Annotated in this window: 105 protein-coding genes, 1 tRNA gene, 4 pseudogenes and 4 riboswitches (1 of these 114 only partly in view); of the genes and pseudogenes, 71 read left to right on the plus strand and 39 right to left on the minus strand. The window is 53.7% G+C overall.

Going from position 1 to position 114,273, the window contains the following annotated elements; genetic code table 11:
• Positions 1 to 70: 70 nt before the first annotated feature.
• Complete coding sequence (locus VK70_RS28605) at positions 71 to 208, minus strand: hypothetical protein (RefSeq protein ID WP_169733336.1); 138 nt, start codon at positions 206 to 208, stop codon at positions 71 to 73.
• A gap of 311 nt (positions 209 to 519) precedes the next feature.
• Here VK70_RS28605 and VK70_RS26760 point away from each other — a divergent pair, with 311 nt between their 5' ends.
• Positions 520 to 3,636, plus strand: coding sequence for an EAL domain-containing protein (locus VK70_RS26760; RefSeq protein ID WP_025696214.1), 3,117 nt, complete (start codon positions 520 to 522; stop codon positions 3,634 to 3,636).
• Positions 3,637 to 3,762: 126 nt separating this feature from the next.
• Here the strand turns inward: VK70_RS26760 and VK70_RS23725 are convergent, their stop codons facing one another.
• Positions 3,763 to 4,800, minus strand: coding sequence for a GGDEF domain-containing protein (locus VK70_RS23725; protein ID WP_158454086.1), 1,038 nt, complete (start codon positions 4,798 to 4,800; stop codon positions 3,763 to 3,765).
• A 301-nt stretch (positions 4,801 to 5,101) separates the two neighbouring features.
• Positions 5,102 to 5,201, plus strand: a riboswitch (purine riboswitch).
• A 74-nt stretch (positions 5,202 to 5,275) separates the two neighbouring features.
• On the opposite strand from VK70_RS23725, the gene VK70_RS23730 reads away from it, so the two are divergent.
• The 6 genes from VK70_RS23730 to VK70_RS23755 all read left to right on the plus strand — a co-directional run bounded on the left by VK70_RS23730 (position 5,276) and on the right by VK70_RS23755 (position 13,207).
• On the plus strand, positions 5,276 to 6,706 hold the full coding sequence (locus tag VK70_RS23730; protein WP_025696211.1) for an NAD(P)/FAD-dependent oxidoreductase: 1,431 nt from the start codon (positions 5,276 to 5,278) through the stop codon (positions 6,704 to 6,706).
• 166 nt (positions 6,707 to 6,872) lie between these two features.
• Positions 6,873 to 8,537: a sensor histidine kinase gene (locus VK70_RS23735; protein ID WP_025696209.1), complete on the plus strand. Its 1,665-nt coding sequence runs from the start codon at positions 6,873 to 6,875 to the stop codon at positions 8,535 to 8,537.
• Entirely contained in the window at positions 8,534 to 9,259 is a 726-nt protein-coding gene (locus tag VK70_RS23740; protein ID WP_025696207.1) for a LytR/AlgR family response regulator transcription factor, read from the plus strand. Before VK70_RS23735 ends, VK70_RS23740 begins: the two co-directional genes overlap by 4 nt.
• A gap of 127 nt (positions 9,260 to 9,386) precedes the next feature.
• Positions 9,387 to 10,637 (plus strand): L-lactate MFS transporter, encoded by a 1,251-nt coding sequence (locus VK70_RS23745; RefSeq protein ID WP_025696206.1) that lies wholly within the window; start codon positions 9,387 to 9,389, stop codon positions 10,635 to 10,637.
• 287 nt (positions 10,638 to 10,924) lie between these two features.
• Positions 10,925 to 11,746: an alpha/beta fold hydrolase gene (locus VK70_RS23750; RefSeq protein ID WP_025696205.1), complete on the plus strand. Its 822-nt coding sequence runs from the start codon at positions 10,925 to 10,927 to the stop codon at positions 11,744 to 11,746.
• 90 nt (positions 11,747 to 11,836) lie between these two features.
• Positions 11,837 to 13,207: an aldehyde dehydrogenase gene (locus VK70_RS23755; RefSeq protein WP_025696203.1), complete on the plus strand. Its 1,371-nt coding sequence runs from the start codon at positions 11,837 to 11,839 to the stop codon at positions 13,205 to 13,207.
• Between the two features lie 679 nt (positions 13,208 to 13,886).
• Here the strand turns inward: VK70_RS23755 and odhB are convergent.
• Both odhB and VK70_RS23765 read right to left on the minus strand, forming a co-directional pair.
• Positions 13,887 to 15,194, minus strand: a complete 1,308-nt coding sequence (gene odhB / locus VK70_RS23760; protein ID WP_046723836.1) for a 2-oxoglutarate dehydrogenase complex dihydrolipoyllysine-residue succinyltransferase — start codon at positions 15,192 to 15,194, stop codon at positions 13,887 to 13,889.
• A 31-nt stretch (positions 15,195 to 15,225) separates the two neighbouring features.
• A complete protein-coding gene (locus tag VK70_RS23765; RefSeq protein WP_025694970.1) occupies positions 15,226 to 18,111 on the minus strand; it encodes a 2-oxoglutarate dehydrogenase E1 component in 2,886 nt (961 codons plus the stop codon).
• Positions 18,112 to 18,595: 484 nt separating this feature from the next.
• Positions 18,596 to 18,685, plus strand: a riboswitch (cyclic di-GMP riboswitch).
• A 26-nt stretch (positions 18,686 to 18,711) separates the two neighbouring features.
• Between VK70_RS23765 and VK70_RS27535 the strand changes: the two genes are divergently transcribed.
• Positions 18,712 to 18,864 carry an anti-repressor SinI family protein gene (locus VK70_RS27535; RefSeq protein ID WP_081754788.1) on the plus strand — a complete coding sequence of 51 codons (153 nt, stop codon included), beginning with the start codon at positions 18,712 to 18,714 and terminating at the stop codon, positions 18,862 to 18,864.
• 95 nt (positions 18,865 to 18,959) lie between these two features.
• Here the strand turns inward: VK70_RS27535 and VK70_RS23770 are convergent, their stop codons facing one another.
• The 6 genes from VK70_RS23770 to VK70_RS23795 all read right to left on the minus strand — a co-directional run bounded on the left by VK70_RS23770 (position 18,960) and on the right by VK70_RS23795 (position 25,601).
• Complete coding sequence (locus VK70_RS23770) at positions 18,960 to 19,304, minus strand: helix-turn-helix domain-containing protein (protein ID WP_036639621.1); 345 nt, start codon at positions 19,302 to 19,304, stop codon at positions 18,960 to 18,962.
• A gap of 164 nt (positions 19,305 to 19,468) precedes the next feature.
• Positions 19,469 to 20,443: an aldo/keto reductase gene (locus tag VK70_RS23775; protein WP_046723838.1), complete on the minus strand. Its 975-nt coding sequence runs from the start codon at positions 20,441 to 20,443 to the stop codon at positions 19,469 to 19,471.
• A gap of 120 nt (positions 20,444 to 20,563) precedes the next feature.
• On the minus strand, positions 20,564 to 21,130 hold the full coding sequence (locus tag VK70_RS23780) for a PadR family transcriptional regulator (protein ID WP_025694973.1): 567 nt from the start codon (positions 21,128 to 21,130) through the stop codon (positions 20,564 to 20,566).
• A gap of 7 nt (positions 21,131 to 21,137) precedes the next feature.
• The gene (locus VK70_RS23785) at positions 21,138 to 22,673 is read right to left on the minus strand and encodes an MDR family MFS transporter (RefSeq protein WP_025694974.1); all 1,536 of its coding nucleotides are present in this window, start codon (positions 22,671 to 22,673) and stop codon (positions 21,138 to 21,140) included.
• Between the two features lie 157 nt (positions 22,674 to 22,830).
• The gene (locus VK70_RS23790) at positions 22,831 to 24,600 is read right to left on the minus strand and encodes a bifunctional diguanylate cyclase/phosphohydrolase (RefSeq protein WP_081754790.1); all 1,770 of its coding nucleotides are present in this window, start codon (positions 24,598 to 24,600) and stop codon (positions 22,831 to 22,833) included.
• Between the two features lie 407 nt (positions 24,601 to 25,007).
• Entirely contained in the window at positions 25,008 to 25,601 is a 594-nt protein-coding gene (locus tag VK70_RS23795) for a DUF5317 domain-containing protein (RefSeq protein WP_025694976.1), read from the minus strand.
• A 211-nt stretch (positions 25,602 to 25,812) separates the two neighbouring features.
• On the opposite strand from VK70_RS23795, the gene VK70_RS23800 reads away from it, so the two are divergent.
• From VK70_RS23800 to nfsA, 4 genes are all read left to right on the plus strand, one after another.
• Positions 25,813 to 26,166, plus strand: a complete 354-nt coding sequence (locus tag VK70_RS23800; protein WP_025694977.1) for a metal-sensitive transcriptional regulator — start codon at positions 25,813 to 25,815, stop codon at positions 26,164 to 26,166.
• A gap of 14 nt (positions 26,167 to 26,180) precedes the next feature.
• Positions 26,181 to 26,384, plus strand: coding sequence for a copper ion binding protein (locus tag VK70_RS23805; RefSeq protein ID WP_025694978.1), 204 nt, complete (start codon positions 26,181 to 26,183; stop codon positions 26,382 to 26,384).
• Between the two features lie 123 nt (positions 26,385 to 26,507).
• Complete coding sequence (locus VK70_RS23810; RefSeq protein WP_046723840.1) at positions 26,508 to 28,964, plus strand: heavy metal translocating P-type ATPase; 2,457 nt, start codon at positions 26,508 to 26,510, stop codon at positions 28,962 to 28,964.
• Positions 28,965 to 29,002: 38 nt separating this feature from the next.
• A complete protein-coding gene (nfsA, locus tag VK70_RS23815) occupies positions 29,003 to 29,785 on the plus strand; it encodes an oxygen-insensitive NADPH nitroreductase (protein ID WP_046723842.1) in 783 nt (260 codons plus the stop codon).
• 275 nt (positions 29,786 to 30,060) lie between these two features.
• Here the strand turns inward: nfsA and VK70_RS23820 are convergent, their stop codons facing one another.
• The 4 genes from VK70_RS23820 to VK70_RS23835 form a co-directional block, all read right to left on the minus strand.
• Positions 30,061 to 30,831, minus strand: coding sequence for an ABC transporter ATP-binding protein (locus VK70_RS23820; protein ID WP_046724518.1), 771 nt, complete (start codon positions 30,829 to 30,831; stop codon positions 30,061 to 30,063).
• Between the two features lie 186 nt (positions 30,832 to 31,017).
• On the minus strand, positions 31,018 to 31,779 hold the full coding sequence (locus VK70_RS23825) for an ABC transporter permease (protein ID WP_025695247.1): 762 nt from the start codon (positions 31,777 to 31,779) through the stop codon (positions 31,018 to 31,020).
• Positions 31,776 to 32,069: a thiamine-binding protein gene (locus VK70_RS23830; protein ID WP_025332850.1), complete on the minus strand. Its 294-nt coding sequence runs from the start codon at positions 32,067 to 32,069 to the stop codon at positions 31,776 to 31,778. The genes VK70_RS23825 and VK70_RS23830 overlap by 4 nt, the downstream gene beginning before the upstream one ends.
• 352 nt (positions 32,070 to 32,421) lie before the next feature.
• Complete coding sequence (locus tag VK70_RS23835) at positions 32,422 to 33,489, minus strand: ABC transporter substrate-binding protein (RefSeq protein ID WP_046723850.1); 1,068 nt, start codon at positions 33,487 to 33,489, stop codon at positions 32,422 to 32,424.
• 199 nt (positions 33,490 to 33,688) lie between these two features.
• Positions 33,689 to 33,801: riboswitch (TPP riboswitch) on the minus strand.
• Between the two features lie 330 nt (positions 33,802 to 34,131).
• Between VK70_RS23835 and VK70_RS23840 the strand changes: the two genes are divergently transcribed.
• The 7 genes from VK70_RS23840 to VK70_RS23870 all read left to right on the plus strand — a co-directional run bounded on the left by VK70_RS23840 (position 34,132) and on the right by VK70_RS23870 (position 40,378).
• The gene (locus VK70_RS23840) at positions 34,132 to 35,175 is read left to right on the plus strand and encodes an EAL domain-containing protein (RefSeq protein WP_025700655.1); all 1,044 of its coding nucleotides are present in this window, start codon (positions 34,132 to 34,134) and stop codon (positions 35,173 to 35,175) included.
• Positions 35,176 to 35,255: 80 nt separating this feature from the next.
• Positions 35,256 to 35,930, plus strand: coding sequence for a response regulator transcription factor (locus VK70_RS23845; protein ID WP_046723851.1), 675 nt, complete (start codon positions 35,256 to 35,258; stop codon positions 35,928 to 35,930).
• Positions 35,931 to 35,980: 50 nt separating this feature from the next.
• A complete protein-coding gene (locus VK70_RS23850; protein ID WP_233277729.1) occupies positions 35,981 to 37,390 on the plus strand; it encodes a HAMP domain-containing sensor histidine kinase in 1,410 nt (469 codons plus the stop codon).
• 63 nt (positions 37,391 to 37,453) lie between these two features.
• Positions 37,454 to 38,362 carry an ABC transporter ATP-binding protein gene (locus VK70_RS23855; protein WP_025694169.1) on the plus strand — a complete coding sequence of 303 codons (909 nt, stop codon included), beginning with the start codon at positions 37,454 to 37,456 and terminating at the stop codon, positions 38,360 to 38,362.
• Positions 38,362 to 39,075: an ABC transporter permease gene (locus VK70_RS23860; protein WP_324607965.1), complete on the plus strand. Its 714-nt coding sequence runs from the start codon at positions 38,362 to 38,364 to the stop codon at positions 39,073 to 39,075. The genes VK70_RS23855 and VK70_RS23860 overlap by 1 nt, the downstream gene beginning before the upstream one ends.
• 4 nt (positions 39,076 to 39,079) lie before the next feature.
• Positions 39,080 to 39,817 (plus strand): ABC transporter permease, encoded by a 738-nt coding sequence (locus VK70_RS23865; RefSeq protein ID WP_046723854.1) that lies wholly within the window; start codon positions 39,080 to 39,082, stop codon positions 39,815 to 39,817.
• Between the two features lie 195 nt (positions 39,818 to 40,012).
• On the plus strand, positions 40,013 to 40,378 hold the full coding sequence (locus tag VK70_RS23870; RefSeq protein WP_025688143.1) for an ArsR/SmtB family transcription factor: 366 nt from the start codon (positions 40,013 to 40,015) through the stop codon (positions 40,376 to 40,378).
• 97 nt (positions 40,379 to 40,475) lie between these two features.
• Here VK70_RS23870 and VK70_RS23875 read toward each other — a convergent pair whose 3' ends face one another.
• Together VK70_RS23875 and VK70_RS23880 are read right to left on the minus strand one after the other, a co-directional pair.
• Positions 40,476 to 41,240, minus strand: a complete 765-nt coding sequence (locus tag VK70_RS23875) for a CPBP family intramembrane glutamic endopeptidase (protein WP_025693611.1) — start codon at positions 41,238 to 41,240, stop codon at positions 40,476 to 40,478.
• A complete protein-coding gene (locus VK70_RS23880) occupies positions 41,221 to 41,763 on the minus strand; it encodes a helix-turn-helix transcriptional regulator (RefSeq protein ID WP_025693610.1) in 543 nt (180 codons plus the stop codon). The genes VK70_RS23875 and VK70_RS23880 overlap by 20 nt, the downstream gene beginning before the upstream one ends.
• 182 nt (positions 41,764 to 41,945) lie before the next feature.
• Here VK70_RS23880 and VK70_RS23885 point away from each other — a divergent pair, with 182 nt between their 5' ends.
• Positions 41,946 to 44,228, plus strand: coding sequence for a heavy metal translocating P-type ATPase (locus VK70_RS23885; protein ID WP_025693609.1), 2,283 nt, complete (start codon positions 41,946 to 41,948; stop codon positions 44,226 to 44,228).
• Between the two features lie 122 nt (positions 44,229 to 44,350).
• Here VK70_RS23885 and VK70_RS23890 read toward each other — a convergent pair whose 3' ends face one another.
• From VK70_RS23890 to VK70_RS23900, 3 genes are all read right to left on the minus strand, one after another.
• Positions 44,351 to 45,304, minus strand: coding sequence for an L-lactate dehydrogenase (locus VK70_RS23890; protein WP_025693607.1), 954 nt, complete (start codon positions 45,302 to 45,304; stop codon positions 44,351 to 44,353).
• A gap of 304 nt (positions 45,305 to 45,608) precedes the next feature.
• Positions 45,609 to 46,106 carry a CcdC family protein gene (locus VK70_RS23895; RefSeq protein ID WP_025693606.1) on the minus strand — a complete coding sequence of 166 codons (498 nt, stop codon included), beginning with the start codon at positions 46,104 to 46,106 and terminating at the stop codon, positions 45,609 to 45,611.
• Positions 46,107 to 46,300: 194 nt separating this feature from the next.
• Positions 46,301 to 46,561, minus strand: a complete 261-nt coding sequence (locus tag VK70_RS23900; RefSeq protein ID WP_025693605.1) for a GlsB/YeaQ/YmgE family stress response membrane protein — start codon at positions 46,559 to 46,561, stop codon at positions 46,301 to 46,303.
• Between the two features lie 132 nt (positions 46,562 to 46,693).
• On the opposite strand from VK70_RS23900, the gene VK70_RS23905 reads away from it, so the two are divergent.
• From VK70_RS23905 to comX, 3 genes are all read left to right on the plus strand, one after another.
• The gene (locus tag VK70_RS23905) at positions 46,694 to 47,746 is read left to right on the plus strand and encodes a lactonase family protein (RefSeq protein ID WP_025693603.1); all 1,053 of its coding nucleotides are present in this window, start codon (positions 46,694 to 46,696) and stop codon (positions 47,744 to 47,746) included.
• A 128-nt stretch (positions 47,747 to 47,874) separates the two neighbouring features.
• A complete protein-coding gene (locus VK70_RS23910) occupies positions 47,875 to 48,789 on the plus strand; it encodes a polyprenyl synthetase family protein (RefSeq protein WP_025693602.1) in 915 nt (304 codons plus the stop codon).
• A gap of 34 nt (positions 48,790 to 48,823) precedes the next feature.
• Positions 48,824 to 49,021 (plus strand): competence pheromone ComX, encoded by a 198-nt coding sequence (comX, locus tag VK70_RS23915; RefSeq protein ID WP_025693600.1) that lies wholly within the window; start codon positions 48,824 to 48,826, stop codon positions 49,019 to 49,021.
• 31 nt (positions 49,022 to 49,052) lie between these two features.
• Here the strand turns inward: comX and VK70_RS23920 are convergent, their stop codons facing one another.
• The gene (locus VK70_RS23920) at positions 49,053 to 51,341 is read right to left on the minus strand and encodes an alpha/beta hydrolase (protein ID WP_052756031.1); all 2,289 of its coding nucleotides are present in this window, start codon (positions 51,339 to 51,341) and stop codon (positions 49,053 to 49,055) included.
• A gap of 425 nt (positions 51,342 to 51,766) precedes the next feature.
• Here VK70_RS23920 and VK70_RS23925 point away from each other — a divergent pair, with 425 nt between their 5' ends.
• The 4 genes from VK70_RS23925 to VK70_RS23940 all read left to right on the plus strand — a co-directional run bounded on the left by VK70_RS23925 (position 51,767) and on the right by VK70_RS23940 (position 55,011).
• Complete coding sequence (locus tag VK70_RS23925) at positions 51,767 to 52,879, plus strand: sulfate ABC transporter substrate-binding protein (RefSeq protein WP_025693801.1); 1,113 nt, start codon at positions 51,767 to 51,769, stop codon at positions 52,877 to 52,879.
• Positions 52,880 to 52,961: 82 nt separating this feature from the next.
• Positions 52,962 to 53,798, plus strand: coding sequence for a sulfate ABC transporter permease subunit CysT (gene cysT / locus VK70_RS23930; RefSeq protein WP_025693800.1), 837 nt, complete (start codon positions 52,962 to 52,964; stop codon positions 53,796 to 53,798).
• 34 nt (positions 53,799 to 53,832) lie between these two features.
• The gene (gene cysW / locus VK70_RS23935; RefSeq protein WP_046723858.1) at positions 53,833 to 54,696 is read left to right on the plus strand and encodes a sulfate ABC transporter permease subunit CysW; all 864 of its coding nucleotides are present in this window, start codon (positions 53,833 to 53,835) and stop codon (positions 54,694 to 54,696) included.
• Positions 54,697 to 54,801: 105 nt separating this feature from the next.
• Complete coding sequence (locus tag VK70_RS23940) at positions 54,802 to 55,011, plus strand: YezD family protein (protein ID WP_025699841.1); 210 nt, start codon at positions 54,802 to 54,804, stop codon at positions 55,009 to 55,011.
• Positions 55,012 to 55,139: 128 nt separating this feature from the next.
• Here the strand turns inward: VK70_RS23940 and VK70_RS23945 are convergent, their stop codons facing one another.
• Positions 55,140 to 55,448 (minus strand): hypothetical protein, encoded by a 309-nt coding sequence (locus tag VK70_RS23945; protein ID WP_025699839.1) that lies wholly within the window; start codon positions 55,446 to 55,448, stop codon positions 55,140 to 55,142.
• Between the two features lie 270 nt (positions 55,449 to 55,718).
• Here VK70_RS23945 and VK70_RS23950 point away from each other — a divergent pair, with 270 nt between their 5' ends.
• From VK70_RS23950 to VK70_RS23960, 3 genes are all read left to right on the plus strand, one after another.
• Positions 55,719 to 55,994 carry a DUF421 domain-containing protein gene (locus VK70_RS23950; RefSeq protein ID WP_025699838.1) on the plus strand — a complete coding sequence of 92 codons (276 nt, stop codon included), beginning with the start codon at positions 55,719 to 55,721 and terminating at the stop codon, positions 55,992 to 55,994.
• Positions 55,995 to 56,085: 91 nt separating this feature from the next.
• Positions 56,086 to 56,718, plus strand: coding sequence for an NAD(P)-dependent oxidoreductase (locus VK70_RS23955; protein WP_025699837.1), 633 nt, complete (start codon positions 56,086 to 56,088; stop codon positions 56,716 to 56,718).
• A gap of 36 nt (positions 56,719 to 56,754) precedes the next feature.
• Complete coding sequence (locus VK70_RS23960; RefSeq protein ID WP_046723860.1) at positions 56,755 to 58,641, plus strand: bifunctional ADP-dependent NAD(P)H-hydrate dehydratase/NAD(P)H-hydrate epimerase; 1,887 nt, start codon at positions 56,755 to 56,757, stop codon at positions 58,639 to 58,641.
• 1 nt (position 58,642) lies between these two features.
• Here the strand turns inward: VK70_RS23960 and VK70_RS23965 are convergent, their stop codons facing one another.
• Complete coding sequence (locus VK70_RS23965; protein WP_025698368.1) at positions 58,643 to 59,086, minus strand: hypothetical protein; 444 nt, start codon at positions 59,084 to 59,086, stop codon at positions 58,643 to 58,645.
• 404 nt (positions 59,087 to 59,490) lie between these two features.
• On the opposite strand from VK70_RS23965, the gene VK70_RS23970 reads away from it, so the two are divergent.
• The 4 genes from VK70_RS23970 to sdaAA all read left to right on the plus strand — a co-directional run bounded on the left by VK70_RS23970 (position 59,491) and on the right by sdaAA (position 62,238).
• Entirely contained in the window at positions 59,491 to 59,997 is a 507-nt protein-coding gene (locus VK70_RS23970) for a GNAT family N-acetyltransferase (protein WP_025698370.1), read from the plus strand.
• 28 nt (positions 59,998 to 60,025) lie between these two features.
• On the plus strand, positions 60,026 to 60,445 hold the full coding sequence (locus tag VK70_RS23975; RefSeq protein ID WP_324607966.1) for a GNAT family N-acetyltransferase: 420 nt from the start codon (positions 60,026 to 60,028) through the stop codon (positions 60,443 to 60,445).
• Positions 60,446 to 60,661: 216 nt separating this feature from the next.
• The gene (gene sdaAB, locus VK70_RS23980; protein ID WP_025698373.1) at positions 60,662 to 61,366 is read left to right on the plus strand and encodes an L-serine ammonia-lyase, iron-sulfur-dependent subunit beta; all 705 of its coding nucleotides are present in this window, start codon (positions 60,662 to 60,664) and stop codon (positions 61,364 to 61,366) included.
• Positions 61,363 to 62,238: an L-serine ammonia-lyase, iron-sulfur-dependent, subunit alpha gene (gene sdaAA / locus VK70_RS23985; protein WP_046723862.1), complete on the plus strand. Its 876-nt coding sequence runs from the start codon at positions 61,363 to 61,365 to the stop codon at positions 62,236 to 62,238. Before sdaAB ends, sdaAA begins: the two co-directional genes overlap by 4 nt.
• Before the next feature lie 6 nt (positions 62,239 to 62,244).
• Here sdaAA and VK70_RS23990 read toward each other — a convergent pair whose 3' ends face one another.
• Positions 62,245 to 62,547, minus strand: a complete 303-nt coding sequence (locus tag VK70_RS23990) for a hypothetical protein (RefSeq protein WP_025693984.1) — start codon at positions 62,545 to 62,547, stop codon at positions 62,245 to 62,247.
• Between the two features lie 52 nt (positions 62,548 to 62,599).
• On the opposite strand from VK70_RS23990, the gene VK70_RS23995 reads away from it, so the two are divergent.
• Both VK70_RS23995 and VK70_RS28065 read left to right on the plus strand, forming a co-directional pair.
• Positions 62,600 to 62,797, plus strand: a complete 198-nt coding sequence (locus VK70_RS23995) for a YwbE family protein (RefSeq protein ID WP_025693985.1) — start codon at positions 62,600 to 62,602, stop codon at positions 62,795 to 62,797.
• A gap of 33 nt (positions 62,798 to 62,830) precedes the next feature.
• Positions 62,831 to 63,022: a hypothetical protein gene (locus tag VK70_RS28065; protein WP_144415297.1), complete on the plus strand. Its 192-nt coding sequence runs from the start codon at positions 62,831 to 62,833 to the stop codon at positions 63,020 to 63,022.
• 17 nt (positions 63,023 to 63,039) lie between these two features.
• Here VK70_RS28065 and VK70_RS29100 read toward each other — a convergent pair whose 3' ends face one another.
• Entirely contained in the window at positions 63,040 to 64,047 is a 1,008-nt protein-coding gene (locus VK70_RS29100) for an HNH endonuclease (protein WP_233277730.1), read from the minus strand.
• 293 nt (positions 64,048 to 64,340) lie between these two features.
• On the opposite strand from VK70_RS29100, the gene VK70_RS29105 reads away from it, so the two are divergent.
• Both VK70_RS29105 and VK70_RS24015 read left to right on the plus strand, forming a co-directional pair.
• Positions 64,341 to 64,937 carry a hypothetical protein gene (locus VK70_RS29105; protein WP_025695327.1) on the plus strand — a complete coding sequence of 199 codons (597 nt, stop codon included), beginning with the start codon at positions 64,341 to 64,343 and terminating at the stop codon, positions 64,935 to 64,937.
• Between the two features lie 51 nt (positions 64,938 to 64,988).
• Complete coding sequence (locus VK70_RS24015) at positions 64,989 to 65,789, plus strand: AAC(3) family N-acetyltransferase (protein ID WP_025695326.1); 801 nt, start codon at positions 64,989 to 64,991, stop codon at positions 65,787 to 65,789.
• A gap of 103 nt (positions 65,790 to 65,892) precedes the next feature.
• Here VK70_RS24015 and VK70_RS26770 read toward each other — a convergent pair whose 3' ends face one another.
• Positions 65,893 to 68,940, minus strand: a complete 3,048-nt coding sequence (locus VK70_RS26770) for an S-layer homology domain-containing protein (protein ID WP_052756032.1) — start codon at positions 68,938 to 68,940, stop codon at positions 65,893 to 65,895.
• Positions 68,941 to 69,137: 197 nt separating this feature from the next.
• Positions 69,138 to 70,436 (minus strand): serine--tRNA ligase, encoded by a 1,299-nt coding sequence (gene serS, locus VK70_RS24025; protein WP_046723864.1) that lies wholly within the window; start codon positions 70,434 to 70,436, stop codon positions 69,138 to 69,140.
• A 908-nt stretch (positions 70,437 to 71,344) separates the two neighbouring features.
• Here serS and ssuE point away from each other — a divergent pair.
• Entirely contained in the window at positions 71,345 to 71,899 is a 555-nt protein-coding gene (gene ssuE, locus VK70_RS24030) for an NADPH-dependent FMN reductase (RefSeq protein WP_025700479.1), read from the plus strand.
• A 248-nt stretch (positions 71,900 to 72,147) separates the two neighbouring features.
• Here ssuE and VK70_RS24035 read toward each other — a convergent pair whose 3' ends face one another.
• From VK70_RS24035 to VK70_RS24050, 4 genes are all read right to left on the minus strand, one after another.
• The gene (locus VK70_RS24035) at positions 72,148 to 73,179 is read right to left on the minus strand and encodes a ribonucleotide-diphosphate reductase subunit beta (protein ID WP_025700477.1); all 1,032 of its coding nucleotides are present in this window, start codon (positions 73,177 to 73,179) and stop codon (positions 72,148 to 72,150) included.
• Positions 73,180 to 73,434: 255 nt separating this feature from the next.
• Positions 73,435 to 75,768 carry a ribonucleoside-diphosphate reductase subunit alpha gene (locus VK70_RS24040; RefSeq protein WP_025700476.1) on the minus strand — a complete coding sequence of 778 codons (2,334 nt, stop codon included), beginning with the start codon at positions 75,766 to 75,768 and terminating at the stop codon, positions 73,435 to 73,437.
• A gap of 823 nt (positions 75,769 to 76,591) precedes the next feature.
• Positions 76,592 to 77,107, minus strand: a complete 516-nt coding sequence (gene nrdG / locus VK70_RS24045; protein WP_025695575.1) for an anaerobic ribonucleoside-triphosphate reductase activating protein — start codon at positions 77,105 to 77,107, stop codon at positions 76,592 to 76,594.
• The gene (locus VK70_RS24050) at positions 77,104 to 79,089 is read right to left on the minus strand and encodes an anaerobic ribonucleoside triphosphate reductase (RefSeq protein ID WP_025695576.1); all 1,986 of its coding nucleotides are present in this window, start codon (positions 79,087 to 79,089) and stop codon (positions 77,104 to 77,106) included. The genes nrdG and VK70_RS24050 overlap by 4 nt, the downstream gene beginning before the upstream one ends.
• Before the next feature lie 217 nt (positions 79,090 to 79,306).
• A riboswitch (cobalamin riboswitch) is annotated at positions 79,307 to 79,538 on the minus strand.
• Positions 79,539 to 79,831: 293 nt separating this feature from the next.
• Between VK70_RS24050 and VK70_RS24055 the strand changes: the two genes are divergently transcribed.
• The 3 genes from VK70_RS24055 to VK70_RS24060 all read left to right on the plus strand — a co-directional run bounded on the left by VK70_RS24055 (position 79,832) and on the right by VK70_RS24060 (position 80,444).
• The gene (locus VK70_RS24055; protein WP_025695577.1) at positions 79,832 to 80,140 is read left to right on the plus strand and encodes an MTH1187 family thiamine-binding protein; all 309 of its coding nucleotides are present in this window, start codon (positions 79,832 to 79,834) and stop codon (positions 80,138 to 80,140) included.
• A gap of 50 nt (positions 80,141 to 80,190) precedes the next feature.
• Entirely contained in the window at positions 80,191 to 80,340 is a 150-nt protein-coding gene (locus tag VK70_RS28455) for a hypothetical protein (protein ID WP_155986909.1), read from the plus strand.
• Between the two features lie 32 nt (positions 80,341 to 80,372).
• A tRNA-Thr gene (locus VK70_RS24060) sits at positions 80,373 to 80,444 on the plus strand.
• 246 nt (positions 80,445 to 80,690) lie between these two features.
• Here the strand turns inward: VK70_RS24060 and VK70_RS24065 are convergent.
• The gene (locus tag VK70_RS24065; RefSeq protein ID WP_025695578.1) at positions 80,691 to 81,542 is read right to left on the minus strand and encodes an SPL family radical SAM protein; all 852 of its coding nucleotides are present in this window, start codon (positions 81,540 to 81,542) and stop codon (positions 80,691 to 80,693) included.
• 130 nt (positions 81,543 to 81,672) lie between these two features.
• Positions 81,673 to 82,113, minus strand: coding sequence for a YybH family protein (locus VK70_RS24070; RefSeq protein ID WP_025695579.1), 441 nt, complete (start codon positions 82,111 to 82,113; stop codon positions 81,673 to 81,675).
• Positions 82,114 to 82,267: 154 nt separating this feature from the next.
• Here VK70_RS24070 and VK70_RS24075 point away from each other — a divergent pair, with 154 nt between their 5' ends.
• The 4 genes from VK70_RS24075 to VK70_RS24090 are packed head-to-tail and all read left to right on the plus strand — an operon-like array spanning position 82,268 to position 85,399.
• A complete protein-coding gene (locus VK70_RS24075) occupies positions 82,268 to 83,161 on the plus strand; it encodes an AraC family transcriptional regulator (RefSeq protein ID WP_025695580.1) in 894 nt (297 codons plus the stop codon).
• Between the two features lie 55 nt (positions 83,162 to 83,216).
• Positions 83,217 to 84,545, plus strand: coding sequence for a replication-associated recombination protein A (locus tag VK70_RS24080; protein WP_025695581.1), 1,329 nt, complete (start codon positions 83,217 to 83,219; stop codon positions 84,543 to 84,545).
• A 45-nt stretch (positions 84,546 to 84,590) separates the two neighbouring features.
• Complete coding sequence (locus VK70_RS24085) at positions 84,591 to 84,938, plus strand: MmcQ/YjbR family DNA-binding protein (RefSeq protein WP_025695582.1); 348 nt, start codon at positions 84,591 to 84,593, stop codon at positions 84,936 to 84,938.
• A 35-nt stretch (positions 84,939 to 84,973) separates the two neighbouring features.
• Entirely contained in the window at positions 84,974 to 85,399 is a 426-nt protein-coding gene (locus tag VK70_RS24090; RefSeq protein WP_025695583.1) for a MaoC family dehydratase, read from the plus strand.
• 10 nt (positions 85,400 to 85,409) lie between these two features.
• Here VK70_RS24090 and VK70_RS29110 read toward each other — a convergent pair.
• Both VK70_RS29110 and VK70_RS29620 read right to left on the minus strand, forming a co-directional pair.
• Positions 85,410 to 85,710 (minus strand): annotated as a pseudogene (locus VK70_RS29110) (IS630 family transposase); the annotation flags it as partial.
• Between the two features lie 49 nt (positions 85,711 to 85,759).
• Positions 85,760 to 85,897: pseudogene (locus VK70_RS29620) on the minus strand (hypothetical protein); the annotation flags it as partial.
• Between the two features lie 6 nt (positions 85,898 to 85,903).
• Between VK70_RS29620 and VK70_RS24095 the strand changes: the two are divergent.
• The 4 genes and pseudogenes from VK70_RS24095 to lgt all read left to right on the plus strand — a co-directional run.
• On the plus strand, positions 85,904 to 86,716 hold the full coding sequence (locus tag VK70_RS24095) for a MerR family transcriptional regulator (RefSeq protein WP_025695584.1): 813 nt from the start codon (positions 85,904 to 85,906) through the stop codon (positions 86,714 to 86,716).
• A gap of 64 nt (positions 86,717 to 86,780) precedes the next feature.
• A complete protein-coding gene (locus tag VK70_RS24100) occupies positions 86,781 to 87,374 on the plus strand; it encodes an NAD(P)H oxidoreductase (RefSeq protein WP_025695585.1) in 594 nt (197 codons plus the stop codon).
• A 42-nt stretch (positions 87,375 to 87,416) separates the two neighbouring features.
• Positions 87,417 to 87,752 (plus strand): annotated as a pseudogene (locus VK70_RS27545) (MmcQ/YjbR family DNA-binding protein).
• A 57-nt stretch (positions 87,753 to 87,809) separates the two neighbouring features.
• Positions 87,810 to 88,725 (plus strand): annotated as a pseudogene (gene lgt, locus VK70_RS24105) (prolipoprotein diacylglyceryl transferase); the annotation flags it as partial.
• Between the two features lie 340 nt (positions 88,726 to 89,065).
• Here lgt and VK70_RS27550 read toward each other — a convergent pair.
• Positions 89,066 to 89,236 (minus strand): helix-turn-helix domain-containing protein, encoded by a 171-nt coding sequence (locus VK70_RS27550; protein WP_233277731.1) that lies wholly within the window; start codon positions 89,234 to 89,236, stop codon positions 89,066 to 89,068.
• A gap of 202 nt (positions 89,237 to 89,438) precedes the next feature.
• Between VK70_RS27550 and VK70_RS24110 the strand changes: the two genes are divergently transcribed.
• From VK70_RS24110 to VK70_RS24165, 12 genes are all read left to right on the plus strand, one after another.
• The gene (locus VK70_RS24110; RefSeq protein ID WP_046724529.1) at positions 89,439 to 89,633 is read left to right on the plus strand and encodes a hypothetical protein; all 195 of its coding nucleotides are present in this window, start codon (positions 89,439 to 89,441) and stop codon (positions 89,631 to 89,633) included.
• 256 nt (positions 89,634 to 89,889) lie between these two features.
• On the plus strand, positions 89,890 to 90,774 hold the full coding sequence (locus VK70_RS24115) for a hypothetical protein (RefSeq protein ID WP_025695371.1): 885 nt from the start codon (positions 89,890 to 89,892) through the stop codon (positions 90,772 to 90,774).
• 206 nt (positions 90,775 to 90,980) lie between these two features.
• Positions 90,981 to 91,484, plus strand: coding sequence for a PTS sugar transporter subunit IIA (locus VK70_RS24120; RefSeq protein ID WP_025695372.1), 504 nt, complete (start codon positions 90,981 to 90,983; stop codon positions 91,482 to 91,484).
• A 219-nt stretch (positions 91,485 to 91,703) separates the two neighbouring features.
• On the plus strand, positions 91,704 to 92,840 hold the full coding sequence (locus VK70_RS24125; protein ID WP_025695373.1) for a GGDEF domain-containing protein: 1,137 nt from the start codon (positions 91,704 to 91,706) through the stop codon (positions 92,838 to 92,840).
• A gap of 1,145 nt (positions 92,841 to 93,985) precedes the next feature.
• Complete coding sequence (locus tag VK70_RS24130) at positions 93,986 to 94,375, plus strand: NusG domain II-containing protein (RefSeq protein WP_025695079.1); 390 nt, start codon at positions 93,986 to 93,988, stop codon at positions 94,373 to 94,375.
• Positions 94,359 to 94,910, plus strand: coding sequence for a Gx transporter family protein (locus VK70_RS24135; protein ID WP_025695080.1), 552 nt, complete (start codon positions 94,359 to 94,361; stop codon positions 94,908 to 94,910). The genes VK70_RS24130 and VK70_RS24135 overlap by 17 nt, the downstream gene beginning before the upstream one ends.
• A gap of 33 nt (positions 94,911 to 94,943) precedes the next feature.
• Positions 94,944 to 95,810 (plus strand): ATP-binding cassette domain-containing protein, encoded by an 867-nt coding sequence (locus VK70_RS24140; RefSeq protein WP_025695081.1) that lies wholly within the window; start codon positions 94,944 to 94,946, stop codon positions 95,808 to 95,810.
• The gene (locus VK70_RS24145) at positions 95,786 to 96,682 is read left to right on the plus strand and encodes an ATP-binding cassette domain-containing protein (protein WP_046723866.1); all 897 of its coding nucleotides are present in this window, start codon (positions 95,786 to 95,788) and stop codon (positions 96,680 to 96,682) included. Before VK70_RS24140 ends, VK70_RS24145 begins: the two co-directional genes overlap by 25 nt.
• Entirely contained in the window at positions 96,675 to 97,466 is a 792-nt protein-coding gene (locus VK70_RS24150) for an energy-coupling factor transporter transmembrane component T family protein (RefSeq protein ID WP_025695212.1), read from the plus strand. The genes VK70_RS24145 and VK70_RS24150 overlap by 8 nt, the downstream gene beginning before the upstream one ends.
• Before the next feature lie 42 nt (positions 97,467 to 97,508).
• On the plus strand, positions 97,509 to 99,440 hold the full coding sequence (locus tag VK70_RS24155; protein ID WP_025695213.1) for a peptidase U32 family protein: 1,932 nt from the start codon (positions 97,509 to 97,511) through the stop codon (positions 99,438 to 99,440).
• Between the two features lie 50 nt (positions 99,441 to 99,490).
• Positions 99,491 to 100,756: an aspartate aminotransferase family protein gene (locus VK70_RS24160; protein ID WP_036639908.1), complete on the plus strand. Its 1,266-nt coding sequence runs from the start codon at positions 99,491 to 99,493 to the stop codon at positions 100,754 to 100,756.
• Positions 100,757 to 100,828: 72 nt separating this feature from the next.
• Positions 100,829 to 101,713, plus strand: coding sequence for a UbiA-like polyprenyltransferase (locus tag VK70_RS24165; RefSeq protein ID WP_036639905.1), 885 nt, complete (start codon positions 100,829 to 100,831; stop codon positions 101,711 to 101,713).
• A 93-nt stretch (positions 101,714 to 101,806) separates the two neighbouring features.
• On the opposite strand, the gene VK70_RS24170 is transcribed toward VK70_RS24165, so the two are convergent.
• The 3 genes from VK70_RS24170 to VK70_RS24180 form a co-directional block, all read right to left on the minus strand.
• Positions 101,807 to 102,787: a polyprenyl synthetase family protein gene (locus VK70_RS24170; RefSeq protein ID WP_025695216.1), complete on the minus strand. Its 981-nt coding sequence runs from the start codon at positions 102,785 to 102,787 to the stop codon at positions 101,807 to 101,809.
• A 21-nt stretch (positions 102,788 to 102,808) separates the two neighbouring features.
• Positions 102,809 to 103,255, minus strand: coding sequence for a hypothetical protein (locus VK70_RS24175; protein WP_025695217.1), 447 nt, complete (start codon positions 103,253 to 103,255; stop codon positions 102,809 to 102,811).
• Between the two features lie 230 nt (positions 103,256 to 103,485).
• On the minus strand, positions 103,486 to 105,369 hold the full coding sequence (locus VK70_RS24180; RefSeq protein ID WP_025695218.1) for an FAD-dependent oxidoreductase: 1,884 nt from the start codon (positions 105,367 to 105,369) through the stop codon (positions 103,486 to 103,488).
• 159 nt (positions 105,370 to 105,528) lie between these two features.
• Between VK70_RS24180 and VK70_RS26775 the strand changes: the two genes are divergently transcribed.
• Positions 105,529 to 105,720 (plus strand): hypothetical protein, encoded by a 192-nt coding sequence (locus tag VK70_RS26775; RefSeq protein WP_025695219.1) that lies wholly within the window; start codon positions 105,529 to 105,531, stop codon positions 105,718 to 105,720.
• On the opposite strand, the gene VK70_RS26780 is transcribed toward VK70_RS26775, so the two are convergent.
• The gene (locus VK70_RS26780; RefSeq protein ID WP_144415299.1) at positions 105,702 to 106,025 is read right to left on the minus strand and encodes a hypothetical protein; all 324 of its coding nucleotides are present in this window, start codon (positions 106,023 to 106,025) and stop codon (positions 105,702 to 105,704) included. The genes VK70_RS26775 and VK70_RS26780 overlap by 19 nt on opposite strands.
• A 411-nt stretch (positions 106,026 to 106,436) precedes the next feature.
• Between VK70_RS26780 and VK70_RS24190 the strand changes: the two genes are divergently transcribed.
• From VK70_RS24190 to VK70_RS24225, 8 genes are all read left to right on the plus strand, one after another.
• Positions 106,437 to 106,718, plus strand: a complete 282-nt coding sequence (locus tag VK70_RS24190; RefSeq protein ID WP_025696995.1) for a hypothetical protein — start codon at positions 106,437 to 106,439, stop codon at positions 106,716 to 106,718.
• A 112-nt stretch (positions 106,719 to 106,830) separates the two neighbouring features.
• Positions 106,831 to 108,246: a sensor histidine kinase gene (locus tag VK70_RS24195; protein WP_025696997.1), complete on the plus strand. Its 1,416-nt coding sequence runs from the start codon at positions 106,831 to 106,833 to the stop codon at positions 108,244 to 108,246.
• Positions 108,247 to 108,343: 97 nt separating this feature from the next.
• On the plus strand, positions 108,344 to 109,618 hold the full coding sequence (locus VK70_RS24200; protein ID WP_081754923.1) for an MFS transporter: 1,275 nt from the start codon (positions 108,344 to 108,346) through the stop codon (positions 109,616 to 109,618).
• A 52-nt stretch (positions 109,619 to 109,670) separates the two neighbouring features.
• Positions 109,671 to 110,381, plus strand: a complete 711-nt coding sequence (locus VK70_RS24205) for an NAD(P)H-binding protein (RefSeq protein ID WP_025697002.1) — start codon at positions 109,671 to 109,673, stop codon at positions 110,379 to 110,381.
• Positions 110,382 to 110,438: 57 nt separating this feature from the next.
• Positions 110,439 to 110,819 carry a RidA family protein gene (locus VK70_RS24210; protein WP_025697004.1) on the plus strand — a complete coding sequence of 127 codons (381 nt, stop codon included), beginning with the start codon at positions 110,439 to 110,441 and terminating at the stop codon, positions 110,817 to 110,819.
• 286 nt (positions 110,820 to 111,105) lie between these two features.
• Positions 111,106 to 111,693, plus strand: coding sequence for a TetR/AcrR family transcriptional regulator (locus VK70_RS24215; protein WP_036641669.1), 588 nt, complete (start codon positions 111,106 to 111,108; stop codon positions 111,691 to 111,693).
• Positions 111,694 to 111,777: 84 nt separating this feature from the next.
• Entirely contained in the window at positions 111,778 to 112,590 is an 813-nt protein-coding gene (locus tag VK70_RS24220; RefSeq protein ID WP_025697621.1) for an alpha/beta hydrolase, read from the plus strand.
• A 369-nt stretch (positions 112,591 to 112,959) separates the two neighbouring features.
• Positions 112,960 to 114,273, plus strand: the 5' portion of a protein-coding gene (locus VK70_RS24225; RefSeq protein ID WP_046724531.1) for a DEAD/DEAH box helicase. The gene runs 1,773 nt beyond the window's last position; only the first 1,314 of its 3,087 coding nucleotides appear in the window; it begins with the start codon at positions 112,960 to 112,962; the stop codon falls past the right edge of the window.

Consider the following 114,273-nt stretch of genomic DNA (forward strand, 5'->3'; position numbering starts at 1 on the left):
ACAGCGCAAGCAGAAAGACCAAAAAGCCGCATTCCGGTCAATCCGGATGCGGCTGTTCAAGTGGAAGTTATTAGTTCTTGCACGTTATGAACTGCAGGCGGGATTTGATTTCTTTTTGCCATTTCAAATCTCCTACCTTGACGGCAAGATTAAACAGATCCAGGTAATCATCAACCTTCAGTGACGTCCGGGCAGCGGCTGCGTTCATAAGCACTCAGTCTCCTTAAAATAAATTTAACAATAGTTCTTAATAATGATAATCATTATCACCAAAACCATTATTGTTATTATCCACATATTACGTCGAAAAATCAATATGATAAGTGAAATATCTCACTTTTAATTGTTACAATTTTAAGCAATGTGACAAGAGAAGGAATATTTAAAATGTAAGAATGGGTATGAGGAGCGATAGTACGCTGGGAATCGGTGTTTTATACTGATCTAAGCAGGATATCTCCCAATATTTGTCGAAAGATCTTATATACCATAAAGGAGAAATCGAAAAGGAGAAATTGTATGAGGCGGTTCAAAGTCATTCTCCTGCTGTTTATTCTGCTTATCCTTTTGCCGGATGCCGCTTACGCTGCAAGAAAAGAAGTCGTCTACAAGGCGGAACTGGACTATCCTCCCTACAAATACATACAGAATGAATATTTGACCGGCTTTGACATTGATCTCACCAATATGATGTTCGGGAAGCAGGACTACCTGGTTCAGTACGGCAGCGACTCATGGAGCAGGATATACCGCCAGCTTCGTGACGGAGAGATTGACACAGCGGGAATGATGGCTGTAACGGAGGAGCGGAAGAAGGATGTTCTCTTTTCAAATCCTGTTATGAAGACCCGTATTTCCGTGTACGCCCGGCAGGATTTAAAGGAAGAGATCGATCTGGAACACTTGGGCAATTATAAAGTCGGCGTAGGGGAGGGGCAGTATACCGGGGGCGTCCTTGAGAAGAGTCTGGGGGGCTTCGGTTATACGGTATATCCGACGGTTGCGGAAGCATTAGATGCTCTTCGCAGGGGTGATATTGATCTCCTGTTCGAGAATCAGGCGGTCGTCGATTATCTGATTGTAGAAGAAGGATTGACCGGCAGCATTATACATAAAATGAGAAATCTTTTTCCAGCTGACATGGCTTATGGAATCAGTAAAACATCCCCGGAGCTTGTGCCTTATATTAATGACCGTCTGAAGCAGTTGAAGCAGAGCGGGGCGTATGAGCAGCTGTACCAGCAGTATTTTTTCGATCATTCCGAGGATTATGGCAACCGGATGCGTGTGAAGACCATCGCCTGGGTCGTCATCGGCTGCTGTCTGCTGACCGTCGGCGCGTTCCTTCTCAGAATGTATATTAATCATCTGCGCCGGATTATTCATGCCGAGCAGCAGTTTTTCGAGGATATGATCGAGCATACGGGCATTCTGGTCTGGGCGGTTTATGAGGACAGGACGGTGCTTCGTCTAAACAAGTACGGTGAAAAAGTCATCGGCCTCAAGGAGAAGGAAATCATCGGAAAAAGCCTGGACGATGCGGAGGTGAAGGTGCCCGGCGGAAACAGGATGAAGGAACTGCTCTGCCGGGCGGCCTCGCAGGATTTTGTCAGCCATGTGGAATTTCAGATCCCGGACGGAGTTTCCGAGGGACGTTACTTTACGTTCCGGACAACGCTGATTAAGGGGCTTGGGGGCGGCAATTCAAAAGCCTTTGTACTGATCGGCATAGATATCGATGAGTCTAAGCGGAATGAACTGGAGCTTCAGTCCAGTTATAGTAAGCTGGAAGCCACTCATTTGGAGCTGGCGTCCGCAAAGGAGGAACTGCAGGATCAGAACGGCAAGCTGAGCTACAGCGAGCAAAGATTCCGTCTGGCTGTGGAAGCCTCCGGCGCCTTTTTGTGGGAATACGATTCCGAGAAGCGGTGGCATTGGGTATCCGAACGCTGGTATGAAGTCATGGGATATAAACAAGGGGAAATTGATCTTTCCGTGGAAACGGTGCTTAATTTGATCCATCCCGATGACCGGGAGCGGGCAAGCAAGGCTCGGGAGGAGCATTTGGCGGGCCTGACGCCGGTGTATGAAAGTGAATACCGGATGCGGACCAAGGACGGGCATTACTTCTGGTTTGAAGTCAGAGGCAAGGCGACTTACGACAAGCGGAAAGGAATCCGGCTGTTCCTTGGCTCTCTGATTGACATTAGCAACCGGAAACAAATGGAGCTTAAACTCAGCGGCAGCTACCAGGAGCTTGAAGCGACCTATGAGCAGCTTGCGGCAACGCAGCAGGAGCTTGTGGACCAGTATGACACTCTGCTGGAGAATCAGAGAAAGATGCATCATCTCGCCTATTTCGATTCTTTGAGCCATTTGCCCAACCGTCTTTGTCTGCTGGAGACGATGGAGGAATACTTCCAACTCCCTGACCGCAGCGCTGCACTGCTGTTCGTGGATACGGATAATTTCAAATACATCAATGACACGATGGGCCATAAGTTCGGCGATATTCTCATCCGCCAGGTGAGCGAGAGACTGCAGTCGATCGTTGTCCGTGACGGCAGCATGCTCTCAAGATTGGGCGGTGATGAATTTGTCGTCTTCTTAAAAGATGTTGAAGAGCATAATGAAGTGCTGGCGCTGGCAGAGCAGCTGCTCTCCGAGTTCAGGAGGCCGTTCAAGATCGGTGAGAGCAGCGTTTATGTCTCCGCCAGCATCGGGATCTCCTTCTACCCGAAAGACGGGAATACGATGGAGGAAATTCTCAAAAATGCGGATGTGGCGATGTACCGCGCAAAGGAAGCGGGGAAAGGCGTTTATGCCGTATACGACAAGGGGATGCACACTGAGTTTAACGAGCGGATGATGATCGAGAAGCATCTGCGCAGCGCGCTGGACAATGAGGAGTTTGAATTGTTCTACCAGCCGCAGATCGATCTCCATACCGGCGCCATCTCCGGCTTTGAAGCGCTGATCCGCTGGAACAGCCCCGATCTTGGCTTCGTCTCGCCGCTGTCGTTCATCAAGATTGCTGAAGATTCCCGGCTGATTATCCCTATCGGGGAATGGGTGCTCCGGAAGGCCTGCCAGTTCATGTCGGGGTTGTGCCGGCAGAACAATAATTGCTGTAAAATTGCGGTCAATATCTCGGTTATTCAGCTGCTGCAGGACGATTTTATCCAAACTGTGTTGAATGTCCTGTCCGAAAGCGGAATCTCCCCCGGGTGCCTTGAACTGGAGATTACGGAGACGGTCTTCATTGAATCGTTCGAGCGGATCGTCGGTAAGCTGGAGTATTTAAAAATGCAGGGCATCCGCATCGCGCTCGACGACTTCGGAACGGGCTATTCATCGCTTAGCTACCTCCAGCAGCTGCCGATTACCACGCTCAAAATGGATAAGGCATTTATTGACCCGCTGTCGGACGATTCATACAGTCAGTCGTTTATCCGGACGATGGTGTCGCTGGGTCATGAATTGGGGCTGGAGGTCGTGGCGGAAGGCGTGGAAGACCGCAGCCAGCTGGTCATACTTGAGGAGGCCGGATGCGACAAGGTTCAGGGCTACCTGTTCAGTAGACCGCTCTCACAGCGGAATACGCAGGAGCTGCTGCGGCGCCATAAGCTTGATTAGGCCGGGCTTAATGTGGAATGTTGCAAGCAAGAGCAAGCCTTTAGTCATTCATGTTCTGTAAAAAATTAGGGATGTCCAGTCCAGCCTCAAGCTGGTGTGGACATCCCTTTCGCTGTTTGCCTGCCATTATAAAATGACAATTCGGTTCTTTCCCGTCTTCTTGGCCTCGTATAGAGCGTCGTCGGCCTTCTGGAAGACGAGGCTTTTGGAGCGGGAACCCTGAAAATCATGCATGCCGATGCTTACCGTCACCGATTTCCCTTCCATTTCGGCAATGGGCAGACCGGCGATGCCTGTCCTGACCCGTTCCATGACTTCATGGGCGGCCTCAAACGGCTTGGCGGTCAGAATGACGACGAACTCTTCGCCCCCGTAGCGGGCGGCAAAGTCATCGGCACCGATATGCTTAAGGATTGTAGCCGCCACCTGTTTAAGCGCAATATCCCCTACCGAATGCCCGTAGGTATCATTGACCTTTTTAAAATTATCGATATCGAGAATGGCCAGCTGCATCGGGAACGGATTCGACTCTTGATGTTCGATCAGCCAACCAAAATATTCGTGAAAGGTCTTGTGATTATACAGATCCGTCAGCGGGTCAATCTTGGATAGACGGTCCATAATAATATTCTGGATGCGCAGATCCTGCTCCGATTTCTCCGAGCTTTCCAGCGAGCGGATCAAATCCCGCCCCCGGCGGATTACGGCAAGCCCTGTCAGCAAGGTTGCCACAATAATGCTCATTGTCAGAAACATTTCAATCCGCATGTCATCGTTGCCAATCGTTCTCACGAACACCACTGCGGTATACAGCAAGGCGGCTATTGATGACAGAAGCAGGTACGCAGTCTCTAGATAGATCATAGATACCAGGAGCGGAAGCAGCAGGAAGAACGGTTTCACATGAATATTTTCCGATAGAAAAGAAATGATCAAACTGGAAATAAAGTAGCTTCCAATCGTGATAGAGATTTCGCTATGCACAGTCTTCCATTTATAAATGCACTCAAGCAAAAGAATGACACCCAGAATCAATAGATCGGGCAGCAAGTTATGGGAGTTAAACATTTGATTTAATAAATGGACCAGCAGCATAATCCAGAAGGCATTCAGCAGTACACGGTTCCAATTTAATTGACGAGGAGTAGGCAAAGAATTAAACATAAGGTGATCCTCATTTCCAGTTGCGATGCTTATATATTCGACAGAAATCCCCATTTTCCTCCCTTTCGATGGAATGATTGAAATGTTCGGATTTTATCTATATTTATTACAATAATCTTAAAATTAATGCGAATCACTCTTCAAAACACGAATAATATCCGATACTTTGATTGACTTATTCGTTTATATCCGTTAAAATTCACTTGGCTAATAAAATATTTCTTGTATGCCTGCAATGCTCAAGCTTAGGAGAGACAACGGCGTTTTTATCGGCAACAGGAAATGGGAACTATACTTTGGCGTTGAACGCATACTTACTGTTCGTATATCCCCAAAGATAAGGTTTGGGGGTTTCTACAGGGAACCGTAAATTCCTGGCTACGGATGGGTGCCTTTGGCCTACCCTGACACCGGCCGGGATTTTTGTTGTGCCGCCCTTACTTTGGATGGATAAATTCGATTTCTGGAGGAACAGATGAGTAAATATGATGTAATCGTCGTTGGCGCCGGCCCTGCCGGGATTTTTACCTGTTATGAGCTGACCCGGAAGGCCCCGCATTGGAAAGTGCTGTTGATAGACAAGGGACATGACATCTATAAGCGCAGCTGCCCGATTATGGAGGACAAGATTCAGTTCTGTCCGCCGGCTGCTGGACGCAAGGAATTTGCCGGATGTCTACCGGCCTGTTCCATTACCGCAGGCTTTGGAGGGGCGGGGGCGTACAGCGACGGAAAGTTCAATATTACGACCGAATTCGGGGGATGGATGACCGATTATCTGCCTCCCTCCAAAGTGCTGGAGCTGATCCGCTACGTCGATGACATCAATTTGGAGCATGGGGCGACGGAGACGATCACCGATCCCACAACCGAACCGATCCGGCGCATCGAGCAGCGCGGGTACGCGGCGGGACTCAAGCTGCTGCGGGCGCAGGTGCGCCATCTGGGAACGGAGCAGAACCTGGAAATCCTGAAGTCGATTTACGAGTACTTGCGCACCCGGATTGATATGCTGTTCAAGACGGAAGTGCAGGACATTGAGACGGTTAATGATAACGGCACGCACCGGGTTACGGGCGTTACGCTGAAGAACGGGGAGACTTACGAGACGGGACTAGCTATGGTCGCTCCGGGACGCGACGGTTCCGCCTGGCTTACGGATGTGCTGAAGAGACACCGGCTGAAGATGTACAATAACCAGGTGGACGTCGGCGTCCGGGTGGAAACCTCGGATGTCGTGATGCAGGAGATTAACGAGCATCTCTATGAAGGCAAGTTCATTTTTAATACCTCGGTCGGCACCCGGGTCCGCACGTTCTGCAGCAATCCTTCCGGACATGTTGTTGTGGAGAATCACAGCGGGGTTATGGCGGCGAACGGACACTCGTACAAGGACCCTGCGCTCGGTTCCACTAACACCAACTTTGCGCTGCTTGTTTCCCATAAATTCACCGAGCCGTTCGATAAGCCCAATGAGTATGCGCGCGAAATTTGCAAACGGGCGAACGACCTGTCGAGCGGCGGAGTTATCGTGCAGAAATACGGGGATATTTTGCGGGGACGCCGTTCCACCGGGACGAGAATCGCCGAAGGCTTCGTCGAGCCTACGCTCAAAGAAGCGGTCCCGGGCGACCTTGGACTTGTGCTGCCTTACAATACGATGAAGAGTCTCATCGAAATGGTCGAGGCGCTGGAAAAGGTAACGCCGGGCATCGCCTCCGAGCATACGCTCTTCTATGGAGTGGAAGCCAAGTTCTATTCGGCCCGTCCGAAGCTGTCCGAGACGTTCGAGACGGAAATTTCCGGCCTCTACTGCGGCGGAGACGGCGCAGGCATCACGCGGGGACTCGCCCAGGCGGGCGCGGCGGGTGTTTGGGTTGCGCGGGGCATGCTTGACCGGGCTTAGGCCGTTGGAGCCGCACGCGGATCAACAGGTCTTTCAATTAACAAGCAAGGGAAGCTGCTCGTTCTCCTTACTGCAAGGAGGCGGAGGCTTTCCTTTTTTTCGTGGACATTCATGGGCCATCTGTCTATAATGACCGATATATTTTAATAATGGGGGCAAGGAAGCGATGCAGTATACGTTCGTCATCCTGCTGCAGCTGCTGGAACGCGCGGCGCTGCTGCTTATGACTCTGTTTGTATTGACCCGGGTGCCGCGCTTCAAGGAGATTTTTCAAAAAAGAGCCTACACTCCGCAGGAACTGTTTATTGCAACCGTCATTTTCAGCCTGTTCGCCATATTCAGCACGTACAGCGGAATTAAGGTGGAGGGCTCGCTTGTCAATGTGCGGATCGTGGCGATCATGGCCGGCGGCATTCTGTTCGGACCCTGGGTAGGGATGATTACCGGTCTGATCTCCGGCGTCCACCGGTTTCTGATCGATATCGGCGGCGTCACCTCGGTGCCCTGTCTGATTACCAGCATCATAACCGGCGTCGTCTCGGGAATCATCTACCGCCGCACGTCCGCCGAGCGCCGCTGGCAGGCCGGAATTCTGGCGGGAATGGGCTGCGAAGCGCTGACGATGCTGCTCATTCTCGTCATGGCCCATCCGGCGTCGCTTGGCGTTGAGATTGTATCGAAGATTGCCTTTCCGATGATTATGAGCCAGGTCAGCGTCGGACTCATTGTCATGCTCGTTCAGAGCGTGGAAGGGGAGAAGGAGCGGATCGCCGCAAGGCAGTCCAAGCTGGCCCTGGATATTGCGAACAAGACACTGCCCTATTTTCGCAGCATCAATCCACAGTCTCTGCGTAAAATATGCACGATCATCAAAGAAGACATCGGTGCGGACGCGGTTGCGATTACGGATACCCGGTGGATTCGCGCCTATGTCGGCATCGGTGAAGAGTATTACGCCGAGAAGAACGAGATTATCAGCGAGGAAACGAAAATCACGCTGTCCAGCGGGGAGATTACGATCCGTAATAATGATACCGACTACAATAATCAGCATATCAAATCGCTCATCATCATTCCGCTGAAGGAAAAGGGCATCGTTACCGGCGCGCTCAAAATCTACTACACGAAGGCCCACAAAATCACGTATTCCCTGCAGGCGATGGCCATCGGCCTGTCGCAGATGATCTCCACGCTGATGGAGGTTTCGCGGGTGGAAGACATCAAGGAGATGGCGAACAAGGCGGAGCTGAAGGCGCTGCAGACCCGCATTAATCCTCATTTTCTGTTCAACGCGCTGAACGCCATCGTTTCTTCGATCCGTATTGACCCGGACAAGGCCAGGGAGCTTATCATCAATCTGTCGGGTTATATGCGGTACAACCTGGAGCTGACGGACGACTTTATCGATATCCGCAAGGAACTTCAGCAGGTCCGGCATTATGTGGAGATCGAGAAAGCGCGCTTCGGAAGACGCCTTAAAGTACTCTACGATATCGACGATGAGACGGAGGTGCGCATCCCGAGCCTGATTATCCAGCCCTTGGTGGAAAATGCAATTGTGCATGGCATACTGAAAGGCCGGGGCGTGGGAACGGTGATCATTTCGGTCAAGGACCGGGGGGACAGCGTACGCATCGGCATCCGCGACACCGGGGTAGGCATCGGTGAGGAAACGATTCAGAAGGTGTATGATGGCAGCATGCCGGAGAATAAGATCGGGTTGTTCAACGTGCATCAGCGGGTGAAGCTGATTTACGGCGAGGGACTGACGATCACAAGGCTGGATAAAGGGACCGATATTACTTTTGATGTCAAAAAGGAGAGCCGATGAGAGCGATAATCGTAGAAGATGAAGAGCTGGCCAGACAGGAACTTGCCTATCTAATCCGGGCGAACAGCGGCATCGAGATCGTCGCCCAATTTGAGGACGGTCTGGACGCGCTGAAATTTTTGCAGACCCAGGAAGTCGATGTGCTGTTTCTTGACATCAATATTCCTTCTGTGGACGGCGTGCTGTTGGCCCAGAATATCAGCAGATTTTCCGTAAAGCCCCATATTGTGTTCATCACCGCTTATAAGGAGCATGCAGCCGAAGCGTTCGAGATCGAAGCGTTCGATTATATCCTGAAGCCGTACAGCGAAACCAGGATTAAGGGGATGCTGGGCAAGCTGGAGGCGGCCTTTGCGCAGCGGTCCGGCGGGGAAGAAGAGCGCAGTCCGGTCAGCAACAAGATCAATTTGTGGAAAAATGAAAAAATTATCGTCGTCGACGCCGATGACATTTACTATGCCTCAGCTCAGGAGAAGACGACGAGTGTTTATACGCGAAACGAAGAGTACTCCATGGGAGTCAGCATCAGCGAGTTTCACGGTCGGCTGCCGCAGGAACGTTTTTTTCGCTGCCATCGATCTTTTGTCGTCAACCTGTCCAAAATCAAGGAAATCATCCCCTGGTTCAATAATACGTATCTGCTGAGGCTGCGTGATCTTGACTTTGAGGTGCCGGTCAGCCGGAGCAAGGTTAAAGAATTCAGGCAGATTATGCGGCTGTAGAGGCAGTTCATTCCTTCTTTCTGTCATTTCGTTCCGTATTTGATCCGCATTTTTACAGGCGAGTTACAATAAAAAGGTAAAAAGCGCTCATGAACGCGGCAATAACGGACGAAAGAAGGAAATGACCATGTCGGTAGGAACTAAAGCAAACAACCGCTTCCTCATTGTACTGGGAACAATCATTATGCAGATGGGTCTGGGTACCATTTATACATGGAGCTTGTTCAACCAGCCTCTCGTAACCAAATTTGGCTGGCAGCTAAGCTCGGTATCCACTACCTTTTCTATAACGAGCTTTGCGCTGGCATTCGCGACACTATTTGCGGGCAAGCTTCAGGATAAAATCGGGCTTCGCCGCCTGACCGCTGTGGCTGGAGTTATGCTCGGTCTCGGTCTAATGTTCAGCTCGCAGGCAAGCTCGCTGCCGATGCTCTACCTGCTGGCAGGGGTCATTGCCGGGTATGCGGACGGAACGGCTTACATCACTTCGCTGTCGAACCTGATTAAATGGTTTCCTAACCGCAAAGGTCTCATTTCGGGAGTGTCGGTCGGCGCTTACGGAACAGGAAGCCTGGTCTTCAAATATGTGAACGGCAGTCTGATCAGTTCGGTCGGCGTATCCCGGGCGTTTCTGTACTGGGGCATGATCGTCATGGTAATGGTTATCATTGGCTCCCTGCTTGTGCGTGAGGCTTCGGTTGTCAAAGCTTCCTCGTCTCCCTCGGCGGCAGATGCCGGAGTCAAGGATTACACGGTCGGCGAAATGCTGCGCACCAAGCAAGCCTATCTGCTGTTTGTCATTTTCTTCACCGCCTGCATGAGCGGCCTTTATTTGATCGGTATCGTAAAGGATATCGGTGTGAAGCTGGCCGGATTGGATGTGCAGACCGCGGCCAACGCGGTGGCGATGATCGCTATCTTCAACACGGCGGGACGCCTTATTCTCGGCGCGCTGTCCGACAAAGTGAGCCGCCTGAAGCTGGTTGGCGTGACAATGGCCGTTACCGCTGTTGCTACTCTGACTCTGAGCTTCGCGCAGCTGAACTTCGGACTGTTCTTCGCCTGCGTAGCCGCTATCGCCTTCTGCTTCGGCGGCAATATTACCGTCTTTCCGGCGATTGCCAGCGACTTCTTCGGCCTGAAGAACCACAACAAGAATTATGGCATCATCTATCAAGGCTTTGGGCTGGGCGCATTGTCCGGCTCGATCATCGCGGCCTTCCTTGGCGGATTCAAACCGACCTTCGTTACCATTGGGGTGCTGTGCGCGATTGCCTGCCTGATCGCCGTATCTCTGAAACCGCCGGTTGGAGCGCGCAAGGAACGCAAACGGAATACGGAGGTTCCAAGCCGCACCGCGTACGGACGGATCTCTTAAAGGCAGCAGTAAGTTTCAAATGATGTCGGAACTCGGCGAGACCGCCCACACAAGTTTACAATAACCTGTTAAAAAGAATAGAAAAAGGGCGGCAAACATGTAAGGAGACTGTTCCCTGAGGGTCGTACCTGGCCTGAAGGAACAGTCTTTTTCAAACTATAAACGAGAAACGGATGCCCTCCTCCTGCGAGGACGGGGCAGCCGTTTCTTTTTATATGCGAACACACTTTCGCTATCAGGGATATAGTGGTAAGATAATAGAGTCTGGAAGGGAGAGGAAACGATAGATGCCATACTGTAAAACCGGGAAAGCGGAGCTTTATTATGAGGATTGGGGCGAAGGCAGGCCCATAGTGATGATCCACGGTTTCAGTCCCGACCATCGGCTGATGAGCGGCTGTATGGAACCTGTATTTAGGGAGAAAAAAGGCTGGAGACGGTTGTACATCGATCTGCCGGGAATGGGCAAGTCACGCCATTATCAGGATATCGGCAGCTCGGACGAGATGCTCGAAGCGGTGTTGTCTTTTCTGGATACCGTACTTCCGGATGAGACCTATTGTTTGGTTGGGGAATCTTATGGCGGCTATATGGTCAGGGGAATTATTGCAGATCGTCCGGAACAAGTGGATGGCGCAGCTTTGATTTGTCCAATGATTATACCGGAGAAAAAGGACAGGGAGCTTCCCGAACATTCCGTAGTTCATACAGACGCGAATTTTGTGGAGAAGCTTACAAAGGAACAACGGGACGATTTCCGTTCAATCGGAGTCGTCCTTGATGAATATACCTGGAGTCGCTACAACGAAGAGATCTTATCAGGCATCCGGTTGGCCGACGAAGATTTTCTGGCTGCCATCAAAGCCCGGTATGGCTTCTCCTTCCCGGTGGATCAGGATGAATTTCATAAACCGGGACTCTTGGTTACGGGAAGGCAGGATGCCATGACAGGCTATATCGATGCTTTTTCCATCCTGAACAAATATACCCGGACTTCATTTGCGGTGCTGGACCGGGCGGGTCATAACCTGCAAATCGAGCAGCCGGAGCTGTTCAACGCCTTGATGCAGGAGTGGCTGGACAGGGTAGAAGAGAACGGGATAAGGTAATCGGCAGAGGGCTTTGGGGAAAGGAACGCGCTGCTGCCGCCTTCTTGGCCTTCTTTTACCGGATATGCATCAAACGGAGGATGTTGATGAATGGAGAGCTATGGGTGGCTAACGGACAGACAACGGTCTTTTTTTGCAAGCGGGGAGACAAAAAGCTTAGGCTATCGGATCGACGCGCTCCGACGCCTTAAAGCAGGCATACAACAGCGCGAACGACAGCTGATCAACGCATTAAAAGCGGATCTGAACAAATCGGAATTCGAAGCTTACATGACGGAAATCGGAATTGTTCTTGAAGAAATCAGCTTCACGCTGAAGCATTTGCGGGCATGGGCCAAGCCTCGTAAGGTAAAGACGTCGGTTACTCATTTTGGCGCCAGAGGGCGCATTTATTCCGAGCCGTACGGCTTGGCTTTGATCCTCGCTCCCTGGAATTATCCGTTTCAATTGGCCGCCGCTCCATTGATCGGCGCTATCGCAGCAGGAAACTGCGCGGTCGTGAAGCCGTCGGAATTGACCCCGAGAACCTCGGAGACAATCGCAGAGATCATCCGTACAAGCTTTCAGGAAGATTACATTACTGTCGTTCAAGGCGGGATTAAAACGAGCGAGGCGCTGCTGAGGGAGAAGTTCGACTATATCTTTTTTACCGGGAGTGTTCCGGTCGGGAAGATTATTATGGAAGCCGCCGCTAAGCATCTAACACCGGTGACCTTGGAGCTTGGAGGAAAAAGCCCCTGCATCGTTCATGAAGACGCCAATCTCAAGCTGGCCGCGAGGCGTATTGCCTGGGGGAAGTTCATGAACGCCGGACAAACGTGCGTAGCGCCGGATTACATCTATGTTCATCAAAGCGTCAAGGAATCTTTCCTAAAGGAGCTGGAAAGCGCGGTAAAGGAGCTATACGGGGAACGGCCTCTACTGAATCCGGAGTTTACGCGGATTGTCGGCAGGAAGCATTTTGACCGGCTTAAGGCGTTTCTAAGCAGCGGGACACTGGCATTCGGCGGAGGAACGGACCCGGAGAAATTAACCATCGAACCGACTGTTCTAACGGATATTAGCTGGGAAGATCCCGTGATGCAGGAGGAAATTTTCGGGCCGCTGCTGCCGGTGCTGGAATACGGTAATCTGCCGGAGGCGATCAGAGAGATTGGCAACCAGCCGAAGCCGCTTGCGCTGTATTTGTTCACGGAAAGCCAAAGCGTGCAGGAGGAAATGGGGGAGAGGCTCTCTTTTGGCGGAGGCTGCATCAATGATACGGTGTATCATATTACTTCTCCATACCTGCCGTTTGGCGGGGTAGGCAGCAGCGGGATGGGAGCGTATCACGGACAAGCGAGCTTCGAGACGTTCTCGCACAGCAAGAGCGTGCTTAAGCAGACGACACGCTTCGATCTCCCGTTCCGGTATCCGAACCGGAAGAACGGGCTAAAGATCATCAAGCGGTTCCTGAAATGAAGGTTATGCTAGGTTGTATCGCGATAGCGGTGATGCATTCGCAAAGGCTTCCCAAGATCTGGGGTGCTGCAAAACTAGTAGAAGGGGTATCCTGTAAGCGATAAAGGGATTAACTTCAAAGCCTGGACGAAGGATGATAGAGTCTTAGTTTATGAAGGCGCATGAATGAGAGGGAAAACGTCCCTTTAATTTAAGGGAAAAGAGACCTTATGCGGGCATATACGGGAAAAGCTCCGGCTTATTGGCCGGGGTTTCTTATATTTTTGCAAAAACGCATAATTAAGAGGGAGGTATTCCCTCTCAGGTTAGGCATAAGCTCTCTAGTTGAAAAATAAGAGGGAGGAATTCCGTTTCAGCTCAAGATTAGCGCGGGCGAGGTGGTCATGTGACGCCAAACACCGCGCGCGGGGAGCTTCGTGCTGTGCGGCTTTCACGCCATCCGTCCGGCGGTGAATGAATCCGGGACCTGAGCTGCGGTTATAGAGCGGAAGCATGCGGGACTGTGCCAAAGTATTCGAATTAGATAGGGACGATTCAAAAATGACCTCAAACTCCACGGGCACGTGGAAGATGAGGTCATTTAGTGTAACGACATTCCATTTAAAGTAGGGGACTCGGCATCCCGAAATAACGTTTGGGATAGGATTAAAGAGAGTTAAGGCATCCTTGTCGGACTTCTTTAGCCTTCCAGCAGCAGCGCCTCAGGGTCCTCCAGCAGCTCTTTGACCTTGACGAGAAAGCTTACCGCTTCGGCTCCGTCGACGATCCGGTGATCGTAGGACAGGGCGATGTACATCATCGGCTTGTTGACGGTTGTCACTTCGTCGATGGCGATCGGGCGGAGCTGGATTTTATGCATGCCCAGAATGCCGACCTGCGGAGCATTCAGGATCGGCGTTGACAGCAGGGAACCGAATACGCCGCCGTTGGTAATCGTGAAGGTGCCGCCCTGAAGATCGGAGAGGGCGAGCGTGTTGGCGCGGGCTTTGGAAGCCAGCTCGGCGATCTGCCGCTCGATCTGCGGGAAGCTGAGCCGGTCGGCCTCCCGGACTACAGGCACGACGAGTCCTTCCTTGGCGGACACGGCGATGCCGATATCGTAAAATTTCTTAATGATGAGGTCCTCGCCGTCAATCTCGGCATTGAGCAGCGGATACGCCTTGAGCGCGCCGACTACCGCTTTGGTGAAGAAAGACATGAAGCCGAGGCCGATGTCATGCTTCTCCTTGAAGTTATCCTTGCGCCGCTTGCGGATATCCAGGATTGCGGTCATGTCCACCTCGTTGAAGGTGGTCAGCATGGCCGCCGTATGCTGCGCCTCCACGAGGCGGCTGGCAATCGTTAACCGTCTGCGCGACATGCGCTTGCGCTCGGTCTCCTTGCCGTCCGCCGCCTTGGTCCCAGGCGGCGGGCTGCCGGCCGGCGCGCCGCCCTGCGCGGGCGCGGCCGGTGCCGGCTTCGGCGCAGCGGGTACCGCTGCTGCGCCGAAGGTCTTCACATCGGCCTGGCCAATCCGGCCGATGGGATCGCGCGCGCCGACCTCGCCGAGGTCGATGCCGCGCTCGCGCGCGAGCTTGCGCGCACCCGGCGAAGCCAGGTACGCGGCGCCGTTCTCGGCGGCCGGGCCCTCCGGGGCGGTCGCCAGGGTCCCTGCACCGGCGGGTGGCGCCGCCGGCTGCTGCGCCGCAGGCACGACCGGCGCTTCCGGTGCGGCAGGCTTGCCGCTGTCCGCTGCCGAAGCCTTGCCGTCCCCGCCGCTGCCGATCAGGCCGATTACTTCCCCGACCGCGACATTGTCCCCGTCTTTACGCAAGATGGCGGAAATGACGCCGCTCTCCTCCGCGCTGATTTCCAGATTTACCTTATCCGTCTCAAGCTCTGCCAGCACGTCCCCCTGGCCGACATGGTCGCCTTCTTTTACAATCCACTTGTAGATCGTTCCTTCGGTAATGGATTCGCCCAGATCGGGCACTTTAATCTCGGACACAGGCCGCTACCTCCCCAAATTGTAATTGATGCTATCGTGACACCGTCCCGGAAGGAGACGGTACAGCCGCTTTCGTTTGCGAGTTCAAGTTCAGTGCTTCCGTGACGATTCTGCGTTGTTCAAAGGTGTGGACGTCCGCATACCCGCTGGCCGGGCTTGAGCGTTCCGGACGGCCGATATACCGTACAGCGGCATTGCTGGGCGCAATAGCGCGCAGCCGAGGCTCGATATAGCTCCAGGCGCCCATGTTCTTCGGTTCTTCCTGCACCCAGACGATCTCCTGCAGAGAAGTGAAAGCGTTCAGGTAGACGGCCAATTCGCGCGCCGGGAACGGATAGAGCTGTTCAAGACGAAGGATATGCAGCCGGGAAAGGTCCTGGCCCGCTGCCGCTTCCAGTTCGGCCTGCAGGTCAATGGTGATCTTTCCGCTGCACACGACCAGACGTGTGACGGCGCTGGGAGTCTGCCCGAGCAGCGGTTCCGGGAGCACGGGCTGAAATTGGCCGGATGCCAGCTCTAACCCGGAAGAAGCGCTGCGCGGGTTGCGGAGCAGGCTCTTCGGCGTCATGATAACGAGCGGCCTTGCGTCCGCCTGTCCGCACAGAGAAGCCTGGCGGCGCAGCAGATGGAAGTACTGCGCGGCGTTGGTAAGATTTGCAACCGTCCAGTTTTCCTCAGCGGATAGCTGCAAATACCGTTCCAATCGGCCGCTGGAGTGTTCCGGCCCCTGGCCTTCGTAGCCATGGGGCAGCAGGATGACCAGGTTGCTGCGCTGCGTCCATTTGGCGCGTCCGGCAGAAATGAACTGGTCGAGAATCACCTGCGCGGCATTGGCGAAATCGCCGTACTGCGCTTCCCACAGTACGAATGTCTCCGGCGCAAATACGTTGTAGCCGTACTCGTAGCCGAGCACCGAAGCCTCCGACAGCGGGCTGTTGTAGACGCCGAAGGAAGCCTTGGCATCCTCAAGTTGGTGAAGCGGGGAGTAGAGCGCTCCCGTCTCACTGTCGTGAAGCACGAGATGACGCTGCGAGAAGGTGCCGCGCTGCGCATCCTGACCGCTCAGGCGGATTGGCGTTCCGTCCTGGAGAATGGCCGCGAAAGCCAGCGTTTCGGCCAGCGCCCAATCCACCTTCTCCCCGTCATTCAACAGATCCTTGCGCCGCTGGAGAATCCGCTGCAGCTTCGGGTACACCTTGAAGCCTTCGGGGAAGGACAGCAGCTGGCGGTTAATGCTCTGCAGCTTGCCGAGCGGCACGGCCGTAGGCGCCGAGGTCTCTTCATCCGTCTGCAAGGCGACGGCTGTCTTCGTCTCGCCGTTCTTCTGCTTGCCCTCTTTCATCCGCTCGTAAGCCTGCTGAAGCACATTGTCCGCTTCGGACATCATCTTCGCCAGTTCATCCTGGGCAATCACCTTCTCGCGCTCCAGCTTCTCGGCATAAATCCGGAGAACGGTAGGATGATTTTTTACCTTGCCGTAGACGATCGGCTGGGTCATTTCGGGATCATCCATTTCATTATGTCCGTGTCTGCGGTAACCGACAAGATCGATCAGAAAATCTTTTTTGAACAGATTGCGGTAAGCGCTGGCCATGCGGACGGCGGCAATGCAGGCTTCCGGATCGTCGGCATTGACATGGACGATCGGAATTTCATAGCCTTTGGCAAGATCGCTCGCATAGTGCGTGGAGCGGGAATCCTCGCTTTCGGTCGTGAAGCCGATCCGGTTATTGACGATGATGTGGATCGTTCCGCCATTCTGGTATCCCTGAAGCTTGCCGATATTCAGCGTCTCCGCCACAATGCCTTCGCCGGGGAAGGCGGCGTCTCCGTGGATCAGCACAGCCATAGCCTTGTTCGTGTCCAGCCCAGGCAGCCCCGGAGCGCTCCGGTCTTCCTGGGCCGCGCGCGCAAAGCCTTCGACGACCGGGTTGACGAATTCCAGATGGCTAGGGTTGTTGGCCAGCGTCAGACGGGCGCGCACGGTCTCGCCTTCGCGGAACGCGCGGTCGGCGCCCAAATGGTATTTTACATCTCCGGTCCAGCCGTAGTTGATGCCCATGGACCCTTCGGACGGGAACAGCTCCTTATTCGGGGAGTGGTGGAATTCGGAGAAAATAATATCGTAAGGTTTGCCCAAAATATGCGCGAGCACATTCAAACGGCCCCGGTGGGCCATGCCCATCAGGATATGCTCCGCGCCGTCGTGCGCGGCCGCGCGGACAATTTCGTCCAGCATGGGAACAAGCGTATCATTGCCTTCCAGGCTGAAGCGCTTCTGGCCGACGAATGTCTTGTGCAGGAAGGTCTCGAACTGCTCTACCTGGATGAGCCGGCCCAGCAGCCCTTTGCGTTCCGCCGGGGTGAGCGGAGCGGGCGAGGTGGCCGATTCAGCCTGGCTGTTCAGCCAGCGAAGCTCCTGCTGGTCGTGGACATGGCTGAACTCGTAGGCGATCGTCTTGGTATAGGTTTGGCGCATCCGGTGATAAGCGTCCCAGCCTGTCAGCACATCCTGGGGAGCATTCTCCCAGATGAGCGAAGCCGGCAGGGCAAGCAAATCTTCGCGCGTAAGCTCATAAGTCTCGGGGTCCAGCCATTTGGCCATGGAGGTATGGCCCTGTCCCAGCGGGTCGATGTCGGCGGCCAGATGGCCAAAAATGCGGATGCTCGCGATCAGCTTGGAGGCTCTAACCGCTTTGCGGAGCCAGTCGGTATCGGCGGGCAGGGCCGGTCCTGGAGTTCTTGCAGCCTCGGATGTCAGCGGAGGAGAGCCATAGATGGTGAATAGTTCGCGGTAGTGGGCTTCCACTGAAGAAGGATCTTCGGCGAAATGTTCGTACTTTTCCTGAATGTAGCCCAGATTGGGACCGTAATACTTGCTCCAGACAGATTCGTTGTAGGACTCTTTGGCTGACATGAAACATCCTCCTAACGGTTAAGCTCCAAAGGTGGCGCCGATCAGGAAGGCACGCTTTTGGAGCTGCGGTGGTTACGTTTACATTCTATAACAAAGACAAACCATTATAAAGCCGGTGCCTCATCCTATTGTGCTCCTTTCAACATATGTAATCAATTCAAGCTTTCGTCCAATCCGTTCGAAAAAAGGCATAATTATGTACAGGACCAAATAACCAATTAAATGATTCGCTGAATTCAAAAAAATTTGGTTAGCAGACTTGAAAAATGGGTATTTGTTGTATATAGTTCATTCATACTACTAAGATCATACATATGTTCAATTTATTTCTGCTGCCGGGTGCCGTTTGATCAGCTCTATTTTTTTTCTCCGCGCATACTTACTTATTTCCAAAATTCGACACACTTTAGGACGAACTTCTTGTATAATATTCTTGCAAGACTCATTGTAATGAGAATCAATATCAGATCCTTGAATGCAAGGGTCCAGTAAAAGGTAAACCTGCTGAAAGGCAGGGGCACAAAGTCACGGGTCTAAGGTAATTTTTACATACTACGACGGCCGGACTGCCTGGGGACAAAAATCTTAGGAGGAGATTTTTTGGACAAGTCCAACCAGGGGAACATCGGAGAGCTGCAGACGTCAGAGCTTGATATGGAATGGGTGTATTTGCTTCTGAAAGCAAAGAAGCAAGGGCTCCAAGTGGATGAGATTCGTCAGTTTTTCAATGACAGGACGCTTAAGGCAATATAGCAAGAGGGGTCTAACAGGGCATTATCAATTGATATTTGAAAGAGGACATGGCGGCGCGGCGTCATGTCCTCTGTATGTTTGTGGGCTTTGCTGGGTTACTGGTCCTTTTGTTCAAGCCGCCATTTCTGGTAATCCAGAAATTCCTTAAACTCGCGCTTGCTGACGCCTGAGGACATAGCCTCCTGCACCAGCTTGAACCATTCGGAATCCAGCAGTTCCTCCTGCGTATCGGAATTCTCTCCATAGAGAAGAACGTGAACGGGAACGTCCAGAGCCTCGGCAATTTTTTCAATGAATTGGATAGAGGGGTTGGATTGAATGTTGCGTTCAACATTGCTTAAGTATGATTTGGCCACATCAGCCTTGCTGGCCAGCTCGGATAAAGATAATCCCTTCTCCAGACGAAGATGCTGAATGTGTTGTCCTATATTATCTGGCACGACGAGTTACGCCCCCCTCCTTGTTTTTTTGGTACTAGTATAGCAAAGGTCTGCATACAAGGCAAAGCAGGCATTTTCCAGAAATTCTAACGAATCCGAAAGCTATAAACCGGCTGGACGCTATTCTATCCCTTCGATTTCTGCGGCGGCATGGCAGCGGATCGTTAAGGCAACCGCACGCCCCGGGAGCTGACGTACAGGTCATACCATTCCTTACGGGTAAGCGTAAGCTTGTCCGCGCCTTCGCAGGCTGCGATGCGCTTCGGATTTACCGTCCCGATGACGGGCTGAATCGCGGCCGGATGCGTCATCAGCCATGAGAGGACAATCGCTTCCGGGGTTGTCCCTTTCTCATCGGCCAGTGTACGGACCAGGTACGCGGTGCTGCGGACCGCTTCGGATTCTCCGTCCAGCGGGCGTCCGCTGTATTTGCCCTGGGCCAGCGGCCCCCACGCCTGAAGCTGGATATTCTCCAGCCTGCAGTGCTCGATCGTTCCTTCGGGCATGCCCTGCTCTCTCCAGGCTTGCTGATTGACGCTTACGACCGAATCGAGCCAGTAGATCTTCTCAAGGCTCATTTCCAACTGGTTGACGATAAACGGCTCTTCGCTGTATGCCTGAAGCAGCTTGATCTGCCCCTGGCTCATATTGGAGACACCGAAATGCCGCACCTTGCCGGATTGCTTAAGCAGTTGAAGTGCTTCGCCCACGTCTTCAGGGTCCATCAGCGGATCGGGCCGGTGAAGCAGCAGAATATCAAGGTATTCTGCTCCCAGACGAGACAGGATGCCGTCCACGCTGCTCAGAATATGGCTCTTGGAGAAATCGAACACATTGGAGCTTTCGCCCGGTTCGGCCAGCTTAATGCCGCACTTCGATTGAAGAATGATCTGTTCACGCAGCTCCGGCCGTTCTTTGAGGACGGTGCCGAATACTTGCTCCGCTTTGCCGCGGGTGTAAATATCAGCATGATCGAACATATTGATGCCGATGGAGAGCGCCGCTTCAACAGCCGCATGTCCTTCCTTGATCTGCTCCTTGGTAATCGCCTCGCGGTCCCAGCCTCCGCCTAGACCCATACAGCCCAGGACAAGCCGGCTTGCGGGAATTCCGCGCTTATTAAGTGGCAACGTTTTCAATTCAATCCCTCCGTCATAGTGGTAGATGATTTCAGAGATATTGTACAACTTTGGAAGCCGGCAGGATACTCTATGATACTTTGGATCGCTGAAGAAGCGGCGCAAGGCGTCACACCTGGCTTACTCCTTCAGCTCCAAAGGCTTCCCGATATCGCCGAGCTTATGCGCCCGTACGTCAGCGTACAGGCGCTTCAGCCAGTTCAGTTCCGTCAGGCTGTGCTCATATTTGCCGTACATGAGATGCAGCGCGGCGCGGGGAACGATGGGAATATGCTCTTCATAGACCTGATAAGCGAGATTGACCTGATGCTCGGTCTCCCGGATGCGCTCCTCCAGCAGCTTCGCAATCTTATCCGGATCAATATGCCGGGAGAAGGCGAGCGCAAGGTACATCGGATGATAGAGGGTGTCGTTCTTCTTGAATAGCTGGAGCAGGAGCTGCTCGAACAGGGTTTTTCCCGAATCTGTAATCCGGTATATGGTTTTATCCGGCCGGTCGCTGCTGCGGATAATCTCAACCTGCGCAATCTGTCCGTTCTTGGCCAACTGGTCGACGGCGTAGTATAGGGAGCCCATTTGCAGCTTCGTAATCTGGTCGATCGCCCGGTCTTTCATCACCAGCATCATTTCATAGGGATGCATGTCCCGTTCCAGCAGCAGTCCGAGAATAGCGAGCTTCATCGACATGGCTGCTCTACTCCTTAGCAGGCTCCGGTGCCGAAATCTTCGGGCGGGCGAGCAGGCGGTCTTTCGGCATCAGCAGCACGGCGATAAATCCAAGCGCGGCGGGAACAAGCGCCCACAGGAAAGAGTGAGCGATGGAGGACGACAGCGCGGCGGATATTTTCTCCAGCACCGGGGCCGGGATTTGCGCTCTTGCTTCCGGTGTCAGCGCGGCTCGCGGATCGCCGAAGGCGGATGACTGGGCGGCGTTTCCGAACGCGCTGCTGAGTCTGTCCGTGAACAGATTACGCTGAATGATGCCGAAGATCGTAATGCCGAGCGTCATGCCGAGCGAACGCATAAAGGTATTGGTCGACGTGGCCGCGCCGCGCTGCCGCACATCAAAATGATGGACGGAAGACATGTTAAGCACAGAGAAGGAAAATCCGACGCCGAATCCGGTCAAGGCCATATAGATGTTGACCAGCAGGCGTGAAATGTCCGGCGACAGGGTGCCAAGCAGGGCGACGCCGGCGATGAAGCAGACTGCGGACAGCAGCATGATGCTGCGGAAGCTTATCCGGGAGGTAAGCTGGCCGCCAAGCTGGGCGCCGACGACAGAACCGATCATCATTGGCATCAGAATCAGGCCCGAATTAGTGGCCGAACCGCCGAATACGCCCTGCACGAAGATCGGGATGTAGACGGTCGCCACAATGAAGGCCGAGCCGTAGAAAAAGGCCGCCAGAGCACTTGTGGCAAACAATCTTTTGCGAAACATGCCGAAAGTGATGACAGGTTCAGCCGCATGCCGCTCAATGAACAGAAAGGCGATCAGCAGCACCGCAAAGCCCGCAAACAGGCCAAGGATAGCGGGGGAGTCCCAAGCGTACTGCCGTCCGCCGATCCTTTGTCCGCCAAGCTCCAGAGCGAACATAAGACAGATAATCGCCCCGACCAGCGTAAAGGCGCCGCCCCAGTCGATCCGCTGCTTGGAGTGAGTCACCGATTCTTTGTAGGCCAGAGCGAGCATGATGAAGGCGATCACCCCAAGAGGGAGATTGATGTAGAATATCCAGCGCCAGCCGACATATTCGGTGATATAAGCGCCGAGCAGCGGACCGAGGACGCTGGAGATGCCGAAGACCGCGCCGAACAGTCCGGTCATCTTGCCGCGCTTCTCCGGCGGAAAGATATCGAATATAATCGTGAACGCGATCGGCATCAGCGCGCCGCCGCCCACACCTTGGATCGCCCGGTAGATGCTGAGCTGGGTAATGCTGCCTGCGGTGCCGCAGAGGGCCGAGCCGATCAGGAACAGCAGCAGTCCGAGCATGAAGAAGCGTTTGCGTCCGTACATATCGGACAGCTTGCCGAAGACGGGAGTGCCGGCCATCACCATAACCATATACGCCGAGGTTACCCATACAATTTTGTCCAAACCGCCTAATTCGCCGACAATGGTACCTAGAGCTGCGGCGACGATTGTGTTGTCCATCGCGGCCATCAAAATGCCGAGAAGCAGGCCGGCTACGATAAGCTTTAGATTGCTGTCTTTGGAATACATGATTTAAACTCCTTTTTCTGAGTGTTTAGTGAAGTCTAATTATATTCAAATTTGAATAGGTAATCAATACATTTTATGACAAAAAAGGACCCCGCTCGACCGAGGTCCTGCTGTTCACGCTTTTTCGGTTTCTTCGCGCCGCCGGATAAGAAGAGGTCTATACCGCCGTTTCCTTGGCGCGCAGCTGCCTGGATTCGATATAGCTGATAAAAAACTCCGTAAGCTGCGGATCGAATTGGCTGCCCGCGCAAGCCCTGAGCTCGACAATCGCCTCTTCCACCGATTTGGTCTGCTGATAGGGACGTTCCGTCGTCATGGCGTCAAAGGAATCGATAATGGTCAGCATCCGGCACAGCCTTGGAATTTCCTCGCCTTTGAAGCCGTGCGGATAGCCTTTGCCGTCGTACCTTTCGTGGTGCAGCTCGATATAAGGGGCCAAATCCTTGAACTTGTCGCCCATCAGCGCCATTTGCTTGCCCCAGGTCACATGCCATTTTACCATTTCCCACTCCTCGGGCGTGAGCGTCTCCTTCTTGTTCAGTATGCCCCAGGGGATTTCGAGCTTGCCGATGTCATGGATCAGCGAACCCAGCGTGAACTGGCGCTTCGACAAGCTGTCCAGCATGAGCAGCTCGCTGATGTCCATAGCGTACCGGAATACCCTTTTGGAATGTTTAAACGTTTCCAGATCCTTGTACATGAACAGGCTAAGCTGCTGCTCGATATCCCGCACGTCCTGGCTGAAATCGATATCCTGCTCAAGCGGCGATTGGTGGCCGTAGATATGGACCATATTCTTGCCCTGCTTCTTGGCGTAGTACAATGCCTGGTCGGCCTGATCGACAAGCTCCGATTTGTCGTGAATGTCGCTGCGGTAGCCCGCGATTCCTGAGGAAAAGGACAAGCAGCCTTGAGGGAAAATCTCCGCCCCTTCAAAAGGGGAGTTGTTCAGCGTCTTGCGCAGGCGGTCGAGAAAGCTTTTGGCCTGCCCGGTGTCATATGAGGGCATCAGGATCGTGAATTCTTCCCCGCCGTAGCGGGAGACGACCATGTCAGCGCCGCCGCATTCCTTTTTCAGCAATTCCGCCAAAAAAACGATCAGCCCGTCACCCTTAAGATGGCCGAAGTGGTCATTATATTTCTTGAAATCATCGATATCGATCATGGCGAGCGACAACGAGGAGCCTGTGCTTCTGGATTTGCGCATTTCCTCTTCCAGCGTCAGCTCGAAATAGCTGTGGTTGAACAGACCTGTCCGCGGGTCACGGTTCGCCCGCTCCTCGATGTCCCGGTACATCGCGAACATCTGCTTGAACGCATAGGACAGCAAAACGCTGAGACAGAGAAACAGGGCCAGCCCGAAAATATGATTATGGTATAAAAGGATGACCAGCACAAGCGCCAGCACCAGGGTACTGAGGTAGGCAATGATCGTGTCCTTTATCATTCCTTTTAGTGTTTCGTACAGATTCTCATTATAGAAGACATAGTAATAAAAGACGATCAGCATCGTATTCAGCACGAAGTATATGGCCATGCCTCCAGCATACGCCAGAAGATGGTTGTCCATAAGCGGTCCCCGTACCCCTCCCAGGGCAGTAAAGGAAAAGGATGCGGAGGCGATAATGATTGAGTATATGGCAAAGTTGATCAGATGCTTCCACCAGATGGTCTTACGTTCAATGAGAAAAATAACCGCGGACGAGACCAGAAGGACGGTTAAGCTGAACGTGGGGCCAAATACGAAAATACAGGCCAGATAAACGGAAGAGTCAAGGGATAACCCGTTGCCCTGCGGAGGAAGCTGGAATGTAAAGACCGTTAATACGACAGCCGCTCCCGATAGCGCATACACCCATACCCAAGTTGAAGTTGTATAGTGAATAAAAGCGCCCTGATTATATATCGTGAACAAACCGAGTCCCATCAGGCAAATGGCAAGGGCGTACAGGTGACTCAGGTTCAGCTTGGCTATGACCGCGTTCCACTTTGGCAAAAGTTACCCTCCTTTTCACAAGTATCTTGATTGTCCCATTTATTTTAAGGGATTTATCGGAGATTTCATAGATGATGACAGGCAAAATCCAAGAGTATAAAAAGAGGCGGTTTCGCAGGCCTTGGAGTTGGCGGGGTTTCCTGGCATGCTAAAAAGCAGGCTGAACATCAGCCTGCTCTCTGTTCCATCCGATCAACGGCCGCCGCCGATAAGTCTGAATCCGGAGGTCAAAGCCAAAACCACGGAAGCAACGATAACTACATTGATAATAATGCGCGAATACAGCATGCCGTCCCATTTCTTTTTCACAATTGTTCACCCCTTTCGATAACGGATCGTCAAGACTGCTTGGCTTCCATCTCCTGAGTTTGAATCTGTCTTTTGTCTGGAACAAGAATGTGCTGAAGATAGAGGAAAATCCCTACATTCATCACAATATCGCCAACGCTGATGACCTGAGTGCGCGGGTAAGGCTTGGACAGCGGAATAATATCCCCAAGGAACGACAGCCTGGTCGCGGAGTCCATCAGAAAATGCTTCGTAACAACGGCTCCCGACTGCAGAAGTTGCACGTAATAAGGGTCCAGAACCTTTGACGCCTCCAGCGAGACAGGCATCTTGCCGCCATTGACGGCCATGACGAGAAAGTTCAGAAAGACACCGGCAAAAATGAACAGAAAGCCCGGAGTGCTCCGGTTCAACCACAGGATGTAAAGCCCTGCCACGTACACGCCGGCAAAGAAAATACCGCTGAGCGAAGCAAAGGCAGCCGACCGATCATTCAGTTCAAACACGACAAACTGCAGCAGCAAAAGCAAGGGAAACCATAAGCCGCCTCTGATGCGCAGGCTGCTGAATTGCGTCAGGCCGTAACGAAATCCGCCCCGGAGCAGCCCGACAACCAAACCGAGCACAATACCGTCGTAGACCATGTTGAATGCTCCTATACCTATGTTTTGATAAAAGGAATCCTATGTAGATTAAGGATATTCGACCCTAAATATGGAAATCCTTCTGACTATGACGATATTCCTCAATTTTTTTCAAAATATGTGTCGAAAAATTTAAAACACGGCTAATGGATTTCTGCTGCTTGACATACCCCTATGGGGTATATTAAAGTGATGTTAAGGAGGTTGATGCATGGCAGCACATGAGAAGCATGATGAAGGTGTTGTTCCGCATGACTGCTGCGGCGGCGATTGCCATTCTTCCGAAGAGCGTAAAAGCCATCATACCCAGGAATTCAAGAACGGGCTGACTACCCGGCTTAACCGCATAGAAGGGCAGATCCGCGGGATTAAAGGCATGATTGAGCGCGACACCTACTGCGATGATGTTCTGACCCAGCTTGCGGCGGTTCAGTCGGCGCTTGGAAGCGTCGGGAAGCTGCTGCTTGAAGGCCATATGAAGAGCTGTATCATTGACAGAATCGAAGCCGGAGAACATGAGGTTGTGGACGAACTGCTGGTTACAATCGGCAGATTAATGAAATAAGGAGAGGATTAATAATGGCGAACGTTGTATTGAATGTAGAGGGAATGTCCTGCGGACATTGCGTAAGCTCGGTGGAGAAAGCGGTAAGCAATCTGGGAGCATCCGCAACCGTGGATCTGGCATCCAAGACGGTAGCGGTAGATTATGACGACAGCAAGGTCAGTGTGGGAACCATCAAGGAAGCGATTGAAGAGCAGGGCTATGACGTAGTTCAATAAGCTAAATGAGGCATAAACTAAGGCATGGAGCATTAGGGATAAAAAGTCCTGTTATAACGCTCCGCGCCTTCTCTTTTTTACAATTCACATACCCCCTATGGGTATCTAAAAGGATGTGATCTTATGGAGGAAACAGCAGTGGCACCCGTAGAGGAGCAGGCGACCTTGCAGATTACGGGCATGACCTGCTCCGCCTGCGCGGCGAGGATCGAGAAAGGGATATCCCGCATGGAGGGCGTCTCCCGGGCGAATGTCAATCTTGCGCTGGAGCAGGCGTCCGTGGGCTTCGATCCGAAGGTTGTTAGCGTACCGAAGATCGAGGACAAGATCCGCTCGCTCGGCTACGACACGGTGAAGGAAGCGGCGGACTTCGATATTTCCGGCATGACCTGCGCCGCCTGCTCGGCCCGGATCGAGAAGGTGCTTGGCAAGATGCCGGGCATTGCCGGAGTCAATGTTAACCTTGCGCTTGAAACGGCGCATGTGGAATATACCCCGGGGATGATTACTCCCCAGGACATCGTCGCTAAGGTCGACTCGATCGGCTACAAAGCTTCGCTGAAGGAAGACCGGAAGGAGACGGCCGATCGGCGGGAGCTTGAAATCAGCCGCAAGCGCATAAAATGGATGATTTCGGCGCTGTTGTCTCTGCCGCTTCTGTGGGCGATGGTCGGCCATTTCTCATTCACGTCCTGGATTCCCGTTCCGGAGCTGTTCATGAATCCCTGGTTCCAGCTTGTTCTGGCGACGCCGGTACAGTTCATTATCGGCTGGCAGTTCTATGTCGGCGCCTACAAGGCGCTCCGTAACGGCAGCGCCAATATGGATGTGCTGGTGGCACTGGGTACGTCGGCCGCTTACTTCTACAGCCTGTACCTTACGCTCGATTCCCTGCGGATGAACGGCATGAATCATACGGTTGAAATGTACTATGAGACCGGAGCAGTGCTGATCACGCTCATTCTGGTCGGCAAATGGTTCGAGGCGCTGGCGAAGGGCCGCTCCTCCGACGCCATCCGCAGTCTGATGGGCTTGCAGGCCAAGACGGCGCTTGTGATCCGTGAAGGAACGGAGATGAACGTTCCCGTAGAGGAAGTCGTGATCGGGGATATCGTGCTCGTGAAGCCGGGCACCAAGATTCCCGTTGACGGCGAAGTGACTGAAGGCTTGTCATCCGTAGATGAATCGATGCTTACGGGCGAGAGCATTCCGGTGGAGAAGAAGCCGGGCGACCCCGTGATTGGAGCGACGGTGAACAAGAACGGCGTGCTAAAGATCAAAGCCCGCAAGGTGGGCCGCGACACGGCGCTTGCCCAGATTATCCGCGTAGTTGAGGAAGCGCAGGGGTCCAAGGCGCCGATCCAGCGGGTGGCGGATGTCATCTCCGGCATCTTCGTGCCGATTGTGGTAGCCATCGCCGCATTGACGTTCCTGATCTGGTATCTGTGGGCGGCGCCGGGACAGTTCGCTGAAGCGCTGGAGAAAGGAATCGCCGTACTCGTTATCGCCTGCCCCTGCGCGCTGGGCTTGGCGACGCCGACCTCGATTATGGCCGGCTCCGGCAGGGCCGCGGAGCTTGGCATTCTGTTCAAGGGCGGCGAGCATCTGGAAGCCGCGCAGGGCATTCAGCTCGTCGTGCTCGACAAGACGGGCACCGTAACGAGCGGCAAGCCGGTGCTCACGGACGTGCTTGTATCGCCCGGCTTCAAGGGCGCTCCGGAGCTGGCTCCGGCAGACAGCCTGCTGGCGCTTGCGGCGGCGGCCGAGAAGCTGTCGGAGCATCCGCTGGCAGAGGCGGTGGCCGCAGGCGCAGCGGAGAAAGGGCTGGCGCTGGCCGAAGCCGGAAGCTTCGCCAATGTACCCGGGCGGGGTATCAAGGCCGCCGTCCAGGGCAGGGAGATCATCGTCGGCACGCGCCGGATGATGGAGGAGAACGGCGTCGATGCCGCCCGCTGGCTTGACGCCATGAACGATCTTGAGCAGCAGGGCAAGACGGCGATGCTGGTCGCGGTGGACGGCGTTAGCGAAGGTATCGTAGCCGTCGCGGATACGATTAAGCCGACCTCGCGTGAAGCGGTGGCGGCTTTGCGGAGCATGGGGATCGACGTCGTGATGATCACCGGCGACAATGAGCGGACGGCGCGGGCGATCGCGGCCGAGGCCGGCATTGACCGGGTGATGGCCGAAGTGCTGCCCGAAGGCAAGGCCGAGGCGGTGCGGAAGCTTCAGGAGGGCGGCGTGAAGGTGGCGATGGTCGGCGACGGAATCAACGATGCGCCGGCGCTGGCGACCGCCGATATCGGCATGGCGGTCGGCACCGGGACAGACGTGGCGATGGAAGCGGCGGATATTACGCTGATGCGCGGCGATCTGAAGGCCATCGCCGACGCGATCAAGATGAGCCGCAAGACGATGGGCAACATCAAGCAGAATCTGTTCTGGGCGCTCGGCTACAATACGGTCGGCATTCCGATAGCTGCGCTGGGATTCCTCGCGCCCTGGCTGGCGGGTGCGGCTATGGCGTTCAGCTCGGTTTCGGTCGTGCTGAATGCGCTGCGGCTGCAGCGGGTAAAGTTATAACGCAGGAGTAAAAATGGCTTGAAAGGAAGTGGGGAGCAATGAGCAAGGATCTCCGGGAGTCCGAGGCGGCATCCCTTGATAACGAGGTGCTGTCCCTGCTGGGCAGACATGTCTCCGTCCGCAAGTTCCGGCCGGACCCGGTAAGCGAAGAGCAGCTTGCCGCCATTATCCAGGCGGCGCAGATGGCCTCTACCTCCAGCAATGTGCAGGCATACAGCGTAATCGCGGTGGCTGATCCGGCGCTGAAAGCGGAGCTTGCGGCGCTTGCCGGGAACCAGGCCTATGTGGCGGAATGCCCGGTCTTTCTGGTCTGGTGCGCCGATATGTACCGGCTGCGGGAGGCGGCAAAGCCGCATCTGAACGGCGCGGCCACCTATGAGGATTCGGCGGAGAATTTCATCATCGCCACCGTCGACACCGCGCTGGCCGCGCAGAACGCCGCCGTGGCGGCGGAGTCGCTGGGGCTGGGCATCGTCTACATCGGCGGCTTGCGGAACAAGATCGCTGAGGTGGCCGAGCGGCTCGGATTGCCCGAGCTGGTCTATCCGCTGTTCGGCATGTGCCTTGGCTATCCCGATCAGGCACCGGCGCTGCGTCCGCGCCTGCCGCTGCCGGCGGTGCTGCATCGTGACCGCTACGATGCCGAAGAGACGGTGCGCCAGGTCAAGGCATACGACGCTACGATGTCCGAGTATTTGCGCAAGCGGACCGGAGGGGCGAAGGACACCCCTTGGTCGGCGATCATGGCGGACCGGCTTGCGGAGCCGATCCGGCTGCATATGAAGGATTTCCTGCTGGGCAAAGGCTTTTTGCGTAGGTAGGGTCTAGTCCGCAGGAGGCGTTTGGAATTTCAATAAAGAGGGTACGGGCTTCGGCATGGGATTGCCGGGGTTCGTACCCTTTTTGCTGCCCTTAGGTGACAGTTGTCACCCTAAGATCATGACAGTCCTTACTAAAGACGCGGGTTTCGAACGTGTATCCATAGTGTAGAACGTTAGGAACACATTCGATGGTTCAGCCCCGCCAAGCAAGGGTTTGGCTCGAAGCGGATTCCTTGCATTGGCGGGGCCTAAAAGGGATGGAGCGGCTAGTAGGGTCAGCGAAACGCTCCGCTCTTGGCCTGTTCCGCCCGCATCCATCCCGACAACTGCCGTTTCAGCCGCAAGAATTCGGGATGCTCCGTCATTTCCTCCCGGCGGGGCCGGGGGAAAGGGACTTCGACCGTATGCAGCAGCGTGCCCGGCCGTCCCGAGAATACATAGATGCGGCTGGAGAGCAGCAGCGCCTCCTCGATGCTGTGCGTGATGAACAGCACGGAGCGGCGGTTCTCCTCCCACAGCTCCAGCAGCCAGCGCTGCATCTCGCTGCGGGTGAGCGCGTCGAGCGCGCTGAACGGCTCGTCCAGGAGCATCAGCTCCTGGGGCGCCAGCAGCGCGCGCAGGAAGGCGGCACGCTGCTGCATGCCGCCGGACAGCATGTGCGGATACGCCTTCTCGAATCCGCCAAGTCCAGCCTTCGCGAGCCAGCGCCGCGCTTCCTCGCGGGCTTCGCCCCGCGCCGCGCCCTTCAGCTCGCGGGCAAGAATCACATTTTCCTCGATGCTGCGCCAAGGAAACAGCGCCGGCTGCTGCGGCATGTAGCTCACGCTGCCTCGCTGCCCAGTAACGGGAGCGCCGTTCATACGCACGGCGCCCGCATCTGGCTTGACCAGCCCGCCGATGATGTGAAAGAGCGTGCTCTTGCCGCAGCCCGACGGCCCGACGATGGATACGAACTCCTGCCGCTTCACCGTCAGCGACACCTGCTCCAGCACCGGGATGCTCCGCCCCAGCCGGGCGAATGATTTGGTGATGCCGGAGACCTCCAGCGCGGGAGCATCGCGGACCGGGCCCGGTGATGGCGCGCCGGAAACAGGGGGATGTCCGCCGCCAGGGGCCGGCCCTTCCTCCAAGTCTCCCTCTGAAGACGAAATGATCTTACGCGTCAACTTCAGCAGCCTCCTTTATAACTCTTTTCTATGCAACTTTTCTATACACGTTCTGTGCGACCGTTTCTACGCGTCCCGCCGCGGCTTCCAGCGGACCAGCCATTTCTCCAGCAGAACAACGGCGGCGAACAGCAGCAGACTCAGCAGCACGCTTAGAATAATGGCGACGAACATCCGGTCCGTACGGTACGCCGATTTCTGGATCTGCATATAGTAGCCGAGCCCGTTGTTCCCGCCGATCAGTTCCGCGACCACGGCGCCCGTTACGGCGTAGGCGGAGGATATTTTGATGCCGGAGAATAGGGAGGGCAGCGCATGGGGCAGCTCCAGCTTGGTGAAGATTTGCCGCCTCGTAGCGCCCGCCATCTTCATGAATTGAAGCATCATGCGGTCGGTCTGGGCGAGCCCGCCCAGGCCCGCGACCGCCACGGGGAAGAAACACACCAGGACAATGAGAATAATCTTCGGCAGTTGGCCGAAGCCGAACCAGATCACCAGCAGCGGACCGAGCGCGATCACCGGCACGTTCTGGCTTAAGATCAGCAGCGGGTACAGCGCGCGGGCCGTCCAGGGCACGATATGCAGCAGCACGGCGGCGGTCAGGCCCGCGGCCACGCCGAGCGGAAAGCCGATCAGCGTCAGCCGCAGCGTCGCCAGCGTATGCCCTTTAAGGGATGAAGCGCTGGCCATGCCCTCCCGCCAAATGTCGGAGGGAGCGGGCAGCATCCATTTTTCCACATGGGACCAGGAAACCGACACCTGCCACAGCGCCAAAAACAAGAGGACCGCCACAAAGGGCGGCCAGATTTGTTTCCACTTCGAACTCACGGGCGGTATTTCTCCGTCAGCTTGTCCATGCTGATTCCGCCCGGATTATGGGCGATCTTCACCTGCGAGATGACGCTGGGGCAGCCCGCTTCGATCAGCGCCTCCTGCATCTCCCGGACAATTTCCAGCAGGTCGGCGAGCTCGCCCTCCATCGTCGTCTCCAGCGCGTTCACCTGATGCTTCACGCCGGAGCGCTGAATCACTTCGATTGCTTTGTCCACGTATGGGATTACGTCTTCGCCTCCCGGCGTTTTCGGAATCACCTGAATGCTCAGCAGCGTACTTGCCATTCCCAATCATCCTTTCATGACGTTGATACATTCATGACCTTAATACTTTCATACCGTTAATGGTGAACCCCGTGAATTAAGATTTTAACTCTATATAAAATGAACTTGAGATTTTCCCATTTGGGTATCGTCTATAACTACGAGGAATGTTTGGACTTCCGGCCGCTGCCCATCTCCAGATTTCTTGATTATACCGTTCTTCACGGATGAAATCCGGAGACAGCCTATGCTTTCGAAGCGAGCTTTCCTCCGGAAAGCTTTCGGGCGATCGCTATCGCTCCTACAGTTCCAAACTTCCCCTTCGTCACTCTCACGCTGATGTCATTTTTTTTAAGTTCATTTTATATTAAACTTACTTCCCGTCCGGCAAAAATTCGTTCGTGAACGCCTTGTCCGCCTCAAGCGGCTTGTCCAGCAGCTTCAGCCCGTACATCCAGTCGGCGTAATTCTTCCACACCTCGGTCTTCTGCTCACCCCACCGGGCGGCGTCGTCCTTGTATTTCGGGCTGAGCCATTCCTGGCTGGCCTGAACGAGCTTCGCGTCAAGATCGGGAACCGCCTTGATCAGAATGTCCGCAGCCTCCTTCGGATGGTCGATCGCGTATTGATACCCCTTGGACGTCGCCTTCAAAAAGGCTTTGACCACCTCGGGATTCTCGGCGATTTCCTTCTCGCTCGTCGTCAGCACCGGCGTGTAGTAATCGAGCTGCGGCGCGTAATCCTTCAGATAGAGCATATCGAGCGGCTCGCCGCGCAGCTTTGCTTCGATGCCGGTCCAGGCATAGAAAATCCAGGCAAAGTCAATGTCCCGCTTAACGGCAGTAAAATAATCGGCCTCGCCGATCGTGACCTGTTTGACCTTCTTCACATCGCCGCCGACCGGGTCCATAATCGCCTTCATGGAAGCTTCTTCGACAGGCGATCCCCAGCCGCCGTAGGTTTTGCCTTCAAAATCCTTCGGCGACTTGATGCCCCGGTCAACCGGAGCCGCGAAGCCGGACGTGTTATGCTGGATAATCGCCGCAATGGACACGAGCGGAACGCCCTGAATGCGGGCCAGCGTCAGACTATCCTGCGCGCCTACGCCAAAGGCGGCTTCTCCCGAAGTGACCATCGTATCCGCGCCTGCCGCTCCCGGCTGCACAATGTCAACGTCAAGGCCCTCTTCCGCGTAATACCCGAGCTCTTTAGCGACATACAGTCCGGTGTGGTTCGTATTCGGCGTCCAGTCGAGCGCGACCTTTACCGGCGTCGCCGCTTTTGGCGAGCTTTCGGCGGAAGCGGCTGCCTCCGGCGATGCGGAAGCGGGGCTTCCCTGGCTGCCGCCGGCGTTTCCTCCTGAATTATTGCCGCCGCAGCCTGCCGCCGTCAGTATCAACAGGCTGGTCAGGGACAGCGTTAACCATTTTTTTACTCCCATTTCTATAGTCTCTCCTTTGTCTTGCCGCCCCGGGTATCGATGCCGGAAGCAGCGGGTATTCCCGTCTTCATTAAAGCTTACCCGCAAATCACGAAGCCGCCCAGCGGCCCACGCGAGTTTGCGTAAATCTGAAAAGCCAAAAAAGCGCCCCTGAACATTCGGGACGCTGCGGAGTGCATGACGGCGGCGGTCTCTCAGGACCACGCGCTTAAGGCTTTCCTACGCTGGCATTACCCAGATCAGGTATAAGGGTCAGTATCTTGCGGGATACACTCTCAGCCGGCCATAATTCCAGCACCCCAAGGTCTATGAAGTTTCGGGTATTCCTTGCTGTTTACGCTGTAATTATAGACGCAAGGCTCTGAAGTTGTCCAGTGCCTCGGCCGATCCTGAAGCTGTCATTTTATCATACCGCCGCCGGTGCGGCAGGGAACCATGCATGAAAGACGCATCGGTGCGAAGGATTGGAGAAAAGCGCGGCATTTGCCGGGAAATAACCCTGGGAAATTAAAAAATCGGGATTTGGAAAAAAATTACGCGAATTGTGGCGGATATTTGGGGTGAATTTCCGTCTTTTCCAGAAAAACATGCTATAATGACCTCAGGTTGCTGCATTTTTTGTAGGCCCAAAGGAGGGTGTTCATGAACTGTATTCATTGTTCCCCTATTGAACCCATTGAAGACAAGGGAATCTTAAAAATTCGGAGCGCATCTCCTTCACTTGCATCGGCTGTTCAAGCGTCCGGTTTTAAACTTACATCTTTCCAGGAAGAAGTGTGCGAGATTTCTTACAACACCCGGGAACAGCTGCTGAATGTGATGAAACTGATCGAATCCGCGGAGGAAGCGGCACTTCTGACCATATCCATCATCGGGACGGAACCTCCAAGCGAGTTGGAACGGTGGATGTCGCTCTCCCAGCTTCAGGTTCGCTTTAGCAATCATTCACTCATCGATATTATAGCCAATAAAGAATTTTGCAGCTATATGCAGCCGATTGTCGATTATTCCGAGCAGATTGTCGGCTTTGAGTTTTTGCTGCGGCCGCTGCCGCAAGGTACGCCGTTTCAGCCGCACATCCTTTTTGAGGTGGCAAGACAAAGCGGATTTCATTCCTTTCTGGACCGGGCCGCACGCATTTCCGCCATTGAATCCAGCGCCAGGCTGCTGCCGCACGGAATTAAACGGTTCATCAATTTTCTGCCCTCCTCCATATACGATCCGCAATACTGCTTAACCCATACGTTTGAGGCGATAGAACAGCAGGGACTGAGACCGGAGGATTTTGTGTTTGAGGTAGTGGAAACGGAGGAAATCGGCGACATTTCACACCTCATACGGATTTTTGCCGAATGCCGCAGCCATGGCGCTCTTGTTGCGCTCGACGATGTCGGCGCAGGCTACTCCACGGTAGAGTTGATGTCCAGCCTGCAACCGGATTATGTAAAGATTGACCGGGGGCTGATCAGCTTTTGCGACCTTGATGCGAGCAAGCAGGAAGCTGTTAAGGAGATTATAGAGAGAGCCGGAGCGTTTGGCGGAAAAGTGCTGGCCGAAGGAATCGAGCGGCGGGAGGAATTTAAGTTCTGCCGGGAGCTCGGCATTCGCTTGGCGCAGGGCTACTTGTTCGGCAAGCCTGCGGCAACGCCGCCAATCCATTTTCTGCATGCAGCCGGGATGAGTTAATATAGAATAATAACGCCTTCCCGCGCCGGAGTCTTTTGAGTAAGTCCGGCCGGTAAGAGGGATAAGGAGGGGGTGCTGCCATGAGCGGCACTTTGCTGTATATCGAGGACGATCCGCAAATCGCCGGCCCCGTTGCCAGAGACCTGAATGACCGCGGCTATGCCGTCCGTTGGCTGCAGACGGGCGAACGGGCCGTGGAAGAGGCGGACGGCTGCCAATTGGTTATTCTGGATGTCATGCTGCCGGGATTGGACGGATTCACCGTGGGCCAGCGGCTAAAGAAGATTTTTCCAGACATTCCCATTCTGATGCTCTCGGCGAGAACGTCCATTGACGACAAGCTCCAAGGTCTGGGGTTTGCCGACGACTATTTAACCAAACCGTTTCATCCGGACGAGCTGGCCGCGAGAATCGGTGTTTTGCTGCGGCGTGCGGGCAGCGTGTCATCTTCGCCGCTAACACTTAGGCATCTGACCGTCTATGAAGAGGAGAACCGGATTGTTCAGGCGGAGAGCGGGGAGGAAATACCGCTGACGGGCAAGCAGTTTCAGATTTTCTTTTACCTGTTGCGCCACCTCGGCCAGATTATGACCAAGGAGCAAATTTATGAAGCGGTCTGGGGTGAGCCCTATATGGAAGGGGACAAGACCCTGATGGTACATATCCGTTATTTACGCGAAAAGCTGGAGAAGGACCCGGGAGCGCCGGAAATTATTGAGACCGTCCGGGGCATCGGGTACAGGGTCAAGGCATGATAAAAAGCAATAGAACCCGAGGGCGTCTTCCCGGATTCCGCAGGTCACTAATGTCACGGTATCTGCTGATTATCGCGGCCGCCGTGATGTTCTTGCCCGTTATCATTTCTCTTAATATCATCTTTGTTTCCCTTTCCAGCAACTGGATTAAGATACGGATGGATGACAGAACAAAGTCCGAGCTGGCGCTCTACTCCAACACTTCCAATTTGGAGAACAGATGGCATGAAGCGGCTCGACTGCTGGCCGGCAAGTCTCCCCGGGAGATTGACACGCGCATAAGGGAACTGGGCGGAAGTTACCAATACGCTGCAATGTTCTGGGTGGACGGGAGCGGGGTCACCCGGCTGTCGCTTCCTGCGCAAAAGAAGGCGCCCGGGAGCGCCTCCGACAAGGAGACCTCCGTCCCGGAGACATGGACGGTTTCTTCGGCGATCACTTTTATGAAAGGAAGCATCAACCGTGATCCGCTGACTATTGTCGCTTTTATCGGCGATCGTTCCGATGCCGGTGAAGGCTTCATGGTCATGACGGTTCCGAGGTCCGTGCTGCGGAGAGACGTAAGCAGTTTTCCGACTTTGGGGTATGTTACGGTGCTGCTCGTCCTGTTCATCGGGTTCGTGGCGGTATCCTGGCTGTTCTTCGCCAGAATCCGCAGGCGGCTGCTGCGGCTGCAAACCGCGATGACCCTTGACGGGCGTGACGGCCTTCCGGCAGCGATTCCAAAGGGCAAGCCCGATGAGGTAGGTCTGCTGGAAGAGGCGTTCAATACGATGGTTGCGGAGCTTAAGGACAGCCGGCGCAGAGAGCGGGAGGAAGAGGAGCTGCGCAAGCGGCTGATCGCCGATCTGTCTCACGATCTGCGTACGCCGCTTACCGTTGTGCGCAGTCATTTGTTTGAGGTCGGCAAGGAACCGCTGTCCTTGCAGGGAAGAGAATCGCTCAATCTGATGGATGAGCGCATCGCCGACCTTGGCGTTCTGATCGACAACCTGCTGAGTTATAATCTGCTGGCAAGCGGCAGGGTGAAGCTGTCGCCGGAGCGCAAGGATATTCTCAGGCTGCTGCGGGAAAGCGCCGCGGCGTGGTACCCGATATGGACCAAGGAAGGCATGGAGGTTGACATTGAATTGGAGGGCGAACCCTTGTACTGGGAGGTCGATGAAATCTGGTTCAAGCGTGTGCTGGACAATCTGCATCAGAACATCGTGCGCCACGCCAAGGGCGGCGGTTATGTCGGGATTGCCGCCGAGGACCGCAGCGGCACACGCACTGTCGTCATCCGCGACCGGGGACGGGGCATAGGCGAAGATGCTCCGGTGAAAGGGGCGGGTCTCGGACTCGCTATCGTCGATATGCTGCTGTCCCGCATGGGGCTTGCCTGGACGGCGGAGAGCACTCCGGACGGCACCTCGGTCTTCATTTTTCCGAAAGAGCGGAATAATTTAAACGAAACTTAAACTTCACGGGCAGTCTTCTTTAACCTTGGGGCGGTATGCTGGTTACCGAGGTGAAGAATAGAAATGGAAACGATTATACAAACGACGGAGCTGGTGAAAAAATATCGCGGCCGAACGGCGGTGGATCACCTGGAGCTGAGCATCGGGAGAGGCGAAATTTACGGATTTCTCGGGCCGAACGGCGCGGGCAAGACGACAACCATCCGTATGCTGCTCGGTCTGATCGCGCCGACGGAGGGGCGCGTCGAAATCTTCGGTCAAGATCTCCGCAAGGAGAGAATGGACATTTTGCGGAGAGTCGGCTCGCTTGTCGAATCGCCCTCCTACTACGGCCATTTGTCGGCGGAGGAGAATCTGGAGGCGATCCGGCGCATTCTCGGCGCGCCGAAACGCCGCATCGCCGAGGTGCTGGACATTGTCTCTCTGATCGGTGAGGAGAAGCGTCCGGTCAAGGGATTCTCGCTCGGGATGAAGCAGCGGCTCGGCATCGCCGCCGCGCTGCTCGGCAGCCCCGAGCTGCTCATTCTGGATGAGCCGACGAACGGGCTCGACCCGTCCGGCATTCAGGAGATCCGCAGCCTGATCATGTCGCTGCCGCAGGAGCACGGCATTACCGTACTCGTGTCCAGCCATTTGCTGAGCGAAATCGAGCAGATGGCTGGAACGGTCGGCATCATCCGCCAAGGCCGGATGATCTTCCAGGACACGATTGCCCATCTCCGCCAGCGCTCGGCGGGAGAGATGCGGCTGGTCGTGTCGGAGCCGGAGGCCGCTTTGGAGGAAGCTTGCCGCAGAGGGTATGACGGCATGCTGCGCACAGGCGAGCTCCGCTTCTCCGGAATGAACGATGCGCAGGTCGCCTTGCTGGTTAAGGCGCTCGTCGAGCAAGGACACGCCATTTACCGGGTGGAGGAGCAGCGGCAGTCTCTTGAGGAATTCTTTCTGCAGGTCGTGGAAAGGGAGGGGCTGTGATGAGCAGGCTGCTCGCGGCCGATTGGCTGAAAATCCGGGGCAAGGGCCTCTGGCTTCTGGTGCTTGTGGGACCCCTCGGCGTTACAGCGCTGCAGGCGCTTAATTTCGGCCTCCGCTTCGATTATATGAAGCAGAGATTTGCCAAGGACCTATGGGGCGGACTGCTGGATAACACCGTGCAGTTTGTACCTGTGGCGCTTTTTCTGGGCGGTACGCTGGTCTGCTCCCTGATGTCCAATATTGAGCACCAGACGAGCGCGTGGAAGCAACTGCTCGCCCTGCCAGTCTCGCGTATAGCGGTGTTCGCATCCAAGCTGCTGCTGTGCCTGCTGCTGCTGGCCGCGTCCTGTCTGCTGCTCTCCGGCTTCGTTACGGCGCTCGGTTTGATTTTCGGCTTCGGGGCTTCCGCGATTCCGGTCTATGACATTCTGCGCATCGGCTTTCTGTCCTACGCCGCCGTTATGCCCTTTGTCGCGCTTCAGCTGTGGCTGTCGCTGGCCTTCCGGAATCAGGCGCTGCCGGTTTCAATCGGTGTCATTTGCGCTATTGTGTCGCCTTTTACGACTACTCTATCGGAGTGGCTGCCGATTAACTGGCCGTACCTCGCGTGGAGCGGTCCGCACCGTCTTTATTTTGCGGGGGCGGGACTCGCGCTGGGGCTGCTGGTACTGCTGCCGGGAGCGGCGCATTTCGCAAGGAAGGATGTGAGCTGACAGCATGAAGATGTTTCTGAGAATTCTGTCAGCCGAAAGACTGAAGCTGTCCGGCTCCCACATATGGCTGCTTGTGCTGGCCAGTCCCGCCGCCGCAGTGCTGATCGGGCTGTTCGCGGCTACCCCGGCCGGAGGAAAGCCGGACTGGACGATACTGCTTACCGTTATGTCGATGCTTCACGCCGCATTGTTTCTGCCAATCCTGTCCGGGCTGTATGCCGCGATGCTGTGCCGCCACGAGCACCTGGACGGCGGCTGGAAGGCGCTGCTGGCGCTGCCGGTCTCCCGGACGGCTGTATACCTTGCGAAATTCGCGGTGGCCGCTCTGCTGCTGGCAGCGACCCAGGCCGTCTTCATGGCCGCGGTCATCGGAACGGGGTTGTTCCGGGGAATCGGAACTCCCATTCCTTGGGAGCTGCTCTTGAGAAGCATTAGCACCAGTTGGGTGGCCTGCTTGCCGCTGGCGGCGCTCCAAATGGCCGTATCCCAGGCGTGGAGCAGCTTCGCCGCACCGCTCGCGCTGAACGTCAGCTTTACGCTGCCCAATATTTTAATTGCGAACTCGGCTACCTACGGCCCTTATTATCCATGGGTACAGCCGCTGCTGGCCATGATTCCCCACGGGCAGGCGGACTATGGAGCGTTCAATCTGCCGCTTGAGAGCCTGCTGATCGTCGTGCTGGGCAGCTTTGTGGTCTTCCTTGCGGCGGGGCTGCTGTCTTTCCGGCGCAAGGCGGTGTGAACCTGGCAGAACAGTCCGCCGGGTGACGGCAGATCCGGAGCTTTTTCCATTCGCCGACTTTCCTCCCAGGATTTAAAAAAGGGGCGCAGCCATTGCCGGATAGGTCTCTTGATGGACATTCGCCCTCATTTTTTCTTATAATGGTTTAAGAGCGGCGGCTGACCAGGCCGGACCGGCTGCAAGGAGGCGAAGCAGATGAAACCGGCAGCTATCGAAGAATGCGACAACACCTGTAACGGCTCGGAGGTTTCTCCCGAGAATCTCCGGTTAACCCTGCCGGAAAGGGCGACGACCGACAAGATGGCGGAACTGTTCAAGGCGCTCGGCGATCCGACGAGGGTTAGGCTGATTTACGCATTATCCCGCCAGGAGCTTTGCGTGCACGATCTGTCGGCTATTTTGGACATGGGCCAGTCGGCGGTGTCCCACCAGCTTCGCTATTTGCGGAACCTGCGGATCGTGAAGCGGCGCAAAGAGGGCAAGACCGTATTTTATTCGCTGAATGACGCGCATGTCGAGCAGATCTTTTTGCAGACGCATGAGCATATCAGACACGAATAGGAACAGGAATAAGGGTGCGGTTCATACCTTCTAAAATAAGCAAGCAAAACGGCAGAAGACCTTTTCGGTCTGCTGCCGTTTTTTGCTGGAATGCTGACTAGTTGAAGCTGTGTTCCGCTGGTGGAGAGGCGGCCGTCTTTTTCAATTTCAGCGTAAGCAGGATGCAGTACAGCGCCAGCAGCGCAAGGATGGCGATGTCATAGCCGAGGTAGGCATCGCTGTTGTCGTTGCTGACAAACTGGATCAAGTTATGTAAGAAGTGGAACAGAATCAGCGGCAAAATATTGCGGTTCCGCACCATCAAAAGCGCGAGCGCGCCGCCGATCAGCAGGGCGTACACGATTTGCAGCACGGTCTGGATTGCGCTCTGTCCGGATAGGGCATTCAGCACATGCGTGATGGAAAAGAGTAGCGACGAGGTGATGACGGCCGCTTTGACCCCCTTGGGCAGCAAAATATTCAGGATCATGCCGCGGTAAATGCTCTCCTCAACAAAGCCGACCAGCAGGGTGAAAAAGAGATAGAACAGCAGCTCGGAAGCGCCGATCGGACGGAAGCCCTTCAGGGCGACGATGACCAGCACAGCCAGAAGTGGCGCGTAATCAATCAGTCTATCCTTGGAAATCGAGGCCAGCGAACGGAAACCGTAATATCCCCATTTTTTCTTCAGAGAAAAATACAGGATCAGCACCATGGCGATGGGGATGAATGAAATGAGCACAGGCGATGTGTAGCTTAGTTGCTTGATCGTGGCGTAGGCGCCCGCTGCGGTTACGGATAACAGCAACAGAACTTCAATAATTACGACGGCGAGTGCGGGGTGTTTTTGCGAAAATGACCTCTTAATTTCTTGGTTTGACATGTCCTAAATCCTTCCTCTCCATAATATCCTTGATCCACTGCTGCTGCATTCGCGCATGGCTGAGTCCATATCCCAGCACAGACACGCGGTAATAATAGTCTTCCGGACGCTCGATCCCGGCCAGTTCGCCCTCTACTATGCTCTGTACCGCTTCCAGTGAGCGGATCTCATGTTCGGCTGCGTACAGATACTCCTGCAGACGCCGCAGACGGACATCCTCTTCCAAATAGTCGAAAAAGAAAATCCGGATGAGCTGCTCGCGGCCCCCGGCTTGCGGTTCTTCCAGCCATTTGAGAAAAGCTTCTTTCCCTTCAGGCAGCAGGGAGTAGAGCTTCTTGTTCTTGCTGTCCGCCGTTTCAAACACGGATACATGACCTTTATCTGTCATCCTCTTCAATGCGGGATAAAGGCTGCCATAGCTTGCGGCGTAGAAATGGCCGACTGTGCTGTCGATAGTCTTCTTCAAATCATACCCGCTCATTTGGCCTTCCATCAGCATTCCTAACAGGACATATTCCAGCATATAGCACCTCTTTATATCGATTAGATATATCTATTTGATATGTTTATTATATCGAAATTTTCATCCCCGTCAAGCTCATTATCGATTGACACCGTAAATGCGATAGGAATATAATGACGGTAACAACATATGAACAGTTGCTCATATATTAATCGTAAGCGTTACGGAAGGGGCTGGGGAGAGTGAATACGGTAGAGCCGACGGTCAAACGCCAATGGATATTGGAAGGTCTGCACTGCGCCAACTGCGCAATGAAAATTGAGAACCGGGTGAGCAAAATGGACGGGGTCGCTGCCTGTTCGGTCAATTTTGCGACCAAGACGCTGACGATGGAAACGGACAGCAGCTTTCCGGAGACAGGGGTTTCGCAGGTGGAGCAGACGGTGGTCTCGATTGAACCGCATGTGCGGCTGCTGGAGAAGAGAGCCGCAGCGGTCTCCCGTTCTGCCACTTATACTGGAACGGTTCGCGGAAACGTTCAAGTTCGCAGTCACCGCGAAGCGCATGGGCATGAACACGGGGATGGGCATGAACACGAGGACGGACATGAACACGCACATGCCGGAGAAGAAGGCCACGCGCACGGTCATTCGCACAGCCATGGCGAGGGAGAGACGCGGCGGACGGTGCTGCGCCTCGGGGTCGGAGCGGCGTTAGCCGCCGCCGGTTACCTCATCCCGGTCGGCGGTTACTGGGAGCTTGCCCTCTTCCTGCTGGCTTACCTGGCGGCAGGCGGAAATGTCGTGTGGCAGGCCTTGAGAAATATCGCGCAGGGACAAGTATTTGACGAGAACTTCCTGATGGCGCTGGCAACCATCGGCGCGTTCGCGATTGGCCAGTACCCGGAAGGCGTCGCCGTCATGCTGTTCTATCAGGTAGGCGAGCTGTTCCAGGGCCTGGCGGTCAACCGTTCCCGGCGCTCCATCACGGCGCTGATGGATATCCGGCCCGAAACGGCGCGTCTGCGGACCGGAGATGAGACGAAAATCGTGTCTCCGGAGCAGGTAAATATCGGGGATATCATCGTCGTGCAGCCGGGGGAGAAGGTTCCGCTTGACGGAACGGTCATCGAAGGCCGCGCGATGATGGATACCTCGGCGCTGACCGGCGAATCGGTTCCACGGTCGGCAGAGCCAGGAAGCGCGGTGCTGAGCGGATTCATTAACAAGAACGGCGTCATCGCCGTAGAGGTAACCCAGACGTTTGCTGAATCGGCGGTTTCCAAAATTCTGGAGCTGGTGCAGAACGCGTCGAATAACAAGGCCAAGACCGAGAACTTCATTACCCGGTTCGCCCGGAGCTACACGCCTGTTGTCGTTATTACGGCTGCGCTGCTGGCCGTGGTTCCCCCTCTGCTGATCAGCGGGGCGACGTTCTCCGACTGGATTTACCGGGCGCTGGTCTTCCTCGTAATCTCCTGCCCATGCGCCCTCGTCGTATCGATTCCGCTCGGTTTCTTCGGCGGTATCGGAGCCGCGTCGCGCAGCGGTATCCTGATTAAAGGCAGCAACTATCTGGAGGCGCTGAACGATGTTAAGACTGTGGTCTTTGACAAAACGGGCACGCTGACCAAGGGACAGTTCAAGGTGACGGATATTCATCCGGCAGAAGGCGTGACGGAGAGCGAGCTGCTGCGGCTGGCTGCTTACGCGGAGAGCCATTCGGGCCATCCGATCGCGGAGTCCATTGTCGCGGCTTACGGTCAACGTATAACCGCAAATGCCGTTACCGACTACAACGAAATTTCCGGACACGGCATCCGGGCCGTTGTTGAAGGCCGCATCGTGCTCGCAGGGAACGCGCGTCTTATGGAGCGCGAAGGCATCGCCTTCCGGCAGCCCGGCGGAATCGGCACAATCGTGCATCTGGCCGTGGACGGCCAATATGCCGGTAGTCTTGTCATCGCCGACGAAGTGAAGGAGGATGCGGCCCGGGCGATTTCCGCTCTCCGCAAAATCGGTGTGGCCAAGACAGTGATGCTGACCGGTGATGCTTCGGCGGTGGCCGAAGATGTAGGAAAGCGGCTGGGCGTCGGCGAAATCCATGCCGAGCTTCTGCCCCAGCATAAGGTGGAGCAGATCGAACGCCTTGAATCTCAAAAGGCGGGCCGGGAAAAAATCGCCTTTGTCGGCGACGGCATCAATGATACGCCCGTTCTGGCGAGAGCGGATGTCGGGATCGCCATGGGGGGGCTGGGATCGGATGCCGCGATCGAGGCGGCGGACGTCGTCATTATGACCGATGAGCCGTCCAAAATTGCATCGGCGATCGGCATCGCCCGCCGCACCCGGACCATTGTATGGCAGAACATTATATTCGCGCTCGGAATCAAGGCGGTCTTTCTGCTGCTTGGTGCATTCGGCATCGCGACAATGTGGGAAGCGGTCTTCTCCGACGTCGGCGTGACGGTGCTTGCGGTGCTCAACAGCATGCGGGCGCTCCGCGCACCGTCTGTTCAGGGTTAAGTTCAGACTAAGCCTGATCAAAATCATTAAAAAAACCACCGGAATGGCTATCAATATGGATGCCATTTCCGGTGGTTCTTTTACTTAATGCCCCAAGAATCGTCCTTTCTTTCGCGAGGTCATCAGCTAAGGCTGAGACTGTCGATGCCCCGGCGGATAATATCGCACGAGGCGGTAAATTTGGCGGACTCTTCCTCATTTAGATTCAGTTCGATTAACTCCTGTATGCCTTCTCCCGCAATGATGGCGGGCACGCCGGTACAGGTGCCCTTCATCCCGTATTCTCCGTCCAGGATGGCGGACACGGCAATGATTTTATGTTCATCGTTCAGAATCGACCGGGCGATATACGCCAGCGCGCTACCGATTCCGAAATGGGTTGAGCCCTTGCGTGTGAAAATCTCCCACCCGGCGTCCTTGGTCTTGCGGGCGATATCCCCGAGGTCAAGATTCTTGAACCGCTCGCGATGCTGGTCCAGAATATGCAGGATCGGCTTGCCGCCGATGGTCACATGCGACCAGGCCACAAACTGCGATTCGCCATGCTCGCCGAGAGCATAGCCGTTCACGCTGCGGGGATCGATTGAGAATACCTCGGACAGCAGCGTCTTCAGTCTGGATGAATCAATGGATGTCCCTGTTCCGATGACCCTATGGCGCGGCAGGCCGGAGATTTGCCAGACAAGATAAGTCACAATATCGACCGGATTTGCGGCAATTACAAAAATACCGTCGAACCCGCTCTCCACAATCGGCGTAACGATGCTTCTGGTAATGGTCTTCGCGTCGTCCAGCACATCAAGCCGCGTCTGACCCGGCTTCGGATTGGCGCCCGCTGTTAATATTACGATATCCATGCCGGCGCAATCGCTTGTAGTTCCGGCGTAAACTTTGGTCCGCGTACCCATAAAATCCATACAATGCGAAAGATCAAGCGCCTGCGCCATGGCCCGGTCATATGTGCGGTCGACCATCATAATTTCATCGCAAATCGCTTGGTTGACCATGGAATAGGCGCAGCTGGAGCCGACCAATCCGGAACCGACGATCGCCACTTTTCTTGATTTTCTTTTCATCAGCCTACCCTCGCTCTCTTATAAAAAATGGCTAAAGCTTTATCCGTAAGACTCGGTCTGTGACTTCATTTTACCCTAAACACCCGCAAGTTACCTGACATGGGTGAAAAAAGGTACATGCTTCGTGAACGCACAGCGCGTAATACCAGGCCCCTGGAGAAACCTCGCATACATACGTAAAAACCGCATGGAAGCCATGCGGAAAGCGGAATTTTCGGAAGCTGGTCACAGCCTTAGTGCGGACAGGCGGGAACTTTCGGGCCGGCGTTGCCGGGAGTGCCTCGCGAAAGACAACCCGGGTCTGCTACCGCGAAATCAGCGCATCCTGCGGAACGAGCTTGCGGTAGGTTCTAAACATAAACACCCTCCAATGCAGAATCATGCCGAATGCCAGAATAAAGAATAAACCGCCTGACTGCGGAATGGATATGTAACGGTCGATGAATTCATGCAGCAGCGTGCGGACCAGAAGCAACCCGAGCAGAACAAGAATGAAGCTCTTGGACCGTTTGGCGTAAATCAACCCCTCCTTTTCGTGGAAGGTGGTCGTTTTAATAAGCGGATAAGCAAAAACAAACCATCCCGCAAGAAAAGCGGCAAGCGCCCACCATAGAGGAACCCTGACCTCGGGAACGGCGAACATGATGAAGCCGGTCGACATGCCTAGCGGCGGGATAAGGATTTTGCGGAGGGTAACGGGGCGGTCGCTTGCTTTTAATCGGATAAAAATAACCATCAGCGCCATCAGCAGCGCGCCCAAGGTGGTGCCGATATGCAGTAACGACGGATTGATGCTGCCCATGATTCACATTCCTCTCTGAATTAAAAGTGGAGTATGTACATTATAGCAAAAAATGCCTTCGGCACCTAAATGTCTGCGCCCCGCCGATAATTGCCGCATCGGAAATATAAGAGACAAAAAACCGCCGGCTGCAAGCCAGGCGGTTATATTTATCAGCGTTATGTTTGTAAATAGGCTGCTGCAGGGTAAAGTAATTAGGAACGGGATCGCCGTCCGCCCATCGAATGCATGACCAGGCTGACGATTGCAATAAGAACGATCGCGCCGATCAAAGACGGCAGGACGTAGAATTCACTGACACGAGGACCCCAGTCACCCAGAAAACTGCCCAGCCAAGAGCCCAGAATACCCGCAATAATGTTGCCGATAATGCCTCCCGGAATATCTCTGCCCATGATCAGACCTGCCAACCAACCAATAATACCGCCAACAATCAGCATCCATATGACACTCATCATGTTTCAGCTCCTTTAAGGGTATTAGTATTGGATGATAACTATTAACCTTAAGCGGAAGGTTTAAATCAGGTGTCATATTTTGCCGAAATATCAGAACCCTACAACCTTTTGTTAAAGGAGACGTTTAGTATGAAACGCCAAGATGAAGTATTGTTCTATGCCGGAACGTACAGTTCCGAAGAGGAGCCGTCCATTTATTTTTGCGGACTAAATACAGGGAACGGAGAAATGAGAATCATTCAACAAACCTCGGGAATCGAGAATCCATCGTACATAACGCTGAACCGTGCAGGGAATGTGCTGTATGCCGTCAGCGAGAAGGAAGACGGGGAGGTCAGCGCATATTCCATCGATCCCGGGACAAATAAGCTGTCGCTGCTGGGCGTACGGCGGACAGATGGAGGAGCCCCCTGCTACGTCTCTATCTCTCCGGAGGAGGACTATGTATTTGTCTCCAACTATTCGGGAGGCAATGTCAATGCTTTCCCGGTTAATGAAGACGGCTCGCTCGGGGGGATGTCCTCCCAGGTGCTGCACTCCGGCAGGGGCTTTCGCGAAGACCGGCAGGAAGCGCCGCATCCGCATTCCGTAATCGCAGGGGCAACCGGGAAGCGGATACTGGTATGCGATCTCGGCCTCGACCGGATTATGCTCTACCGTCACGAAGACGGCAAGCTCACCCGGCATGGTGAAGTGGTGCTGCCTGACGGCTCGGGACCGCGCCATTTGGCATTCCATCCGAGCGGAAAGTGGCTGTATTGCGTCAACGAGCTCAACTGTACGGTAACGGTTCTTGAAGCGTGCGAGCCGTCCGGGAATTTTGAAGTCCGGCAGCATTTGTCCACACTGCCGGAGCAATACGCTGCGGGAAGCGACGATACCGCGGCCGATATCCATGTCTCCCCTTGCGGCCGGTTCCTGTATGTATCTAACCGCGGGCACGACAGCATCGCCCTGTTGCACATTGATGAGGACACCGGCTTGCTGAAGGCGATCGATTGGCAGAGTACCGGCGGGCGTACGCCGCGCAACTTCGCCATTGCCGGAGGAATGCTGCTTGCCGCCAATCAGAACAGCGGCACTATTACGTCGTTTACAATCGACGGCGAGAACGGCAGGCTGATTCCGACAGGCAATGAACTGGAAGTGCCGAAGCCGGTCTGTATTGCGATTCTGAATTGAACAAGTTCGGCATTTCATAAAATTATATAGTTTTCCAAGAATATTGAAGGAATTGGTAACGGAAGCTCGAATAGATATCGTCGATACACGCATTTTTGTCACATTCCTTAACCGAAATGGGGGATAGGATGGAGGATATTGCGGAATCAGTGGGTAACGAAATCAAGGAAGGCGTGCGGACTTATTTCACTTTGCCCCACTTGTACGAGCAGGCAGCCGCCTGTATAGATGAGAAGCTGAGAGGGAATCTGCCGTTCGCTAATCTTACGGCGCTTCATTACAGGGCTTTCGGAGGAACGGGTTGTTCCATTTTTCGGGCTGCCGGAGCGGTTGAGCTCATGATTCTAAGCGCGGATATTATCGATGACCTTCAGGATAAGGACAACAGCTTGACGGCATGGAGCCGGATGAGCCCCGAAATTGCGCTTAACATTGCCTTTGGGCTGACGTTCATTTCCGGGCAGATGCTGCTTACCTGCGAATTCCCCTTGGAACGGATTCATGGGGCTGTACAATTTATGAACACCCAGATCCTTGCAGCCATTAACGGGCAGACGGCGGATCTGCTGAACGATATCGCGAGCGAGGAGGATTATCTCCGTATGATCAAGCAAAAGTCGGCTGCATTCGTGGTCGCCGCCTGCATGATCGGCACGTTCCTGGCTACCGGCGAGTGGAACAGTCAAGTAAGAGATTATGCCGAGGAACTCGGCATCGCCGATCAGATCAAGAACGACATCCGCGATCTGCTGGATTGGGAAAGGGGTGATTTCAAGAATCGAAAGAAAACGCTGTCCACGCTGTATCTGCTTCAGTTTATCGCTGAGGAAGATCAATGGATCGCCGATTACTTTGAAGGACGCCTCCGGATGGAGGAGATCAGCCACCGCAGGGAGGAATTCGAGCGGGCCGTCGAACGGACGGGAACCTTTCTTTATACCTCCGTACGGATGAGAATGCATTGCTATAATTATTTGCAGATCGTAGACAAGCTGGATATCGACGCTCACTGGAAGAACCGTATTACCGCCTTGGCCGAATAGACCTTGGTACAATAATCGATTGGGGGAATCGTCCATGTTAAAGGAAATCATTCAAAGCTTGATGAAAGATCCCGCAGCAGCCCATCGTTTAAAGAACGGCCAGTATGAACTTGTTGGAATCAGCGAAGTTGAGCGAAGAGCGCTGCTGGAAGCGCTGGAGGACAAAAACCGGGTTGGCAAAGCCGGGGAGCTGGGAGCCTGGGACACCGTCAAAGCGGCAGCAGCACTATAGCCTAGAGATGATAAAACAGCCTTAATCTGAATCAACGGATTAAGGCTGTTTGCATAGGGAAAGGATGCGCCCCGCCGGAATAAAAGCCGATATCGTCAAGCATGACAGCGTCTCCATCGCCGAGAAGATAGAAGGTAATTTGAGCTGCATGCGCCGGATCGAAGGCAGGATTCCGCTTATGGAACAGATCAAATGAAAGCTCGTAGGTCTGAAAGACCGCCTCGGTAGGTTCGCCGTACTTGCCGCCGCTGATGCGCTGCTCCAGCCAGGGTATCCTGGCGAATTGAATCTGCGGCAGCGGCAGGGGCGTCATGACCGCTGGCAGCGGTAGACGCGCCTTGGCGCCGAAGCGATCGGCCAGCTCAACCTCTATTTGTGGCGGCAGGCCGGAGACTGAACCAAGGTTGGCCATGGAGAAGGACAGGCCATCCGCTCCGTAGAGCGCGGCATCGGCAGCCGGTCCGGTCCCCAGCGCAATGTTGTAGAATGCTTTCCCTGCTTCGCCAGGTCTTCGTTCCAGCAAGGCTCCGTATGTCCCCTTGCCTCCTCCCTCCCGGTCTTTGGCCATTTCCTCGGTCCAGCTTACTCCTGAAGCTGTAATTATACCGCCGGCTTCTGGCGTCTCCTTGTTCCGATCCTCTTCGTAGCCCGCTATGATCCTGAATCCACCGTCCATATAGCGGTTGAAATAAGCCGTCGAAGCGGGCAGCCACGGCAGGCCGCTCCGGTAATCCCGGAACAGGCCGGTATACTCGCGGCTGCCATGCAGCGCCTGCTCCAGAAAGGCCGAAATGTATACTTTGGCGATTAGCCGCTGCTCCTCATCTTTCATAATATTGCTGCGGTTTAGGAATAGCCCGGCAGGAGGCGCAAGATCGAGCAGGCCCCAGTCGCTATTGAACTGGCTGTGGTTCGCATTGCCGATATACAGCGAGGTCTTGAAGGCATCGGTGTAAGCAGAATAATATGAGCGAATATACTGCCGGTCTCCGTAGAAATCATGCACATCGCCGTCCCGCGCGCCCTGAAGGGCCATATAGCTTATATCATGAAGCTGGGCCAGCCCTCCGTCGACCGCCTCGTCGGTGGGAGCCATCGCGGCCACTGCGGAAATATGGAAGCGGCTGGCAGGCTTAAGCACGGGATCGTCCTTGAACCAGCGCTGCGCGTCCGCCGCCATGGCGGCCGCCTGCCCGCCTCGGCTGTGCCCGATCAGAGCTGTTTTTGCCAAATCTATTTTGCCGTAAAAAGGATTATCCGGCGCTTCCGAAAAGGAGGCAAGCTGCTCCAAATGCTTCAGAATGATCCAGGCGCGCAGCTTGTAGTCGCCCTCCGGAATGCCCGACCAGGCCGAATAATTCAGGAAGTTCTCATCCAGGGAGATGGCGATGAACCCGCGGCTCGCAAGCAGTTCGCCGAGATAGGCGTAGCCTCCGTCCGAGAAATCCTCCATCATATGATTGCCGTGCACAATAAGCACAAGCGGAAAAGAGCCGTCTCCCTCCGGCATCCACACCCGCCCGTTCAGGGGCAGTGATTCCGGATCGAAGTCCCAGAACAGCGTTCGGAGCGAGGACCACTTCTTCATGTAGGATGAAGCGTTCACGGAAGAGGAGCGGACAGCCGCCCCGCTCCCGTATTCGGCCCGGCGCCGGTCGCCGCCGCTGCCATAGGTGAAGTTCCGGTAGGCATGACCGCCCGGCATCCCTGGATTGGGCGCGGCCAGAGAGCTGGCGGCAGCGGCGCCATTTGCCAGGTCGGCATCCGCCGCCATGTCAGGAGCGCCGCCTTGTTGAAGCTTCAATTCGCCTATCGGAAGGGATAGCAGCGCCGCCATGAGCAGCAGTCCCGGGAGAATTTTGCCTATCCGCAGGAGTCCGATGGCGATGCCTGTAATGGCTCCGAGCGCGGCGGCTGCTGCGGCGACGGCGGCGGAAGCATCGGCGGTAAGATCGGCACTATACAGAATGATCATGACAAGTCCGGCGCTGCCGAGCAGACATCCCGTGAACAGCCGTGGAAGACGCAAGGATGCCAGTGCGAGCAGCACGGCTGCCAGATGGCCCGCCGCAGCCACCATGGCTGTCGCAACTCCTGCGGCCAGCATCAGATCCGCCGGCCTTCCGAGGCCGGTGGGAATCCCCAGCATGAGGGTTGAACAAGCCGCGAAGCTTACTAACCACGGCCCGGCAATCCCCCAGCGCCATATATGGGTATCATAGCGGTAGGTTTCGCTGATTCGTTTGATCACAATTTCCGCAATGCGCCTGTACCGCCCGGGCCCTTCTGGTGCGGGCGGCAGCCCCAGTTCCAGGTCCATTCTTAATCCTCCGGCTTCGCTGCTAAGCGGATTCCTCAGCAAGATGTAGCAATAATAGTCTTTTGCCGCATGTCTGACAAGTGGTACTTGCAGGAGTACAGCCAGGACGGCTTTCCTTAAAGAGGTTGCAAATCTATCGTGAAAGAGCTGCAAATCTATCGCATCCGCGTTATTAAGAATTCCGGTTGTTGGGTAATTCCTTGTTTTCCGCTTGAAAATAAATGATTGACAAGAGTGGGGGAGCCTATTATTATAAATTTCATAACCTACTAATCTGGTAGGAATAATAAAAATTTTTCTTACCGTACAGACGGCGAAACCCAGGTCATGGAACGCATCGGCCGCTTTGCCGGTATGCGTGCAGGCGGGTTCCACTGTCTGTTTTTGCAAAAAAACAAGGAATATCAAATGGGGGAGAGATTAAAATGAAAAACAGGTTGAAAAAGGGACTGTTGACGGGATTTGCGCTGCTGCTGACGGCGGGCCTTACGGCTTGCGGAAATAACAGCGGCGCGGAGAGCGGATCTTCTGCCTCGCCGGAGTCTACGGCTGCAGGCAGCGCAGCGCCATCGGCAGCATCGTCGCCAGCACAATCGAAGGAGCCGGTAGAACTGCTGAACGTCTCCTATGATCCTACGCGTGAATTGTATGAGAACTATAATAAGGCCTTCTCTGCATATTGGGAGAAAGAAACCGGACAGAAAGTGACAATTAAACAGTCGCATGGCGGTTCCGGCAAACAAAGCCGCGCCGTGCTTGACGGTCTGGAAGCGGATGTTGTGACGCTGGCGCTTGGCTACGACATCGACGCTTTGCAAAAGGCTGGCCTGATTAATGAAGGCTGGCAGAGCAAATATGAACATAACAGCTCCCCTTACACCTCGACCATCGTGTTCCTGGTACGCAAGGGTAATCCGAAAGGCATCAAGGATTGGCCGGATCTGCTGAAGGACGGCGTAGAGGTGATCACTCCGAATCCGAAGACATCGGGCGGCGCCCGCTGGAATTATCTGGCGGCTTGGGGTTATGCGCTGGATCATAACAATAATGACGAGGCCAAGGCGCAGGAATTCCTCAAGAATCTGTTTACGCATGTGCCTGTGCTGGATACCGGGGCACGCGGCGCGACTACAACCTTTGTGGAACGCGGAATCGGCGATGTGCTGCTTGCTTGGGAGAACGAGGCTTATCTGTCCGTGAATGAGCTGGGAAAAGATAAATTCGATATTGTGTATCCTTCGGAGAGCATTCTGGCTGAGCCTCCAGTGGCTGTTGTCGATAAAGTGGTCGATAAGAAGGGAACCCGCGAGGTTGCGGATGCTTACCTGAAATATCTGTACAGCGAAGAAGGTCAAAAGATCGCTGCGGAGAACTACTACCGTCCGACGCTGGACAGCGTTAAGGAAGAGTACAAGTCCAAATTCCCGGATATCAAGCTCTTTACGCTCGCTGATAAATTTGGAACGTGGCAAGAGACGCAGGAGAAGCATTTTAACGACGGCGGTGTCTTTGACCAGATCTATGTGCCTGGCAAATAAGGAAATCTTGGGACAGAAACGGGAAATATGGCGGTGCTGATCGGCCGAACGGAGCCGAAGGCGGAGAAAGGATGAGCAATCGATGAATGTCACTGCTAAGGCGACGCGGCGGGGAGTGTTACCGGGATTCGGTCTGACCATGGGGTACAGCATTTTATATTTGAGTCTTGTGGTGCTTATTCCATTGGCTGCGCTGCTGTTCAATTCAACGGGGCTGACCTTTGCGAAGTTCTGGTCGGTGGCTACGGACCCTCGGGTCCTGGCCTCTTACCGGGTCAGTCTGACCACGTCGGCGGCGGCCGCATTGGTGGACGGTCTGCTGGGACTGCTGCTGGCATGGGTGCTGGTGCGCTACCGGTTCCCGGGAAAAAGAATCTTCGACGCCCTGATCGATCTGCCGTTCGCGCTGCCGACGGCGGTGGCGGGCGTGTCGCTGACGGCGCTGTATTCCGGCAATGGTTGGATCGGCTCGCTGCTTGAGCCGCTCGGCCTCAAAGTGGCGTTTACGCCGCTTGGTATTACCTTGGCGCTGATGTTCATCGGTATTCCTTTTGTCGTGCGCACCGTTCAGCCGGTGCTGGAGGATTTGGAGCGGGATACAGAGGAAGCGGCGGCCACGCTGGGGGCCGGACGCTGGCGCATCTTCCGCAAGGTGCTGCTGCCGGAACTGATTCCGCCCCTGATCACCGGCTTTGCCCTGGCCTTTGCCCGGGGAATCGGCGAATACGGCTCGGTTGTGTTCATCTCAGGCAACATGCCCATGCGGACAGAGATCGCTCCGCTCCTCATCATGTCCAAGCTGGAGCAGTACGATTACGCCGGAGCAACGGCAGTGGCGCTGCTGCTTCTCCTTATTTCCTTCCTGATGCTTCTTGTGATCAATATGCTTCAGCGATGGACCCGCAAGGCATCACGCTAAGGCCCCCACACTGAAATTATAAGGAGGAATAAGGATGGCTGGAACTGTCCCGCTTCGCGCGAGACGGCCGCAGGCGGCCGTACCCGCAGCGGCTGTGAACGAATCGTCAGCGGTCAAATGGCTGCTTATCGGAGCTGCCGGGCTGGTGCTGCTGTGGCTGATTGTGCTCCCACTGAGCATTGTGCTGACCGAGGCGCTTAAGCAGGGCTGGAATGTATACTTGGCCGCGCTGAAAGATCCCGACGCCGCTTCCGCCCTGCGGATGACTCTTTTTGTGGCGGGCATTAGCGTGCCGCTGAATACGGTATTCGGCGTAGCGGCCGCCTGGGCCATAGCGAAGTTCAAATTTCGCGGCAAGGGAATGCTTATTACGCTTATTGATCTTCCCTTTGCCGTCTCGCCGGTTATCGGCGGTCTCGTGTATGTCCTGGTCTTCGGTGCACATGGCTGGTTCGGCCCGTGGCTTGGCGCGCATGATATCAAAATCGTGTTCGCCGTTCCGGGCATCGTGCTCGCCACGATGTTCGTAACGTTTCCGTTTGTAGCCCGCGAATTGATCCCGCTGATGGAAGACCAGGGAACGCAGGAGGAGGAAGCGGCGCTTACGCTGGGCGCAAAGGGCTGGCAGATCTTTTTCCGCGTAACGCTTCCCAATATTAAATGGGGCCTGCTGTACGGCATTATTCTGTGCAACGCGCGGGCGATGGGCGAATTCGGCGCAGTTTCGGTTGTCTCCGGCCACATTCGGGGGGAGACCAATACGCTCCCGCTGCATGTGGAGATTCTCTACAACGAGTATCAGTTCTCGGCTTCCTTCGCGGTTGCTTCCCTGCTTCTGCTGCTGGCGCTCGTGACCATGCTGGTCAAAAGTTGGCTGCAACGTAAAAGTAGTCATTGACAGAAGATGGGCATCATGCTAACTTAAACCATAGTATACAGGTTGGAAATGACGGTATTTGGTGGGGCGGTTAACCCGCTGCGGAATGAGAAGGAGGCTAGTGAATTGGCTAAACCGCTGAAAGTGGATGAAATTTGGCTGGAGAGGATTGCGGGACTTCTGGACAGTATGGAATTCGGTTCATTGCATATCGTGGTGCATGAAGGCCAGATCGTGCAGATGGAGCGGACGGAACGCAAGCGGTTCGAGAACGCCACACGGCACAGCGGAGAAGCCGTAAGCCGGCGTTCCGATACTCGTGCTGCGGGACGGTGATAACCCGCAAGCAATAACTAAGAATCGGATATGGAATCATTTATTAATTTATGGATCAGCAGACAGCGGCCCACTCCCGGGATAACCCGGAGGCGGGCCGCTGTCTGTGTTTCCCAGGTTCTTGCGGCTTAGTAGCGGGGTGTCCGCCGTGCGGACGAAATCCCCTCAATCAGCAGAACGATGGCGGTTATGGCATGCATGATCCAGCCTACGATTGGTATGATGGCGATAATGGAAGTAACGACTCCGATGATGTTGCCGGTGACGGGCCCCCGCTCATTGTACAGTACGGCAATAGCGACGGCATGCAGCAGAAAAGCGACCCCCAGCGGCAGCCAAGCGTTGGCCACCACGAATGCGCCGCCGATGAACGGAAGCGCCAGAAAAGCCTCGTAAGCAAAAGTGCCCCATTTAAACAGTTTTCCCCAAGGAGACATCTCCTTCACCAACCTTTCCTTATATTACTATTCCATAGAACGTGCGGTGATACAAGGTATGCCGCCCATTACGTTCCTCTGATCATTTTTCAACCGCTTTGCGGATTGGGTAATATTCGTTGTGGCTCATTTACGATTGCAGGAGGAACGTTTTATGGATTATGCTTCATTACGATCAAGCGGGTCACCGGTTTCATCGGCTTATGGATTATGACGCGGCTGCTCGGGAAAAAGGAGATTTCCCAGCAGTAAACACAGCACGCCAAACGGATGCGCGCGCCGCTCGAAGGCTCAACCTCCATCCTGATCCGCAACGGCAAAATTGATATGCAGGAAATGAGGCGAAACCGCCTCGGCTTTGGGCAACTGCGGATGCTGCTGCGCCAGAAGGATGTTTTTTCGATGGGGGAAGTGGCGTATGCTATATTTGAGAACAACGGGTCGCTCAGCGTTATGAAGAATCCGGAGTATGAGGAAGGGGATATTCTGAAGGACAATCTGAAGAAGATCGGCGAGGACAAGGGCTTCTTTGTCATGGAGGGCTAGCTAGGCCTGAGTGTTGGGGAGAATTATGAGGCAGGGGCTCGCAGGGAATATGGAACAAAGAAAATGACGGCAGAAAGCGAGGAACAAGGATATGAAAACAGTGCTGTTCGGCACATCGGGAACGCTAGGGCGCGCAATTTTGGAGGAAGCCCTGAAGCGGGGGCATGAAGTGACGGCCCCGCTTCAGAAGCCGGAGGCAATAGAGATTCAGCATGGAGGTCTGCTTACACTGCCCATCGACCTGCTAAGACCGGAAGAGGTGGCCCAGGCGGCCAAAGGCCACGAGGCTGTGATCAGCGCTTACGAGCCTGGGTTCGGCGCGGAGGGCGAACTGCTTGAAGTCGCCCGTTCACTCGTGGAAGGGCTGAAGACAGCCGGGGTGAACCGGCTGATTGTAGTCGGCGGAGCGGGAAGCCTGAAGACGGATTCGGGCGACCGGCTGATGGACACGCCGGAGTTCCCGGAAGAGGTAAAGCCGCTTGCGGCGGCTCATGCCGACGCCTATGAAATCTATGTCCACTCCGGCCTGGACTATACATATGCCAGTCCTGCCGCGATTATCTCGCCGGGGCGGCGTACGGGACAGTTCCGCATCGGATTGGACCGGCTCGTTGTAGACGAGAATGGAAGAAGCGAGATCAGCGTGGAGGATTACGCTGCGGCGGTGATCGACGAACTGGAGGAAGGCCATTTCATCAAGGCGCGGTTCACGGTGGGATATTGATGCGGCCCAGGAAATAAAGAAAGGGGATAGCAAGGGATGCATTTGGTGACGGCGGAGGAAATGCGGCGGCTGGACCGCATCACAATAGAACGGCTGGGCATTCCGGCGGTTGCCCTGATGGAAAATGCCGGGCGTGCCATCGCGGAGGAGATTATCGCCCTGTGCCGGCGGCGCGGAGAGGGCAGCGCGCCGCCGGCAGCCCAGGCGGCGCGGGACAGCGGCGCGCCGCGCAGTGCCGGAGCGTGGGCGGCGGGCGCAGCCCACGAAGAAGCAGCCGCGCCGGGAGACGGCGCGGCTCGTAGTGCCGCCGCAGGGCGGGCGCTTCGCGGCGGAAACCCCGGCGGCGCGGCGCGCAATGGCGGAGCGTGGGCGGCAGGCGCAGCCCACGAAGAAGCGGCCGCACCGGGATTCGGCGCGGCTCGTAGTGCCGCCGCAGGGCGGGCGCTTCGCGGCGGCAATCCCGGCGGCGGCGCGCTGGCTGCCGCGCCGAAGCTCCACATCAGCGGGGACGCCGCGCTGATGGCGGAGCGTGCCGAAGACGAGCATTGGCTCGTGCTCGTTGGCAAGGGCAACAACGGCGGCGACGGACTGGCCGCCGCCCGGTACTTAAGCGAGGCGGGCATCGCCGTCTCGCTGCTGTACGCGGTCCCGCCGGAGTCGCTGACCGGCGAGGCCGCCCTGCAGCGCGATGCCGCTGCGGCAATGGGTCTGCCTGCCGCCGTGCATGGCGGCGGCAGTCCCGGCTTTGCCGGGTACAGCGGCATCCTGGATGCGCTGCTGGGCACGGGCGCCGCGGGGGCGCCGCGCGGCGCCTACGCGGAGCTGATTGCCGCCGCGAACGGCAGCGGCAAGCCGATCGTGTCCGCTGACATTCCAAGCGGACTGAACGCGGACACGGGCGAGATGCATGAGCCGTGCATTCAGGCGTCGCTTACGGTCTGCCTCGCCTTTCTCAAGCGCGGCCTGCTCCAGTATCCCGGTTCGGGCGCAGCGGGCCGCATCGTTGTACGGTCAATCGGTATCCCGGCCGGACTCGCCCGGGAAGAGGGCTTGTCCGCCTACTGGCTTACACCCGCCGTGCTGGAAGGCGTTCTGGGCGTCGATGTCTCGCGTCGGCGCGTGCCCGACGGGCATAAAGGCACCTACGGCCATGTGCTGGTGGCCGCCGGGTCCTTGCGCATGAGCGGGGCCGGGCTGATCGCCGCTCGCGCCTCGCTGCGGGCGGGCTGCGGGCTTGCGACCTGGGCGGTGCCGGGCAAGCTGCTGCCTCTTCTCGTAGGCGCGGCTCCTGAGCTGATGCTAGCGGATGCTGGCGGTGAAGCGGACGGAACCTGGAATGCCGCGGCGGCCGAAGAGGTGCTGAATCTCGCCGATCAGAAGGATGTGCTGGCCGTCGGCCCGGGAATCGGGCGGTTCCAAGAGGACAAGGAATGGCTCAAAAAAATTTGGGAAGGCGCGGAATGTCCGCTTGTCGTTGATGCCGACGCGCTGAACATTCTGGCGGAGTGTGACTACGGGGCATGGCAGAGCCGCCGGGAGCCTGTAATTCTGACGCCGCATCCTGGCGAAATGGCCCGGCTGGCCGGTGTGAGCACGAAGGAAGTCCAGCGTGACCGGATCGGGCTGGCGCTAAACTATGCCCGCGAGCGCGGTGTGATCCTTGTGCTTAAAGGGGCGCATACGGTGATTGCCTCGCCGGATGGCCGCATTTTTGTCAACACAACCGGACATCCGGGGATGGCCACCGGCGGCGCGGGTGACTGCCTAACCGGCATCATCGCCGGTCTGCTGGCGCAGGGGCTGGACGGCGTCCAGGCGGCGGCGTTCGGGGTCTATTTGCATGGACTGGCCGGTGAAAGGGCGGCTCTTCTCCGGGACAATCCGGCGTCGGTTATCGCTTCGGACATTATCGAGGCGCTCTGATTCAGAGCAGCAGGCAGAGTAGCGGAACGAACAGGGCGAACACGGGCAGCAGCTCCGGAATGTGTTCACCGGCTAACTGGGCCAAGCGGAACAGGAGCAGCACGGCTATTCCAGTGAACGCGTTGTTTACCCATCCGTTTCCCTGGTCGTGAGCGAGCCACAGGCCTGCGCCGAACCCGGCAAGGACATAAATGATCAAGAGGAAGGCTCTTGATCCGGTTCCCGTCAGTCTAAGCAGGCCGTCAGCCAGCAGCGAGACGGTAAGAGCATAGGAGTATACATTGTATGCCGGCGAAGCCAGCCAGCCTGCGGCGGCATCAGGCGCGGCAAGTGAGATCAGGCCCAGCAGCGTGAAGGTCAATCCGGCAGCGGACAGCTTGCTCAGCGCATACATACCCGCCGTCAGGCGGACGGACGAGAAGTTATCGGTGCGTACAGGTTTCATATACCGACTCTCCTTTGGCAAAATAGGCTGTAATTCTGCGTTTATATAAAGGACGGCGCAGCCGTTTCTTCTTGAAATATAAGACTTTATAAGCTTCGCGCCTATCGTTTGGTCTTATATTTTTACGAGAAACGTACCTGCGTCTTAAAAGACGCCGTCAGGCGTTTCTTCTTAGGTGATATATTTCTATGCATACGCCGAGGAAAGGGTGACCGCCTAAGCGGCGGATCGCCGGTGACCATCGGTAATAAAGGGGGGGAGCCGCGCCTAGTTGCACGTTTTACAGCAGGGAAGTGGCCTGTGGAGTGCCGGGAGATCTGGCCTAACTCCGCAGTGTAAAGAAATGAAAACGGAATTGAAATTTCATGAAATTGATGATAAAAGTTTAGGGGGTGACGGCATACGTGGGAATGATGATCCGCAAGGCGTCGAACAAGGATGCCCCGGCCCTGGCCGGGCTAATGGAGCAGCTTGACGGCAAATCGCATTCTGTGCGGGATATAGAGCTTCGGCTGAATTTTATTGAAAAAAGTCCCATCGAGGATCTGTTTGTATGCGAAAGCTCAGCGTCATCGGAAGAAGGCGAGGGATCGGCTTTGCCCAAGCGAGAAACGAGTGTCCCTATAGGAGAGCCGGTCCTCCTTGGCTGTCTTGGATTTCGGCTGAGGGAAAACATAGAAGATCTAACCCGATACGGGGAAATTTCACTACTGGTGACGGACAAGGCTGCCCGGAGACAGGGCGTCGCCAGCAGGCTGATGGCATTTGCGGAAAAAATGGCGGCGGAACGCGGCTGTAAGGGGACCTGGCTTGTCAGCGGAACCGCCCGGGAAGAGGCGCATCGTTTCTACCGGGAGCTGGGCTATGAGATAACGGGTTACCGTTTCGTAAAGCGGGGAACGGAGAACTGATTATTTTGCATGGGGAAATTGGGGGAGAATGATGATTTACAGAGAGATGACGAAGGAAGATTACGATGCGGCCTATGGGCTGTGGGAGAATACCGTAGGCATGGGGCTCAGCACGGCGGATTCGCGGGAGGAGATTGTCCGATTTCTGGAGAGAAACCGCGGTCTTAGCCATGTATGCGTCGCTCCGGATGGCGGGATTGCCGGTACGGCGCTGTGCGGGCATGATGGGCGGCGGGGCTTTTTATACCATGTGGCTGTAGGCGGCCAGTACCGGGGAAAAGGCATCGGGCGCGAACTGGTCACCCGCTGCCTCGATCGGCTGCGTTCGGAAGGCATCGCCAAATGCCACCTGATGGTCATTGGGAGCAATGCGGACGGACAGCGGTTCTGGAGCGGAATCGGCTGGGAGCTTAGGGACAGAATTTTGCTGTACTCGCACAGCACCTGATGCTGCCGGTTCTTTTTTAAAAAAGGGACTGTTTATTTGGTATTTGCGTGGTGTTCGGCGTCCGGTGAATAGTCTGCAATCCGTTGTTCGACAAATTTCACAGTTTTTCGGCCGTTAAAGTATAATAGTAAGGCAATGAATCTTTGCTCTTAAATGGACGAAGCGGGGAAACCGAATGCGGCATTGTGAGATTTGGAAGAAAGCGGAGGCTTAAGCATGCGGTTTAAGGATGTATTTTCTATTATAGGGCCGGCGATGGTCGGGCCATCGAGTTCCCATACGGCGGGCGCGGCCCGCATTGGCCGGGCGGCTAGACAGCTGCTGGGAGAAATGCCGCGACAGGCGGAGGTTATCTTCTTCGGGTCGTTTGCGGCTACGTATCAGGGACATGGTACGGACCGGGCGATTGCCGGGGGGCTGCTCGGTTACTCAACGGACGATCTGCGGCTGCCGGAATCCATCGAAATTGCTGAAAGCAGCGGCATGGAAATTTCGTTCCGGCAGGGAACCGGCTTATTTCCCCATCCCAATACGGTGCGGCTGCAGCTGACCGGAAGCACCGGGGAGCTGACGCTTACAGGCATATCCATCGGCGGCGGCAATATTGAAATTATCGATATCGACGGCTTCAGCGTCAGACTGTCCGGAATGTATCCGACTGTTCTGATCCATCATATGGATTATCTCGGTGTGCTGGCAAGCGTAACCGATACGATGCGCCGGGGACAGGTGAACATTGGGCATATGTCTTTGGACCGTAAGAACCGCAGCGGAGCGGCGCTGACCGTGCTGGAGCTGGATGAAGTTCTGCCTCGGGAACTGCTGCGGGAGCTTGAAGAACTGCCTGCGGTGAAGTCGGTGAAGCTGATCCACCTGGATGAAAGCTCGAAGGATGAGAATGGAGAGGGGCGGAGCTTATGAATTTTCAAACGTTGAGCCAGCTCGCCGTTCTGGCGGAACAACGGGCTTTGAGCATTGGCGCTCTGATGGTGGAAGAGCAAAGCGCAGAATCCGGACGGTCAGCCGAACATGAATTTGCCAAAATGAAGGAATATTACGGAGTAATGAAAGAAGCTGTCCGGCGGGGAATGCAGGAGGATACAACTTCGCGCAGCGGACTTACGGGACAGGACGCCCAGCGCGTCGGCGCCTATAACGCCGCGAGTGAATCCTGCCTTGGCGGCCCGGCCGGGCAGGCGATGGCCTATGCGCTCGCCGTCTCGGAGGTGAACGCCTCGATGGGGCGCATCATCGCCACGCCGACGGCCGGGTCCTGCGGCATTATTCCCGGTGTATTCCTAAGCTGCCAAGAGCGCTTCGGCTGGGACGACGATTACATGACGTACGGTCTGTTTGCCGCCGGAGCCATTGGCTATGTCATCGCCAATAATTCCTTCGTCTCCGGTGCGGAGGGAGGCTGCCAGGCCGAGGTCGGCTCGGCGATCGGGATGGCGGCGGGAGCACTGACCGAGCTGCGCGGCGGCACTCCGGCTCAGGCGGTGCATGCCGTGGGTCTGGCGCTGAAGAATACGCTCGGACTGATCTGTGATCCAGTCGGGGGACTGGTTGAAATCCCCTGCATCGTCCGCAACGGCTTCGGCGCTGTGACAGCGCTGGCCGCAGCGGATATGGCGCTGGCGGGAGTGCGCAGCGTCATTCCATCCGACGAGGTCATCAAGGTTATGCTGGAGGTAGGCTCGTCCATGCCGGAGATTCACCGCGAGACGGCCGGCGGAGGGCTCGCTCAGACGCCGACCGGCCGCAAAATCATGGACGATTTGCGGCGCAAATAGAGCGGACTACAGCAAATTGAAGCGGCGGAGCTGCTCCCATTGCCCCTCCAGCTTGAGGATTTCCGGCTGCCTTGGTCCGATGAGATCGAAATGGGGGAACGGCGGCCGGTTGTGAATACGCTCCGGTGGCAGTCCGTTGGCCCTGCACCAGTCGGCAAGGCGATCCAGATCACTGCAGCCGACTTTGGTCACGGTCGTTATGCCGGGAAACCTCGGATCGAGCCAGAAATGGGTCAGGAAGGCGATCTCCCCTGCGGCGACCGCTTTTTTCCATCGGTTCAATTCTTCGCGTTTAATGCCAAAAGCCATAGCGGGTTCATCCTTATCTATGTGTAGAGTCATAATGAAAGGAGGATAAATCATGAATGGACAAAGCAGATCGGATATCCGGCCAGGGCTTGAAGTGGATATCGTGCTGAAACAGGACCAGGCCTCGGGCAAGCTGACCCGGGGGACGGTCAAGGATATTTTGACGAATTCGCCCCGTCATCCGCACGGCATCAAGGTAAGGCTGACGAGCGGCCACGTGGGCCGGGTCAAGCATATCTTGGGGCCATAGCATGTCCGAAGCTGCCGGGCAGGCGGACCCCGGGTGAATTGGGCAGCGTCCGGCCAGCCTGTTAGGGCGGCTTCGATCCGGGCGATGCGGCTCTCAGGACGCTCAGATAAATTAATCGGCAAGCGCAGCGAGGGCCGGGGATGCTTCCGCCGTCACTGCCGCGAAACGCCCCGTTCTACGGCGCCAGGGTGCCAGACCCTGCCCGTCGGACGGGGCGTTTCGTAAATTTACAGATATTCACGTTATTTGCCCATAAATTCATCCGCGTACTGGTCCGCCTTAGCCTGGTTGCACAGATTACAGGCGCAGACGCAGTTTACCGGCGTTGTATGTCCACCTTTGGCGCGGGGCAGCAGGTGGTCGATCGTATCCCCGTACAGACCGCAGAAATAGCATGTATAGTTGTCCCGGGTCAAAATATATCGGCGAAAATCCTTGTTGCTGTACAGCCGGCGGATCGTCCGCCTGTTGACTACCACGGCGGCCTGCTCTCGAACCAGAGTAACGGCGAGATCGAGATCGATCTCCTGATGCCAGCGCCGCCCTTTGTCGCTGTGCCCCCGCATCAGAATCATTCCCTGCTTGGAGGGAATGAGCGCGGAGACATCATCCGGAGCGGGCCTTGGCCCGCGCTGGCGCTGAAGGGCCGACGTCTGCTCCGCCGCGCGCGGCCGGGGCTTGGGCTTGGCGGAGCCATCCGCAGCCGAGCCATGCAGCCTCCGCTCGGAAGAGTCCGGGCGCCGGGAACGCTTATGCTTGCGTTCGCGGGGCAGGCGCGCCTCCCCGGCGGCGCTTGGCGCGGCAGCGCCCGGTACAGGCGCCTGCGCTGGCGCACCACCCGGCGCGGACGCCTTCCGCGCTGGCGCTTCTGTCTGGCGGCGCAGGCTGGCCCTGCCGGTTCCGCCCGGCGCCGGGGCGGAGCCGCCCGCCGGAACCGGCGCCGCTTGGCGGCCGGGCACTTCGGCGGCGCGGACTGCCGCCGCTGCTGCCGGGCGGTCCGCCTTCGGAGCCGCCGCGCCGGATTCTGGCGCCGCCGCCCGGGACTTGGGCGCCGCTTGGCGGCCGGTCGCTTCGGCGGCTTTATGGGCCGCTTCGGCTTCGCGGCGTTTTCGGCATTCCCGGCAGGCGCCGCGGCGAGACTCCGATTTGGAGCGCTTGCCGGTGCGTCGGCGGAATTCCGAGAGCGGTTTATACTGATGACAATAAGCGCACTGTTTGGTTGCATGCGGATCAACTAATAGTATGGACATGCTCAAAAGCGACGGCTGAAAGCCGCCGCTCTCTGTCACCTCGTTTTTTGAAATATATGAATTCATATTCCGCTTACGGAGCTAAAGTTATTAAATGTGGGGGAATCATTTACACCCTTCGTTTAAGTATAACGTAAAGTGCGGATAATCACACTTCTGCTGTTCCCGGCACTTTTTGCACAGGGTGTAATCCGTATCTCATACCGGGGAGGGAGGCTTTGGTATAATGAAAGCAGCCGATGACCGCTCGTTCCTGAGCCGCCTAATCCAAGAATGGAAGCGGGGAAGCATGGATGAATCAAAGAGTAAAAGAAACGGTTGAGCCTAGCGCGGGAGCGGGAACGGCAAAGGCCGGAAAACGGTCGTCCGCCGTACTGTTTCTTTACGTTTTACAGGTTTTTTTGGGCGTGGGGGCGATCTTCGGCGGGCTAGCCCTCATTATCGATCCAAGCGGAGGCATGATGGGAATGCCAGCGGATACGGTGCTGGAGCGTTCCCCTTTTTCCAGCTTTTTGTTCCCGGGTATTTTATTGCTGGCGGTATTCGGAGTGTTTCCGCTCTTTGTACTGTACGGTATGGTCAAAAGACCGCGCTGGGCATGGGCCGACGCGCTTAATCCTTTTAAAGAGCTGCATTCCGCGTGGACATTATCATTATATGTGGGATTCGGACAAATTATCTGGATTATGGTGGAAACTTATATCATGAATGCGGTCGCACTTGTGCACGTTTTTTATATGAGTCTTGGAATGCTCATTCAGATCGTGACTCTCCTGCCTTCGGTCCAGCGGTTCTTTCAGCTGCCTCACTCGCCGGAGAGCCATGGGGGAGATGATGGAAAGGGCGGGCGCAGTCTCAAGGTAAAGATAAACAGCCCGGGAAGGCTGTAAGAAGCTACGGCCCGGCTGCCGGAAGCAGATTACAAGATCGGAGATCATCATATGAGAGAAATACAGGGGAATTTGATTACGGTAGAGACGCTGGCGGAGGACCTTAGGCGGCTTGGCGTGCTGGAAGGCATGACGGTGCTACTGCATTCCTCCTTCAAGTCACTTGGCGAATGGGTGGCTGGCGGACCTGCCGCCGTTATTCTGGCGCTTGAACAAGTGCTGGGCGAAGCGGGCACGCTCATTATGCCGACGCATACGACAGATCTGACCGACCCTTCGGGCTGGTGCAACCCCCCGGTTCCGAAAGAGTGGTGGGCTACGATACGGGAGCAGATGCCACCCTATGCCCCGGACTTGACGCTTCCGCGCGGGATGGGCATCATCCCGGAAGCTTTTCGCAAGCAGCAGGGAGTAAGGCGCAGCGGGCATCCGCTGTATTCCTTCGCCGCTTGGGGCAAGCATGCCGATACGGTCACCGCCGGACATGAGCTGCCGTACGGTCTTGGCGACGGGTCGCCGCTTGGGCGCCTGTACGATCTGGATGGCATGGTGCTGCTGCTCGGTGTGGGGCATTTAAACAATACCTCTATGCACCTCGCGGAATACCGTGCAAACTATCCCGGCAAAAAAGAAGCGGCCGCCGGCGCTCCGGTCTCCAAGGATGGAGTCAGAAGGTGGGCGCGGTTTCCGGATTTGGCATGGAGCTCGGATGATTTTGGCGAAATCGGCGAGGATTTTGAAAGGGAGACGGGGCTAGTCCGGCACGGTCTTGTCGCGGCGGCTCCCGCGAAGCTCATGTCCCAGCGGGCCATCGTCGATTATGCCATTCATTGGATGACGCAGCGGCGCTAGGCGGAACGAGCGAATCCGATCAATACGCAAAAGAACCTTCAGAACCACTATACAAGTGGAACTGAAGGTTCTTTGTTAATCCAGTGCTGATACAAAGCGGGGCTTAGTCAATGAATTTCAGCACTTTCAGTGTCTTCTCCAGCATGACCGCCGCTTCCGCGCGGGTTGCGGTCTGCCCCGGAGCAAAGAAGCCATCCGGAGAGCCCTGAATGATGCCGGCCGCGGCTAACTCGGCTGCCGACCTTCTTGACCATGCCGCGATTGCTGATTGATCTTTGAATCTACCCAGGGCTTCCCTGTCATCGGGTAGCCACATTCCGGCATGCTTCGTCGCTTTGGACAGGATGGCCGCTATTTCCTGACGGGTGATCGGGCTGTCCGGATAGAAGCCGCCGTCCGGATAGCCGGAGATCAGTCCCGCCGCCGAGGCCGTCCGAATCGCTCCCGCATACCATTTGGACGGGTTAACATCTTTGAAGTCCGTCTTGCCGTCTATCGCTTCTAGACCCAGCGCCCGTGTGATCAGCGCCGCGAATTCTGCGCGGGTCACCGGTTTCGACGGTGAGAACGTCCCCGTCTCATTTCCGTTGACAATCAGCTTGGAGGCCAGCAGATCAATGGACGATTTCGCCCAGTGGCTGGCGGTGTCACCGAAAGTCTTGGAGGATTCGACAACGGTATAATAGCTGTTGCTGGCTCGTTTAATGGTGACTTTCGCCGTACCGTCCGTATTTGCCGTAAAGACGGAAGGAACGAAGGAAAGCGCACCCGTGTCCGGATCGTACACGACGCCCGTAGCCGTCTTGTTATCCAGCGTACGGCCAGCTTGGATCGTTCTTTCCACATACTTGCTGCCGAAACGGTTAATCGGTACGCTGCGGTTTCCGGCTTTGGCCGTGACGGAGAACTGCATGACCGGCGCGGCCAGCGTGAGCGAGCCTTGCTTCGCGGCAGCCTGGTTAACTCCGGCGGTCGTGGCCGCATCCGCAGGCTTGATAGCGACGGTAACTGTAAAGTCGCCCGTTCCAAGCTGAGTCGTAATCGCTGTACCATTAAGTACGCTCAGCGGCAGCGAGTAGGAGGCCTGGCCTGTGTCAAAGGTCAGTACGAGCTCAGGTGTCGCGGCAGCCTGCTGAAGCAGCGCGCTGCCCGGAAGCACGACTTCCGCGCCGCCTGCGGAGGCGGTGACCGGGATGACCAGCTCGCTGCTGCCGGCAGGCAGAGCTGCCAGACGCTTCGTCAAATCTTCGGCCGTCAGGGTCGTTACCTGAGCCTGAGCCGGTGCAGGCGAAGCCGAAGGCGCCGGGGTTGGCGCGGTCACGGTTCCGCCGCCGCTTCCGGGCGCAGGCGAAGCCGAAGCGCCTTTCAGATTGGTGATCCGGCCTTCAAGGCCGATGTTCACCTGGCCGATTTTGCCCAAATACTCATTAAACACATCATAGTCCGGCACGTACAGTTCATAATAACGACCATCCACCTTGGCCCCCGCCAGCGCCCGGTAGAAGTCGCCGCCTCCGGCCATGAAGGAGTTCGTGGACAAAATATAGTAGCCTTCCGGGTCAACCGGAGTGTAGCTGCCGTCCGGCTGCTTGATCTCCACCGATACGATCCGCTTGCCTTCCTGCTTGACCTGATTGGTAGCGGGATCAACGATTTCCGGTTGTTTCGCCGAATCGAAAGTGTACCGCATTCCCGATACCTGCGGGAACCGTCCCTGATCCGCTTCCAGGCCGCTAACGCCGTTTTCCAGAGATGAAATGATTTCCTTGCCGGTAACCTTGAGAGCTACAAGGCTGTTGTTGAACGGCAGGGTCGTCAGCACTTCGCCGAGAGTAATGTCGCCCTGGTTAATCGGAGCCCGGATGCCGCCGCCGTTTTGAATGGCTACAAAGCCCTTAATGGGAGACAGTTCGGACGGGGAGAGCAGTTTGCTGACCAGTTCCGTAGATTTACTGTTGATGCTGTCGGCGATCAGGTTGCCGAGCGGTATTTCTTCCTGCCGCGCCACGCGCACCATTTTGCCGTCGATCATACGATGAGTGTACAGATCCGTGTAGGTATAACCGACAACGGTCTGACGGACGGTTTCAAGCTGGGCGTCATACGGGGCGAGCATCGATTTGGCTTCGGCGTCTTCCGCGTATTTGGCAACATCCAGCAGTCTGCCGGAGAAGCTAGTGATCTGGCCGCTGGTGCTAAAGGAGACATCGAGCTCCCCGAGATTTTGTCCGTATTCGCCCGTCTGCACAATGAGTGTGGTGTCTCCGGTGCTTCCGTGCGGAACCTCTACCGGAACGTCCAGCTTCGTATGGGTATGGCCGCCAACGATAATATCGATTGCAGGCACTTCCACCGCGAGCTGCTGGTCAATGTTATACCCAAGGTGGGAAAGGGCGATAATCTTGTTAATGCCTTGCGCTTGCAGCATGCTTACTGCCTGCTCTGCGCTTGTCTTGTAATTCTCGAAGGTGATTTTGTCGCCCGGAGACGAGAGTCCGACGGTTTCTTCCGTGGTCAGGCCGATAATGCCGACTTTCTCGCCGTAGACATCCTTGATGACAGTGGGGTAAATATTGCCGTTCTTGGCAGGGGTGCTGGGGTCGCCGATCAGGCCGGTTTCATTGTGATACAGCCCGGCAAGCTCGCTATTTTTCGTTGTAAAATCGATGTTGGCGCTGACGAACGGGAATGAGGCCCCGTCCATGAAGGTTTTTAACGTAGGCAGTCCTTTGTCGAATTCATGGTTGCCGAAAGTCATGGCGTCGTACCCGATGTAATTCATGAACTTCAGGTCGGCCAGACCCTCGAATTTTGTAAAATAGAGCGTTCCGGAGAAAACGTCGCCCGCGTCCAGCAGGATTGAATTGCCGGTACGCTCGCTCTTGATTGCCGAAATTCGTTTGGCCACATTTTCAAGATGGCCGTGGGTGTCGTTCGTGTGCAGCACACGGAGTTGGAAATCCTGGTCAGAATAGGTAGCCAACTGCACGGTTGACGCATCCGGGACAGCCACGGAATTTTCCGCTTGCGCCGCTCCAGCCGCATAGGCTTGTCCGCTGCCGTAATTGACGGCCGGGAACAGAGCGGTCAGCAGCAGGGCAGCTGTCAGCAGGAGACTGTACGATCTCTTACATTGAGAAGATAAGTTCATGTAATCTTAACCTCCTATAATTAGTAAGAATATAATTTGATTATAATATTGATAATCCGAATTTGTGGAAATTTTTTCGCAAAAAATTGTTAGAGAGAGTACAAATAGATAGAGAGATTTGCCAAAAAAATAGAACAGCGGCCCCGCCCTTCGCTGTACAAGCAAAGAGCAGGGCCGCTGTGATTATCCGGCGTTACTCAGATACCCGGGGCCGGCTGTGGAGCGGGAATAACCTCCCGTCCATCCATATATTTGCGCAGTGCCTGCGGAATATAAATCGAACCGTCCTCCTGCTGGTGGTTCTCCAGCAGCGGAATAAGGATGCGCGGCGTGGCAGCTGCCGTATTGTTCAGCGTATGGCAGTACCGCAGCCTGCCGTCCGTTCCCAGGTAGCGGATATTCGAGCGGCGCGCCTGGAAATCGAGCAGATTCGACGCCGAATGCGTCTCCCCGTAAGCGTTCCGCCCCGGCATCCAGGTCTCGATGTCGTACTGCTTATGCGTCTTCAGCGACATGTCGCCGGTGCAGACGGCCACGACGCGGTAAGGCAGCTCCAGCAGCTGCAAAATATGCTCGGCGTTCGCCAGAATCTCCTGCAGCATACGCTCCGATACCTCCGGGTCGCTCTCGCACAGGACGACTTGCTCGATCTTCGAGAACTGATGCACCCGGTACAGCCCGCGCACATCCCGGCCCGCCGAGCCGACCTCGCGGCGGAAGCAGGCCGACATTCCGGCAAGCCTTATCGGCCCCTTCAAGTCGACGGTCTCGTCGCTGTACAGCGAGACGAGCGGAACCTCCGAGGTCCCGGCAAGCCAGCGGTTCTCGCCGCTTAGCTCATAAGTCTGATCCTCTCCGCCGGGGAAGAACCCGGTGCGCACCAGCGTCTCCGGGCGGACGATTGCCGGTACGTCCATGACCGTAAACCCCCTGGCGGTCAGCACATCAAGCGCGAGCCGCTGCACAGCTAGATGCAGATACAGCCCGGTTCCCTTGAGCGTATAGCTGCGCGGTCCACCCGCCTTCACGCCGCGCGGAATGTCGATGATGTCATGCAGCTCGCCAAGCTCCACATGATCCCGGAGCGCGAAGCCGAACGCGGGCGGCTCCCCGCAGCGCCGGATCTCCACGTTGTCCTTGTCGCTCTCCCCGATCGGCGTATCCTTCGATACGGGATTCGGCGCCCGCAGCAGCAGCTCCCGGCATTTGGTTTCCGATTCTCCGAGCCGCGCTTCCACCTCAGTCAGACGGCCGCCCAGTTCCCTGACCTGTTCTTTAACCGTTTCGCTCTCCGCAGGATTTCCCTCCCGCAGCCGCGCCTCAACTTCCTTGGTAAGCGCATTGCGCCGAGCCCGCAGCTCTTCGGTCTCTTGCCGCAGTCCGCGCCGTCGGTCGTCCCATTCCAGCAGCTCATCCAGCGGGAAGTCCACCTTTTTCCACTTGGCCGTCTGTCTGACAAGCTCCGCATTTTCCCTAATCCAAACCATGTCCAGCATAACCGTTCGCTCCTTTTTGTAAAAAAATACAAAAAACGCCCTCATCCATGGGACGAGGAGCGTCAGCTCGCGGTGCCACCCAGGTTGACCGAACCCGGCCTGAAACGGCGGTATTCGATCCTCTTTGGTCTTCGCGGTAACGGGCGAAACCCGGTAAACTTAGAGAGCGGTCTTGATGCCGCCCCGGTCGCAAACCCCTCACGGTTGGATGCCGGTCATTGGCCTGATCAGGATGTGATATTGCCGTTAGTATAACGCAGGAAGGTGGCTAATGGCAAGGCGGAGGAGCGGAAGTATTGGATTGAGTCCCCTGTCTTCTTACTCGTCAGGATTGTCCAATACAGATTCCCATGTTCAATCTGGCGCGTTAGGACATGTTTCTTTGGGAGCGTCCGTCTGGCTGGCAAAACAGCTCAAGTGCAGTTTTTTTCATCGAAAGCGTCGGTTATCAGGAAGTTCCTGAAATTGTGCAGGGATTTCAACTGCGCGGAGTGAATTTGAGGTTGAGCAAGCCCCAAAAAATGCACATTTACAGGCGTGTTACCCGTGGCTGCTTCAAATGGAAAAAAAGATGCACTATTTCAGGTTTCCTACCCTATCCTGCTCACCCGTGTCTCATTGAAGTTCGTATCGCATGGGTAGGTTTGCCCGCCGCTCCGGTTGAAGCCGTAAACCCTTCTTTCTTGCGGAGTATTATTCCAGAAGAGGTTTGCCGAATTCGAACAGCTGTGCGGTAATTGATGCTTAAAGGAGCCCTCGTTAAGATCTCATTATTTGCCGGCGCTTTCCATGCTTTAGAGCTCATCCGCGTTGACATGGGCAGGCTCCCTTTGTTACGATAATTTAAATTTAAGTTATTTGTCGTGTTTGCGGGGCCTTTGCTCCCTGACTGACAGAAGAGGTGGAAAGTGGCTAAGATTGCAGTGATTAATGGAACGCCGTCGCTCGTATCGCGCATCAATGCGGTGATCGAGTATGCAGAGAACGTGCTTGGCGGCAAAGGATTTGAGGTCGAGCGGATCAATGTGGCGGAGCTGCCGCCGGAAGATCTGATTCATACGAAGTTCGAGAGCGAAGCGATTGTCAAAGCGAACGGCCTCGTGGCGGAAGCGGACGCTCTGATCATTGTAAGTCCGGTATATAAGGCTTCCTATACGGGGGTCCTCAAGACATTTCTGGATCTGATTCCTCAAAAAGGGCTTGCCGGAAAAATCGTGCTTCCACTCTTTATGGGCGGCAGCCTTGCGCACCTGCTCACGATTGATTATGCGCTGAAGCCGGTATTGTCCGTGCTGGGCGCGCGCCATATCCTTGGCGGCGTGTACGCGGTTGACTCCCAGGTCGTGCGTAATGATGCCGGAGCGGTGGAGATTGCCGAAGAGCTGCGCCTGCGTCTGGACAACGCGCTGGGTGAGTTTGCGGAAGAAGTGGAGCATAAGGCGGCCCGTAAGGCGCGCTCGTAGTTGATTCGAATGACTTTGGAAAATGGAAAAAGCAGCAAATCTCCAATAATGCGGAGACTTGCTGCTTTTCGTTTTTTTGTCCGCTGGGGTCCGCCGAATCAAGGTTCGAACAGGAGCACCATATTTTTCTTAATCCGGCCAAGGCTAGGCCATTCGATACCAAGAAGCGCCAAAGCTCTCAAATCTATTGAGGCAGGTGGCTTTTTTGTCTGAAATATAAGCATGTCTCAGCGGAGCGCTTACGATTCTTACAGATCGTCAAACCCGTTGTCGTCGCCCACCTTGCCGTAGTTGCGGGACTTGGCTTCGAAGAAGTCGGTCTTCGTCGCGTTCAGCGCCTCATCGGAGAAAGGCTTGATCCACGGCATGCAGTTCACATCCACACCCGGGTACGCTTTGTCCAGTCCCATCAGGGTGAGGCGCTTGTTGGCGATATATTTGATGTAGTCGCTAAGTTCGCGAAGGTCGATGCCGCGCACCTCTTGCAGCGTATAATGCGCCCAGTTTGTCTCAAGGGCAACGGCCCGGTCGATGGTCCGGTACACATAATCCATATTTTCCTTGGTGTTCAGCTCCGGGAAGTCCTCAAGCAGCTGCTTGAACACTTCAGCGAAGAAGTAGCAGTGCTGGTTCTCGTCGCGCTGGATGTAGGAGATCATCTGGCTGGTCGCCATCATTTTCTGGTCGCGGGCCAGGTTGTAGAAGAAGGCGAATGTGCTGTAGAAGAAAATACCCTCCAGAATCAAATCGGCCACCAGCGCCTGGAAAAAGCTCTGCCGCGACGGGTTATCGCGGAACTCCTGGTAAATCTCCGAAATGAATTGGTTGCGTTCCAAGAGAACGGGATCATGCTTCCAGTATTCGAAAATCTCCTTCTGCTCCCGCTCGGAAACGATCGAGGAGAGGACGTAGGAATACGACTGGTTATGCACGACCTCCTGCTGCCCGATGATCGCCGAAATTGCCTCCAGGGAAGAGTCGGTAAAATACCGCTTCACGTCGCCGACGAACATCGTCTGCATCGAATCGAGCACGGCGAGCAGGGAGATGTTAATCTTGAACACGCGCTGCTCTTCCGCATCCAAGAGCGGGAACTGCTGGGCGTCCTTGGACATCGGGATCTCATCGGCGATCCAGTGGTTCAGCAGCAGCACCTTGTACAGCTTGTACATGTGCGGCATGCGGATGTCGTTCCAGTTCAGAATGCCGGAGCATTCGCCTTCGATAATGCGGGTGGATTGGTTGGGGGCTTCGGTGTTGAATATTTTTTGCAGCTGCATGGCTGGTCACTCCTTGATTACCTTATCTTCTGCGAAGCTGAAAATAGCTGCTCGCAGAGTTAGTTGAATGCTCGGCACGGGTTCGCACCTACAGGGAATGCTTGAGCTTCCGATCACTGTTATCCTCAGATTTTTTGATTGATCCACCCAGCGGGTGAAAATCCGAGGATAAAGGCGACCGCTGGCGCTTCTCCAGCTTCAAGCTTCCCCTCCGGTGCTCGTTGCCAAGCTTTGGTTAAATGGTACGCTAAATTTTCAGCTTGCGCAGGACTCGCATTCTTCGATGGTCAGCGCGCGGCTGCGCACGTAATAGGTCGATTTGAGACCGCCCTTCCAGGCGTTCAGGTGCAGGTCCAGGAACTCGGTCGCCTTGATGTCCGGGCGCACGTACAGATTGAAGCTTTGTCCCTGGTCAACATGGCGCTGGCGGGCCGAAGCCATACGGATCGACCAGTTCTGATCGATCAGGAACGCCGTTTTGTAATACCAGATCGTCTTCTCGGACAGGTCGGGCGCCGGGTTGGCGATTTTATACGTCGTCTTCTCCTCGTAGGAGAGAAGGTCATAGAGCGGGTCGATGCTGGCCGTCGAACCGGCGATGATCGACGTCGAGCCGTTCGGTGCGATCGCGAACATCCAGGCGTTGCGGACGCCGTCCCGTGCGACCTCTTCCTTCAGCGCGCGCCACTGCTCGGTCGTGACGAATTTGCCTTCGCGCTCGCCGCTGGTGTAGCCGCGCAGTTCAAAGTACGCGCCCGTCTCCCAGTCAGAGCCGGCAAACTTCTTATACCGGCCCTTCTCGCAGGCCAGCTCCATGCTGGAGCGGACTAGCAGGTAGTTAATGTGCTCGTACAGATGGTCGTTGTACTCAACGGCTTCCTCGGATTCCCAGCGGATGCCTTCCAGCGCAAGCAGGTGATGCAGGCCGAAGGTACCGAGGCCGACGGCGCGATACTGGCTGTTCGTATACTGCGCCTGTAGCACTTCGATATTGTTAATGTCGATGACGTTGTCCAGCATGCGAACCTGAATTGGAATAAGACGTTCCAGCACCCCGGCCGGAACCGCGCGGGCGAGATGGATCGAGTTCAGGTTGCAAACGACGAAGTCGCCGGGGATTTTGGAGATGACGATCCGGGTCTGGCCGTCCTTCGTCACAAGCTCCTCCTGCTCAACTACAGTCGCGGATTGATTTTGCATAATTTCCGTGCAGAGGTTGGAGGAGAATACCATGCCCTTGTGGCGGTTCGGATTGGCCCGGTTGACCGTGTCGCGGTAGAACATATACGGCGTTCCGGTCTCGAGCTGCGATTTCATAATCCGCTTCATAATGTCGATGGCCGGAACGGTGATGCGGGTCAGCTCCGGGTGGGCGGACGCTTCGGCATATTTCTCGCGGAAGGTCCCTTGCCCGAACTCCTCGTCGTAGAAGTCTTCCAGGCCAAGGGCACGGCCGTTCGCGTCCTTCCAGCCCATGACCTTCTTCACTTCATGCGGGCAGAACAGATTCCACTGTCCCCGTGCCTCCACGGCTTCCATGAACAGGTCGGGCAGGCAGACGCCGTGGAAGACGTCATGGGCGCGCATGCGCTCGTCGCCGTTGTTCAGCTTGAGGTCCAAGAAGGCGAGAATGTCCTTGTGGAACACGTCGAGGTAGACGGCGATCGCGCCTTTGCGGGTGCCGAGCTGGTCGACGCTGACGGCGGTATTGTTCAGCTGGCGAATCCAAGGGATGACGCCGGAGCTAGTGTTCTTGTGGCCGCGGATATCGGAGCCGCGGGCGCGCACCTTGCCAAGGTAGGCGCCGATACCGCCGCCCATTTTGCTGAGACGGGCCACGTCCGTATTGGAATCGAAGATGCCCTCCAGCGAGTCGTCGACGGTGTCGATGAAGCAGCTGGACAGCTGGCCCGCAACTTTTTTGCCCGCGTTGGACATGGTTGGGGTGGCTGCGGTCATGTAGATGTTGCTCATCGCCCAGTAGGCTTCCTTCGCCAGCTCCAGACGCTTCTCCGCAGGCTCCTGATGCATCAGGTACATGGCGATGATCATGTAGCGCTCCTGCGGAAGCTCCATAACGCGCCCGTCGAAATCGCGGGCCAGATAGCGGTCGGACAGCGTAAGCAGCCCGATGTAATCGAACAGCAGGTCGCGCGACGGGTCGATGCAGGCTCCCAGCTCTTCGATCTGTTCCTTCGTGTAGGCGGTTAGCAGTTCCTCGCGGTACACGCCTTTTTTGACGAGACCTTCAATCAGCGGATACAGCGCACCGTACGGCTCGTCCGGGTAGGCTTTGTAGCGGCGGTTTACTGCTGCTTTTTTGTAGAGGGAGGTCAGCAGGGAGCGGGCGGCGGCGAATTTCCAGTCCGGTTCTTCCTTGGTAACCAGCTCCAGAGCGCTCATCGTAAAAGCACTACTGATCTCCTCGCCGCTGACCTCGTCGCGTCGCAGCTTGGCATTCACGCCGCGCAACAGCGTTTCCTTATTTAGGTTGTCCAGTCCGCTTAAGACTCGGTCGGCATAAACGGAAAGACGCATTTCATCAAAGGCAAGCTGACGGTTGTCGGGTTTCACTACGAGTTGGGGCATTCGGATCGCTTCCTTTCACGGTGTAAATGATTTATGAGATAAATGGTTATAGGGTGTTAATGAATAAGGGAAATAATAAGTATGAATGCGGCCTCCCTACGGATAGCCGAAGTGTGTATATTTAATTTTCAATATCAAAAATTGATATATTTAAGCGCATAATGGGGCCCGGGTCCAGGCTGCTCAACGGGAATTTCTCCCGCTTAAAAGGCCTGAAACGAGCGTGACATTTAGTTGAACTGGAAATCCTCCCTCATAATTTGCCGTTTGCGTCTAAAAGGCGGGAAAACGGACAAATAAGCTGGAGAATTTCCGTCTTAATTACTTGAATACAGTTATATGCTAAAAATAGACGGGAGAAATTCCCGCATATTCGCTATGCAAGGTTGAAGCAGGGGTCAAGTAAGGTTGAAGCAGGGTCCAAAGGTCGAAGCAGGGTCCAAAGGTCGAAGCAGGGTCCAAAGGTCGAAGCAGGGTCCAAAGGTCGAAGCAGGGTCCATACAAGGGCCAGGCGGCGAAAATCCGGTTTAATTGATGACACAGTAATTCCAGCCAAAGAGATCGGAGGGCTGCCTCATATGAAGGACTGGCCCAATGCAGTGTCCGGGCTATCCAAGGCCCTGGTCATTCGAGACTCCGGCCCATCAAGAGACTCCAGTTTACCCAGGGCTCCTGCCCAACTTGTGCCTTGGCTCATCAAGAGCTTCCGGTCTATCCATAGCTCCGGTTCAACTCGTGCCCCGGCCTATACGCTTGTCCCGTCGGTTCAGCTTCCGTCACCAACCCGCCGGGAGTTCTCGTACGGCCGCTCCGAGGCCCGGGTTTACAGCAAAGCCGGCTGCCACAACACGGCCTCAGCGCTGGCAAGGCTGGCCTGAACGTCGATAATCCGCTGATTGGAACTGCCCCGGAACCGAAGGGTGGTATCCTTCAGGGCTTCCACGAAGCGTCCGTCAATCAGCACCTGGCAGAGCGACAGCAGCGTCCATTCCGGCGATCCCGGCATGGACGTGAGCTCTTCATAAGTGTAGCCGGTGTAGATCCACACTGGAAACTCCGGCAGCGCCGCGCGTACCTCGCGGATAAATTCCGCAGACTCCTCCGCCGAGAAAAAAGGATCGCCGCCCGCCAGCGTCAGACCTTCCAGCAGCGGATTAGCCGCCATTTCGCTGATGATCTGCCGCCTGCGCTCCGGTGTGAAGGGCTCGCCGTAACCGAAATTCCAGGTCTCGGGATTGAAGCAGCCCGGGCAGCGGTGGCGGCACCCGCTGATGAAAACGACGGCGCGCAGGCCTTCGCCCTCATTAATCGACTCCGGGTAGTAGCCGCAAATATTCATAGATGCTTAACCCGGTCCCTGACCTCGGCTTGCTTGGCCGCATTGAAGCGGGTCTGGTAATCGCCGGTCAGGTAGCCGGTAACCCGGCGCAGGCGGCGGATGTGAACCTCCTGCTCATGAGCGCCGCAGGAAGGGCAGTTCGTGCCGATCACGCCTTCGTATCCGCAGTCGGAGCAGCGGTCAACAGGGTGGTTGATGCTGAAATAGCTGATATTTTTCTCCAGGGCGTAACGGATGATTTTGACAAAAGCCGCCGGATTACTGCGCGCATTGCCGTCCAGCTCGACATAGGAAATCGCACCGGCGTTGCAGTAATCATGAAACGGCGCTTCCAGCTTGATCTTGTTCGCCGCCCCCGTCTGGTAATAGACCGGAACGTGGAACGAATTCGTATAATACTCGCGGTCGGTAACGCCTTCGATTGCGCCGAATTCCTTGCGGTCGATCTTGGTGAACTTGCCGGACAGGCCTTCCGCCGGAGTGGCGAACAAGGTAATGTTCAGATCCAACTCCTCGCTCTTGCGGTCGCAGAACTCGCGCATATGCCGCACGATGGCGAGCGCTTTGTCGTACACTTCCAGGTCTTCGGCGTGATGCTTGCCGTACATCGCCTTCATGCATTCAGCCATCCCGATGAAGCCGATCGACAGGCTGCCGTGCTTCAGCAGTTCTTTTACCGGTTCTTCCGGTGCAAGGGTCTCTCCGCCTTCCCATACGCCCTCGCGCATCATGAAGTCGGATGCTTTCGCTTTTTGCGCCCCCTGGATACGGAAACGGTGAAGCAGACCTTCCAGAGCAATTTCCATATAATGATCGAGATCCGCGTAGAAGCCTTCTTCGTCCGCTGCTTGGCGCAGGCCCGTTACCGTTCCGTTCTGGATGCCGAGCCGGACGAGATTCAGCGTATTGAACGACAGATTACCCTTGCCGGAGCAGTGATTGCGTCCGAAGCGGTCTCCCAGCACCCGGGTGCGGCAGCCCATCGTCGCGAATTCGGTATCCGGGTCCGCCGGATCGTAATACATCAGGTTCAGCGGAGCGTCCAGATTCGCAAAATTCGGATACAGCCGCCGCGCCGAGCATTCCGCCGCTTTTAGGAACAGCTCGTAGTTGGGATCGCCCGGTTGCTGGTTGACACCTTTTTTACACTTAAAAATCTGAATCGGGAACACCGGCGTCTCGCCGCTTCCCAGCCCGTTCATCGTTGCCGTCAGCAGGCAGTTGATCACAAGCTGTCCCTCGGGTGAGGTGCAGGTGCCGTAATTGATGCTCGTGAACGGAATTTGCCCGCCCGCTCTGGAGGACATCGTGTTGAGATTATGTATGAGGCTCTCGGCCCCCTGGAGCGTCTCGCTCTCCGTTTCCTTCATCGCGTAGCGGTACGCCTTAGGATATTTTTCTTCCAGATCGGTCCGGCTCATTGTAATTTCCCCGAGCTCTTCCCCGGCTTGTCCTTCTTCGAAATAATCCAGGCCCTTGCGGAACAGCTTGGCAAAAGACTTGGCCACATAGGGGGCGAGATCATGGTCGAGCTTGCTTCCCGACACGCCGCCGTACTGCGCATTTTGCTGGGATTGAAAAATAATCGCCGTAAGCGCCATAGCCGTCATGATGGAGTTCGGAGGGCGGACGCTGCCGTTGCCGGTATTAAAGCCCTGCCGGAGCAGCTTGTCGAACGGGATAAAAATGCAGTTCGTCGTTCCGATGGCATATTGGTCCAGATCATGCACATACACGGCATTATCCTTGATAGCTTTCACTAACTGAGGCGGCATGGTGAAGCTGCGGGCATACCATTTGGAATACTCGCTGCCGAATTTGCTCATCTTGCCGGAGAAGCTTTCCCCGTTCAGATTCGCGTTCTCCCTCAGCAGGTCTAGATCTCGGCTGTCGATAATATCGCGTCCTAGACCGATAACTTCCTCCAACAGAATTTCGTTCGCGCTTTGCCCTTCGGCTTGCCGTGTCTCCAGCAGCGTCATTGTGCAGTTCTCCTCTCCGTTACATCCCAGGCCTAAATTTAATCTTGGTAATTGAACATTTTGCAAAAATACGAATTTAAAAAGGCATCTCCCGCATGAAGAACGCAGGAAATGCCCGTATGCGAGTGCGAGTGGGACATTCTAAAAATGCCCGCCACCTGATTAACAAGCTGCATGCGGTCACCGCTCCTGTTCCTCGCAGGGGCTTTCACTTTAATGGTGTCGCTGGAAACAGGCAGGTCTCCTGGCTTCCGTCTGTTCTTTCGGCGCCTTCCCAAGAGCCGCTTCCTGCGCTCCAAGTGGCTTATGCCGGAAGATGCCGCCCAAGTCCTCATCTGAGGGCCGGGCATCCGGTTACAGTGGCGGGACCGCAGCGGATTCGCACCGCGCTTCCCTATTAAGCTGAACTTCCCGTAAGAGAGTCAAGCACCTGGTTCCACTATATTTTGTTGTTGTTTATCTAAGATAACCCAATATATTGTATCTGTAAACATATTTTTTGAGATTCTGATATCCACAGAACATCCACAAACGGTCCACAGGTAATCCACAAATTCATCCACAAATGCCCTGCCGGAGTGAGGTGGTGAGAGGAATTTCGATGTTTTTTGTTCCCCGGGGGGTCTCCGGTGCGGATGGAGTGAGAGATGCGATTTGTAGCCCGGCTTCCCAGTTGCTACAATATAGGAAAGCTGTATATTGGCGTTTCCCAAAGTGCAGCATGGAAAGGGAGGGTATTCAAATGGCTATTGCCGAAATTACCGTTATACCGATCGGAACCGGCAGCACCAGTCTTAGCAGCTATGTCGCAGGTATGCATCGCGCGCTGGAGGGTGTGGAGGGCATAACCTTTGAGCTTACATCCATGGGTACGATTATCGAGGGGCCGTTGCCGTGCATTCTGGCCGCTGCCCAGGTCCTGCATGAAGCGCCGTTCGCCAATGGCGCCCAGCGCGTGTCCACCTCGCTCAAAATCGACGACCGCCGCGACAAGGCGGCCAGCAGCCGGCAGAAGCTAGAGTCGGTGGAGCGCAAGCTGAGCGGGGAGTAGGGGGAGGCAAGGCGCCCGCGCTTTCGCGGATAGGAGTCGCTTGCTGGGCGATGGCAAGCGGTCAAGGCAAGCCGCTGGGCGAGAACGGCGAAATGCCTTCCCAATTTCAGTGGGAAGGCATTTCTTGCGCGCAAAACGCGGATGCACAGCAAAGCGGGGGAGCGAAAAAGAGTTGCTTTTTTTCACCAAATCAGGTATAATAGCTTCTGTTGTGACGGAAAATTCATATCATGCTGGTGTAGCTCAGGGGTAGAGCAACGCACTCGTAATGCGTAGGCCGGGGGTTCAATTCCCTTCACCAGCATCTGTAATAATGCGATAATAGCGCGGGTTCCGAGGTTTTGGGGCCTGCGCTATTTTTCATAAAATCGCCTCTCATCTACCATTCATCTACCCTGTACTCGACTAAAGTGTTTATCCGTTATTTAGAACTCTCTCTTTGGCAGTTAATTTTTTTCTGGTCATCGTCTTTTGGTTTATTTTTTTCCAGTTACCATTCTTCATTAAAATTTTATTGCAACAAGAGCCTATTAATACTGAGAGTTATAGCTTAATTAAACGTACATATTTTGCCTTTCAGAGGATACTTTTTACTAGAAGACAAGAATACAGTCCTTTCATTAAATTGCTTAATAAAATAATTATACGTTTTTAAGTGAATATCAGGCTGATACCATTTAGAGAACCCATTTTTCTGAAATATTAAAGGCATACCCAGCCGTTTAGATCGTTCCCCTTTCAAACCATCTCCAATGTTCAGTGAGTCAATATAAATTCGATCAACAATCCCCTGTAGTCTTTTAGGGAAATCAGGAGTGAATGGCAAAAGCGGAGAAATGGATGCCTGCGTAGCAATTCCCGTAGCATGAACATCTTCGAGGGCTTTTAAGCGCAAGTTGATTCCTGGAGCTAAAGGTGCAAAAAGTCGCTTTATATCTTCTCGGTCTGTTTCAATAGTCATAGAAACTAATAATTCACAACGTTGTTGCAATTCTAAAAGTAAATCGAGGTCTCTAACCACCAGAGGACTTCTTGTTTGGATTTGAAGGAAATCCGGCGGAGATTCAATCATCTCCGTTAATATTTTTCTTGTTATTTCGACCTTACGCTCAATGGGTTGGTACGGGTCTGTTGCAGTAGACATGAAAATGTTGATAGGTTTATTTCTTCCACGAAGACTATTAATTTCTTTATTATAGTTTTCAGCAGCGTTAAGTTTAATATTAATCCATTCTCCCCAAGGAATATCTTTGTATTTTTGAATGGGCATTTCTCTAACATAGCAATAACTACATCCAAAAGCACAACCACTGTAAGGGTTCAAAGAGTGAGTAAATCCAACAGTAGATTCTCCTTTGGTTTCGCTCAAAATTTTTTTTGCCATCGTATCATTAATCTGCATGTTGGATACCCCTCATTCTAGGTACTTACATAAATGCAATTCTCCACAGAAACTCCCTTCACCAGTTCAACTGATAAAGGGAGTTTTCATTAATAACTTATAGTAAGAGATGTGTTTTGTGTTAATCCATTTAGAACGCGTTAGGACCCGATATAATCGCAGGATGGCGGACAAAAGACCAATGAGCATTTACTGTACGCCATTCACCATCAATCAGACGAAAAACTGCAGTAGAATTCCAGAAAGTTTGAAGTTGTTCTTCTCCATTTTCTCCTGCTACGAAATTGCGTAAATTGTAACTCAATACAGCCCAATCACCAGCTTCACTAACAGCGACATCTGGATTGAGATATTCACTCCGGATAATGTTAGGATTTTTATAGAGTGACAAAATATGTTCTCTCACTGCTGCATTACCTACAACAAGTTTTTCAGTCACAGGATCGAAGTAAGTAATGTCATCACTGTAACTATCCAGGTACCCATGGCAGTCTCCTTGATTCCACCGCTCATTATTGGCACGTTCTATACTCAATACAGCTTCAGCTACTTCTTTGATATTTACACTCATTTTTTTGCTCCTTTTCTTTAGGGCTTTTCTTTAGGCCCTGTGAAGTGATATGATCATTTTAGGCCAACGATCCCAATTGATAAAGGCCAAATCAGGACTATGAATGATACTTTTCGGACATTGGTATGATTTTAGAATAAAGGGGATTTACGTAGTGGTTCGCATATCAAAGCAGAAAATGAATATAGAACGTCTCAAATATCAACCTGTATTACCGTATCCATACGATTTGGAAATTTTTCGTGTCTCTGATCTTAAACAGCGGACGCCGAAAGAAAAGATGCATATAACCTATAGATATGAATTCTATATGCTTATATGTGTTACTCAAGGTGAGTGTATACAATGGGTCGATTTTGAGCCGATTTCCTGTAGCACAGGAACCTTACTTGCCATATCCCCAGGTCAAGTTCATAATTTCGGACATGACGAGGATTGGGATGGATGGATTATTTTGTTTCGTTCGGAGTTTCTTATTCCTAACACATCAACATTAAATGAGCTTAAACTAGCTTTTGATTTTGGAAGGCTACCAAACATTCTAAATTTAAATAATAATGAGTTGCGTCGTGGGATCGTTTCAATCGAACGAATGATTGAAGACTCGTTGATTGAAGAGGCAGAAGAGGATGTTCATATGTTGTTACGTTACCAACTTTATGCATTTGTGACTTGGCTCAATATTCTTCATAAACACAAACAGAAGCATGACATAATACATTCTCAAACATCGCTGCGTTTTACAAGCTTCCAGAAACTCGTTGAGAAATACTTTGCTAAATTGAGCCATGTCAGTGAATACGCTATTCGTCTAGACTGCACGGAAAAAACTCTGACTCGAGCAACTATGGCAGCAGTTGGAATAAGTGCCAAAGCTTTTATCTCGGCCCGGATTAATCTTGAAGCGAAACGGTTGCTGGTGCATACTGACTATTCTATTAGCGACATTGCGGAAAAGCTTAATTTTAAGGAAGCCACCCACTTTAGTAAATTCTTTAAACGTGAAACAGGTTGTACACCCGCAGAGTTTCGACAGCAGCTTATATAAATCAACATTCATATGTATGGTAGTTATTTAATACGTTGTTTGAGGAAGTGATTTTATGATTCAAGGATCGTTATTTGATGACGAGTATGATCAGGGACGGCCTTTAGCAAATCGGGTACGTCCACAAAATCTAGAAGAATTTGTAGGTCAAAAACATTTGCTTGAGCCCGGAAAAGTATTACGTGAAATGATTGAGAATGATCAAGTTTCGTCTATGATTTTTTGGGGGCCACCAGGAGTGGGAAAGACTACGTTAGCTAAAATAATTGCCAATCAAACCCAATCTAAATTTATTGATTTTAGCGCTGTAACTAGCGGTATCAAAGATATTCGTAATGTCATGAAAGAAGCTGAAGAAAACAGGCAATTAGGCGAGAAAACACTTTTATTTATTGATGAAATTCATCGTTTTAACAAAGCACAGCAGGATGCCTTTCTGCCTTATGTGGAAAAAGGAAGCATTATATTGATTGGAGCAACAACCGAAAATCCATCGTTTGAAGTAAATTCAGCCTTGCTTTCTCGTAGTAAAGTATTTGTTCTTCATCAGCTCAATCATGCAGATATTTTAGAGCTATTGCAAAAAGCATTAGCAAACCCGAAAGGGTTTAATAATCAATCGATTGAGATCGAAGACGGCGTTTTATCAGCGATTGCTGAATATTGCGATGGAGATGCCAGAGTAGCTTTAAACACACTAGAAATGGCTGTATTACACGGGAAAAAATCAGATGGAGCAATTGTAGTGAATAAAAACGATTTAGTACAAATGTTAAATCGCAAGTCATTGTTATATGATAAAAATGGTGAGGAACATTATAACATCATATCTGCTTTGCATAAGTCGATGAGAAATAGTGATGTTAATGCTGCAATTTACTGGTTATCGCGCATGTTGGAGTCTGGAGAAGATCCATTATTTATTGCTCGAAGATTGGTCAGATTTGCAAGTGAAGACGTTGGTTTAGCAGACAACCGAGCTTTGGAGATAGCAGTAGCTGTATTCCAGGCTTGCCAGTTCATTGGTATGCCGGAGTGCGATGTACATCTAACCCAAGCTGTCATTTATCTCGCCTTGGCCCCGAAGTCCAACGCAGCTTATTTGGCCTATAGAGCTGCCAAAAAAGACGCCCTGCATTCCATAAATGAACCCGTTCCCTTACAATTACGAAATGCTCCGACTAAATTGATGAAAGAACTAAATTACGGGAAAGGTTATAAATATGCCCATGATACCCAAGAAAAATTAACAATGATGCAGACAATGCCAGATTCTCTCATCGGACGGGAATATTACCACCCCACTATACAAGGATCTGAAATGAATTTTAAACAACGGATGGAAGAAATTTCAGCATGGTATGCAAGCACCAAAGAAACCTAATTGCGTTTAATGTATAGATGATCCAAAGAATCGAGGTAATTCGACATGACAATAGAAGAAATTACGGAGCATTGCTTATCATACCCAAGTTCATATGAAGATCACCCTTTTGGAGACGGATGGACTGCGATGCGACATCAAGGGAACAAGAAAATTTTTGCCTTGATATACAATCATGATGGGCGTCTTTGCGTCAACCTAAAATGCCCCCCTGATCATGCTGATTTTTTACGAAAAGCGTTTGAAGAGGTAAAACCTGGTTATCACATGAACAAGGAACATTGGAATACAGTAATATTAGATGGTGATCTACCAGAAGATGAAATTCACGATATGGTGCATCATAGCTTCGAATTGACCAAGCCAAAACGCTCCAAAAAACATACTAGCTAGAGAATAAATCTCTGATCTGTTTCGAGAGGTGTAATATGAAGTTTAATGAATTCTTTGTAGGGCAGCGGTTTGAGACTGATTCTATAAAAGTAACCAAAGAAAAAATTATGGAATTTGCATCTGAATTTGATCCTCAGTACATGCATTTGGATGAGAAGAAAACTCAGGAAGGCATGTTTGGAGGAATTATTGCTTCAGGAATCCAAACATTAGCCCTAACATTTAAACTATGGGTAGAGTATGGTTTATACGGTGAAGATGTAGTGGCCGGCACTGCTATGGACAATATCCGATTTATAAAACCTGTATACCCTGATGATGAGTTACATGTAGTTGTTGAAGTCATTAGTCTAGAAGATAACCGAAAGAATACAGGAATTGTAACTGTGAATTTATCTACTTTTAATCATACAACTCAAAAAGTTTTTGAAGGGAATCTTTCCGTGATAATAAAAAAATAACGTAGTCTTTTCGAGCTTCATTCAATAGTTGGTACGGTTTTTCGTCCATGCAGATCACAGGACAGGATGGGTCATAGGGCAACAGGTAAAGCTCAAGCACATCTTCCATCGCGGCGACAAACGCGGCATTCTGCTCTGGTGGAATACACCAGCATCTACGAAGATGGGGTTTGAGTTCGTTTTTTTAAAATACGGTCCACGGTATCGTAAGAAATGCTGTCGATGTAGTTCAGTTCTACGGCTTTGTCGGCAAGCATCCGCAGCGACCAGCGGCTTTTCCCCTCTGGAGGTGTGCTGCAGCTCAGCGTAACGCTTCCGGACCAAATGCACGGTGTTGGTATGAATGGTTAGCCGCTCGGCGATTTCGGCATCGGAGAGTTTGCCGCCAGCTCGGTTTTCATCGGTCCATAGCAGGATTTGAGCACGTCTTAAGGAACGTGCCGCTACCTTTCCTTTGCTATTCAATTGGATTAAGTAGCCATAAGAAAGTAGGGGCAAATAACTATGAATACGATGTTTAGGATAGGAGAAATTTCAAAATTATTTGGTATTCCGCAACAAACCTTAAGGTATTACGATAAAATTGGGCTTTTTTCTCCAGCACACGTTAATCAAGAAACAGGATATCGTTATTACACACTCAGTCAATTACAACAATTGCACCATATTAAAATTTTAAAAAGCATTAATCTGTCCATCTCAGAAATAAAGGATTTGGGTGGGGATGATTGGGATTTAAACAAACTGGACATATTGTATTCAGCACAGATTGACCAAATTGAACGAAGCATCAAGGAATTAACTAAATTAAAAAGGGGAATCCAGACAAGACAAGGCATTTTTAAGACCCTGAGATCACATCCGAAAAATGAGATTATGACTTCTGAATTTCAAGAAAGGATTATTTATAGTAAAGCTGTGAATGTCTTCTCAACAAGAGACCAGGAAACAGAGTACTACAAATCGTTCATCTCATTACCAAACTCCTTAGATTATATTAATGTAAGTCCAGGATTTATTGTGGAAAAACCCCAATTTCTAAAAAACCAATTTCTTGCATCTTATTTGTTTCTTGAAGATCCTTCAATTGTACCAGAAGGTTTCAAAGAAATTCGTTTGTCAAAAGGAATTTATTGTTCCTTATACATTGAGGATAGCTACTCAAAATCAAAAACATATTACAGGAAATTTAAGGATTTCATAAATAACAACAACATTACATTACTTAGTGATGTTTATGAGTTTTGCTATACTGTACTACCTAATAACAAGAACGACAACAGTTCATGGGGGATAGTCGCTCAAATTAATCCTTGACTCTACAATGTTTGTAGGGTTTAACCTTTCATTAAACCGCAAAGAAAGGATGTATAAAAACATAATGAAAGTGCTAATTGTTGTAGCTCACCCCAGAAATGATTCCTTAACTATGATTATTGCGAAGCGATTAATTAGCGGTATTGAAGCAGCTGGTAACAAATATGAATTGTTAGACCTATACCAAGAAAAGTTTAACCCTGTTCTGCTAAGCCCAGACGAACCTGATTGGAATAATCCAGATAAGGAATACTCCGATGAGGTCGTTCGTGAGATGCATAGAATTAAATCCAGCGATGCTCTTGTCTTTGTATTTCCGGTGTGGTGGTATAGTGTTCCCGCCATTATGAAGGGTTACCTTGATCGGGTTTGGAATTTTGGTTTTGCATATGGAGACTCAAAAAAGCTTCCGGTACAGCAAATTAGATGGATTGCTTTAACTGGGTTTACGCAAGCGAAATTAGAAAAACGTAATTATCATCAAATGATGGAGCATTACTTTAACATCGGCTTAGCCGGCTTTGTTGGTGTGGGAGATTCAAAAGTACATTTTATGACAAACACTTTAGGGGAATTTGATGATCATGTTGAGCAGAACAAAGAAATTCTCTTTAATAATCATCTTGATGAGGCTTATAAAATTGGATTTCAGTTATAAATAATATTTACTCTTACTCGAAGTGACTTGGGAGGGCTGCAAATGACATTAGAAGAGATTATAGAGTATTGTTTGTCTTATCTAAACTCATAAGAGAGTCATCCATTTGGAAATGGATGGACTGCGATTCGCCATAAAGGAAGTACAAAATTATTTGCTCTCATTACAGAGTATGATGGCCATTTAATTGTAAACCTTAAATGCGCCCCTGAACGTTCCGAACTACTGAGACAACAATATGTAGAAATTTTGCCTGCTTATCACATGAATAAAGAGCACTAGAATACTGTCATTTTGGATGGCGAACTAGAAAAAGAGGACATATACAATATGGTCAAACATAGTTTCGAATTAACTAAGCCGAAAAGACCTAAATAAATGACAGCTAAGCTTGAAAAAATGTAATAGATGCATTGGGAGTGTGAAACAAAAGTGATGTATTTGCAATTGAGTAAAGTTACCTTCTCAATAGGGGAATAAAGAGATACACTGGTACGGTTTAATTCTTGGTATGGCTGCGTTAGATGGGTTGCTATTCGTAATCCATGAAGGCAAGCGGAAATTTAATATTCCTCAGGAATTATTCATGGACATGCTTTTGTTAGGATTACCTTCTGCTATCATTGGTGCTCGTATATATTATGTAGCATTTAAATGGGAAGATTACAGAGATAACTTCTGGGGAGTTTTTAAAATATGGAATGGCGGTATTGCAATCTTTGGTGCATTAATAGGTGCGATTATATTCGCTATTATTTTTTTTCGGCGAAAAGGGCATAACTTCTGGCGCATGGTCGATATTTGTGCGCCTGGGTTAATTGTAGGCCAATTGATTGGTCGATGGGGAAACTTTGTTAATCAGGAAGCTTACGGCGGAACTGTAGAAGAGTCTTTCCTCCAAGACAAGCTGCATTTGCCTGACTTCGTTGTCAATCAGATGAATATTGACGGAGTATTTCATCATCCTACGTTTCTGTATGAATCTTTCTGGAATTTGGTTGGCCTGGTTTTGTTGCTGATCTTGCGGAGACAAAAGTTTTTGCGATCTGGCGAACTATTTATGTCTTATTTCATTTGGTATTCCATCGGGCGTTTCTTCATCGAGGCATTGCACACAGACAGCTTGGGCTTTCAGGCTCCACACTGGCTCGCTTATGTGGTTAACGGATTGTGGTCGCCGATGACGTCCTTCGGTTTTAAACAAGGATATCTTGATCCTGTTTATGGAAACGTAAGAATTTCGCAATTATTGGCTATCGCCATAATTATTATTGCAGTAACATTCATTGTCGTAAGACGAGTCACTGGTAAAGCTGATGAACGTTACAGTGACCCGATTGTATCAAATAAGGTGGCACCAACACGTACTTTATAACTGGTGGTATTCGTGGGAATTGCAGAAGGCATTAAAGTAGCACAATGTTCGTTTTGTGGCCAATGAACAAGGCGAGTTCATCTCTTGTTACAAGATCTACTTCCGGGGCTACCAGGCTGACGGATACACATCCGAGTTGGGCGTAACATTATAGGATAAACATAAAATAAGTTGACCCCGCCGAGTTATCTGGCGGGGCATTTTATATAGCTATTATTCTTGGGCCTTATTGCTCCAATATCCATCTAAATTTCAATCCACGCACTCCATACACAGTGTCACTATAAAATACGCCCCAATTTATAGAACGCGCATTTTAAATTTCTTTGTTTTCTTCCAATTCAAATACAACTACTTCATGCAAAGGGACATTGAAATGTCGGCACGTTTTTTCTAATACTTCCATAGAAACATATTGATCCTTCCCAAGTTTCGCGAGTGTTGCAGTAGATAGCCCGAGTGCTTCACGGTATTCAGTCCTGGACATTTCTCTGTCAATAGCAACCTCCAGAGTGGCTTGTAAGAGAATCCCATATTCATGTTCCTTTCATACTGTTTGTTTATGTAATAAAACAATATATTTATAAAAGCAAATAAAATGTTTGACTTATTTTTACCATTGCATAAAGAACGAATGTTCGCATATAATACAAACAAACGTTCTTATTTTGGAGGCGAACAATGTGAAGATGAGTGTGGGTCACACCATCGAAATCGTATATATGGACCGGTCCGGAAAGATTACGCAGCGGAAGATCGAGGTCAAGGGTATCCGCGACGGCCGGATTCGGGCGACCTGCCTTACAACCGGCGCGCCGCGCGTGTTTTTGGCGAGCAGCATCCTCGCCTGGCAGCCGGCGGGAACGCGGCATGCTGTCGGATAGCGTACGTAAAATCCTGACTGACCATGTAGTGGTAAGCCGGAGATCGGTAAATCTATGATTTTATACCTATGACAAAATCACCAACCCCCGCTCCAAGGCCCGAAAGTATGATGAAAATCTGATTCTTATTAACTATTTCCGATAAATATCCGATTAATTAATAGAAAGGGAAAAATAGGATGGTTGCTTTTTATCTGCAATTATGCTGTGAAAGTTGAGTTACATAAGTTCAAAATTATGTTAAGGTGGGGTTGTAGTGAATAAGTTATTCAAGTCTGTTATGTGTTTGGTTGTGATGGTAGTACTGTTATTCCCTGTAAGTGCGTTTGCGGCCGATAAGAAGCTGGAGTCGGTTGTGGATTTTACCGGCTTTAATACTACATTGACTGTCGGTGAGACCGCTGGTTTTAGCTCGCTTATTCATGTTTCAAGCATGTCGGAGATTGGAGGTTATGACTATGTTCCGGTGTCTTCCGATACTTCGGTGCTTCAGGTGGAGCCGATATCAACGTATTATTCACATATTCATGCGGTTGGAGCCGGTACAGCGACTTTGACGGTTGACGTAGGGCATGGGTATGCACCGTACACTGTAACGATTAAAGTGGTGGGTTCCCAAGACAGCGTAAATCATTCTGCCGAGGACAGTACCAATAATGATCCCGTGGATTATACCGCCTCGGACGATTACTATGGGACAGACGGAGATTATACAGATGGTGACGCTAATGAAGTGATGCTTGATGCCTTGATTAAATATCTTAACCAAATGGCACTGTTGGAGAAGTATGAGAAGTCAGCATTATCGGCGTACAACAAGTATCGGGTAGTGACTCCGTCCAACCGTAAGCAAGCTTTTTTAGCGTTCAACAACGTGATCGTCCCCAATTACACCAAACTTGTAGTGGGCGTAAAAAAGGTTGTGCCGTCGAATGAAGAATTGGCTGTCATTCATAGCTATTATCTCTCCGGCGCCAAGCTCCAGCTCGAAGGATTGACCATGATGAAGAGCTCATTATACAGTACGAAAATTGACAATAAAAAGTTTGCAAATGCCAATAAGAAGATAGCTGCGGGTATCGCGCTGTTTAACAAGGCCGAGGCAAAAATAAATGAATACACGTCCAAATACGGCGGTTAATCAAACGGCCTCTTCCTGAGCATCTTGGTTAGGCGGAATATGCGCGGTTTCCCGAAGTTTGGGGCCGCGTTTTTTGTTTGGTCAGGTCCAAATAGCCATAGCGGAAACTCCTTCTATTGTAGGCAATGACTCTTTACAATTTGTATATCAGCAGTTTAGGAAATTTGGCCGGATAGCTTTATTTAGCGTGACGGGAGGTACCGGACATGTTTGAATTCGCCAAAAAGAAAAAATCCGCCAGGCTTATCGAGCTTGAGGCTCCATTAAAAGGAAAGACGCTGACGCTGGCAGAAGTTCCGGACCCGGCATTTTCAGGCGGCACTATAGGGAAAGGGAGAGCGATCCTGCCCTCGGAAGGCAAAGTAACGGCGCCTTGTCCGGGAACGGTCGTCCATATAATGGAGAAGAGCAAGCACGCGCTGCTGCTCGAACATGAAACCGGTATTCTGATATTGATTCATGTCGGCATTGAAACGGTATCGTTAAAGGGAGAAGGCTTTTACTCCTGTGTGAGTGCAGGCGATAAAGTAAGCACCGGCCAGACGCTGCTGGAGTTCAACCTGGATGTCATTGCAAAAGCGGGGTTGTCCCCGATCACTCCAATTATCATACCTGACGGTCAGGACTTGATTGAAAGTGTGGAGTTGAGCGATGATATGGCCTCCCGGGTGAATGAATCTTTTATCCGGATTTGGCTGAAGAATCTATAGAAACAAAGGCAGGATGAATATCCTGGCCTATCCACATTACGACGCGGTTTTCCCGGTTTCGGGGACTGCGTTTTGTATTTTTCCGGCATTTATCGGCGCGCTTGGCGGATTACAAGGCTTTTGATTGATTAATTCCTCATTTTTCTGTACAATTTTCAAGATTATTATGAAATCTTTGCGGCAGCTTATCCTAAAATAATATTCTGGCGTGGTGAAGGAATGAGAATAAAGGACTTTGTAAATGCGTCCGATGCTTCCATACATAGGCAGACCAAATGGATCAAACGTTTTTTGGAGACTTATTGGGTTGTCATTGCGCTGCATTTTGCCGCCCAGTTGTACGCATACCTTTTTCTTCCATATGAGATTGAAGCCGGGATTTTCTATTATAAGGTTCTTTTGGGGCCGACGGTGCTGATGGGGGGAAGTGTCGCGGCGGCCCAACTGATCGACCGGTATGCGGGCAGATACTCTTTCATCTCCTTGTTTGCGGCGGGCACATTCGTCTCGATGGTGATTATCCATCTGAATATGGATATTCGCATTATAGGGGCCATTATGCTGCTGCCCATTATGGCTTCAGCTATTTTCTTCCGGCTTGATTTAACTATGTATACGGCAGTCTTGCAGATTGCCGCCTTCTGCATTCTGTACAATTGGGATTATCGGTTCAAAGCCTTTCTGAACCCGTTCGATCTGATATCCATTCCTATCTTCATTCTTGTAGGCACGCTGGTGGCTGGCATTATTATTGTCAATGGACGCGAGCTTCTGTATGATCTGGAGACGACAATGAGCGCCAAGCAGAATCTTATGGTCGAGAACGCCGCGATACTGAAGATATCCAAAACGGATGCTCTGACCGGATTGTTCAACCACATGTCATTTCATGAATTTTATGAAAAAGCGCTGGAATATGGGGAATTGGGAGTTCCCTTTCATCTGGCTCTGCTGGACATTGATAATTTCAAGGCAATTAACGATAAATTTGGGCACCGGACGGGCGATCTCATTTTATCCAGAGTGGCGTGCACCATCCAGGAGAATATCCCGCCCACCGACATCGCTACCCGCTACGGTGGTGAGGAATTTGCCATACTGCTGTTTGAGCAGACGTTTGAAGAGGCGCTCTCCCTGATGGAGCAGGTTCGGACGGCGTTCGCCGAAACGCGGCATGCGGAACTGGGCGGACTTGCCGTAACCGTAAGCATCGGCCTCAAAAGCTATGAGAAGGGAACCACAAAGGAACGATTGTTTGAAGATACGGACGCCCTGCTGTATGCCGCGAAACGCTCGGGCAAAAACAAAGTCGTTACGCCCCTTCAAACAGTGGACGAAGGCAGCGCGGTGTTATAGATGAGATGAGGGTCGGCGGCTTCCGGTTGGCGATGCATGGAAAATTTTTTAGGTTTTGGCGAAAATTTAAGGTCTTTTTCAGGTTCTGGTCAGGTTCTTTTCAGGTTTGGGGTGTATATTGAACTTACCAAACACCCCCCAGTGTTTTGTAATATATTTCTTTTATGGTCCTGTCGACTCCCAAGGCAGGGCCATTTTTTTTAGGGAGAGCATTTATGAAGAGAATGTGATCTATTTCACAACATGATACAACAAAATAATTTATATTAAATTTAGTTAATTAAAATTGAAATTATTATATAAGATGAACTTGAAAAATGACATCAGGGTAAGAAGGAACGAAGGGGAAGTTTGGAACTGTAGGAGCGATGATATCTGATGGAAAAGTCTTAAGTTCATCTTATATAAATCGGGAAAGAGGAATGAAGGATGAAAGTAGAAGGCAGTTTCCGCCGCGGATTGGCTTTTGGTGTAATGTTGAGTGTTCCTTTGTGGATGTCCCTGGCCGGCTGGCTGCATTTTCTATAAAATGGACAGCGCCCGATCTCCGCAAACAACGGTTACCGAGCGCTTAGTATGCTTGGCGGAAACGCCTGTGTCCATATGACAACCCGGCCGTCTCCGTTCATGTATATTTAATCTTCCCGCCGTTCGTGAGCAACGGGCGTATACTCCTCTTTATTCCAGCAGCCGTATGGGGGATAATAGCTCTGCATCCAAAACGACAAAAGCCCTGCCTCTCTTTTGTCCTTGCGGCTCCAATGACCGCGCCAGTGTGAGTCGGAAAACCAGTTTGAAATATCATCTCATATAAATAAGGAAGAGTCGCGCTAGAAAATGTGGAAACTTCTTTGGCGAATTCCATAAACTCGGAAAAATCAAATATTATCAAATTTTAACATATAATTATCCGGGATGCAACAAGATTCCAGCGTATTCTCCCGGCGATGCGGTTTATGGCTTGCCTGGGGGGGGGATATCCCTAAAAAACCGGATCATCCTTTTTTTTCTAGCGATTAATATACATTTTGTGAAGTCCGATTAAATTCGGTGAATAAACTTTCGCTTTCATTGAAGGATTTCCAGGAGGCCGCTATAATTATTAAGTCTAGTTAGCATTTGATTAAAAAATAAGGGAGAATTTTATGAAACGCGCAGATATGCTGCTGATTGCCGTCATATTGATTGCAGCGCTGGCTTTTCTTGTGCCCCGTTATTTCTCCGGCAATGAAACCAAAGGGGGACAAGGGAAAGAGCTGGTAGCCAATGTCACGGTGGATGGCAAGCATTACCGTACTATTAAGCTCACTAAAGAGGAACAAACCATCGATATCCGTACGGAACACGGCTATAACATTCTTAAAGTGCATGATTACGGAGTAGAAATGTATGAAGCGGACTGCCCGGACCAAGTATGCCTCGGCTTCGGTTTTATTACCCTGCCTAAACAGACGATCGTCTGTCTGCCGCATCGGGTACTGGTGGAAATCGCAAGTGGAGCGGGGGAGGATGAAATTGATGGGTTTGTCCAATAGCGAATCAAGCCAGGCGCTGAAGAGAACGGTGATTATCGCCATTTTTTCCGCGGTGGCTGTGGTGCTCGGCATTGTGGAGGCGCAGATTCCGCTGTCCGCGATGGGACTTATGCCGGGGGCGAAGCTGGGCTTTGCCAACATTATGATTTTGACCTGTATCTATTTTTTGCGCGGGCGCGACGCCTTTATGCTTGTTATACTGAAAACGCTTCTTACCGCATTCATCTTGGGTACCTTCTCCAGTCTGCTGTTCAGCCTGTTCGGCTCGCTGCTCAGCTTCATCGTCATGTTCCTGCTGATGAAGGGAGGACGCATGAAGCTGAGCCTGATCGGGGTAAGCATCGCGGGAAGCATTGCACATAACATCGGGCAACTGGCGGCAGCGTCTATAGTGATGGGGACCACGAGCATTATGTATTATTTGCCGATTCTGCTTGTGACCGGGATTGTCACCGGGATTGCCGTTGGTTATGCGGTTCGCTATCTGGTGTCCTCGTTGTCTCAAATATCGCTGTTCGAGGAATTTTTACGCTAAGCTTGAGCGAGCCGCAGGAAGGATGAACACAGCATGAATGAAGTGAACGGAAAGCGGAATTTCGCAGAGCACAGCCCGGACGCCATTGTTCTGAAGGACGTGTCTTTCGGCTATGACCCGGAGAATCCGGTCCTGCAAGGAATCTCGCTTCGCATCCCGCAGGGGCAGTGGGTTGGCCTGGTGGGTGCGAGCGGATCGGGCAAATCGACGCTGGTGAAGCTGCTGAATGCGCTGCTTCCCGCAAGCGTCGGCGAAATTGCCGTGTGCGGCGAGGTGCTGACTGAAGAAAGCGTCCCAAGCATCCGCCGAAAGATCGGCATGGTGTTTCAGAATCCGGACAATCAGTTCGTTGGAGAGACGGTGGAGGAGGATATCCTATTCGGTCTGGAGGGGCTGTGTTTGTCCTGGGAGGAGATGGACCGGCGTCTGCATCTGTACGCCGGCAAGCTCGGGGTTTCCGGACTGCTGGCCAAGCACCCCGGAGAGCTGTCCGGGGGACAGAAGCAGCGGGTCGCGATTGCATCCATCCTTGCCATGGAGCCGGGCGTCGTCATCTTTGACGAGGCCTCTTCCATGTTGGACGAAGAGAACCGGAACGGGCTGCTGAGTATTTTGCGGGACATGCATGCGGAAGGGTACACCATTCTCATGATTACGCATGATGCCGATGAGATTATGGCTTCAGAGCGCGTGCTCGCGCTGTGCGGAGGTGAGCTGGCGGGGGATATGACGCCGGCTGAGCTGTTCCGCAGCCGCGAGCTAATGGAGGCGTGCCGCTTGTGCGCGCCGTACGCCTGGGAGCTGAGCCGCGAGCTTGAGGCGCGGGGCCTGACAATCGGCGTTCCCGCCAGTGAAAAGGAGCTTGTAGATACGCTATGGCCATTCAACTGCAGCAAGTAAGCTATACCTATGCGCAGCGGAGCTTGTGGCGGCAGGCTGCGCTGCACGGCATCGATCTCGACCTTCCCCAAGGCTCCATAGTCGGCGTCGCCGGATCGACGGGATCGGGCAAATCGACGCTGCTTCAATTATTCAATGGAATCTTGAGGCCGACGGAGGGGAAGGTGTCGGTTCTCGATATTACGCTCCATGCCGGAGAGAAGACGCCTAAGCTGCAGCCGCTGCGGCGGCGGGTCGGGCTCGTCTTCCAATTCCCGGAGCAGCAGATGTTCGCGGAGACGGTGGAGAAGGATCTGTGCTTCGGTCCGCTCAATTTCGGCATGAGTCCGGACGAAGCGCTAGAGCGAGCGCGGCGGGCGATGCTGGATATGGGGCTGGACCTTGCGCTGCTTGGACGCAATCCGTTCCGCCTCAGCGGCGGACAAATGCGTAAGGCGGCCATCGCTTCGGTGCTGGCCGCAGACCCGGAGATTGTCGTGCTGGACGAGCCGACAGCGTCACTGGACCCGGTCAGCCGCAAGGAACTGATCGGACTGCTTACGCGTCTGTGCCGGGAGCGCGGGCGCACCATCATTGTCGTCACGCACCGGATGGACGAGCTTTTGCCTTATGCCGACCGCTGGGTCATTCTTAGCCAGGGCCGCGCCGTCTTCCAGGGTGGTGTGAAGGAGTTGGCAGCGGACCCTTCCGTGCTTACGCGCTGCGGTCTGGCTGTGCCGGACTCGCTGCGCTACTGGCGGGCCGTTGCGGACCGGCTTGGCCTTGATGACGAAGCTCCAAGGCTGACGGCGGAGGGGCTGGCGGAGCTGATTGTCTCCAGAAGCGGGAACAACGCCGTCCGCGCTGGAGAAGAGGGGGCCGGCCATGAATGAGCGTTTGCTGCTCGGCAGAGTCATTGAGACCGGCTCCTGGGTACATAAGCTGGACCCGCGTTCCAAGCTCATTGGGATGCTGCTGTACGCCGCCGCCATTTTGCTGTCCCGGTCCTGGCCGGCCATGGCGCTGCTTGCCCTGTTCTCGGTGACAGTGGCGGCTTCAACCCGGATTCCGCTGAAATATTATTTGAAGGCGGCCAAGCCGCTGCGGTATTTAATGTTGTTTATTTTTATCGTTCAGCTGCTGTCGGTCAAGGAAGGGGCGGTATGGCTAACGCTTGGTTCTTACTCTCTCCACGAGGAGGGGCTCAGGCTCGGCGCGTTCGCGGTCATCCGCACATTCCTGCTGGTCGCCTTTACCGCACTGCTGACGTTTACGACCACTCCGGCCCGCCTGAACCAGGGGATGGAGGGGATCTTGTCACCGCTTAGGTTCACCGGACTATCTCCGGGCCGCTTTACGCTGATGGTCAGCCTCGCCCTGCGGTTCATGCCGACCATTCTGGACGAGGCGCAGATTATTCTGAAGGCGCAAGCCTCGCGGGGGGCCGATCTGAGCGAGCTGCCGCTGAAAGAGAAGGGGCGGATGCTGGTGACGCTGCTCGTGCCTGTCATTGCCGGGGCGTTCCGGCGCGCCCAGGATCTGGTCTATTCCATGGAAGCGCGCGGCTTCCAAATGGATGCCCCCCGTTCGCGGTATCACCGCCTGAGGTGGGGCTGGGCCGATACTTTTTTTATCGCCATGTTCGTTATACTGGGCTTTGCCGCAGCTATCCTGTAAATGGGCAGGTCATCAGGGGAGTCACTTAAGGAGGAAACACGCATGACGCGTTATTTTAATGGAAAAGAAATTGAATTGCTGGCGCCCGCCGGCACCTTCGAGATTTTTAAAGAGGTTGTGCAGTCCCGCTGCGATGCGGTCTATTTCGGCGGACCCGTGCTCAATATGAGGATGATGCGCAAAGGCTACAATTTATCCCATGAAGAGATTGCGGAGGCGCTGTCTATCGCCCATGGTCTTGGCAAAAAGGTCTACATTACCGTCAACAACCTGTTCAGCGAGCAGGAGACCGGGGAGGCCCGCGAATATCTCGCTTTTCTGGACGGCGTTCGTCCGGATGCGCTGATCGTGCAGGATATGGCGGTGCTGGAGCTGATTCGGGAGATGGGGCTTACCCTGCCTATCCATGCCTCGGTCATGATGAATGTGCATAATTTGGAGATGATCTACGCGCTGCGCGATCTTGGCGTAAGCCGCGTCGTCACTTCGCGGGAGATGGACCTGCAGACGGCGAAGCTGCTGGGCGCAAGGAGCGGAATGGAACTGGAGTATTTTGTCCACGGCGACATGTGCTCGGTTCACGGGGCGAACTGTTACTACAGCTCTCATGTGTTCGGAATGAGCAGCAACCGGGGCAAATGCATGAAGCCCTGCCGGTGGAATTACCGGATTAAAAAGGACGGCTATATCTTCCCAGCGGATTACCCGCTCGCGGTCAAGGATATGTTCATGTACGAAAATTTGCCGGAGCTGATCGACTCGGGAATTACCTCTTTCAAAATCGAAGGCCGCATGCGCGACAAAGATTTTATGGTTATGCTCGTCAACAGCTACGGCGAAGCGATCGACCGGTACATCGAAGACCCGATAGGGTTCGACCGTACGGTTGATTCGAAGCTGCTGTACCAGAACCGCAAGCGCGATTTCTCTACCGCCTACGCGTTCGGCAAGCCGGGCCTGCGGAACATTAACCGCCGGTATGAAGGCACAGGCAAGTTCTACAGTACCGGCAAGGTGTTCAGCACACCGACGGCGGAGCGTGAGCTGTCCGAAGACCGCGTGCTGCAGCTGAAGGGACGGCTAGCCCAGGAGGCGCGGCCTAACCAGGCTCGGGTGAGTCCGGAGCTTGCGGTGCGCGTTAACAACATGGCGCAGGCCAAGGCCGCGCTGGAGGCCAAGGTGGGGCATCTGTACCTGTCCGGCGACGTCTACGAGCCCGACCGTCCATTTACCAAGCGCGACATTATGGAGCTGGGCGCGATTAAGGGAGAAACGAAGCTCTATCTGGGACTGCCGCGGATGATGACGGAGCTGCATTTTGACCAATACGACCAACTGCTGATTCATGGAGAACGCCTGCCGATTGACGGCCTGCTCGTAACGAATCTTGGCGCGATCCGCCGCTATAATACTTCCGGATACCCTATGATTGGGGACGCCAGCCTCAATATCTACAACACTCTAGCCGCCGGGCTGTATGCAGGGCTTGGACTCAAGCGGATTCCCGTATCGCCGGAGATGACGCTGGAGCATTTTGCAGCCTTTGCCTCCCGCAGCTCGCTGCCGCTGGAAATGGTGGTGCACGGCACGCCCGCGCTGATGTATATGGAGCATGATTTATATGAGAATGCCGAAGTGATGGAGCCGATCGGGGAGGAAGACAACCGCTATGTCGGCAATGATGTGCTTGTTCTGATGACCGACAAAGGAGAGAATCCGGTGTACCGGGATCAGCATGGCCGCTGTCATCTGGTGTTCTCCAAAGAGCTGTGCTATCTGCCGATGCTGGATGAGCTGAATGCGGCGGGCGTCTCTACTTTCCGTATTGAGGGATCTACTTATACGCCGGAACAGCTGCGTGAAATCATTACGGCGTATCAGCAAGCGATGAGGGGGACTTCGCAGCAGGGGCTGACCTCCAGCATGCAGCCCGTCTATGCGGGATATACACTGGGGTCACTGCAATTTGATTAAATTTTAAATATCGACGGAGAAAAGAGGGGCCGGCTGTGAACGAGAACAACATGATTGGAAGAGAGGCCGTCACGGCCAAGCGTAAGCAGTATTTCTACCCTTGCACGCAGCATTTTTACCGCAATTCGCCGCAGCTTGTCCGCGGGTCGATGCAGCATGTCTATGACGAGAACGGCAAGGAATACACTGATTTCTTCGCGGGTGTATCGGTGGTAGCTTGCGGCCATTGCAACCCGGCGATTACGGAGCGGACGATTCATCAGCTGCAGCAGCTGCAGCATACGACGACCGTGTATCTGACTCAGCCGAACGTCGATCTGGCGGAGCGGCTAGCGGAAGTGCTTCCCGGTGACTTAAGACGCAACTTCTTCGTGAACAGCGGCTCGGAGGCGAACGAGGGGGCGATGCTGCTGGCAAGGCTCCATACCGGACGCAAAGGATTTATTGCGCTGGAGAGCGGGCTGCATGGGCGGACCAATCTGACGATGAGCGTAACGGGGCTGCCCATGTGGCGGACCGATAAATATCTGGACGGGGATGTAGCCTTTATCCGGCGTCCCTACGACCCGGATTTGACGCCGGAACAGGCGGCGGAGCGTTCATTGGAGGACCTGAAAAAGGTGCTGGAGGAGAAGGGCGGATCGATTGCCGCCATGATCGCCGAGCCGATTCAGGGCAATGGCGGGATGATTATGCCGGAGCGCTCGTACTTCCGTTCGGTGAAGTCGCTGCTGGAGCAGTACGGCGTCCTGCTGATTGCGGACGAAATCCAGACCGGCTTCGGACGCACGGGCAAGATGTTCGCTATGGAGCATTTCGGCGTCGTTCCGGACATTATTACGATGGCCAAAGCGCTCGGCAATGGCGTGCCGGTGGCCGCTTTTGCGGCAGGGGACGAAATTGCCCGGTCGCTGAATACGCCGTCCGCTTCTACCTTCGGCGGGAATCCGGTGTCGGCGGCCACGGCGCTTGCCGTGCTGGATTACATCGAGTCGGAGCGGCTTCCCGAGAGGGCGCGGCAGTTGGGCGCAAGACTGAAGGAAGGGCTTCAGGATCTTCAGAGACGCTACCCGGAGCGAATCGCCGATGTAAGGGGAACGGGGCTTATGCTGGGCATGGAGCTGCGCGGCGGCAATGCGGCGGATGCTGCGGCCTTAACGGATGATGTGCTGGAGGAAATGAAAGATCGGGGATATCTGATCGGGAAAAACGGAGTGGGCCGCAATGTCCTGGCCTTTCAACCCCCGCTGGTGATCATGGAAGCGGATATCGACGGCATGCTGAAGGCGCTGGACGTGACGCTGGCCCGCATTTAAGCGGGCGCTGCGGCTCTGCCGGACATGCAGCGCAAGGCCGGGAACGACAAGGGAAGAATGGGGAAGTAAAAAATGGTCATTATTAACGCCTGCAAAATCGCGGGGCACAAGATAAAAATGTTCAGCGAGCTGGTTATGTTCTCGCATACGCTGTTTTCGCTGCCCTTTGCCATAATATCCATGGTGTGGGCGGCTGGCGGCTGGCCCTCGGGCCGTATTATGCTGTGGGGGCTAATCGCCCTTATCGGCGCGCGCAACGGCGCCAATGCGTTCAACCGGCTCGTTGACCGGGCCTTTGACGGTCAGAATCCGCGGACGGCGCACCGGCATCTTCCGCAGCGGCTGCTGGCTGAGAAGGAAGTCGCCGTATTTATCGTCGTCAACTATATGATTTTCATTGCCGCTTCGGGCATGCTGAACCTGCTGTGCCTGATCCTATCGCCGGTGGCGATCGTGCTGATCTCATCTTACTCCTATACGAAACGGTTCACCTATCTCAGCCATCTGTACCTTGGATTCGTTATCGCTTCGGCTCCGATCGGCGCATGGTTTGCGGTAACCGGACAAATCGCGTTTACGCCCTTTGTCATCGGCACGGTCGTCATGCTGTGGATCGCCGGCTTCGACATTATATACGGTACCCAGGATATCGAATTTGACCGCCGCATCGGGCTGTGGTCCATTCCCAGCTATTTCGGGCTGGAGAACGCGCTGCGCATTGCAGCGGCGCTGCATTTTATCATGATTATGCTGCTGCTGTTTCTATACCAGTGGTGCGGCCTCGGCTGGACATATCTTGCCGGCATCGGCATAGCGACGCTGCTTCTGATGACGGAGCACAAGATCATCAAGCCTTCGAACCGGCAGTTGATGAAGATGGCCTCTTATAATCTGAATCAGGTGATTAGTACGGTTATTTTGGCCAGTACGCTGGTTGATTATTTCTATATAAGCTAGAGGATTGGAACTGTATATAACGGCCAAACGGCCGCTCTCTCCTAATGAATCGGAGAGGGCGGCCGTTTGGCATTGCTATGAGGTTAGGCTTGTTCAGCGGTCTCTTCCCGCAAAGTATGCAATCAGCGTTTCTAGATCGGCATAGGCCGAGTAAGAGGACAATTGCTTCGCAATATCGGCCGCCTGCTCCAAGTAACGGCGGCTCGTTTCTTCCGTGCGGGCGAGAGCATCACTGCCGGAGATTGCCGCCAGAGCAGCCTCGACATCGGCTTCGGAGGAATGGGGGCCGATGCGGCGGATATGGGCCGCGAGCCTGGGGTCCTGCAGCGCGTAGATTACGGGCAGGGTGACTTGACCGTTGCGGAGATCGCTGCCGGCAGGCTTCCCAAGGGTCTCTGACGATTGGGTGAAGTCCAGCAGATCGTCTTGAATCTGAAAGGCGATGCCGAGCGCCTCGCCGAATTTGTACAGAGCCTCGGCCGTTTCTTCCGTGCTCTCGGCCGACAGCGCTCCCACACGAAGGCAGGTAGCCATCAGCAGAGCCGTCTTGTTGAGCGATTTCTCCAGATATTCCTCCATGGTAATATCGTAATCGTAGGCGTGCTCCATCTGCTGATATTCCCCGATGCACAGCTGGGCGGTGGCGACAGCCGACAGATCATGCACATAACGGTTTTTATTCTTTGCCTGCTTGCTTAGCAGCTCGATCACCCGTGCCGACATGTAATTGCCGATATGGACGGCGGAGAGGACCCCCGTCTTGCTATGCAGGGCGGGACTGCCGCGCCGCAGCTTGGCATCGTCGATGATATCATCATGAACGAGCGAGGCGGCATGAATGAACTCGGCTGCCGCGGCGAGCTGAAGCGTTCGGCGGCGGGTTCTCTTCCGGCCGAACCGGCTTCCGACTATCACCATAAGCGGGCGAAGCCTTTTACCGCCGGAAGCGATAAGCTCCAGGACGCTTGTCGCCAGCGGCGAGCCTGCGGGAACATCCTTGTCGCCCGTTAAGAGACGCTCAATTTCACGGTTAACTTCTGCAATGTCGATATTCAAGGCTTCGTGAAGCTTCATGTTGGTGCGATCCCACCTGTTCTAACACTTTTTCCGATTTGCCGTATTCTTTGATTCAGCATTCAGGAACTGTCCGATTTGGGCTGTGAGGTTCAGCTCGGCATAGTCCCCGTTCGACCTCCTAATCTGCTGCTGCTTAATAAAAGGAGCCAGATGGACGACGAGATCCAGTTCACGATACTTTATGGCGAATTGAAGGTAAAAGCTGTATAAATAATCTCCATCCAGCACACTGCGGATCAAGCCCGGATGAGTTGCAGTGCATTCCATATGATACCGGGCTGCCTGGGTAAGAATGATATAAATACCCATCAGATGCAGTTTGCGGCTGTATTCCAGATTGAAGCCTTCCATTACCGGGAGAAGATCCTCGCCTTCCCCGGGAGAGAGAGTAAGCTGAATTCCGGCGATGGGCGACAATTCTGCCTGAAGCAGCCGGATGGTATCCCCAATGAGTTGCCTGTTCACGGGATTCTCTCCTTCTTATCGGTTTTGCCCGAAGCGGTCAACGCCTGAATCCTCCTGCCAAACCACTCTTAAATAAGGAGAGTAATGTGCCTGAAGGACACATTACTCCATAAAAGTTTGGTTATTAAGCTTGTATGATTACACAGAAAACACATAAATCACTTATATAATGTTTGTAATGAAGGGCTATTTTATGATGGCGGGCAGATAAAATGATGGATTCAGAGCGTTCAGTCGGTAAACAAATACCAGCGCCTTACAAACGGAACTTTCTTCCACTGCTTCTTAAGCCAAGGCAGAACATAGTAATCGAGACCGAAGACGCTGCCGGAACCGCCGATGCAGGCGATCGCCGCCGCAACATACCATAGCATTTCCGTGGACGCCATCTTGGTCGTCCAGATCATGACGGCCATGCCGATTGTTCCAATCGATGCAATGGCTGTGAACAGGCCGACGATGAGCATGATACCAAAGATGATTTCGGCGCATACCATACCGAGCTGGAACCACTTGGCAAGGAACGTATAGTTGCCGTCCGGTTGATAGAATAAGAGGTCCATGAACCAGTTCGAAATGTTGTAGATGAACTTTGGAACCGGAAGGGCGGACACCGCTTCTTTGGCCGTACCGACTGCCGATGCCGCCGATTGAGCGTCGACCGTTTCCTTGACGTTGCTTACCGCTTCGCTGGCCGCCGATATTGCATCCTTAAGATAAGGGGCCGCCGGGATCAGGAAGATCTTGCTCCAGCCTTGATCGATAATTTTCTGCAGCTTATCAATGCCTTCATACACCCACATGCCGCCGAGCAGCATGCGAAGCGGAACGAGCCAGAAGTTAGGCGAACGCTTGGAGAAATATCCGCCGACGAAGCTTCTGCGGTTCTCCACGTGGAAGAACTCGTGCATCATGTATGTCCATACTTTGTTGAAGCCGACGACACCGGACAAATAGTAGATATTGATCATATGCTTAGCGAACATGGCCAAAAATCCGGTGAGCATGAACATTTTGTTCGGAAGGCCGACATTGGCTACGCCGTAGCGGCTTCCGATCGATACCATCGTACCGTGGAAGGCCGGTTTGTATCCTTTTTTCGCCGTTCCGTTAATATCGGCTACAATGTTGCCGGCAATCAGCGGAGCGGCAAGCTCGGCATTCTCAACCATCTGCGGAACCGGACGCTGCTCACCTTCGACAATGTAGAAGATGTTGTCGCCGACAACATATACGTTCTTGTGGTCAACGCTTTCCAGATGTTCGTTGGTTACGATGCGCTTGCGGCCTTGCTGTTGGACATCAAGTTTGCCCACAAGCTCAGAGCCTTCGACGCCCGCCGTCCAGACGATGGTATTCGCGGCCACGACATTCTTCTCGCCGAGAGCCACGCTGCCTTTGCCTACTTCGGTGATCTTAGCGCCAGTCACGATCTCCACGTTCAGCTTACGTAAATGAGCCTCGGCTTTGCGGATCAGCTTATCCGGCAGGATCGGCAGAATTTTCGGCGCCATATCGGCAACGATCAGCCGTACTTCTTTCGGATCGATAAAGAACTCTTGGCACAGCTCTTCGCGGTATTCCGCCATTTCGCCAACCAGCTCAACGCCGGTAAAGCCGGCGCCGACGATAACAAAGGTCAGCATGGAACGGCGGACTTCCGGTTTCTTCTCTTTGGCCGCCTGCGTGAACATGTCGCGGATTTGGCGTTTCAGCGCAATGGCGTCGTCATAGGACCAGAAAGAGAAGGTGTTCTCTTCAGCGCCGGGAATTCCGAAGAAGGTCGGCTTACTGCCTGTGCCGATAACGAGATAATCATATTCATAGACCGCTTTTTCGGACGTCAGCTTCTTGCCTTTGAAGTCAATATCGCTGATCTCGTCGAGGACAACGTCCACCTTGAGACCGGCAAAAATTTTCTTCAGGTCGATCTTGATCGAATCCTCGGGAGCGCGGTTTGCCGAGACCTCATGCAGCTCAGTCAGCAGCGTATGGTAGGGGTTCCGGTCGATCAGTTTGATCTCTACGTCTTTATTGTTCTTTAATTTCTTTGCGAGTTTTTTGGCTGTGAGTACGCCGCCGTAGCCACCGCCAAGAATCACGATTCTTTTCAAAAGAAATTCACCTCGTTCGTCTGATTAACTGTATAAAACCGCGAATTATTTCGCTCCTTCAAGTGCTTTTTCCGCCAGAGCCCAATACTCGCCGACGCTGATCGTCACGCCGGAAATGGCATCGGTCTTGCCTTCGGCATCGAATGCGGGAGCTGCGGTTTGGTTGGTCAGGTAGTACTGCTGCGCTTTGATCGCTTCTTCATGCCATTCGGCTTGTGCGCCGCCTTTGGATACGAGACCGTATTTTCCGTCCTCGGAGACCTTTTTCTTCAGATCGCCGACGTTGTTGACGTTGAACCCGTTCCAGTCAGCTTTGGTAATTTTGCCGCCTTCTACAGTAGGATTGCGTAAGTTTGCCAGCCGGTTTTTTCATCGGCAGGAATAGTGGCGTAGTAAACACCGTCCTGGTATTTGGCTGCATCTGTCGACGGAGCCGCGCTGCTTGCAGCCGATACTGATTCGGCAGGAGCGGTGCTGGCTGCCAGAGCACTGTTGTTGCTATCGCCACAGCCTGCGGCAAGCAAGCCGAGGAGCAGGGCGCTGGATACAACCACTGTTGTTCTTCTTATGTTGGTATAACCTCCCGAAAAAAAGTTTAAAAAATATATATTAAAATGTAAAACATTGAAACAATAAAAAAATGTGATGAATATCACTATGTAAATGATCTATGTCACTGAGAGATTAGGAGTTTAGGCTGTTTAATCTCATGATTATGTGATCGATTGAAACCAATACATAAAATTCTATTTGTTTGCATGATTGCCGAAGGATACTAACATAATTTTTTCAATATAGTTGTGAAAATAATCACTTCTAAGATAATACCTTATATTATATGTCGATTATATCGAAGTTTTGAATAAATTAATAGATTAATCAACAAAAAATAATAAAATATTTGACAAAATCCGACTCGATTCGTTTCAGCGCAAAATAAAGAAGATTCACCCTAAATATTGGGCAGATTCATCCTAAATATGGAAGGGTAATTTACTATAGAAAAGCCATGGCCCCTGAACTTTATCCAGTATGAAATAACTGTTTATTAAAGGAAGGCGATGTCTATGTACAATTCCCATGTGATTGCCGGGAGGATTATTGAGATCCGCAATGACCGCGTGCTCACTCAGCAGGGTGACACCATTTGCACTTATCACTTCAGGTATTACATGCTGCCGGATGAAGAGATATGGACAGAAGAGCAGAGCATTTCCCGGGAGACTCCCGGTACGCCGCAGGAGCCTATACATGACAAACAGCATCATCGCTTATTGGAGCTTGTTAGACGCTGGCATTTAGCCTGGCCCCGTTTTCTCCATATGAAGAAGAGCGCAAATCGAATCTGATTTGCGCTCTTCTTCCGTTCAGACCGTATAAGCGCCAAAATGATTAAAATTAATTATTTATTATGATAGTATAATATTGATAGATCATTTGGCGTTTTTTGGGAGTGAACGCATGGAGTATATAAAAATATTTTTCGTTAACACGGCGGTGTTGATAACTTTGGCTTATCTGGCCAATCTGCTGTTCAAGCATACTATTTCCCGTGTTCCTGAACAGCTCAAGCAGGTAATCTGGGTTATTATGGCTGTCTTTGCAGGCTGGCTCAGCTCTTTCTTCGGTTACCGGCTGGATGAGCAGGTTATTTTCGATTTACGCTATGTTCCGCTAATTATCTCCGCTATAGCTTACCCGCAGCCTTTACTCCTGATTTTGATCGGGGTGGGGACAGGCCTGATGCGCTTTACGTTCGGCATTAATATGGCTGCAGCGGCGGGGGTGCTCAACCTCTCCATTCTGGGTTTCATTTGCGCTGCCATTTCCCCCTGGATTCGACGTTCTCCAATGTCCATGACGGCCAAGGGCCTGATTATTATTCTGGTGGTCAACTTCTTCAATGCGGTCAATATCATTCTATTCGGAGTCATCTCCTTACATGAATATGTATCAAAGATTATGCCGGTCACGTTCCCGGCGGGTGTGGCGCTCAGCATTCTGTTTGCGCTGATTGCCCGCGATTTTCATCTGGAGCGTGAACGAATGCGGCAGATCGAAGAGGCCAATGCGCTGCTCTCCGAACAGACGGAGGAACTCTATAAGAATAGAATCGTTCTGGAAGAACGAGCGAAGCAGCTTATGCTGGCCTCCCAATATAAGTCGGAATTTTTGGCCAATATGTCGCATGAACTGCGCACTCCCCTAAACGGCATTCTCAATCTGTCCGAGCTTATCGCGGAGAGCGACGATATGGCCGCCAGAGAGGAGATCCAGGCTTACGGAAGCCTTATTCACCGTTCTGGCGAAGATTTGCTTCTATTGATCAACGATGTCCTGGATTTGTCCAAGGTGGAGGCCGGCAAGCTGGAAATCGTCCATGAAGAGGTCAACATCAGCGAGCTTCCCATGCTGCTTTATCAGCAGTTTGAGGTGATCGCCAAGCAGAGAGGGCTGGATTTTACCGTTAAGCTGGATGATGGCCTGCCGGAGACGCTGGTCTCCGATTCGCAGCGGATGCAGCAAATTCTGCGCAATCTTCTCTCGAACGCATTCAAGTTCACCCATCAGGGCGGCGTTTCGCTGACGGTCCGCCAGGAGAAGCGGAAGCAGGGAGCGCGTGAAACCTCCTGGATCGAGTGGGCGGTGTCGGACAGCGGCATCGGTATCGCGAAGGACAAGCAGCTTACGATCTTCGAGGCGTTTCAGCAGGCGGACGGGACGATCAGCCGGCAGTACGGAGGAACGGGCCTTGGCTTGTCCATCAGCCGCGATCTTGCCCGGCTTCTTGGCGGGATGATTACGCTGCAGAGCCAGGAGGGCCAGGGCAGCACGTTCTCTCTGTACCTGCCGACAACCCTAGAAGACAAGGCATAAAAACTCCAATTATATTTGTAATTCTGACGTATTGACGCTGGGGCGGCGCGGAGTAAAATGAAGCACAAAGCCGCGCCAAAGGAGTGTTTATACTGCCATGCACATCATGAGAAACCGTCCCGAAGCCCATCCTCCCAAAAGAGGCCGCAAATTTTCGACGTACCGCAGGAACCTGCATATGGCCACATGGGAAGGCGTGCCTGCGACTATTTTTCAGGTGCTGCTTCAGGGGCCGTTTCTCACCGGATTTCTACTGTATCTGGGCGCCTCTTCCGGGCAGATCGGCTTTGTGCTTGCGCTTACTACGCTCGTGAATGTCGCGCAGATTGGAGTGGCTTTTCTGATTCAAAGGCTGCCCAGCCGCAAGTGGGCGCTCGTTACCTTTGTCGGCCTTCACCGGCTGCTGTGGTCATCGACCGGACTTGTCCCGTTTCTCTTTCCCCGTCCATTTTGGGTGACCGCTTTCATTACACTGTACGCCCTTGCATTTATAATGAATACCGCCGGAGCGGTGCTGTGGAGCTCGGTCATCAGCGATCTGGTCCCTCCGCGCGTGCGGGGGCGCTATTTCGGTATCCGCAACACGCTGCTGAACGCTTTGGGAAGCCTCGTCCTGTATGGCGGCGGCGTTATTCTGGACCGTTACCCGGGCGGACATGGATTTCTAATCTTGTATATTGTGGTATGGATATTTTCCACGGCCAATGTTATCGTATTTTTCTTCTATCCCGATGTGCCTTTTGAGAAATCAGACGAAAGCAAGTTTGTGCCGATGTTTAAGAAACCGCTTCACGACGGACTGTTTATGAAATCGACGCTGTTTCTTTCGCTCTGGCTGCTGCTGCAAAATGTGACCGTGCCGCTGTACTCCTATGTCATGCTGCAATTGCTGCACATCAATTACCAAACGCTTTCGCTTCTTAACGTGTTCCAGACGGTGTTCATGATGGTGAGCTTCTATTTCTGGGGCAATCTGAACGCGAAGTACAGCAACAAGCTCCTTCTCTTCTGGACACTGCCCATCATCGCGGCCTCATCGCTGCTATGGGGGCTGCTGTCAGTCTTTCCGGCGCTTCTGGTGCTGGCAGCCGTGCATATTGTGTTCGGAGTGGGAGTAGGCGGATTTAACCAGCTGGCCTTCAATTTCATTATTGGGGATACGCCGAAAAAAGAGCGACCGATGTATATGGCGATGTATGCGGCGCTTACGGGTCTCGCGTCGTTCTTCGGTCCGCTGGTCGGCGGCAAAGTATACGAGTGGATCGAAAATTGGCCGTACTGGGTACAGGTATACGGGATGCAGCTTATCGTTGGAGGGCTGATGATTGTTCTGATCATGCTGCTGGGGCGCCGTATATTGAAGGATGTCTAGACCATGCGCGGTTATAGAATCCCGGTCTAAAATTTACTGAAGGAGAATATTCATGGACAAAAAGGCAGTGGTGCTTGGCGCCACCGGGCTTGTGGGAAAGGCGGTGACGGAGGAACTTTTGCGCGGAGCTTGGAAGGAAGTAAGGGCCCTTGTGCGAAGACCGCTGGATATCCGTCATGAAAGGCTGAAGCAGCATGTGATCGACTGGGAACGGCTGGAGCGGTACGGCGGGTTGTTCGAAGGAGCGGACGCCGTATTCTGCTGCCTCGGGACGACCATTAAACAGGCCGGATCGCAGAAAAATTTCGAGCGCGTCGATCTGGAATATCCTGTGCAGGCCGCAGCGCTTGCCAGGGAAGCCGGAGTGGGACAATTCTTAGCGGTATCCTCCATGGGGGCCAATCCGCATTCGCGCAATTTTTACAGCCGGACCAAGGGCCGGATGGAAGAAGGATTAAGCCGCACGGGCTTTCCGGGGCTGCATCTGTTCCGCCCGTCTCTTCTGCTGGGAGAGAGGGAGGAATTCCGGCGGGGAGAGCGTATCGCCTCTTGGCTCATGACGAGGCTGGAGTTCCTGCTGGCTGGCAAAGCCGCAAAATACCGCGCCATCAAGGGAGAGGCCGTAGCGCGTGCCATGGTTCATATTGCGGCGGCTGATCCGAAGGGGCTGCATATCTACCCGAACGATGTCATTCAAGTGCTGGGAAGGGACTTTTCTGCGGATTCCGAACAGATCCGGGGCGATACGGAATGTTTGCAATAAAGAGAGAGAAGGCTTTACAATGGGGACGTAAATAGATGAATGGGAGGAAATTATGATATGAGCAAAAAGCAGGTAGCCACGTCTAAAGCACCGGGGGCCATCGGTCCGTACAGCCAGGCCATTATCGCCGGAAATTGGGTATATACCTCCGGCCAACTGGGATTGGACCCGGCCACGGGAGAGCTCGCGGGAGACGTACAGGCCCAGGCGCGCCAGTCGCTGGCGAATGTGCAGGCCATTCTGGAAGAGGCGGGAGCTTCGCTGGACCTCGTAGTGAAGACGACGGTATTCCTGAAGGATATGAATGATTTTGCGGCTGTGAACGAGGTGTACAGCTCGTTCTTTAAGGAGCCGTATCCGGCGCGCAGCGCGGTCGAAGTCGCCCGTCTGCCCAAAGACGGACTCGTGGAGATTGAAGTGGTGGCGCGCAGAAAATAACTGCGGCACTCATAGGTATTGAAATCCGGATTCCAGCCTTATAGGGGGACCGGATTCGCATAGACCCTTTCCCGCAGGACTGCAGGCAATGCGCAGGATAGCGGGAGAGGGTTTTTTTGAAAATATAAGAATTTATAAGCAGAGCGCTTATCCATTTGTCTTATATTTCTACGAGAAACGGTACCGTCCCTAAAAGGACGGCGAAGCCGTTTCTTCTTGAAAAAAGAATATAGGCTGTTGACATTCTACCTACTAGTAGGTATACTGAGCTCAAGAGGTGAAGGACATGAACCGGTCCGATCATATAATAAACGTTGCAAACCGCCTGATATTAGAGAAAGGGTACAGTGCTTTCAGCTATGCGGATGTAGCTGCCGAGATTGGTATCCAGAAGGCGAGCATTCACTATCACTTCCCCTCCAAAGCCAACTTGGTGCAAAATGTGGTGGGCAGATACCGGCAGGAAGTTCGGGCAAATCTGTCAAAGCTCGATTCGCTGACCGATGATCCGCGGGAGAAGCTTGAACAGTACTTGTCATATTGGGAGTCGTCCTTGCGGAGCAAGGCTACGGATATTTGCCTTTGTGCGCAGCTCGCTTCCGAGATTCCGATTCTGCCCGAAGAGGTTACCCGCGAGATTCGGGGTCATTTCCGGGATTTAACGGATTGGCTGGCACGGCTGCTGCGGGATGCGGCTGCCAAAAACCGGTTTGCCGGAGGGGAAGCTCCCATTGAGGAAACCGCTCATTCCATTCTGGCTTGTATACACGGCGGGCTGCTGGCTTCAAGGGCATTTAACGATCCACGGCAGTTCAGTATGGTGAAGAATCGCCTGGTGCCATTGATTACACCGGAGACAGCGATAGCGAAATAATCCGCAAGAAGAGAGACAAATTTTTTTTAGGTTAATCTACCTACTAGTAGGTAATCAATAAACAAACCAAAGGAGAAGATTACAATGAAAAAACCGCCGATCGTATTTATTCACGGAGCTTTTGTCACACCGGCAAGCTTTGAGCCGTTAATGGGGTATTTCAAAGCCAGAGGCTTTGAGGTATTGGCGCCGGCCTGGCCTTCCCACGGTCAGTCTGTAGCTGAACTGCGGAAGCAGCAAGATAGCTCCGAGCTGGGCAAGCTGGGCTTGGATGACCTGACAAATTATTTTGCCGGCATCATCAAGGCGCTGCCGGAGAAGCCGATTATTATCGGCCATTCCTTCGGCGGACTGCTGACGCAGCTGATGATGGACCGCGGGCTGGGGCTGGCGGGAATCGCGATTAATTCCGCGGGCGCCAAAGGAGTGGTCTCGGCCGCTTATCCGACTACGGCGCGTTCCATCTTCGGCATTCTGTCCAAGCCTTGGCGCAAGACCTTCATGATGTCTCTCAAGGAGTTCCAATACGCCTTCGTCCATACGCTAGGCAAAGCCGAGCAGGAGCGGGCTTACCGGGAGCATGTGGTGCCGGAGACGACGCGAATCTTTTTTCAGGGAGCTGCTGCCCCGTTCGCTTCGAACAGCCCGTTCAAAGTGAACTTTAACAATGGCAGCCGCGGCCCGCTGCTGATGATTGCCGGAGAAGTTGACCGGATCGTTCCCGCCAGCTTGGTTCGCAAGAATTACAGTCTCTACAATCAGCGGTCGGGAGCCGTAACGGATTACAAGGAGTTTCCCGGCCGCAGCCACTGGATTATCGCGCAGCCGGGCTGGGAAGAGGTGGCGGACTTTATCGGCCAATGGCTGAAGGAACAGCTGCCTGCTGAGGTCGGATGAAATTTTCAAGTAAGCCGGTGCCAAGAACACGGTGAATACACCGAAGCGCCGGCTTTTTTTACATACTAACAACTAAAAAAATGCTCCGGCCCGGCTATCTGATCCATAAGTCACGGGAATGAAGAGCAGGAGGCCTCCATATTTGTCGAAAGTTAGGTAAGCGGTGCAATTTAGGTCGCAAATATGCAGAAATATTGTTAAATCCCGGCTTTTTCGTATAAGATGGAGATAAAACCTTTTTTGGAAATTCAGGTGTTCTGCCACCGGCAGAGATGGACCGGCCTGATTTTCCTCGCTGAAACGGCTGCCGCTTATGGCCTTGGTGCGGGCTGCTTCGTTTTGGCTTGTTCAAAAAGACAGGAGATCACGATGACTAAGCATCTTTATGCAATGTGGTTAGGGGATGTTTTATTTTGCTTCTCCGGTGAGACTTCGGAACCTAAAGTAGATGCATGGACTCGCGTGGTCAAGCGGCTGGAGCTTGGCGGGCATCGTCCTTTCGCGGGCGCGGCGCTGCGTTTGGCGGAAGTAAAATATCCCGTGGCCAAAAATGAAGGCAGGGCGGGGCGGCGTACGCTTGCCGGGAGAATGCTGGAGGGACTTGCCCTGTCTCCGAAGGACGCGTTTGAGCTGCTGCTGTTCTGGGACGAGGCGCTCTGCGAACGGCAGGGCATTGAGCCCGGGGGAGAGATGGGCTACTGGGCGGCCGCGGCCCGCTTTGCGCTTGAGCTGATCGCTACGGGAGGCATCGCTCCGGGCGCCGCGCCGCCGCGAACGGCCGGCTCACGGCGGCGCGGCGGAGAGCTGGCGGCGGAGACCTGCTGGGTTCCTGTCTGCAGGGAACCGGGTCAGCGGGAAGCCTTCCTGCGATTTTCCGCCTCCATACCGGTGCTGGCGCTTGGTTCGCAAGCCATGCAGGGAGACGAACCGGCTTCCCGAGAGGAGGCCGGGGCAGCCGTGCTGTACTCCTTCCTTCAGGCTGTGATCAATGCTGAGGTCAAAGGGGTTGTGGCCGGAATGGAGCAGGAGCTCCTCCCGTTCAAGGCCAATTACCGCCGGGGGCGGTCGCCTTTGACCGAGCTGTGGTGGAACAGCCTGCTTACGGGCAGCCGCGACATCCCCGTTCAAGGCACTCCCGCCGAGGTAACGGAGCTGCTGGCGGAGGTTAACGCGGCGGCGAACAGCGAAATTCCGCACTTCGGAGCGGCTGAGGAGCAGAGCGGACAGCTTGGCCTCGGACTGAGACTGGAGCCGCCGGGAGAAGACGGTGAGATCTGGCGGCTGTCCTTCTGGGCAGAGGGGCGGGAAGAGAGCGGATTCTGGCTTCCCGCAGCCTCTGTCTGGAGCAGCGGTGATCGGGAATTTATGCTTTGGGGCAAACGCTATAAGGGAATTCAGGAACAGCTGCTTGCGGCGCTGGGGAGGGCGGCGGAATTGTCGCCGGATATTTCGCGGGCGCTCGAATTCCCCGCTCCGACCGGCGTGGATCTAGAGCCGGAACGGCTGTATTATTTCCTGAAGGAGACCGTGCAGGAACTGACCGCCCTGGGAATTACCGTCCAGCTACCGTCGCGCTGGAGCAAAGAGGGACGCCGCCGCATCGGCATGAGGCTGAAGATGGAGCTGCCGGAGGCGCCGAGCGGTTCCCAGCCGCTTGCGCTCGGCATGGAGACGCTCGTTTCC

Source organism: Paenibacillus durus ATCC 35681, from assembly GCF_000993825.1.
Lineage (GTDB): Bacteria > Bacillota > Bacilli > Paenibacillales > Paenibacillaceae > Paenibacillus_AQ > Paenibacillus_AQ durus_B.

Excerpts from the sequence above, each read along its gene's own strand:
- VK70_RS28605 (WP_169733336.1), bottom strand. The coding sequence starts at position 208 with ATGAACGCAGCCGCTGCCCGGACGTCACTGAAGGTTGATGATTACCTG.
- VK70_RS26760 (WP_025696214.1), top strand. The coding sequence starts at position 520 with ATGAGGCGGTTCAAAGTCATTCTCCTGCTGTTTATTCTGCTTATCCTT.
- VK70_RS23725 (WP_158454086.1), bottom strand. The coding sequence starts at position 4,800 with ATGTTTAATTCTTTGCCTACTCCTCGTCAATTAAATTGGAACCGTGTA.
- VK70_RS23730 (WP_025696211.1), top strand. The coding sequence starts at position 5,276 with ATGAGTAAATATGATGTAATCGTCGTTGGCGCCGGCCCTGCCGGGATT.
- VK70_RS23735 (WP_025696209.1), top strand. The coding sequence starts at position 6,873 with ATGCAGTATACGTTCGTCATCCTGCTGCAGCTGCTGGAACGCGCGGCG.
- VK70_RS23740 (WP_025696207.1), top strand. The coding sequence starts at position 8,534 with ATGAGAGCGATAATCGTAGAAGATGAAGAGCTGGCCAGACAGGAACTT.
- VK70_RS23745 (WP_025696206.1), top strand. The coding sequence starts at position 9,387 with ATGTCGGTAGGAACTAAAGCAAACAACCGCTTCCTCATTGTACTGGGA.
- VK70_RS23750 (WP_025696205.1), top strand. The coding sequence starts at position 10,925 with ATGCCATACTGTAAAACCGGGAAAGCGGAGCTTTATTATGAGGATTGG.
- VK70_RS23755 (WP_025696203.1), top strand. The coding sequence starts at position 11,837 with ATGGAGAGCTATGGGTGGCTAACGGACAGACAACGGTCTTTTTTTGCA.
- VK70_RS23765 (WP_025694970.1), bottom strand. The coding sequence starts at position 18,111 with ATGTCAGCCAAAGAGTCCTACAACGAATCTGTCTGGAGCAAGTATTAC.
- VK70_RS23780 (WP_025694973.1), bottom strand. The coding sequence starts at position 21,130 with ATGTCGATGAAGCTCGCTATTCTCGGACTGCTGCTGGAACGGGACATG.
- VK70_RS23785 (WP_025694974.1), bottom strand. The coding sequence starts at position 22,673 with ATGTATTCCAAAGACAGCAATCTAAAGCTTATCGTAGCCGGCCTGCTT.
- VK70_RS23790 (WP_081754790.1), bottom strand. The coding sequence starts at position 24,600 with ATGGGACTCGGTTTGTTCACGATATATAATCAGGGCGCTTTTATTCAC.
- VK70_RS23795 (WP_025694976.1), bottom strand. The coding sequence starts at position 25,601 with ATGGTCTACGACGGTATTGTGCTCGGTTTGGTTGTCGGGCTGCTCCGG.
- VK70_RS23800 (WP_025694977.1), top strand. The coding sequence starts at position 25,813 with ATGGCAGCACATGAGAAGCATGATGAAGGTGTTGTTCCGCATGACTGC.
- VK70_RS23805 (WP_025694978.1), top strand. The coding sequence starts at position 26,181 with ATGGCGAACGTTGTATTGAATGTAGAGGGAATGTCCTGCGGACATTGC.
- VK70_RS23810 (WP_046723840.1), top strand. The coding sequence starts at position 26,508 with ATGGAGGAAACAGCAGTGGCACCCGTAGAGGAGCAGGCGACCTTGCAG.
- nfsA (WP_046723842.1), top strand. The coding sequence starts at position 29,003 with ATGAGCAAGGATCTCCGGGAGTCCGAGGCGGCATCCCTTGATAACGAG.
- VK70_RS23830 (WP_025332850.1), bottom strand. The coding sequence starts at position 32,069 with ATGGCAAGTACGCTGCTGAGCATTCAGGTGATTCCGAAAACGCCGGGA.
- VK70_RS23835 (WP_046723850.1), bottom strand. The coding sequence starts at position 33,489 with ATGGGAGTAAAAAAATGGTTAACGCTGTCCCTGACCAGCCTGTTGATA.
- VK70_RS23840 (WP_025700655.1), top strand. The coding sequence starts at position 34,132 with ATGAACTGTATTCATTGTTCCCCTATTGAACCCATTGAAGACAAGGGA.
- VK70_RS23845 (WP_046723851.1), top strand. The coding sequence starts at position 35,256 with ATGAGCGGCACTTTGCTGTATATCGAGGACGATCCGCAAATCGCCGGC.
- VK70_RS23850 (WP_233277729.1), top strand. The coding sequence starts at position 35,981 with ATGTCACGGTATCTGCTGATTATCGCGGCCGCCGTGATGTTCTTGCCC.
- VK70_RS23855 (WP_025694169.1), top strand. The coding sequence starts at position 37,454 with ATGGAAACGATTATACAAACGACGGAGCTGGTGAAAAAATATCGCGGC.
- VK70_RS23860 (WP_324607965.1), top strand. The coding sequence starts at position 38,362 with ATGAGCAGGCTGCTCGCGGCCGATTGGCTGAAAATCCGGGGCAAGGGC.
- VK70_RS23865 (WP_046723854.1), top strand. The coding sequence starts at position 39,080 with ATGAAGATGTTTCTGAGAATTCTGTCAGCCGAAAGACTGAAGCTGTCC.
- VK70_RS23870 (WP_025688143.1), top strand. The coding sequence starts at position 40,013 with ATGAAACCGGCAGCTATCGAAGAATGCGACAACACCTGTAACGGCTCG.
- VK70_RS23875 (WP_025693611.1), bottom strand. The coding sequence starts at position 41,240 with ATGTCAAACCAAGAAATTAAGAGGTCATTTTCGCAAAAACACCCCGCA.
- VK70_RS23880 (WP_025693610.1), bottom strand. The coding sequence starts at position 41,763 with ATGCTGGAATATGTCCTGTTAGGAATGCTGATGGAAGGCCAAATGAGC.
- VK70_RS23890 (WP_025693607.1), bottom strand. The coding sequence starts at position 45,304 with ATGAAAAGAAAATCAAGAAAAGTGGCGATCGTCGGTTCCGGATTGGTC.
- VK70_RS23895 (WP_025693606.1), bottom strand. The coding sequence starts at position 46,106 with ATGGGCAGCATCAATCCGTCGTTACTGCATATCGGCACCACCTTGGGC.
- VK70_RS23900 (WP_025693605.1), bottom strand. The coding sequence starts at position 46,561 with ATGAGTGTCATATGGATGCTGATTGTTGGCGGTATTATTGGTTGGTTG.
- VK70_RS23905 (WP_025693603.1), top strand. The coding sequence starts at position 46,694 with ATGAAACGCCAAGATGAAGTATTGTTCTATGCCGGAACGTACAGTTCC.
- VK70_RS23910 (WP_025693602.1), top strand. The coding sequence starts at position 47,875 with ATGGAGGATATTGCGGAATCAGTGGGTAACGAAATCAAGGAAGGCGTG.
- comX (WP_025693600.1), top strand. The coding sequence starts at position 48,824 with ATGTTAAAGGAAATCATTCAAAGCTTGATGAAAGATCCCGCAGCAGCC.
- VK70_RS23920 (WP_052756031.1), bottom strand. The coding sequence starts at position 51,341 with ATGGACCTGGAACTGGGGCTGCCGCCCGCACCAGAAGGGCCCGGGCGG.
- VK70_RS23925 (WP_025693801.1), top strand. The coding sequence starts at position 51,767 with ATGAAAAACAGGTTGAAAAAGGGACTGTTGACGGGATTTGCGCTGCTG.
- cysT (WP_025693800.1), top strand. The coding sequence starts at position 52,962 with ATGAATGTCACTGCTAAGGCGACGCGGCGGGGAGTGTTACCGGGATTC.
- cysW (WP_046723858.1), top strand. The coding sequence starts at position 53,833 with ATGGCTGGAACTGTCCCGCTTCGCGCGAGACGGCCGCAGGCGGCCGTA.
- VK70_RS23945 (WP_025699839.1), bottom strand. The coding sequence starts at position 55,448 with ATGTCTCCTTGGGGAAAACTGTTTAAATGGGGCACTTTTGCTTACGAG.
- VK70_RS23950 (WP_025699838.1), top strand. The coding sequence starts at position 55,719 with ATGCGCGCGCCGCTCGAAGGCTCAACCTCCATCCTGATCCGCAACGGC.
- VK70_RS23955 (WP_025699837.1), top strand. The coding sequence starts at position 56,086 with ATGAAAACAGTGCTGTTCGGCACATCGGGAACGCTAGGGCGCGCAATT.
- VK70_RS23960 (WP_046723860.1), top strand. The coding sequence starts at position 56,755 with ATGCATTTGGTGACGGCGGAGGAAATGCGGCGGCTGGACCGCATCACA.
- VK70_RS23965 (WP_025698368.1), bottom strand. The coding sequence starts at position 59,086 with ATGAAACCTGTACGCACCGATAACTTCTCGTCCGTCCGCCTGACGGCG.
- VK70_RS23975 (WP_324607966.1), top strand. The coding sequence starts at position 60,026 with ATGATGATTTACAGAGAGATGACGAAGGAAGATTACGATGCGGCCTAT.
- sdaAB (WP_025698373.1), top strand. The coding sequence starts at position 60,662 with ATGCGGTTTAAGGATGTATTTTCTATTATAGGGCCGGCGATGGTCGGG.
- sdaAA (WP_046723862.1), top strand. The coding sequence starts at position 61,363 with ATGAATTTTCAAACGTTGAGCCAGCTCGCCGTTCTGGCGGAACAACGG.
- VK70_RS23990 (WP_025693984.1), bottom strand. The coding sequence starts at position 62,547 with ATGGCTTTTGGCATTAAACGCGAAGAATTGAACCGATGGAAAAAAGCG.
- VK70_RS23995 (WP_025693985.1), top strand. The coding sequence starts at position 62,600 with ATGAATGGACAAAGCAGATCGGATATCCGGCCAGGGCTTGAAGTGGAT.
- VK70_RS29100 (WP_233277730.1), bottom strand. The coding sequence starts at position 64,047 with ATGTCCATACTATTAGTTGATCCGCATGCAACCAAACAGTGCGCTTAT.
- VK70_RS29105 (WP_025695327.1), top strand. The coding sequence starts at position 64,341 with ATGAATCAAAGAGTAAAAGAAACGGTTGAGCCTAGCGCGGGAGCGGGA.
- VK70_RS24015 (WP_025695326.1), top strand. The coding sequence starts at position 64,989 with ATGAGAGAAATACAGGGGAATTTGATTACGGTAGAGACGCTGGCGGAG.
- VK70_RS26770 (WP_052756032.1), bottom strand. The coding sequence starts at position 68,940 with ATGAACTTATCTTCTCAATGTAAGAGATCGTACAGTCTCCTGCTGACA.
- serS (WP_046723864.1), bottom strand. The coding sequence starts at position 70,436 with ATGCTGGACATGGTTTGGATTAGGGAAAATGCGGAGCTTGTCAGACAG.
- VK70_RS24035 (WP_025700477.1), bottom strand. The coding sequence starts at position 73,179 with ATGCAGCTGCAAAAAATATTCAACACCGAAGCCCCCAACCAATCCACC.
- VK70_RS24040 (WP_025700476.1), bottom strand. The coding sequence starts at position 75,768 with ATGCCCCAACTCGTAGTGAAACCCGACAACCGTCAGCTTGCCTTTGAT.
- nrdG (WP_025695575.1), bottom strand. The coding sequence starts at position 77,107 with ATGAATATTTGCGGCTACTACCCGGAGTCGATTAATGAGGGCGAAGGC.
- VK70_RS24050 (WP_025695576.1), bottom strand. The coding sequence starts at position 79,089 with ATGACGCTGCTGGAGACACGGCAAGCCGAAGGGCAAAGCGCGAACGAA.
- VK70_RS24055 (WP_025695577.1), top strand. The coding sequence starts at position 79,832 with ATGGCTATTGCCGAAATTACCGTTATACCGATCGGAACCGGCAGCACC.
- VK70_RS28455 (WP_155986909.1), top strand. The coding sequence starts at position 80,191 with ATGGCAAGCGGTCAAGGCAAGCCGCTGGGCGAGAACGGCGAAATGCCT.
- VK70_RS24065 (WP_025695578.1), bottom strand. The coding sequence starts at position 81,542 with ATGCAGATTAATGATACGATGGCAAAAAAAATTTTGAGCGAAACCAAA.
- VK70_RS24070 (WP_025695579.1), bottom strand. The coding sequence starts at position 82,113 with ATGAGTGTAAATATCAAAGAAGTAGCTGAAGCTGTATTGAGTATAGAA.
- VK70_RS24080 (WP_025695581.1), top strand. The coding sequence starts at position 83,217 with ATGATTCAAGGATCGTTATTTGATGACGAGTATGATCAGGGACGGCCT.
- VK70_RS24085 (WP_025695582.1), top strand. The coding sequence starts at position 84,591 with ATGACAATAGAAGAAATTACGGAGCATTGCTTATCATACCCAAGTTCA.
- VK70_RS24090 (WP_025695583.1), top strand. The coding sequence starts at position 84,974 with ATGAAGTTTAATGAATTCTTTGTAGGGCAGCGGTTTGAGACTGATTCT.
- VK70_RS24095 (WP_025695584.1), top strand. The coding sequence starts at position 85,904 with ATGAATACGATGTTTAGGATAGGAGAAATTTCAAAATTATTTGGTATT.
- VK70_RS24100 (WP_025695585.1), top strand. The coding sequence starts at position 86,781 with ATGAAAGTGCTAATTGTTGTAGCTCACCCCAGAAATGATTCCTTAACT.
- VK70_RS27550 (WP_233277731.1), bottom strand. The coding sequence starts at position 89,236 with ATGTCCAGGACTGAATACCGTGAAGCACTCGGGCTATCTACTGCAACA.
- VK70_RS24110 (WP_046724529.1), top strand. The coding sequence starts at position 89,439 with ATGAGTGTGGGTCACACCATCGAAATCGTATATATGGACCGGTCCGGA.
- VK70_RS24120 (WP_025695372.1), top strand. The coding sequence starts at position 90,981 with ATGTTTGAATTCGCCAAAAAGAAAAAATCCGCCAGGCTTATCGAGCTT.
- VK70_RS24125 (WP_025695373.1), top strand. The coding sequence starts at position 91,704 with ATGAGAATAAAGGACTTTGTAAATGCGTCCGATGCTTCCATACATAGG.
- VK70_RS24130 (WP_025695079.1), top strand. The coding sequence starts at position 93,986 with ATGAAACGCGCAGATATGCTGCTGATTGCCGTCATATTGATTGCAGCG.
- VK70_RS24135 (WP_025695080.1), top strand. The coding sequence starts at position 94,359 with ATGGGTTTGTCCAATAGCGAATCAAGCCAGGCGCTGAAGAGAACGGTG.
- VK70_RS24140 (WP_025695081.1), top strand. The coding sequence starts at position 94,944 with ATGAATGAAGTGAACGGAAAGCGGAATTTCGCAGAGCACAGCCCGGAC.
- VK70_RS24145 (WP_046723866.1), top strand. The coding sequence starts at position 95,786 with ATGGCCATTCAACTGCAGCAAGTAAGCTATACCTATGCGCAGCGGAGC.
- VK70_RS24150 (WP_025695212.1), top strand. The coding sequence starts at position 96,675 with ATGAATGAGCGTTTGCTGCTCGGCAGAGTCATTGAGACCGGCTCCTGG.
- VK70_RS24155 (WP_025695213.1), top strand. The coding sequence starts at position 97,509 with ATGACGCGTTATTTTAATGGAAAAGAAATTGAATTGCTGGCGCCCGCC.
- VK70_RS24160 (WP_036639908.1), top strand. The coding sequence starts at position 99,491 with ATGATTGGAAGAGAGGCCGTCACGGCCAAGCGTAAGCAGTATTTCTAC.
- VK70_RS24165 (WP_036639905.1), top strand. The coding sequence starts at position 100,829 with ATGGTCATTATTAACGCCTGCAAAATCGCGGGGCACAAGATAAAAATG.
- VK70_RS24170 (WP_025695216.1), bottom strand. The coding sequence starts at position 102,787 with ATGAAGCTTCACGAAGCCTTGAATATCGACATTGCAGAAGTTAACCGT.
- VK70_RS24190 (WP_025696995.1), top strand. The coding sequence starts at position 106,437 with ATGTACAATTCCCATGTGATTGCCGGGAGGATTATTGAGATCCGCAAT.
- VK70_RS24195 (WP_025696997.1), top strand. The coding sequence starts at position 106,831 with ATGGAGTATATAAAAATATTTTTCGTTAACACGGCGGTGTTGATAACT.
- VK70_RS24200 (WP_081754923.1), top strand. The coding sequence starts at position 108,344 with ATGCACATCATGAGAAACCGTCCCGAAGCCCATCCTCCCAAAAGAGGC.
- VK70_RS24205 (WP_025697002.1), top strand. The coding sequence starts at position 109,671 with ATGGACAAAAAGGCAGTGGTGCTTGGCGCCACCGGGCTTGTGGGAAAG.
- VK70_RS24210 (WP_025697004.1), top strand. The coding sequence starts at position 110,439 with ATGAGCAAAAAGCAGGTAGCCACGTCTAAAGCACCGGGGGCCATCGGT.
- VK70_RS24215 (WP_036641669.1), top strand. The coding sequence starts at position 111,106 with ATGAACCGGTCCGATCATATAATAAACGTTGCAAACCGCCTGATATTA.
- VK70_RS24220 (WP_025697621.1), top strand. The coding sequence starts at position 111,778 with ATGAAAAAACCGCCGATCGTATTTATTCACGGAGCTTTTGTCACACCG.